Here is an 86,433-nt window from a genome sequence, read left to right as displayed (position 1 = left end):
GCAGCGACCTCATAGACGGCTGCCTCGCCGAGACCGGCCTGACCATCAGACCTGCCTGAGTAACCCAACGACACCACGAGTTCAACCTCAGTAACCATCGCCGCCGACCATTCGGCAGGGCTGGCCGCCGAATGCGCGATCAAGGCGATCCTCCTGGACTACCTGGGCTCCCGGCTCAACGACAAGCAGCGGCCCTACAACGGCGATCTGGAGCTGAGCTCGCAGCCGAACCCGCCCGGCGGGAAGTGGCGCAAACAGGACCGCAAGGAGTATCTGCACGAGCATCTCCCCGACCTGTGGGGACAGTTGACCACGATTCTCGACCGTCGGCGGGCACGCGAGACAGGGGTCCTGTTTCTGCGGCTGATCGGGCACAACCCGTTCCACGACTGGGACGTGTCCGGAAGGTACTGCGACGGTACGGCGATCAGCGACGCGGACCTCGACCGGCACCTGCGGGCGGCGTACGACCTCCTCGCCGCTCACGAACAGGCACGCGTCCTGGGAACCGGGGCCCTCGCATGACGGCACCCAGCGCAGGCTTCGACCGTTCGTGGCTGGCCGCACAGCAGGTGGCCGAGGACGCCGCGGCGCTCGGCCGTGACGTCGTACTCGCCCGCGATCTGCTCGGCCGGGCCTCGCTCCTCATCGACGACATGAGCGAGCGGCTCGCACCGGACTCCCCCGAACTCGGCTCCCTGCGTGAGCGGTTCACCGAGGTGACCCGGCCGTTCACCGGACTGGAACCGGTACAGACCGCGCGCTCCATGTTCGCGCCGGAACTGTTCTTCACCGCGCCGGAACTCACCGAGGTGAGCCCGCGCGCCGACGGTGTCGGCAGGATCTGCACACTGGAACGCACGGTCGTCGGAACCGACTGGCTCCAACGCGACGACGACAGCGCCTCCGGCACACCGGTCTCCCGCCGGGACCGGCGCGTGGCCCTGTACGGGTTCAAGGGCGGGGTCGGCCGCTCGACCGCGACCGCCGTCCTCGCCCGCCACCTCGCCGACCTGGGCCGGTGTGTGCTCGTCGTCGACCTCGATCTGGAGTCGCCCGGCGTGTCCAACCTGCTCTCGGACGAGGCGGGCAGACCGCGGCACGGCATCGTGGACCACCTCGTGGAGGCCGCGGTCGGCAACGCGGACGACCTGGAACTCGTCGGACGTGCCTCGCTGCTGAACTACCACGGCAACGGAGAGGTGTTCCTCGCCCCGGCCTGCGGACTGCCGTTGGAGGGACAGCCGTACAACTACCTGTCGAAGCTGAACCGCATCTACACCGACCTCCCGGCCACCGGCGACGGCGCGCCGCCCCGTCCGTTCGCCGTCCGGCTGGAACAGGCCATCGCCGCGTGCGAGGACCAGGTCGAGCGGCTCGCCCGGCGCCCCGACCACATCCTGCTCGACAGCCGCGCCGGCATACACGACATCGCCGCCGTCACGCTCACCCGGCTCAGCGGACTCGCCCTGCTGTTCGCCGTGGACAACCCCTCGACCTGGGAGGGCTACCGGATGCTGCTCTCCGAGTGGCAGCGCCGGCCGGACCGCGCGCGCGAACTCCGGGAGAGGGTCAGGATCGTGGGCGCGATGTTCCACTCGGCGGGCGACACCGAACGGCTCGGTGTGCTCCGCAAGAACGCCTACGACCTGTTCGTGGACACGCTGTACAACCTGCCCGACGAGGACGAGCCCGAGCCGTTCTACACGCCCGCCGGCCAGGTGGACGACGCCCCCTACGCGGCGATCCCCATCCTGTTCGGCAACGACCTGGTCGGGCTCGACCCGCTGCGCAGCCGCCGCTGGCCCGAGCTGCCCTTCGTGGAGGCGGCGTACAGCAAGTTCACGACTACGGTGGAACGCCTGCTGCCCGAACCGCACGAGGACGCGTGATGAGCGAACCGACGCCCGCCGACTACCGCAAGCTGCTCATCGAAGCGCTCGGCTCGGCTCCCGACGCGAACACCACCGGCCCCGGTCTGCGGACCCTGTTCACTCCGTCCTCGCACCGGCTGGCCCTGGATCCGGACGTCACCGTGGTGCGCGGAGCACGCGGCACGGGCAAGACGTTCTGGGCCAAGGCACTGGTCGACGGACAACTCAGGGAGATCGCCGCCGCCTCGTACATGATGCCCCGGCTCCGCCGCACCAGGGTGACCACGGCGTTCGGGCTGGAGAGCGAGGATGCGGGCGAGCCGCCCTTCCCGTACAAGCGGACACGGGAGAAACTCGTCGCGGACGGGGCGACCCCGGACGAGCTGTGGGCGGCGATCGTCCTGATGGCCCTGAACGTTCCGGAGATCCGCCGCATCGAGGGCTGGACCGACCGTGTCCGCTGGACGCGGGACAACCCGGAGGCCTACGACGCAGCGATCGCCGCGGCCGACCGGGAAAGCCGCGAGCGCGGTGAGACCCGCGTGCTGCTCTTCGACGCCCTCGAGCACCTGCACAGTGTGCGCGGACAGACGGACCGGCTGCTGTCCGGGCTGTTCCGGCTGGCGCTGGAACTGCGCCTGACCACCGGCACCCTGCGGGCGAAGATCTTCGTACGGCCGGACATGTACGAGAACGCACCGAAGATGTTCCCCGACGCGTCCAAGCTCGGTGCGAACGCCACGGACCTGGAATGGAGCCGGGAGAACCTCTACGGGCTGCTCTTCCACCAGCTGGGCAACCACACCACTCCCGAGGCCGGGAAGTTCCGCACGGCGACCGGCACCTGGCGGCAGGAGGACGGCCGCCACGTCGCACCCGTCGACGTCATCGCCGACCGGAAACGCCAGGAGGAGGTCTTCATCACCCTCGCCGGGCCGTTCATGGGAACGGACCGGCGTAAGGGACACACGTACACCTGGGTACCGAACCACCTGCAGGACGGCAAGGGCCGGGTCAGTCCACGGACATGGCTGAAGGCTCTGTGCAAGGCCGCCGTACTGACCGGCGAACGGCACGCGGGACACCCGGTGCCCCTCCACTACGACGCCATCCGCGAGAGTCTCAGCTCCGCCGCCGACAGCAGGGTCGCCGAACTGCAGGACGACATCGGCTGGGCGGCCCTCGCGGTCGAACAGCTGGAGAACACCCAGGTACCGCTCCAGGCCTCGGCCGTCCACTACGCGTGGCACCAGGGCTCGTTGGTCAGCAAGGTACGGGAACAGCTCAAGGACGAACGCTCCGGCAGCGGTCCGCGGGAACTGGAGAACCCCGTGGCACTGCTGGAGGAACTCATCGAGCTGGGTGTGATGACCAGGCGCAGCGGAGAGGCGATCGACCTGCCGGACATCTACCGGCTGGCGTTCGACATCAGCCGCAAGGGCGGTGTGCCCCGCATGCCCGTCAACTGACATTCGGACGGCACCCGCCCGGCGGGGCCCGTACCCCCGCCGGGCGGGTGACTGCCCGGCGAAAGTACGGGCGGGGCCGCCCCCTCTTCTCGCCCTTTACACAGGCTGTTTGAGAAACCCCCCGGCCAGGTAGGCCACCTCCCCGTCGTTGCGCAGTGCCTCGACCGGCTGCCCGTCCAGGTGCGGGTCCTGGACGCTGGATTCCATCGGGCACAGGAGCCACAGACCGTGCGGACCCTGTGACGGACGGCGGGCGGCCCCCTGGAGGGTGACCAGGAACGTGCGTCCGCCCTCGTCCCAGTACCGGGCGATCAGACCCGCGTCGTGGAGGAAGAGCACCGTGCGCGGCTCGGCGGAGCGGGCGGCGAGGTCGTCGGCGACCCGCTGCCACACGACGCGGACGAACGTGGCGAGGCCCGGCTTCACCCGGCCCGGCGCGGAGGCCGCGTCGGCGCGCAGGACCGTCCGCCAGTCCTGGCCCTTCTCCTCGACGAGTTGCCTGAACTCCCGCAGGAACAGGGCCCCGAGGTCGACGGGCACCACCGGGAAGCGGGCGGCGATCGTCTCGGCCGTGCCCTGCAGACGGGCGGCCTTGACCGTCAGGGCGAGGAAGCCGCCGCGGCGGACGCTCTCGGTGAGCTGTTCGCGCAGCTCGCCGTGCGGGTCCTCGGACTCGCGGCGCGCCACGGACCGGACCGGGGGAAGCATGCTGGTGACCGAGCCCGTGGAGGACCAGGGGCCGGTCGACCTCGGCAGCGGAGGGAGGAAGCGGCCGGCCTCCTCGTCGTGCCGCAGATCGAAGCGAGCGGCCTGGAGCGCGTCCTCCAGCACCACGGGAGTCGGCTCACGGCCGTCCGTCAGGACGTCCAGGTCGGGGAACCGGGCACGCACCCGGGCGACGAGTTCGGTCGCCGTGATCCCCCGGTCCGCCCGCACCCCGGCTCCGGCCTGCGAGATGCGCAGCGCGCGTTCCAGGCTCAGGTCGCGCCGGTACAGTTCGAGGCGAGGGGTGTGACGCACCACGGACGACGCCACGGCGGTGGCCAGCTGCACCAGACGGGTGTCGGCGAGCGGCGCGAAACTCTCCGGGACGGGCACCGCGCGCAGTTCGCGCACCACCTCGGCACGCCCCGGGAGAGGTTCCCGGCCGGCGAGTTTCTCCGCACTCACGCCCAACTCGGCAGCGTAATAGGCAAGTTCGTGAGGGTTCGGGTCGTCGGTGCCGGGCAGCGACTCGGACGCCAGCAACACCGTGTCGCCGCGCCGGTGCACGGCGAGACGCGGTTCGTGCCCCTCCTCCTCGCGGGTCTCCGCCTCGACGGCGGCCCGGACGACCGCCAGTGCCCGGGCCAGCACACGCTCAGGCGTGTCGTCCTGCGCGCCGTGCAGGGCCCGCAGTTCCTGTGCGGCCTGCGAGGCGGTCATCACGCGGCCGAAGTTGGCCACGATCTCGACCAGTTCGGTGCACACCGCCCTCAGCCACTCGGCCTCGGCCCACCGCTTGATCTCGGCCCGGTGGTGGCGGGAGACCGGCGGCTGCTTGATGCCCAGCTGATCGGCTATCCGCGCCTGCACGGGCCAGGCGCCGAGCGGGGACAGGCCACCGTCCTCGGGCGGCAGACCGAGAGTGAGGCGTACCACGTCGGCGCGGTGCGAGCCCTTGCGGCCGGGCGGCGGGGTCAGCAGGTCGACCATGTCGTCGACCGACAGGATGCCGGTGACTCCAGCCTGCGCTTCGGCGTCCTTGGCCGGAGAGGCGGCCTTGCGCGCGGCCGGTACGGCGGCCTTGCCCCGCAGGGCGGCCACCCACTGGTTGCGGCGGCGGTTCAGCTCCTTGCGCACCAGCGGGCCGGCACCACGGGCCTTGGAGATCACGGACGGCTGGACATCCAGCAGTTGGCCCACCGTAGTGGCGCCGAGGCCGGCGGCGACCGTGACCGCACGCGGCGACAGACCGGCCAGCTCCAGTTCCGTGCCGGCGTCGGCGGCCAGCGCCGCCCGGTCCCGTGCCTGCTCCGTGTCCTCCGCCTCGGTGCCCACCGTGGAGGGGGTGGTCGGCGGCCGGTCCGTGTCGGCATCCCGGAACACCTTCTGCCAGGCGTCCCTCATCTGCCGCAGCGTGTCGAAGCGGTGCTCGATATCACGGTGCAGAGCACGCCGGAAGAAGGCGGTCAGGCCTGACTGCAACGGGCGGTAGAAGACTTCACTGGCGATGTGCAGCTCGGCGGACTCGTTGGTGAGCGGGTCTATGCGGCCGTCGCCCCACAACGGCCGTTCGCCGCTCGCCATCTCGTGCAGGGTGACGGCCGCGGCGTAACGCTCGGCATGGTCGTCGAAGTGCGGGCGGCGCACCGAACCGAGGAACGGATCGAGATAGCCGCGGGTACCGGCCTTCACGTCCCGGTCGGAGGCATCCGTCAGGGAGAAGTCGAACAGTTTCAGCTGCCAGGTGAAGTCCTTGCGGCGCTGGATGCCGAGGTTGTCCGGCTTGATGTCACGGTGGCGGACGCCGTGGGCGGCGAGCTGGTCGAGCGCCAGGAACAGGTCCTCGCCGAAATTCTCCAGGTCGTCATAGGTGAGCTGTCCCGTGCCGCGCAGCCGGGCGCCGAGGGACTGCTCACCGGCGTACTCCAGCTGCAGAACCGTGCGCGAGCCGATCTCGCGCAGTCCGTCGCCGCGCAACTGGACCACGGCGCCGCCGCCGACCAGCTTCAGGGCGCGCTCCTCCGCACGCAGGCGGTCGGCCTTCTGCTCGTCGAGGGCCACCTTGAAGACGCGTTCCTCGACGCGGATCGTGCCGTCGTCGTCCTCCACGGCACGCTCCACGAGCAGGGCGCGGGCCGTGGCCCCCGTGCCGAGGACCCGTCGTACCGACCACTCCTCGTCCAGGGCCTGGCCGGGCAGCGCCTCCAGTGGGTCGACGGCCGGCGTCGCCACGGAGTCGGGGACGGTACCGGCCCGTTCCGCCTCGTCGAGGAGGTCCAGGAACTCCTCCGCGGAACTGAGGCGGTCGTTGACGTCGGCGCGGGTGGCTTTGAAGACCAGTGCGTCGAGAGCGTCGGAGACTCCGTCGACGACCGCGAACAGGTGCAGCCCCGACTCGGTGCGCAGCCGCTCCTTGAGGACGCTGCGCTGCGGGGCCGGCGGCTTGCCGGTCAGGATCAGATAGGAGACGGCGCCCAGCCCGAAGATGTCCAGATCCCCGGGCTCCGGGGAGGGCAGGTCCGTCTCGGGCGCGAGGTAGACGTGGGCGGCGTCCTCGATCAGCGCCGCGTCCAGCGCGGAGCCGCCGATGGACCGGAAGAAGGTGGCGTTGCTGTCGAAGTCGCGGGCCGCGGTCTGCCAGTCGGTGATGCGCAGCTCGGGGTGCGCACCCTCGCCCCGGAAGGACACGTAGACGGAGCGGGCCGCCAGCGCGCGGTGGTACAGCGAGCGGCTGTGGGCGTACCGGACGGCCTCGGCGAGCTGGCGTACGAGGTCCAGTCGGATCTCGGGGGTGAGCTTGTCGCCGTAGGTGTCCAGGTACTGGTCCAGGCGCAGGTCGGTGTGACGGTGGCGGAAGAGGATCGCCGGCCCGCCCTCGTGGTCGCGCAGCTCCATGGCGTCGGCGATGCCGCGGTGCGTGACGCCCTGGAGTACCTGGTACTCGCGGCGGGCCGCGCGCTCCGTCTTCTTGCGGTCCGTTTCCGTCGCGCCCTGGCTGACCAGGTAGATGCGCACCCGGCCCTCTCCCTGGGCGAGACCGTCGTCCCGCTTGGCGAGGCGGTCCTCCCACGACGCGCCCGCGTCGAGGGGGTGCGGCTCCATCTTCCAGGCGTCACCGAAACGCAGGTGGCCGGTCGACTGCCGGATGCCGATGGCCTTGAGCAGCTGCGGCAGCCGGTGCCGGGAGAACTCCTCCGTGACACGCCGCTCGGGACGCTCGGGTGGCAGGCCGAGGAAGTCCTGCCAGATGCGGTTCAGGCCGCTCGCGCCGTCGTCACGCCCGTACACGCGGATGCGCTGCACCTCGTCGAGGTGGCTGACGAGGTCGGGGGCCGACAGGAAGACGGCCGGTTCGATGCGCGGGACCATCCGGTCGCTGCGGTAGAGCTTGCGGGCGGCCCACTGGAGCTGGCTGCGCAGTTCCTTGGACTTGAGGTCGTTGAAGTGCAGCGGGTTGTTGAGGGTGCGGGTGCGCTCCTTGCCACGGAAGTTCCAGGTCGAACCGGTGTTGCGGAGCTCACCGGGGTGACTTTTGATCTCGACGAGGAAGAGGCCGGCGGGAACGGCGATCAGCAGATCGCACTCGTTGACCCGGCCGGACTGGGCGGTGAAGGAGAAGGTCGCCCAGGCGCGGTACGGCTCGGCCGCGGGCATGAGACGCCTGACGTGGTCCAGCGCGTCCTGCTCCCAGGAGTAGGGAGAGGGACGCTCCTGGGACCACTGCTGGGCGGGCTTGACCGGCCCCGGCTTGGGCACGGCCGGACCGGGTGTCCGCCGCGGGTCCCCTCCCGTTGCTGCCACTGCGTCGGCCTCCTCACCGCTCCGTCCCTCGGGATCCGAGAAATCCCTGGTGGAGCCTACCGCCATGGACTGACTGCGCGGTTTCTCATGAGGCCGGCCACGCAAGGGTGACGTCACACCCGGGACCGTTCACACGCGGGGTCTGCTTCCGCCCGCCGCACAGCAGGTGTTGGCAGGCCCCCTGGGGATCTCATCGAGAAGTGTCCAAGGGGCTTTCCCCACCTGGTGCACAGGACTGCTCATCACCATCACGGCTTGAGGCCTTTCCATCAGTGCGATTCGGAGGGCCGCTCCTTCCCCAGTGGCGAACACTGATAGCGCACCCCCCGGCTCACCATCCTGAAGCGGTCACGCCCCTGGGCCGAGAACGGGTTCGGCAGGTCGAACACGCGGCGTTCCTCCGGGACGAGGGCCGAGGTGATCAGCAGGACGCGGTAGCGGTTGCTGCGGGCGTGGCGGCGGGCCGCGTCCACCTCGGACGGTCCGAGTTCGAACTCCACCCGCTCGGCAGCCCGGTCGCTCAGCGCCTTCACCTCGTACAGCCGGGTGGTGTCACGCCATTTGACCTCGAAGTCGTACCCCAGGGAGTCGGACGCTTCGTCGTCGCCGTTGACGACGGCCGCGTAACCCGAGACCCATCGCACGTCGGGGTAGTGGCGCTGGAGCCAGGCACGCGCGGCCACCTCCCCGACGAGGCCGATGGCGGACCGCTGGTCCTCGGTGGTCCGCTTCGTCTTCGCGACGACGATGTGCGGCTTGGTGGGGGAACCGCCTCCGCTCCGTGGTCGGGGTACGCCGGCCACGGTGTCCAAGCGCACCCTGCCCGACTGGGCGAGGAACGTCTCGTCGATGGTCTTCGAGGCGATGTCCGCGATGGTGGAGAGCTGGTCGCTTCCGACCCTGATCTCGGTGGCTCCGATGGTGATCGTGCGCGGGGCGACGGTGGTGGAGCTGCCGGAGCCCTGGGTTCGTGGTGCCGTCCGCGCGAAGTCCTTGTCGGTGAGGCCCAGTGCCGCGGGGTCCGTGGCGTGCGGCATTCCGTCGGGCCACCCCACGGCGCGTTCCACCGCGTCGAGCAGCTGTTCCTCGTTCAGCGGCAGCAGGTCGCCCAGCCCGGTCGCGTCGATGTGGCTCCTGCATTCCATCAGCACCGCTCCGTGCCATCCCGCGGGCACCTGGACGCCGTGACGGCGGCACCAGGCGGTCACCAGGGGGGTCAGTACCGGGACGAGGGCGTCGAGCGCGGCCGTGTTGCGTGCGCGGAGCCGGTCGACGGGTTCGAGTGCGGTGGGCTGCTCGAGGTCGTCCTCGGCCCCGTGTGCTCGGAGCCATTCCCGCACCCTGTCGCGCATCGCTTCCTCGGGAGGGGCGATGAAACGGGGAAGCCAGTCCGGGTCGGGCTGGAGGTCGTGGAGACCACGGGCCGCGGCGTAGCCGGAGATGTCCTCGCCCTGCTGCGCGGCGGTGGCATACCGCTCGCGGAGCCGGTCGAGGAGGACTCCGGAGCGGGCGCGCACGAAGTCGCCGAAGACCTGTTCGTGGCGGTCGGGGTAGTGGTCCGGGGAGTACCCGAGGGCAACCAATGCGGTGTTGAACTGCTGGAAGTCGAGTCCCAGTTCGTCCCTGAGCTCCGCCGGTTTCGTGCAGGAGCGGGCCAGGGCCACCAACTCCGCTGACGACGGCGTCAGGCCGGGGGCGAGCCGGTCGATGATCCCGGCGAGTTCGCGTTCGCCGGCCGCACGGCCGAGGAGGTGGGCGGCCTCCTCGTTCCAGGCGTCGGCGGCCAGGCACGCCAGCACCGGGCGGAGCAGTCTCACCGTGTCCTGCACGTCACCGGTGAGGTTGCGCCGGATCTCGGCGACCTTGGCCTCGGTCGTGTCCAGTGCCGCGGCGAGGACTCCGTCGTCGACGAGCGTCGGGCTGCTGCCGCCGAAGCTCCGCTCGAGTTTGACCAGGACCAGTTCGAGCGCGTCCTGCAGCCACGGCCTGCCCAGCAGTTGTGCGACGGCGGGCGTGGCCGCCTGCAGTTCGTCCCAGCCCTCGTCGCTCCTCCAGACGACCACCGTGGGGTGCTCGTCGTCCGGCAGCGGCAGGGCGCGTGTCGACGGCGGCGGCTCGGCAGGCGTCCCGGAGACGGTGATCTCCACGTCGTCGGCGTGCACGACGCGGAGGGCGCGGAGCCGTTCGAGTGCGGCCCGGAGACCGCGCTCGCTGCGGCGGACGAATGCCCCGGATTTGAGCTCCATGGCGAGCGCGACCACGGTGACCAGCCACTCCCGCCCTTTGGTGAATACCGCTGCCTGCCCCGACGGCGTGATGGGGGCGCCGTCGCGATGGCGTACCTGCACGTGGGTGGCCGAGGTGCGCTGCGCCCTCAGTCCGTTCGCCCCGGCCAGGTGGACGACGGCGTCCCCGGACTCCGCCGGGGCGACGAGGACGGGGTGCCCCGCCGGCTCGATGAGTGCTTCCTTCAGGGGGTCCGTCTCGTCGCAGACGATGACCGGTGCTTCGTCGGACGACGGGCTGAAGGTGCCGAGCGTGTGAGCACGGCTGACCACGAGACGGACCTCCTCATCCGGCGTCCAGGGCCACCGGCCCGTCCGTGCGATGTTCGACCATGCCCGCTCGCAGTGCCGTTTGAAGGAGACGCTGAGGTACTCGGGCACCTCGCCCTTGTCGAGCACGTCGGCGAGTTGCTTCACCGCCGCCCCTGCGTGCTGCGGATCGTCCCACCTGCGGAGGCCGAGCCGGAGCATCCGCTCGACGACGCCCCTGTCGCTGAGCAGGCGTCGCGTCGACAAGGGCAAGGCCGGTACGAAGGCCGGGAGCTCCCCGTCGGTGCTGAACCAGGCCCGGCGGGGAGTGACGAAGGACGGACCGTCCGGCTCCTCCACGGGCAGCCAGGCCATGCCCCGGAGGTAGGAGGCGAGAGGAGTGGGCCAGGGGTGCGCGTCCTTGAAGGAGTAGGTGGGCCTGTGCACGGTGACGGTGAAGACCTCCTCGCCCCAGGTGCGCAACCCGTGCATCAGCAGCTCGGCGAACTCACGCCGGGCGGCGTGGCCGAGCCCGGCGACCTCGGTCGCTCCTGCCAGGTGGGCGGGGGCGTGCGTGAACTCGTACAGCGTGTAAGGGTGCTGGAACCTGGTCCATCCGCTTCTGACATCGGCGCTCCAGGTATCGGCGAGCGCGCTCCCCAACCCGAAGTCCGCGGCGAGCCCCGCGAGTCGCAACTCATGGCCCTGACGAGCCCCCAGGCGTTCCCCGACGGCTCCCGGCCTCAAACCGTCGCACACGCCGAGGGCTTCCAGGAACTCGACGTAGGCCGCCCGGTCCCGGATCGGCGCGGGCCAGTCGTCGGGGCCGCTGATCCAGTGGTCCCGCTGTGCGGCCAGGACGGGGATCCGGGATCCCCCCTCGGCGAGGAACCGCTCCAGCCGCCGCGCCCCCTCGGTGCCCCAGGCGGGCGAGAAGGAGCAGCGTGCGGCCCTGTCCCACCGGCCGGGGCCGGCCAGCGGCAGCCGGAAGGGGATACGGGCCAGCCGCCCGCGCTGGGCCTGGGTGAGCAGGGGGTACTGACGGAAGGCGAAGGTGAGGGCGTCGCGGCTGAGCGCCTCCGAGGAATGGTCGGAGAGCAGGTCGTCCAGCGCGTCGAAGACGCGGTCCAGTTGGTAGGGGCGCACGAGTTCGTTGCGCTCGAGGAATCCGCGTCCGGCAGTGTCCCAGGTGATCGCCGGGTGGGTGAAGGAGATACGGCGCCGGAGTGCCTTGAGGTCGCCCGGGACCCGGGTGACGGCGTCACCGTCCGCGGTGTCGTCGGGCTCGGGGTGGAAGAAGACGGTCGCGTCCTGCCCACCGGACCCGGCCCGGCTGCCGAGGGCGCTTCTCAGCCGCATGTCCTGGGTGAGGATGATGCGCCGGCCCCGCAGCACGCCCTGGTCCCGGGCGAACGCATGGGACAGGTCGCTGTAGAAGTCCGCCCATACCTGTCCCGCCGATTCCGTACCACCGAGCAGTGACCGGGCCACGGTTTCGGTCCACTCGGCGGCCAGGAGCGCCGGCGGACGGAAGGGCCGGGAGAGGACGGCTTTGCACAGCTTGTCCAGACGTGTGTGGCGGGCAGGACCGACGGACGGGGTCAGCAGGTCGGCTCCGGCCTTCGTGAGTGCCTCGGTGGTGAGGGCGCGCCAGGAGCGCTTGCCGTCGGGCCATCCGTAGGAGTCCTGCAGCGAGCCCCACGCCTCCCGGCCGTGCAGAGGCACGATCGGTTCGGCGGCGAGCCTCCCGTCCAGGGCGGCGTCCAGGCGGTCCGGCACGTCCCAGCACATGAGGTCGAGCACGAGGTCCGCGGCGAGGAGGTGCGGGGTCTGCGAACGGATGCGCCTGCCCAGTTCCACCGTCAGTACGGCGAGCTGGTCGAGGAGGAAGGCGTTCAGGGCCACCGTCTCGCTGATGTCGAGACGGGCCAGCTTGGTGAAGAACGGAGCGTGGGCATGGCCGGGGAACGGGGCGTGGACGCCTTCGGCCATCGGCAGGAAGGTGTACATGCGGCCGTGGGTGAGCGGCTCGTCGAGTCGCAGCGCGACCGCCACCCATGCCTCGGCGTCCCAGTTCTCCCAGGCGGCGTCGATCTCGCGCGCCTGAACGCTGCGGCTGACCGCTTCGCTCAGGGCCTCCGCATCAAGTGTGCGACGCGCCAGCAGGTAGCGGCCTGCCCCGGCGAGATCGACCTCCCGTACCCAGTCGTTCTCGCATGCGGCGATCAGGTCCGATGCACGCTCGGCACGCGAGAGGACGTTCCGGAAGCCGGTGTCGGAGCCGTCGCGCACCTCGACGAGGAGTTCGGCCACCCGGTCGAGGAAGAGCAGGAGCGGCGCCTCGCCGTTCACCATGTCCTGCGCCTGCGCCACGGCGAGTCCCCAGGCATGCCGGTCACGCAGCGGCAGCCGGACGACCGTGGAGTATCCGTCCTCGGCGAGTTCCTTGAGTACGGGATCGGTGACGTCGGCCGGTACCGGCAGTGCCAGCGGGGAGATGTCCTCGATCACCCGGGCCGCGAGTTCCGGGTCGTCCACCAGGGTGTGCACATCCTCGGGCCTGGCGAAGCGGAAGCAGTAGCCGTCGAAGTCCGAGGATGCGGGTGAGGACTTCGAGTAGATCTCCGGCCAGTCCGTCAGTTGCAGCACGCTGCGGAAACCGAGGCCCTTGTTGCCGATCCCCTCACCCGCCGCCTTGCTCGACAGGGCCAGCTCGGTGATGGCGCGGAAGTTCTCCTCGGCGAACACCGCTCCCTCGTTGGCGACGTAAAGGACGCCGCCGCTCTCCCGGGGGACCGCCAGGACGGCGATCCTTCCCGGGTCGGCGTCGCCGAGTGCGTCGTGGCCGTTCTGGACGAGTTCGAGAATCGTGCGGCCCTCGTACTCCTGGGCGGTGTCCTCGCTGACGGACTTCAGGCTCTCGGCGAACCGCCACGTCTCGCCAGCGTCCCTGTAGATCTCGATGCGCCGCCGGGTCCGGGCGATCACGGCCACCCGGAATCCGTCGTCCTCTGCGGCGTCCCACGTCGATGTGATGGCTGTCCCCCTCGTTCGTCACGCCCATGCGCACCGGTCAGAAGCCGTGACCGGCCATGCCATCCAACCGCTCAGGAGGCACGTTTTCCGGTGAATCCCGTCATCAGGCGTCACACGGACATACATGACCATCCCCCGGCTCCGATCCGGCAGCATCCACGGGCGATTCCGGGAATGCCCGAGCACACCCGGTCCGGTCCATCCGAAGGCGAGCAGGAGCAGGCAGCCTCTCCTCTGCGCCGAGCTCGGCTGCACGGCTCCGCACCGGTCGCTTTCCCAGTCTTCCCGGCAGGACTGACACAGCTGCCCTCCAGATCACTCGGAGTGAAACCAGGGAGGGGAACCGCGCCCCTCACACAGATGATTCGAGCCAAAATCACACACACGTCCGATGTGCCTCACGCACACCTCTTCCCGCCCCAAACCCCGCAAGATCCAATGCACTTGCTCTGCGTCCCTGCGCAGTCGTTCGGCTCACCCATACGCATCCGCTGGCCATATCGGACTCATGGGACCGTAACGTCCTTGAGCTCCTGATCTTGGGAGGCCAGAGTGACGGCCGGGAGCGCCGCCGACCTGAAAAACGGCGCTCACCTCCAGCGTGCTTTCGACAACAAGGGGGACCCATGACCGTGCGTCCGATGCTGCGCGTCATCACATCCATATCCGCCCTCACTCTCGCCGGGACCGCCTTCACCTTCGGCGGTGCGGCCGTTGCGGCCGACCAGCTCCCGGCGGACGCCGAGGGGACGGACACGACGGAGGTCATCGAGATCACCGAGCCGGACCAGCAGCTTCCCACGGGGGACGCGGTGCTCGGTGAGGAGGAGCTGAGCGCGGACGATGCCACGACCGTGGCCGGCGCCGTCGGCGTCCAGGCCGCAGCCAAGCGCCTGCCGTACCTCTGCAAGGCCACGGTGGACTACCCGCACAACTCGCATACCACCAAGGGCACGATCAACGTGCACTTCGACACCAAGTGCAGCCAGGTGGCCCCGAATCTCAACACCGAGGGAACGCTGTCCCGCTCCCGCTGGTACGGCTGGGAGCATCTGAGCACCGGCAAGGGCGGCAAGAAGAACACCAAGAGCCTGCGTGTGGTGGCTCCCAAGGGCTGCAAGAAGGACACCTGGTACCGCTACAAGGGCCAGGCCCGCTTCTACGTGTCCGGTCCGCAGGGCAAGGGCTCGGCCCACGTCTACAACCAGAACGACAAAGAGATCAAGTGCACCGGCTGACACACCGAGCGGTGAGAGGGGCGGCGGCCTGCAGTGCCGCCGCCGTGCTCGTCTCCTGTACGGGCTCGTCGACCGGGCAGCACGAGGTACGGCAGCCGGAGCGGGCGACCGCGTCACCCTCTCCTTTCTCCTCACCCGACCCGGCGCCTCCTACCGCTCGGGAGAACGGCGGCCCCGCCCTGCCGCTGGTGGCGGGTCAGTGGGGCAACGGCCGGCACAAGGAACCACCACAGCACCTCGAATGGGGACGCCCCACCGAGAAGAACCGGGAGGCCGACGCCGGAAAGTCCGTCAGGATCACGGTCGAGGCCGCCTCCACCCCCTCGTACGCCTCCTTCATGCTGCACAGCACGATCGACGGATCCGGCATCCCGGACGAGGACACACGGCGGCAGAAGGTCCTGGCCTGCGGGGACGGAATCGACGCCCCGGGCTGCCGCATTACGGACAACAAGGACGGCTCGTACACGATCGAGAGCGTGGGTGCGCCGCCGCCGGACCATCCGTACCGCGTCCTGTACGTACAGTGGGCACCGAACCGTCCTGGCAATGAGGAGACCTGGGGTTCATGGCAGCTACCCACTGGCTAGGCGGTCCGCCCGCGGACCGTGAGCGGCTCGCCTCCTGGGCACTGGCCCGGATCGCGTCGACGGCCGCCGAGGACGCGCGCGTGGACGCGACGGTCGACATCGAGTACGCGGCACGTGACGTCGAGGCGGACCTCGGCGGCCGTTTCGGCGCCGACACGGTGGGCGAACCGGCGAACCGGCGGCGGGAAGAAAGGCGGAGCTTCCGCCTTGCCGGAATCTCCCCTCTCCGTCTCCGGGAGGAGGACAGCGACGAGCCGTGGGCCGTGCTGTTCGACCCGGCGCGTCTGATCCGAGGCATCGGGGCGGTGACGGAGGCGAGCCGAAGCGGAGAGTGGGTCGAACTCGCCCTCGTTCCCGATGCGTTGTTCGCCGCCCCCACCGATCCCTGGCTGCCGCCGGGCGCTCACGGTCTGACCCTCCGGCTCGACCCGGTCTCGGGTTTCCTCCGGTCCGCCACGCTCCACGACGAACAGGGCCCTTTGGCGACGGCCCGGGTCACCGACCTGGACGTCCTCGATACGCGCTCCTCGGCCGAGGCGGGCACGCCCCTGGCCCGCATGGCCGAGACCCTGCTGGAACCCGCCCGTCTCGCAGCGAAAGTCCGCATCGAGGCCGACCCCCATGACGACCTCTCCTTCACCGCCGTGCCCTCGGCCCGCTCCTGGACGATCTCGTCCGGCGCGGAGACTCTGACCATGACCGGCGAATACGAACCGGACCGGACCAGCCCGGCGGCCGCACGCCTGGCGGAAATGCTCGCCCCGGCCCGTATCGTCTCCCACCTCGCATACGTCGAGGCCACTTCACCGACCTCCGTCCGGGCCACCGTCCGCCCCCTGCGCACCTTCCCGTTCAGTGCCTGGGCCCCGGACGAAACCCTGACGTGCCACTTCACCGTGGATCCGGCCACAGGTGTTCTCGTACGAGCCGAGGCGACAGCGGGACACCGCACGGTCTTCCGCCACATCATCACCGCACTGGGCCCCCAGGGGCACGCCCGGCCCGTGGCCCACGGCTCCGCCGGCCCTTGACCCCGGAGGGTGCGGGCTGCGCGACGTCCGCCCCGGCCGGCCAGTCGCAGACTCTCGCCGCGGGCCCTGTCGACGAGCGTCGTGATCGACCGCGCGTCGGTCGCCCTTCAGCAGGGCCCGAGTGAGTCGCGCCGACTCGGACTCAGCGTCGGCCTCGGCCGTCCGGCATCTCCTCGATCGGCAGATCCGCCGTCGACGCGGCGCCTTCCCGCCCGAGGGTGCGGAGCGCCTCGCGCAGAGCGGGGCTCGGGGCGAGACCGTGGGCGGCCCGGACGGCGCCCGCCAGCATGGTGATCCAGGCCTCGGCCAGCGCGTCGGCCCCCACGGGACGGCCGTCCCGCAGCCACAGGAGGGACATCTCGTCGCAGGCGGCGCCGAACCCCCGCATGGCCAGGAGGAGTGCGGGATCGTCGGCGTCGAGGCCGAGCAGCGCGCAGATGGCCCGGACTCCTTCCTCCCGTGTCGCCTCGAAGGCTTCCGACGCCAGGTCGGCGGCCTGCGCACGGCGCAGGACGAGGTTCAGTGCGATGTCCTCGTGTGCGGCCAGGAAGCGGAGATGCGCGGTGAAATGCCTCCGCAGCCGGTCGACGACCGGGCCTTCGGAGGCGAGTTCCGTGGCGGCCCGCAACTGCCGGTCGACCTCGCGCACGACCTCGGCGTAGAGGCTCTCCTTGCCCTTGAAGTGGTGTGACAGCAGTCCGTGCGCGACCCCCGCCGTCCGGGCGATGTCCCCCACGGTGACTTCGCCGTACGGACGCCGGGAGAAGTTCTCCAGCGCCGCGTGCAGCAGCTTCCGGCGTGTCTCCTGGGCGGCCGCTTGCCTCCGGGTCTGCGGCTTGGCTGCTTCGGGCGGGGCCACGTCGGTTCCTTCCCGGCGATGACGAGCTGTCGTCCCGCAGCGTATGCGAGGCCCGGGCGGTCGCCCGCCCCGGGACCATTGATTGATTGACGTTCAATGACTTACATTCAACGTAAGCTGCGGCATGCCGTTCGGGCGACGCCGCGAGAAGGGACCGCGACATGGCTCTCCACTTACCGCTCCCCGACAAGAACGACCCGGTCTGGACGTCCGCCAACGGCTTCGTCGTCCGCAAGGACGAAGGCGTTGTCCGGCTCACAGGGCACGAGACGTTCTCGGTCAAGGTCACGGGAGAAGAGACGGACGGCGCCCTCGCGTTCATGGACGGAGTCGTCGAACCCGGCCACGGCAACGTCCCGCACATCCACTCGAAGGAGGACGAGGCCTTCTACGTACTCTCCGGCGAGTTCGAGTTCATCAACGGAGCCGAGAGGTTCACCGCCGGTCCCGAGGACTTCGTCTACATCCCCAAGGGCACACGTCACGGCTTCAGGAACGTGGGACAGGAACCGGCCCGGCTCCTGGTCTTCTACACGCCCGCCGGACCCGAGTCGTTCTTCCTGGCCCACGGAGAGACGGACCGCGCCCCGGAACCCTGGCCCGACGAGAAGTTCAACGAACTCGTGGACATCCTCGGCGCGCACAACGTGGTGCTCCTGCCCGGGGACGACGACTGGCACTGAGCGCCCGCCCTGAGGAACCGGCCTGTCGCCGGCCGGGGGGAGTGTCCGGTCCGGCCGTCGACAAGCCGACGAGCCCCGGGTCGGGCACTCTTCCCAGCAGGCTCCGCAGTCGCTGCGCACCCCGCGTGAGGCGCCATCGGAAACACGTCGACAGAAGGTGAGAGTCGGCGCAACCGCAGGTCAGCGCATGCTTCCGACTGCCCCGAGCAGTTCGGCGGGCGCGGTTGGCAGCGGGCACGATCCGGGACGGCGGGCGCTGTCCGTATCCGGTGGGAGGTCAGGGCGTCCGGCAGGAGGTCAGGGCCGCCCCGCCGGCTCTTCCTCGGCCAGGTCGATCAGGCACTGGCGGAACCAGCGGTGTCCGGGGTCGCGGTCGGTCCGCTTGGTCCAGGCCATGATCTCGGTGATGGGCTGGAGTTGGGGGATCGGCGGCTCCAGCAGGCGGATCCCCGCGGCCTCTCCGACCTTGTGCGCGAGCCGTTCGTGGACCAGCGTGATCAGCCGCGTACCGCTCAGCAGGAAGGGCGCCATGCCGAATCCGGCGGTGATCTCGACGTTGCGCGGCACGCCCAGGAAGTCGAGCTGCATCTCCGACAGCCCTCTCAGGTGCCCCGAGGACGCGGCCAGGTACGGAAGGGTCGTGAACTGCTCCAGGGTGATCTCGTCGCCCACCTCGGGATGGTCCTTGTCGACGGCGACCAGATAGCGGTCCTGGAACAGCACCCGGTGCGGGAACTGCTCGTGCTCCTCGAAGGCTTCCCGCGGCATCACCAGCAAGTCGGCCCGGTGCCCGCGCAGTTGGTCGGCAAAGTCGTCGCCGGTCGGGAAGATGTTCAGCCGGATACCGGGCGCCTCGACGGACAGCCGGGCGATGAGCGGCTGAAGGAACGTCATCGTCAGGTAGTCGTTGGCTATCACCGAGAAGGTCCGCCGGGCCGTGGCCGGGTCGAACGCCTCGCGCTGGGCGAGCACGATCTCGATGCCGGTGAGCAGCTCGCGGACCGGCCCGGCGAGTGACTCGGCCAGCGGCGTGGCGACGAGACCGCGCCCTTCCCTGGTCAGGAGCGGGTCGTTGAAGAGTTTCCGCAGGCGGGACAGGGTCGAGGACATCGCCGACTGTCCGATCGAGAGCCGTTGTGCCGCGCGGGTCACGCTCCGCTCAATCATGAGCATGTCGAAAGCCACGAGCAGGTTGAGGTCGACGCGTCGAAGGTCCACGGCCCCACATTAATCGATTTCATCAATGCCGAGCATTGCCAGGAATTGTTTGTGAACGGTGATCGGCGTCACTACCTTCACCTGAACAGCGCGTGAACGCGCACCTCGTCACCGCTGTCGTCGCCGCTCAACGAGGAGAAAACGTGACGAAGCCACTGATCACCCATCTGCGCCACGTGGCGATCGCGGCCCCGGACCTCGACCGCCAGCTGGCGTTCTACCGGGACCTGTGGGGACTGACCCCCGTCGAGTCCGACACCGGCGTGCACTTCCTGGCCGCGGAGGGCTCCCCCGAGCAGTACATCGTGCGTCTGCGCAAGGACGACCAGAAGCGGCTCGACCTGGTCTCTTTCGGAGCCGGCTCGGCGCAGGACGTCGACGCCCTCGCCGCGCGGCTGGCCCAGCAGGGCGTTCAGATCGTGCACGAGCCGCGGAAGCTCGACACCCCCGGCGGCGGCTACGGCTTCCGGTTCTTCGACGGCGACGGACGTGTGGTCGAGGTCTCCGCCGACGTGACCTCCCGGGAGTTCCGGACGATCGAGGCCCGTGAGTCGATCCCCGTCCGGCTCTCGCACTTCGTGGTCAACTCCGACCACCCCGAGGCGACCGTCGACTGGTACGTCAAGCACCTCGGCTTCAAGCTCTCCGACACCCTGTGCCTGGGCGCCCGCGGCGACTTCATGTGGTTCCTGCGCTGCAACGACTGGCACCACTCCTTCGCCGTCGCCCGGGGACCGCACGTCGCGATCCACCACCTCTCCTTCGAACTGCGCGGGGTCGACGAGTTCATGCGCGGCACCGGCCGCATGCTGCGCGAGGGCGTCCAGCAGATCTGGGGCCCCGGCCGCCACAAGGCCGGCGACAACACCTACTCCTACTTCCTGGACCGGGTCGGGAACTGCGTCGAGTACACCACCGAGCTCGAGACCGTCGACTGGGACCGGCACCACCCGTCCGTCTACGACGTGACCAAGCCCGAGTTCATCGACCAGTGGGGCACCGCGAACCAGATGAACGAGTTCGTGGCCAAGCAGCAGTTCAACGACCCCGACCGCGGCGTGTTCGTCGCGCCCCCGCTCTGACCCTCCCGCTGACCCCTCCGTGAACAGGAAGTCAACGATGACTCTCACCAACGAACCCCGGTCGTCGGCGCCGTTCTCGACCCCGCTGAACGTGCTGCTCGACCGGGTCGAGAAGGACATGCAGGAGGATCTCGTCCCCGCCGAGATCTTCAACAACGACGAGGTCTTCCGGGCCGAGATGGAACGGATCTTCACCAGCACCTGGGTCTTCGTCGCCCACGAGAGCGAGATACCCGAGGCCGGCGACTTCGTCCAGCGCAGGATCGGGCTCGACCCGGTCATCGTGACCCGCGACGGCAAGGGCGGCGTCAACGTCCTCTCCAACTACTGTCGGCACCGCGGCACCCAGGTCTGCCAGACCGACGCGGGCAACTCCCGCTTCTTCACCTGCCCCTACCACGGCTGGACCTACGCCAACGACGGACGGCTGGTCGGTACGCCGCTGATGCACCGCGCGTACGGCGAGCCGCTCGACCCGGACCTGTGGAGCCTCAAGCGCGCCCCCCGCGTCGAGAACCGCAAGGGCTTCATCTTCGCCTCGCTGTCCGAGGACGTGCCCGAGCTGGAGGAGTGGCTCGGCGGAGGCGCCTGGATGCTCGACCTGATCACCCAGCTCCACCCCGACGGCATGCGCGTGGCCGGCCCGCCCGAGCGGTACACGGTCAACGGCGACTGGAAGACGGCCGGTGAGAACTTCGCCGGCGACGTCTACCACCTGCCGACCCTGCACGCCAGCGTGCAGGAGGTGGACATGCTCCAGGGTGTCCAGGGCACCTGCGAGATCGGCCGGACCTACGAGTTCGAGAACGGGCACACCTTCATCGGCCACGCCTGGACGCAGGCGATCCACCCCGGCTTCACGCTGTGGGGCTACCCGGACGAGTACAAGGAGAAGTTCGACCTCAGCGGCCTGGACGAGACCCAGCGCTTCGTGGTCGACCACGAGCCTCCCACCGTGGGGACCATCTTCCCCAACCTCAGCTTCATCCGGATCTTCTCCCCGCTCCCGGACGGCCCGCCGGCCGTCATGACCAGCTTCCGGCAGTGGCAGCCCGTCGCCCCGGGCAAGCTCGAGCTGTGGAACTGGCAGTTCGTGTGGAACTTCCAGGACGAGCAGTCCGCCCAGCGCGACTACGTCGGCGGCCAGTACTGCTTCGGTTCGGCCGGGCTCTACGAGCAGGACGACACCGTCGCCTGGGAGGGCGTGGCGCGTGCCGCCGCCAGCCCGTGGATGCGCAAGGAAGAGCTGAAGTTCAACTACCAGCAGGGGCACAACTCGCCCGTGGACGACGCTCCGGACCCCAACTGGAGGGGGCCCGGCGTCCACCGCAACACCGGCTACGGCGAGCACGTGCAGTTCAACTTCCTCCGCCAGTGGCTGCGCCAGATGAAGGGCACCGCCACCGACGACCAGGCCACCGAAGGGACGCAGTCATGACCGCCGCCGCCGAAGCCCCGGACACCCTCGCGGTGGACCCCACGACGTACGCCCTGGTCGCGCAGTTCCTCGCGCACGAGGCGCGCCTGCTGGACGAGGCACGCGAGGAGGAGTGGTTCGCGCTCCTCGACGACGACCTGCTCTACACCGTGCCGTCACGCCAGTCGACCGAACCGCGTGACATCGAGGTCAACCGCGCCGCATGGCGCATCCGGGACACCAAGGCGCACATACGGACCCGGATCGACCGGCAGAACACCGGTCACGCCTACTCCGAGGTGCCCCCGTCGCGCACCATGCGGCTCGTCGGCAGCATCGAGGTACGGACCACGTCCGGGCCCGACGTCGTCGAGGCCCACAGCTCGCTGCTGCTCTACCGGCAGCGCGGGATCGACGTCCACTTCGACCTGATCCCCTGCCGCCGCAACGACCGGATCCGGCTCACGGACGCCGGCCCGCGGCTCCTCACCCGCGAAGTGATCCTGACCGAGACCAGCCTCAAGACCGCCAACCTGGGGGTTTTCCTGTGACCAGCGTGACCCGTGTGACCGTCGACCCCGGGCGTTGCACCGCCTACGGAATCTGTGTCGGTATCCATCCCGAGGTCTTCGCCGTTCCGGCCGGCAGCCCGTTCGCGGTCGTCACCCGCGACGTGCTGTCCGAGGACGACCTGGAGGACGTCCAGGAGGCCGTACGGTCCTGTCCCGCTCAGGCCCTGCGGCTGGTCGAGGGCTGACCGGTGACTCGTGTCAGCGACGGCGTCGTGATCGTCGGCGCGTCGGCGGCAGGGCTCTCCGCCGCCGACGGCCTGCGCGAGGGCGGCTACACCGGCCCCCTCACCGTGCTCGACGAGGAGTTCGAGCCGGGGTACGACCGGCCGATGCTCTCCAAGAGCCTGCTGGCCGCCGAGGAGCACGCCGTGCCGGCTCCGCTGCGGAGCGAGGAGCAGCTGGCCGCCAGGAACATCGATCTCCTCGCCGGCCACGGAGCCATGGGCCTGGACATCGACCGCCGCCTGGTGGTGACCAACTGGGGTGAGGCGATCAGGTGGCGGCACGTCGTCGTCGCGACCGGTGTCACGGCCCGCCCGGTCGTGACGGCGCAGGGCACCGCCCTGCCGACCCTGCGCACCCGCGCCGATCTGGCCACCGCCCGGCAGCTCGCCACGAGCGGGCGTCCGGTGACGCTGATCGGCGGAGGGTTCATCGGTCTGGAGGCGGCCGCCGCCCTCCGCTCGCGCGGTGTCGAGGTGACCCTGCTGTGCGCGACCGAGCTGCCCCTGGCCGTGGTCCTCGGGGACGGGATCTCCCGGTGGCTGCACGGACTGCACCTCGCGAACGGGGTCTCCTTCGACCTCGGCAGCGCCGTCACCACCGTCGAGGAGACGTCGCACGGCTACGACGTCCATCTCGCCGACGGGCGAACACGGCAGGCCACGAGCGTCCTCGCGGGAGTCGGTACGGAGCCGGCCACCGACTGGCTGATCGGTTCCGGCGTCGAACTCGACCACGGCGTCGTCACCGACGCGGCCGGGCGGACGAACGTCGAGAGGGTGTGGGCAGCCGGGGACATCGCCGCCCGCCGGGACCCGCTCCCCGGCCGCCCCCGGCGCTTCGAGCACTGGACGCACGCCATCGAGCAGGGCCGGCAGGTCGGTCTCAACATCGCACGCGGCGAAGCCACGCCCCACGACGCCGTGCCGTACATCTGGACCGAACAGTACGGCCGGACCCTCCACATGCTCGGAGAACGCCGGCCCGGCGACACCGACATCGTCGTCGAAGGCTCCCTCGGCACCGGCGAGTTCGTCGTCCTGCACGGCACCGGCGACGCACTGCACGGCGCCACCGTCTGCGGCCGCGTCCGCGCCCTGCGGACGTACCGGAAGCTGCTCCGTTCCCGCGCCTCCCTGAACGACGCCCTGGCCGCGGCGTCCGCCTGATCCTCTCGTCGACTCCCCCCTCAGCAAGGACCCACCATGCAGATGCTCGACCACCATGTCGTCCTCATCACCGGCGGCGGCTCCGGCCTCGGCCTCGGGATCGCCCGCCACTTCCTCGGTGAGGGCGCCCAGGTCGCCGTCATGGAGATCTCCGCGGACAAACTGGCCGACCTCAAGGCCGAGTTCGGCGACGACGTGCTGCTCGTCCAGGGTGACGTCACCAGCACCGAGGACCTCCTCGCCTGTCGGCAGGCGGTCCTGGACCGCTTCGGCCGCCTCGACTCCCTCATCGGCGCCCAGGGCATCTTCGACGGCAACATCCCGCTGCGCGACGTGCCCCTCGACCGGGTCGGGTCGCTGTTCGACGAGGTGTTCCACGTCGACGTGCTCGGCTACATCCTGGCCGCCAAGGTCTTCCTCGACGATCTGGAGAAGTCCGGCGGCTCCATCGTGCTGACCTCCTCCACCGCGGCCTACGCCGCCGACGGCGGCGGCCTCTTCTACACCGCCGCCAAGGGCGCGGTGCGCAGCGTCGTCAACCAGCTCGCGTTCGAGTTCGCCCCCAAGGTGCGGGTCAACGGCGTCGCCCCGTCGGGCATCGCCAACAGCCAGCTGCGCGGGCCCCGCGCGCTCGGCCTGGAGAACAACAAGCAGTCCGACATCCCCAAGGAGGACTTCGAGTCGCAGTTCCTCACCCTCGCCCTCCTGCCCACCCTGCCGACCCCGGAGGAGTACGCGCCGCTGTACGCGTACCTCGCCTCCCGGCACAACACCACCATGACCGGCCAGACGATCATCGCCGACCAGGGCGTGTTCAACCGCGCCGTGATCAGCAACGGTGCCGCCGACCGCGTGGGGAAGTGACCATGTTCCGCTACTTCCCGACCAACTACGTCTGGAGCCTGTCGGTCAGCATCGCCATGAACTGCGGTGGCCAGATCGGCGAGATCGAGCAGATCTGTGCCCCGCTCGTCGACGCGGCGGGGGACGGTGACGACGCCGGCACCGAGAAGTTCTTCCAGTCGTGGTGCGAATTCGCCGACGGGCTCGTCCGGCAGGCCGAGCGGGATCTCGCCGAGGGGCATCCGCTGTCGGCCGGTGCGCGCTACGCCCGCGCCTCGGTCTACTACCTGGTCGCCGAGCGCATGCAGAGCCGTCACTACGCGCCCCGTGAGGCCGCCTACTGCAAGTCCGTGGAGGCGTGCCGGCTCGCCATCGAACACGGCGGGGAACGCGCCGAGTTCGTCGAGGTCCCCTACGAGGGCACCTCGTACCCGGCGCTGTTCGTCCCCGCCGACGGCGAACCCCCGGTGAGCGGCTACCCGGTGATGGTGTTCTGCAACGGCCTGGACTCGATGAAGGAGATGCTGTTCCGACTGGGCCTGCCGAGGGAGTTGGCGCGGCGCGGCATCGCGACGCTCTGCGTCGACCAGCCGGGTACCGGCGCCTCGCTCCGCGAGCGCGGACTGCCCGCGGTCCACGACAGCGAGCGCTGGGCGAGCGCCGCGGTCGACTACCTGGAGACGCGGCCGGACGTCGACGGCACCCGCATCGGGATGAGCGGGGTCTCGCTCGGCGGCTACTACGCCCCGCGCGCGGCCGCGTTCGAGAAGCGGTTCAAGCTCTGTGCGGTCTGGGGGGCCAACTACAACTGGGGCGAGCTGCAGAAGCGCCGCCTCCGGCGCGAGGGCGAGAACCCCGTGCCGCACTACTGGGACCACGTCCAGTGGGTGTTCGGCAAGGACAGCCTCGAGGACTTCATGGCCTTCGCCCCGAGCATGTCGCTGGAGGGGGTGGTCGAGCGGATCGCCGTCCCCTTCCTCGTCACCCACGGCGAGGACGACCGGCAGATCCCGATGGAGTTCGCCGTGCCCCAGTACGAGAACGCCGTGGGCAGTCCCGACCGCCACTTCAAGGTGTTCAGCCGCGCCGAGGGCGGATCGTCGCACGCCGGCGCCGACAACGAGGCCGTTCCCGCGCACTACATCGCCGACTGGGTCGCCGACCGACTCTGAAAGGGAGCCATGAACTCTCCATCCCCCGCCTCCGGTTGGGCGATCGGCACCGACGTCGGTGGCACGTTCACCGATCTGTGGCTGCGGTCCCCGGACGGCGAGTCCTGGGTGTGCAAGTCCCCGACCACGCCCGACGTGGTGACGGGTGTGATCAACGCCGTGCACCTGGCCGCCGGGACCGTCGGCCTGGACACCGGCGAACTGTGCTCCCGGGTCACCCGGTTCGGGCACGGCACCACCGTCGGCCTGAACGCGCTGCTGACCGGACGCTCGGCGAGGACCGGGCTCATCACGACCGCCGGCTTCGGCGACGTCCTGGAGATCGGCAGGCTGCGCCGCGGCACGGCCGGTCTGCAGGGCCTGGACCTGGGTGACTACCATCTGCGCGGCCAGGTACCGCCGTTGGTGCCCCGCACCCAGGTCGTCGAGATCGCGGAGCGGATCGACTCGGACGGCATCGTCCGCACACCCCTGGACGAGAGCAGCGTGCTCGACGCGATCGGCCGGCTGCGGGACCTCGGGGTGGAGGCCGTCGCCGTCTGCCTCCTGTGGGCGACCGAGAACCCCGCCCACGAACTCGCCGTCGCCCGGCTGGTCGAGCGGGAGCTGCCCGACGTCTTCGTCTCCCTCTCCCACGAGATCGCGCCCTCGGTGGGTGAGTACGCCCGTGCCTCGACCACGGTGGCGAACGCGGCACTCGGGCCGGTCCAGGGGCACTACCTCACCCTTCTCGAGGAGCGGTTGGCCGCCCTCGGCATGACTGCCCCCATCATGATGACGACGAGCGCCGGTGGCGTGGTCCCGGCGCGGACGGTCACCGAGCGGCCCGTGTCGAACCTCCTCTCCGGTCCGGCGTCCTGCGTCGTGGCGGGCCAGAAGCTCGGGGCCGAACTCGGCACCTCGCACGTCCTGACCATGGACGTCGGCGGCACCAGCTTCGACGTCGGCGTCATCGCGGGCGGCGTCGCGCTGATGAGCGACGAGGTCACCTTCGGCGGCGCCGACATGCGCGTGCCGAGCATCGACATCGCCTCGATCGGCGCAGGCGGCGGTTCGATCGCCGCGGTCGAGGGCGGCGTGCTCAGCGTCGGGCCGCGCAGCGCCGGTGCCGAGCCCGGCCCGGTCTGCTACGGCAAGGGCGGCACCGAGCCGACGACCACCGACGCCGATCTCGTCCTCGGGGTGCTCGACCCGGAGCAGTTCGGCAGCGGGGGCATCGTCCTGGACCGCGAGGCCGCGAAGCGGGCCATCGCGGACAAGGTCGGGACGCCCCTCGGGCTGAACGCCGTCGAGGCGGCCCGGGCGATCCGGGTCGTCTTCGACAACGCGATGGCCGACCTGCTGCGCGCCGTCACCGTCGAACGCGGCCACGACCCGAGGGAGTTCACCCTGGTCGCCGGTGGTGGATCGGGTCCGGCGCACGCCTGGGCCCTGTGCCGTGAGGCGGGCCTGGCCGGTTTCATCGTGCCGCCGACCGCGACCGCGCAGTCGGCCTTCGGCGCCGGCACCTCCGACCTCAGGACCACGGCCTCCCGCACCTGTTACCGGCGCGTGCTCGCCGAGGTCGGCCCGAGCGCCGAGGACGCGCGGGTCATCGCCGAGGCACTCGCCGACACCCGTGCGCGCGCTCTCGCGACCCTCCCCGACCCGGACCGCGAGGGCGTCCCGGACCGCGACGCCGCCCTGGACCGCGAAGCCGCCCCGGACCGCGACCCCGGCCGCGATGGCGCCACGGTCACCCACACGGCGTCCATCCGCTACTTCGGCCAGGCCCACCACGTCGACGTCACCGTGGCCGCCCGCCCCGACCGGGACGCCGTCGCGGATCTCCTCCTCACCTTCGAGAAGGAGTACGAGCAGCTGTGGGGCAAGGGATCCGGCTTCCGGGAGGCGGGGTTCGAGATCCTCTCGGTCCGCTCGGTGGCGGCACTGCCCGAGGCCGGGGTCATCGGCCCCGGTACGGGCGAGCCCTTCACCCGGCTCGGCACGCGTCCGGTCGTGTTCGACGACGCCGACCGGCCCGACGAGACCACCGTGTACGAGGTCCGTCGGCCGGCCGCCGGCCAGGAGATCGCCGGTCCCGCGCTCGTCCAGCTCCCCGGCTGCGTCGTGGTGGTCCCCCCGGGCGGGGTCGCCACCACCGACGCACTCGGCCTCATCCACGTGAAGGTGAACTGACATGACCGCCGCAATCGACCTCGCCCCCGTCTCGTTGGACGGCGCCGCCACGGACCCGGTGATCCGCCAGGTCGTGCGCAGCCGCCTCGTCGCCATCACCGACCAGATGCGGCTCGCGTTGCAGTCCGTCAGCGGCAGCCCGACGGTGACCGAGGCGAGCGACTTCTTCACCGGCATCTACCTTCCGGACGGCTCGTTCGTCACGATGGGGCACCAGGTGACCTTCGAGGCGCCCCCCGTGGGATCACTGATCCGGCACCTGCTGGGCAACGGCACCAAGCTCAAGGACGGCGACCGCATCATCGGCAACGACCCGTTCATCGGCGCACTGCACCAGAACGACGTACAGATGTGCGCACCGCTGATCGTGGACGGCGAACTGCTCGGGTGGGCCGGTGTGATGGCGCACGAGACCGACATCGGCGGCATGGACTTCGCCTCGTGGTCTCCCAAGGCCACCGAGGTGTGGCAGGAAGGGCTGCGCATCCCGGCCGTCAAGCTGGTCGACGGCGGTGAACTGCGCGAGGACGTCCTGGAGATGATCCTCACCGCCTCGCGCCTTCCGGCCGAAGTGGGCCTCGACATCCGGGCCTTCATCGCCACCCTGAACGTCGCGGCCGAGCGCCTCACCGAACTCTCCCACCGGTACGGCAAGTCGACCGTGCTGTCGGTGATGCACACCATGGTCGACGACGCCGAGGCCCTGGTGCGCGCACGCCTGCGCGAACTGCCCGACGGAGTCGTCCACACCCGTGACTTCCTCGAGCACGACGGCAAGCAGAACCTCCTCTTCGTCATCGACTGCGTGCTGACGAAGCGCGGTGACAGCCTGCACTTCGACTTCTCGGGTTCCTCACCTCAGGCCAACGGCTTCGTGAACTCCTCCCGCGCCGGCCTCGTCGGCGGTGTGGCGGGCGCGGTGATCCCCACCCTGGGCTTCGGCATCCCGTGGAACGAGGGCCTGCTGCGCCCGGTGGAGATCTCGGCGCCGGACGGACTGGTCTGCACCGCCGTACCACCGGCGCCGGTGGGGTCGGCCACCGTCGAGGCCGTCTGGACGGTCAGCAACGTCGTCTCCGCGGCGCTGAACCGGCTGCTGCTCGCCTCGCCGAAGTACGCGCACCGTGCCCAGGCCGTCAGCAGCGGCACGATGGCGACCTTCAACCTCTCCGGCCGCGACCGGCACGGCAAGGTGTTCGGCCTGCACCTGATGGACCCGCTCGCCGGGGGCTTCGGCGCCTTCGCCGACCACGACGGGCAGAACGCCGCCGGACCGATCAACGCCCCGTGCCCGTCGATCGCCGACGTGGAGGTCAACGAGCAGAAGACCCCGCTCTTCTACCACTACCGGCGTCTCGCCCCCGGCACCGGTGGCGCCGGTCGCCGCCGCGGCGGTCTCGCGGCCGAGGTCGGCATCACCGTCTCCGTGCCTCAGGCCGAGGCGCTCGTGATGACGCACGGCGCCGAGGTGCCCAACTCCGTCGGGCTCGGCGGCGGCCTGCCCGGCGCCATGGTCAGCCAGCGCTTCCGGGCCGGCGGGGAACAGCCCCGGGACCTCGGGCCCAAGCCGGGCTCCTTCCCGATCACTCCGGAGGACCTGTTCGAGGTGACCTGGCAGGGCGGCGGCGGCATCGGCGACCCGCTCGACCGCGACCCCGCCGACGTCCTGGACGACATCCACTACGGCCTGGTCACACCGGAGGAGGCACGGGAGACCTACGGCGTGGTCCTCTCCGGGGGCGGCGGGACCGGCGGGAACGGCACGTCGGTCGACGCGGCCGCCACCACTGCCGCTCGCAGGGAGCGGCGCGCCGCCCGGCTGGGTGTCGAACCGGCCGCCGTCACGGACCCGTCGGCGGTCACCGAGGCGGTTCCCGACGACGCGGTACGGCTGGGCGACCGGCTCCTCCTCGTCCGGGACACGGACACCGCACAGTTCCAGGTGCGCACCCCCGAGGGGGTCGTGCTCTCCTCCGGCTCCACCAGATGGCGCGAGGGAGCCCACCGGTTCGCCCTGTCCCTGCCGCCGTCCGTCGGCGCGACCCTCCACGCCGATCTGGCGGTCACCGGCTGGGCCTGCCCGCGGACCGGGGCCCTGCTCGCGGTCGACGTGCACCTGAGCGACCAGGAGCCCTTCCACGACCTCGACCTCGACCTCGCCGCACTTGGCCTCGCCTCACTCGCACACACCGGCACGACCGCTGGAGACCCCCGATGAGCCGCAAGATCATCCTGACCATCGCCCCGACCGGTGGCATGGCCACCAAGAAGCAGAGTCCGCACCTGCCCGTCACCCCGCAGGAGATCGCCGACGACGTGGCCCGCTGCTGGGAGGTCGGCGCCAGCGTGGTGGCCGTCCACGCCCGCCGCGCGGACGGCCTGGCCACCTGCGACCCCGAGGTCTACTCCGAGATCAACTCCCTGATCCGGGCCCGGACCGACATCGTCATCAACAACTCCACCGGCGGCGGCATCCACGGCGACATGCCGGTGCGGCTGAGCGACGAGCTCTGGGAACTCGACTGGAGCGAACGGATCAAGGGCATCGAGGGCGTGGGCTGCGAGATGGCCACCCTCGACTCGCACACCATCACGGCCGGCACCGCCGAACGCGAGTACCTCGTCACCACGACGCCGAAGCGCTCCCGCTGGCTGCTGGAGGAGATGACCAGGCGCGGCATCAAACCGGAGTGGGAGGTCTTCAACCTCGGGCACATCCTGTCCGACTTCACCACCCTGACCGCCGAGGGCCTGGACTCCCGGCCGTACTACTGCAACATCGTGCTCGGCGGCCAGCGCGGCTTCCAGGGCGCCCTGCCGTACACCCCCAAGATCCTCCAGATGCTCGTGGAACACCTTCCCGAAGGCACGGTGTGGGGGGTCTCGGGCATCGGGCCGACCCAGCTGCCGGCGACCACCCACGGCCTGCTGCTCGGCGGCCACATGCGGGTCGGCCTCGAGGACAACCTCTACTACTCGCGCGGCCGGCTCGCGACCAACCTGGAGCTGGCCGAGCGCGCCGTGCGGATCATCCGCGAACTCGGCCACGAGATCGCCACCCCGAGCGAGGCGCGCGAGATGCTGGGGCTCAAGCAGCTCGACGAGGTGCCGGCATGAGCGTCCACAGCACGTCCGGCGTCGTCGCCTTCTCCGACACCGACGCCTCCGGCCGGTTCCACCACACCGCCGCGTACCGGTGGGCGGAGAACACCGAGCACGCGTTCTACCGTTCGGTGCTCCCGGACGTCGACATCGGCCGGTTCCCCCGCCGCTCCACGTCGGCCACGTACGAGCGACCGCTCACGGCCGGTGACGCGTACACGGTCAACCTCGAACTCGACCGCATCGGGAACAGCTCGATCACCTACACCTGGACGGTCACCGGCCCGGCCGGTGTCTGCGTACGCGGCGCACACGCCGTCGTGCACGTGGATGCCACCGGCCGCCCGGCACCGGTCCCCGGGGCGCTGCGCGACCATCTCGCTCCGGCCGCAGGGGTGGTGGCGTGATGGACAAGGTCGTGGCCTCGGCCGCCGAGGCGGTCGCCGACATCCCCTCGGGCAGCACCCTCGCGGTGGGCGGCTTCGGACTGTGCGGCATCCCGGCCGTGCTGATCCAGGCATTGCTGGAGACCGGCACCGACCGGCTCGAGACGGTGTCAAACAACGCCGGCGTCGACGACTGGGGACTGGGCATCCTGCTCGGCGCGGGCCGTCTGCGCCGGGTGGTGGCGTCGTACGTCGGGGAGAACAAGGAGTTCGCCCGGCAGTACCTCGCCGGGGAACTGGAGGTCGAGCTGACTCCGCAGGGCACGCTCGCGGAGCGGATGCGGGCCGGCGGCTCCGGCATCGCGGCGTTCTACACCCGTACCGGCGTGGGCACCCAGGTCGCCGAGGGCGGTATGCCCTGGAAGTACGCGGCCGACGGCAGCGTCGAACTCACCTCCCCGGCCAAGCCGGTGGCGACCTTCGACGGCCTCGACCACGTGCTCGAGCGCGCGATCGTGGCCGACTTCGGACTGGTGCGGGCCTGGAAGGGCGACCGGCACGGCAACCTCGTCTTCAAGGACGCGGCCCGCAACTTCAACCCGCTCGCGGCGATGTGCGGCCGGACCACCGTCGCCGAGGTCGAGCACCTGGTCGAACCCGGCGACATCGACCCCGACGAGGTCCACGTCCCCGGCGTCTACGTCCACCGGGTCGTCGCCCTCACCCCGGAGCAGGCCGCCGAGAAGCGCATCGAGAAGAGGACGGTACGGGCATGAGTGAGGAAGGGGCACGCGCATGAGCTGGACGCGTGAGCAGATGGCCGCACGCGCGGCCCGGGAGCTCGAGGACGGCGACTACGTCAACCTCGGCATCGGCCTCCCGACCCTCATCCCGAACCATGTGCCGGACGACGTGGAGTTGGTGCTGCAGTCGGAGAACGGCATCCTCGGCACGGGCCCCTACCCGACCGAGGGCGAGGTCGACCCCGACCTCGTCAACGCCGGCAAGGAGACCGTGACCGTGCGCCGCGGCGCGAGCTTCTTCGACTCCGCCCTGTCCTTCGGGATGATCCGCGGCGGCAAGATCGACGCGGCCGTCCTCGGCGCGATGCAGGTCTCCGCCACCGGCGACATCGCCAACTGGATGATCCCCGGCAAGATGGTCAAGGGCATGGGCGGGGCCATGGACCTGGTGCACGGCGCCAAGAAGGTCGTGGTCCTCATGGAACACGTGGCCCGGGACGGCAGCTTCAAGATCGTCGAGGAGTGCTCCCTGCCCTACACCGGCAAGGGAGTCGTCCAGCGGATCATCACCGACCTGTGCGTCCTGGACGTCACCCCCGGCGGCCTGCGCCTGGTCGAACTGGCCCCGGACGTCACCGTCGAGGAGGTCAGGGCCAAGACAGAACCTCCGGTACTCGTGCTCGACCCGGCGGTATCCGGCTGAGCCGTCCACAGGTCGGCTTCCGGCTCTCGGGCCCGGGGGCCCTTCGGCGGACGCGAGGGCGTCAGGCGTCACCACCACGGCGCCTGACGCCCCGTCAGAGCCGTTCGTCTGCGGACCGGTTCACCCGGCCGTGACGGTCTCGGTGCCGGCCTCCTCCTCGGCCGCGACTGCTGTGTCGCCACGGGCATCGATATCGGCATCGGTACCATCGGCGGGGGCCGTGCTCTTCGGGCCGGGGGCGAGAAGGAGGAAGAACATGACGCCCATGACGGCGGCGCCCACCCACATGGCCTGCTGCCAGCCGTCCACGAAGGACTGCTGGGCGGCGTGCACGAGCGCCTCCTCCTTCGTGCCCGCGCCGCCCGCGGCCTCGACGGCGTTGGCGATGCCCTCGCGGGCGGTGTCCGCGGTGTCCTGGGGGATGCCGGACAGTCGGTCGTCGATCGAGTTCCGGTAACCGGCCGACAGCAGCGCGCCGAGCACGGCGACACCGAGCGCGGTGCCGAACTCACGGGTGACGTCGTTGAGCGCGGAGGCCACGCCCTGCTTCCGCCGCGGCAGGGAGTCGGTGATGGCCTCGGTGGAAGGCGTCATCGCCAGCCCCGTGCCGAGGCCCATGGCGGCCATGCCCGGAAGGATGGACAGGTAGCCGCCGTCGACGGACACGAACCCGGCCATGAGGGCGAGCCCGGCACCGCCCAGGGCGACACCCGTGGCCACGGTCGGGCGGGCTCCGATGCGCGCGGCCAGGTGGGGAGCCAGGCCGGAGGTCGCCATCATCAGCACGGCCATGGGCATCAGCGCGAGCGTGGACAGCAACCCGGACCAGCCCAGTACGGCCTGCAGGAACGGGAAGAGGACCACGGCGATACCCGCCTGGACACCGAAGACCACCAGCAGCGTGAGGGAACCGCTCGCCAGTCGGCGTTCCCGGAACAACCGCACGTCCAGCAGGGAGGCATCACGACGGCGCAGCTCCCAGGCCACGAAGACGACGCCGGCGAGGACGCCGACGGCCAGGGCGATCAGGGTGGCCGGGGCGGTCCAGCCGCGCTCGGGGCCCTCCTGGAGCGTGAAGACGAGGCCGACCACGGCGACGACGGAGGTCAGCGCGCCGACGGTGTCGAAGGGGTGTCCGGCATGCTCACGGGAGTCGGGGACCGAACGCAGCGTCATGGCGAGTGCCACGAGGATGAGCGCGACGGGCAGCACGAACAGCCAGCGCCAGCTGGCGACGTCCACGAGCAGGGCGGAGAGGAACATGCCCAGGATGCCGCCGCCGCCCGCGACGCCGGTCCAGACTCCGATCGCCTTGCCGCGTTCCTCTTCGGGGAAGGTGGAGGTGATCACGGCGAGGGTGATGGGCATGATCATCGCCGCGCCGACGCCGCTCAGGACGCGGGCGGCGAGCATGATCCCGGCCGAGGGGGCCAGGCCCGCGAGGACGCTCGCGGCGAGAAACACGATGAGGCCGGTGACCAGCATCGGTTTGCGGCCCAGCCGGTCGCCGAGCGCGCCGAGCGGGAGCAGCAGGGCGGCCAGGGTCAGGGTGTAGATGTTGATGATCCACACGATCGTGCCCTGGGAGGCGCCGAACTCGACGGCCAGGTCGGTCTGGGCCACGTTCAGGCCGGACACCGAGGCGATGACGGCCATCAGCGCCACCGAGACGGCGACCAGGATCGTGCGCAGTCGGCGCGGGTCCGGTGCGCCTCCGCCCGGTGCTTGGGCGACTGTCCCCTGGAGGGGCCGGTTCGTACTCATGGGTTCCTCTCGGAAGAAGGCGTACGGGCAGGGCTCGGCGCCGGAGCGGATCCGGTGGCTGAGCGGAAGAGGGACGTGCGAGGGCGGGCCCCGGACGGTGCGGGGCCCGTGCTCATGACGCTAGGCCCACTTTGCACTAGAGGCATATAATCTTGCCCATGGAGCAAGACAATGACGAGCTGGACAGCCTCGTACGCAAACGCATCCGCGCCCTGCGGGTCGCCCAGGGCTGGTCCCTGGAGGAACTGGCCACCCGGGCGAACCTGAGTCAGTCCTCGCTGAGCCGCATCGAGAACGGCCGACGCCGCCTGGCCCTGGACCAGCTCGCCACGCTGGCCCGTGCTCTGGACACCACCCTGGACCAGCTCGTGGAGACCGCCTCGGACGACGTGATCATCAGCCCGATGATCGACAACGCGCACAGCCTGATGCGCTGGCCGGTGAAGGGCGACCCGGGCATCACCGTGGTGCGGCAGCGGATGACCGAGCCGCCGCCGGACAACCCCGCCCGCATGCGCGCCCATCCCGGCCGGGAATGGCTGGTCGTCCTGTCCGGCACCGCGGTCCTGATGCTGGGCCACCGCCGCTTCCGCGTCGAGACGAACCAGGCCGCCGAGTTCCCCACCATGCTGCCGCACGCCATCGGCGCCGAGGGCGGGCCCTGCGAGATCCTGGGCATCTTCGACCGCGACGCCCGCCGCGGCCACCAGCCTGACGCCCGCCGCGCCGACGGCGACCGCGCCACGGACGGCACCCGCACGTGACCGCGCCCCCGCGGGAGACTCTTGCTCCCGGCATCCGTGGCAGCCGCCTTCTCGCCGAGTGCCCGGACCTGATCACCACCCCGGTGATCGACGACCTGACGGACGGCGAACCAGCCGCCCTTGCCCGGCTCCGCACAGCAGGCGGACGACGGCCGCGAGGTCGAGGCGCTCGTCGCGCCGCTCCAGGGTGAACGTGCTCCCGGCGGCGACGATTTCGGGACCGGCGGCGGCCGGCACGACCTGTTCGGCCGGGTCGGGCTCCTCCTCCGCGGCGATCACCAGCAGCGCCCGCAGCTGCGTGACGATGTCGTGCAGCGCGACCGCCCGGAGCTCCCCTCGCCGCCCCAGCACCTCGTCGTACGTCCCCAGCGCCGCCTCGGCCGCCTCACCGGGCGCGGGTGAGCCGGCAGACGAACCGCCGACGTCAGAAGTCCTCCGCCGCCGTCACCCGCGCGTGATCCGGGTCGGCCCGCAGGTTCCCCCACTCCACGAGCTTGTCCGGCGCCTGCGTCACCGCCTCGACGCCGGCAGGGGTCATCTCGGCGGATTCCTCCACCCCGTTCCCGAGCTCACGCGGGAGTCCTGAACACACGTCAGGAAGCGACTCGGCCCGCCGTACCAGGTGAGGGCGAGTGCGTCACGGGCAGCGGGCCGCCGCGACGAAGAGCAGCGATCGCGCCCGGTGCAGTTCTCGCCGGCGGCTGCTCGGCGGGCTAGCGCGAGCCGCTCCACGGGGCGGGGACGAACGTCCAGAGCACCTCGGCGACCGAGTCGCCGCTGTTGCGCCAGTTGTGGGGTTCGCGGCCGGAGAAGGTGAGGGTGTCACCGGCCGTCAGAGTCTCGGTGCGGCCCGTGAAGAGCACGGTGACCTCTCCCGCGATGACGTGTATGACCTCCACGTCGCAGTTGATCGTGTAGAGGTCGTCTCCGCCGTTCGCGCCGGCGTCGAGGTGCGAGCGCAGCACCTGGACCTTCGACTGGCCGCGCGGGGTGACCATGCGGTCGAGGACCCCGCGGCCACCCATGTTGATCTGGGGTGCGTCACCCAGGCGTATCACCTCGGTGTCGGCGTCCTCGAAGAGCGACCCCACCGGCAGCGACAGGACCTGACAGAGCGTGACCAGGGTGGCGACGCTCGGTGAGGTCTCGTCCCGCTCGACGCGGCTGATGAATCCCCTGGTCAGGCTGGTGGCCGCCGCGACCTGCTCGATGGTGAGGCCCTGCGCCTGGCGGCAGGCCCGCAGGCGCGCGCCGACGCGGACCGGGAGCGCGGACGGCTTCGGATGCAGCGCCTTCATGGAGTCCTCGCAGTGAACGATCGACCTGTCGGCGAACCTTGACAGTGGGGTGGGCGCAGGTCACACTACCGGGACTTACGGGTTGCCTAATATGCATCATCTGTTTCGTATAGGTGACTTTCCTGAGCGGAGCACCAGAGGGTTCCGATGAACCCCGTCGAAGCCCCCTGGGCCCTCCCGAGGCCGGCATCGGCCCCGCAGCCCGCTTGCCCTGAGAGGACCGCCATGTCTTCACCCGAAACCGCGCCCCGTCGCGAAGGTGTGATCGAGCAGCACTCGATCGACTACGTCCCCGCATCCGAGCGCCACGGCAAGGTGTGGCATCAGGGGCCGTTCTGGTTCACCGGCAACTTCGTGCTGCCGACCATGGTCGCCGGCTTCGTCGGACCCGCCATGGGGCTGAGTCTCGGATTCAGCGTGCTCGCCGTGGTGCTCGGCGTCGGTTTCGGCACCTTCTTCATGGCGTTCCACGCCAACCAGGGGCCCCGGATGGGCCTGCCGCAGATGATCCAGTCGCGTGCGCAGTTCGGCAGCCGCGGTGCCGTCGTGCCGTTCGCGGCGACCGTCTTCGTCTACGTCGGCTTCCTCGTCTTCGACACGATCCTGGCGGCGCAGGGCATCGGACTCGTCCTGCCCGACGCCAAGCTGTTCTGGTACCCCGTGCTCATCGCCGCGTCGATCGTCATCGCGGTGGTCGGGCACGATCTGCTGCACTTCGTGCAGCGGTGGCTGACGTATCTGCTCATCGTCGTGTTCGCGATCATCACGGTCGTGGCCATCGTGCACTTCTCCTCGACGCCGCCCGCGGTGGACGCACCGGCGGCCACGGCGGGCTGGGACACCACGGCCTTCCTGGTGCAGATCTCGCTCGCCGCCGGGTACAACATCAGCTACTCGGTGTACGTCTCCGACTACACCCGCTACCTTCCGGCGAACGCGCCCGCGAAGAAGCTGATCGGCTCGGTCTACGCCGGCGCCACGTGCTCCGCCGTATGGCTGATGTCGCTCGGCGCGATCCTGGCCAGCTACCTGCCGGACCCCGACCCGATCCTGGCGGTGCGGCAGGTCGGTGACCTGGTCTTCCCCGGATTCGGCACCATAGCCGTGATCGTTTCGGTGCTCGCGCTGATCTCCATCATGGGTGTCAACGCCTACGGAGCCATGCTGACCGGAACCAGTGCCGTCGACGGCTTCAAGAAGGTCAGCCCGACGGTCCGGCTGCGCGTCGTCGGACTCACCGCGGTCGGCCTCGGCTCGCTCCTCGTCGCACTGCTGATCCCCGACAACTACATCGGCAGCTTCAACACCTTCGTGCTGCTGATGCTCTACTTCCTGGTGCCGTGGACCTCGGTCAACCTCGTCGACTTCTACTTCGTGCGCCGCGGCCGGTACGCGATCGGGGAAATCCTGAAGCCGAACGGCATCTACGGGCGCTGGGCGTGGCAGGGTGTGCTCGCGTACCTCCTCGGGTTCCTCTCGATGATCCCGTTCTTCTCGACCAGCTTCTACGTGGGACCGGTCGCGGAACTGCTCGGCGGGGCCGACTTCTCGTTCGTCGTCGGGCTCTTCGTCTCCGGCATCCTCTACCTGGTCTTCTCGCGCCACCTCGACCACGGTGCCGACGCCCGCATGGAGGGCGAAGTCGAACTGGGCGAAGCCGAACTGGGCGAAGCCGAACTGGAAGGATCGAACCGATGACCCCGGCCCCGTCGCAGCCGTCACCGGCCATGACCGAGGCGTCTGCCGTCACGGTCGCCTGCTGCCAGCTCGCGCCGCAGGTCGGCCGCGTACCGGAGAACCGGGAGCGGATCCGCGAGGCGGTCCTGTCCGCGGCGGACCGGGGCGCGAACGTCGTGGTCCTGCCGGAGCTGGCCAACTCTGGGTACGTCTTCGACGACCTCGAGGAACTGCGCTCGACAGCCGAGCCGCTCGACGGCGAGACGATCAGGGAGTGGGAGGCCCTGGCGTCCCGGCTGCGGCTGGTGATCGTGAGCGGCTTCGCGGAACTCGGCACCGACGGCCAGGTGCACAACGCGAGTGTCCTGATCGACGAGACCGGGCTCCGTGCCGTGTACCGCAAGGCGCATCTGTGGAACGCCGAGAAGACCCGGGGCTTCACGCCGGGTGCGGCGCCGCCGCCGGTGGTCGACACCCCGTACGGCCGTATCGGGATGATGGTCTGCTACGACCTCGAATTCCCCGAGTGGGTGCGCAGGGCGGCGCTCGAGGGAGCCGAACTGCTGTGCGGACCGGTGAACTGGCCGCTGTACCCGCGACCGGAGGGCGAGCGCCCCGGCGAGATCGTCCGGGTGCAGGCGGACGCCTCGGTCAACCGCATGTTCGTCGCGGTCGCCGACCGCACCGGTGTCGAACGAGGACAGGAGTGGCTCGGCGGCAGCGTGATCGTCGACGCCGACGGCTACCCGGTGACGGCGCTGCGCCTGGGCGAGGCGACGATCGTCACCGCGACGCTCGACCTCGCCGAAGCGCGCGACAAGTCCATCAGCGAACTCAACGACGTGCACGCGGACCGGCGTCCCGGACTGTACGCGGGTGTCGGACCGGAGCAGCCGTGACCCAGCCGCCGGTGGCCATCGTCCAGCAGCCGCCCGCGCCGGCTCGCAGCGCGGGCAGGCGGCGGTGTGGCACGAGGGTGAGGACGCCGGAGACGAGCCGGACCACCGCGCGATCGCTCCAGATGCCGGCCCGGCGCTGGAAGTCCGGCGCGAGGTCGCCCCTGTCCTCCCGCGGCCGAGACAGCAGCCGGTCCAGGGTGTGGTCTCCGTGTAGATCTTGATGCTGTCGGGCCGGAACGGGGCGGAGATGCCGTCGGCATCGCTGCGGCCCCTCTGTCCCTCTCCTCGGCGGGCAACTCCAGCTCCAGACCGGCCGGCCCCAGACCTACCGGCCTTCGAACCCGACCTCGTCGGCAGGCCCCGGCGGTACGTCACCGCCTGGAAACGTCCCGCGCTGCCGGACTGAGCCCCCGGACTGAGCCCCGGGCTGAGCCCTCCGCGCCTCGCCGTTCCCCGCCCGGGTCAGCACCGTGGCCACGCCGTGGGAGCGCGAGCCGTCACAGCCGGGATCCGCCCGAGGCGTCGATGCACTGGCCGGTGATCCACCGCGACGACTCGGACGCCAGGAAGGCGACGATGTCGGCCACGTCGGACGGCTGCCCCAGCCGTCCGAAGACGGACAAGGACGCCAGTTCCGCCGCCGCTTCCTTCGTACGTCGCTTTTCCGCGTTCATGTCCGTCTCGACGAATCCGGGCCGGACACAGTTCACCGTGATGGCGCGCCCCCCGACTTCCTTGGCCAGCGCCAGGGTGAAGGTGTCGACCGCCCCCTTGCTCATGGAGTAGACGAGGGACTCCGGATAGGCGACACGGGTCACCGCCGACGAGATGTTGACGACGCGGCCCCCGTCCGGCATGCGTTTCAGGGCCTGCTGCGTCGTGAACACCAGGGACTTGGTGTTCACCGCGAAGATCCGGTCGAAGAGTTCGGGCGTCACCTCGCCGATGCGGGCGGACCCGCTGACGCCGGCGTTGTTGACGAGTACGTCCAGGCCCGGGCCCGTGCCGTACCGCGTCGCTCCGGCGTCGAAGCGGTCGTACAGACCCTCCACTCCCCCCGGTGCGCCGAGGTCCGCCTGCACCGCGAAAGCGCGTCCGCCGCTGTCCCGGATCGCCTCGAGGGTTTCCTCGGCCGCGCTCTCGTTCTCGCGGAAGTGCACCGCCACCAGGGCGCCGTCCTGCGCCAGCCGCCGCGCGATGCCCCGCCCCATCCCCCTGCTCGCACCCGTCACCAGTGCCGTCTTGCCTGCCAACACGCCTACGTGCCTTCCCCTTTGAAACTGCTCGGATCGCAGCCGGGGCACGTAGGAGCACACGCCCGTGACCTGAGGCGTACCCCGGAGCAACGAGGGTGATTCGCCGAGAGCCGTCACCGAAAAGGGGGAAGCGATGGTCGCGAGAAAGCGGTCGCCGTCTCCGGTCCCACGGCTGCACACCGTGGAGACGGGGTACCGCAGCGCCTCGGCCGTACGCCTTCAGGAATCCTCTTCTCCTCGCTCTTCGGGGGACCGCTCGTCGAGAACCGTGACGAAGGCCGAGGCGACGAGGGCGACGGCGGGATCGTCGTCTCGGGCCAGTTGACGCAGGACCTCCCGCACGCCGGCCCCCGGCAGCTCGACCAGTGCCTGGGCCAGACGTATCCGCGTCGCGGAGTCCGCGGTGGGCGCGGCGAGTTCGTCGGCCAGTGCGGTCATGATCCGGTGCGCGCACCCGGGGTCCCGGGACAGCGTTGCCAGAACCTCCGCCGCGTCGACGTCGTGGGACCCCTCGACCACCATGCCGACGAGTGTCGGCACGGTCGCGGTCACCCCCCGCCTGCCCAGGGCCAGAGCGGCGTGCCTGCGCACCGTCGTGTCCGGGTCCCCGAGTGCGTCCGCGAGCACCGCGGCCGCACCCGGGGCCTCGGCCATCTCGGCGATCGCCAGCACCGCGCGCCGCCGGACGTCCGCGTCCTGCGAGTACACGCCGTCGGCCAGTGCCGCCACGCCGTCGCCACCCGACCGGGCGAGCGCCCAGCGCAGGGCGCCGGCGACATGGGGGTCGGCTTCGGCCAGGACCGCCCCGGCCAGCAGCTCGGCGGGAACCGGCGCGCTCCCCGGCCGGGCCAGCACGGCCTGCTGCCTGCGCGCGGCGCTGGTCGAGTCGAGCCCCTGCATGAGTTCGACGATGCGCAGGACGTCCTGCCAGCCGGTGGGCGCCGACGCGTCGACGGCGCGGAGCCGCTCCAGCAGCTCCTGCTCCCGCTCCAGGCGGTCCTCCGTCCACCGGATGAGGTCGCTGACCAGGTCGGACGGCGTGAAGGCGGGGTCCTCCAGCGCGCGCCCGATCTGCTTGAGCGAGAGCCCGAGGGACCGCAGGCTCTCCACGTGGAAGATCCTGCGGACGTCCTCGGCGGAGTACTCACGGTAGCCGCCGACGGTACGACCGGTCGGCCGCACCAGCCCGAGGGCGTCGTAGTGCCGGAGCATCCGGGTACTCACCCCCGAGCGGCGGGCCACCTCACCGATCAGCATTCAGCGGCCTCCGCGGCAACCTTCGCGGCCTCAGCACCCTCCATCAGCCCGGTCGTCTCCCCAGGCTCGGCGGTCTCCACGGTCCCCGCGACTCCCGGCGCAGCCGCAGCCGCGGCGGCAGCGGCTCGTTCCGGGCCGAGTGCGACAACCCGCTTCGCCTCCTCGACGGCCGCGTCGAAACCGGTCTCCGGGTTCTGCCGGAGCAGCTCGGTGGCACGGGCGTGCGTGGCCACCGCCGGGTCGGGGCTCGCCGCGGCCTTCTGCAGGGCGGGCTCGGTCACCTCGCCGAGCTCGACGAGGGCCCGGCTCAGGCTCAGCCGCACCTCTCGGTCACCGCGGCCGAGCTGCCCGGCCAGTTCGTCGACCAGGTCACCCTTCTGGTCCTCGGGCACGAGGACGACCGCGACCCGCCACGCGGTCCGCGCGACCTCGTCGTCGGCGTCGCGCAGCAGGTCGCGCGTGATCCAGACCCACGCGCTCCTCTCGCCGATCTTGGAGAGCGTGTGCAGCGCCTGGCTGCGGGCCTGAGCCCGCTCGGAGGCGAGTTCCCGGCGGATCCGGGACAGGGTGATCTCCGGCGGGAGACGGGTCAGCGCCCAGGAGAGCATGTCCCGCACGAAGAAGTCCGGCTCGACCGCGCACCGCTCGACGAGCGCCTCCAGGAAGACGGCGTCGGGGGTCGAGCCGGCCGCCAGGGCCGCCTGCAGCCGGATCGACGCGTCCCCGGCGCTCAGGGCGCCGATCACACGGGCGTTTCGCGGGGTTCCGTTACTCGGGTTGATCGAAACCACCTCCTGCACCCAGGGGACACCTTGCCACCATGTCAAGGTCAAGCCCGTAGCCGGCGGACCAGAAGAACCCGCAGGCCAGGCGCCCTTGGCGGGCGGTTCCAGAATCGCCACGCACTCCACGTGGTACGTCATCGAAAAAGTGTCAGCCTGAGCGGATCCCGGAAGAGACCAACCGAAAGCGCATGGTGCGTCAACGGACCCGGGACTGAAGTCCCGGGTTTGCAGAACGGGCGCCACTGGCGGTGGTGCTGCGTTTGCGTCCTGTCCCACGTCCCGGTCCGGTCGGTGGGTCTGGGGCGGTTGACTGCGCCCCGCGTCGCCACGACGCCCACGCTCTCGCGCGGATGTTGCGGGAGCCGTTCCGGTCCGCGTGATCAACGAATCCGCAGGCCCGGCAGGCGAACCGGGCCTGGGAGACCCGGTTCGCCCGGTCGAGGTGCCCGCACTCGGCGCAGGTGCGGGAGGTGTACGCCGGATCGACGTGCACCACCGGTACCCCCGCCCGGCGGGCCTTGTACGCGATGAACGCCCCCAGCTGGGCGAAGGCCCAGGAGTGCAGGGTGGCCCGTTGGGGCCTGCGAAGCCGTACCCGTCCGCGGATGCCCGTCAAATTCTCCAGGGCGATTCCGCGGCCGGTGCGTTCTGCCTCGGCCACCACATGTTTCGCGATCTTGTGATTGATGTCCCGGGCCCGCCGGGCCTCCTTGCCCCGGCGCTTCTTCAGCCGCCGCCTCGCGGACGGGGTGTTCTTCTGCTGCAGCTTGGCGCGCAGGCCGCGCTCGCGGGCCCGGATCCGGTTGAGTCCCCGGCCGGCCATGATCTCGCCGTCCGAGGTGGTGGCGATGTTCACGATGCCCAGGTCGATGCCGAGGAAATCCACCGGCTCCGTGTTCAGCGGCGCCTCGGGCACCTCGCAGGTGGCGTTCAAAAACCACCTGCCGTCCCGGTGGACGAGATCGGACTCGCCCCTGCGGTAGAGGGCCAGGGTCGCCAGCTGCTCCGGGGAGGCAGTGAACGCCACGTCCTTTACCCGCCCGGAAGTCGTCCAGATCGAGACCCGACGCCGGTCGGTCTGCCAGGACAGCATCCGGTCGTCGTAGGGCTGCGCGCCCTGCGGCCGGAAGACGACCGGCTTCTCCACCGCCCCGCGGTAGCGTTTCGAGCCCGGCCGGCCCAGATTCCCGGCCCTCGCGTTGGCCTGCAGCGTGGCGTAGGCGTCGCATACCTTCTTGATGACGTGCTGGGCGGCCTGCGCACCCAGGTTCCACCGGGCCTTGATCTCGGTGTAGGTGTGCTCACGCAGCGCGAAGTTCCGCTTCACGCCCTTCTCGAAGGCGACCTCACTCGCCCAGGTCGCCGCTTCGTTGCAGGCCCGCAGGGTCACCTCCAGCGCCGCCGCCTGCACCGGCGTCGGCACCAATCTGACCTGCACCACCAGCTTCACGATCACCGAACCTACACACCCGTACGGCCGGCCACCGCACGTTCACCTGGCATCACCCGGCCGAGTGAACCCACACCGGCACAGCAGCACGGCCCCACCGGACACACCACCCGCCCGCTCCGCGGCCGGGCCCGCACGAGCGATACCGCGGCGCTCCGCGCCGCGACCACGAAGATGCGATTCCTCCCAGGGCTGAAGCCCTGGGGTTCCTCGCAAGAATCTGCTGAAGCCACTGGCCGCTTCCGACGTGCCGGCTCAAAGCTCCTGCACCTCGTCGGCCACGGCACACCAAGCACTGTCCAGCAGATCATGCGGCTATCGCATCGAAGCTTCGGGTCAACCGATCCCGTAGAGAGTCGCCAGGTCGACCAGGAGCAGATCGTCACGGCCGGCCGCGGCCTCGACCAGGTCCGGGTAGAAGCCGTGCAGGGAGAACAGGGCCAGCATCGTGCCTGCGGTGTCGTGGCCCTGATCGGTGAGCAGGGTGCGGATGTGCTCCAGGCGCTGCAGGTCGCCGGTGCCGCGGCGGGCGGCGGTGGCCTTGGCCTCGCCGAGGAGGGCGATCCGGGCGCAGGGGGCCTGCGGGCGCTCGCCCAGGGCCAGGGCGATGACGTCGACCTCGTGTCTGGTGCGGGCCGCCGGGTCGGCCACCTCGGTGGTGCCGACCGGGCCCGGCAGACCGCCGGGGAGCAGGGTGTGGGCGTAGCGGCGGGTGAAGGCGCGGGCGAGGTCCTCGAAGTGCGGGCCGAGGATCTTGGAGTTGAAGGTCGGCGCGGCGGCCTGCCACGCCTCTTCGGCGAAGCCCTGCTCGACGGTGGCCGCCTGCGGCAGGGTGATCAGCTGGTTGAAGCGGATGACGGGGTCGGTCAGCGTGATGACGGGGTGGCGGGGGCGCAGAATGTCCTGCTCGCGCTGGATGTAGCCGGTGGACTCCAGGACGTCGAGCGGGTGGGTGACGGCGTTGCGCTGCCGTTCCAGGGCCGCACCGATCTTGGTGGGGGTGGTGGCGCCCCGGGCGATCGCGGTGAGGATGTCGTAGTAGAGGGTGTGCTGGGTGATCCGCGGGTCCTCGCGCAGCAGGTACTCCGTCTCGGTGCGCGAGTACACCGCCCGGCCCGGGTCCAGGAGCGTCCGCGTCAGCCAGGCGGCGAAGCCGTCGCTCGGGTGCGGGCGGGCCGCCACCGGCCGGTAACCGGGAGCGCCGCCGAGGACGGCGTGCACCCGCAGGGCGGTCAGCGGGTCGTCGATCTGCCAGAACTCGCGTGCCGCCCGGTAGTCGAAGGCCCCCAGCCGCAGATCGATCACCGCACCGCCGCGCAACGGCTTGGTTCCCGACAGCAGTTCGTGCATGACGCTCATCGCGGACCCGCACAGGACCAGCCGGGCCCCGGGCCCACCCGAACCGGTGCCGCGCTGGCGCTCGTCGTAGAGCTGCTGGAGCAGACCCGGGATCTCGGGCGAATGCTGCAGGAGACACGGCAACTCGTCGATCACCAGCAGCGGAGTCCGGGAACGCGCGGTGACGTCGAGGGCGTTGGACAGGACCTCACGCCAGTCGGCCAATCGCAGTGTGCCGGGCTGCAGGCCGGCGTGGGCCGCGATGGCGTCACTGAACCGCCGGAGCGCCGGAAGCCGCCCCTCCTCCCGCACCGCGGTGACGTACAGACCCCCGACCCGTTCGGAGAGCGCCTGCAGCAGATACGACTTCCCGTGCCGCCTGCGCCCCGACACGATCCCCAGACCCATCGCCGGATCGGGGTCCGTGACGAACTCGGTGAGCAGACCCCACTCACGATCACGATCGACCACGTCCCGGGGCTTGGCCAGCATGCCCTCGTCCACCGGAACTCCCCATCAGCCTGGATCGACCAACGACCTGTCTAAGTGCACTCAGACGGAATCCGTCCAGCCCGACTTTCCTGACGCCGGGCAGCAGACGTCGCTGACAGTGATCGTCGCAGACCCGTGTCAGCTGCTCCCGACAAGGCCGTCATGGGGCCGCGGCACCTGGCTCCGGCCGGTCGCGCCAACGGAAGTCGAGCGTCACGTCTCATGGCAATGCATGCGGGGCTGCGCGGGACAAAGACGCGGCGAGCAGAGTCCGCACAGACAGCAGGATCCACATGTGGCACTCGTCACCGTCGGCCAGGGGTGACCCCCAGCATCCACCGGTCAGGTCCTGGCAGGCCGGCACGGCCCGGCCGGTGAGGGGGGGCGACCGGTACGCAGATCTCGGCCGGGTCTTCGCCGAGGAGTGCTTCTCCTCACCGTCCGGTACGGGGAGCCGGGCCAGGTAGGAATCGTGGGCGAGCGCGAGGTCGGCGCCCCCGGAGACGAGGTCCGTACACCACTCGCCCGTGGCGCACCGCATACAGCAGGCGGCCCCTCCTCCGGACAGGAAGGGCCACCTGGTCATGGCTGTTTCCGCATACGCCGACGGCTACGCGGGGTCCAGCACGGGCCGCTCGGGGAGCCCACCGTTCTTCTCGCAGCGCAGCTCCTTGGCCATGGCCAACGAGACGGAGTGGGCCACGGTCGCATAGGCGTCCTTCAACGCCTCGACGTCACCCTCGGGCTCCCTCCACACATCCCAATGCTCCACGCCGATGACGATGTGGGCCAATCCCAACGAGTCGGGCAACCGCGTGCCCCGGCACGCGAAAAAGACGTACGCCTTGTCCGCCGCCGCCACGGCCAGCTCCCCCATCTTCAACTCGGTGAACTCCGGGGCCGAGGGGCCCGTCGGGGCGCTGTACCTCAGATCCCAGGTGATTCTGAGGTCGAAATCCGGCATGCCGATGGGCGTATAGACACGGCAGACGTCCTCTCTACCGACGGTGGTGTCCGGGTACGCCTCGACAATGTCCGCCGCGGCCTGCGCGATGGTGTACTCCTCCCCCGACGCCTCGAACCGCGACATCCCCGTGATCACCTTCAGCGCCCGGGACGCCTCGGCGGACACCACCCTGCCACCGCACAGTTGTGTCCCCGCAACGATCTTGTAGTCCTTCGGAGTCTTCGGAGTTCCATCCACCTCTCCGCCCCCTCCACACCCCGTGGCCCCGAAAAACAACGAGCCAGCCACGGCCGCGGCGAGGAATCCCCCACGCACCGACCTACGACTGATCACTGTCCGCATCCTCACGTGTCCTCGGCCGCCCACCGGCCTCAACCGGTCTCCGGACCGTTGCCCTGCTGCCTCTGCCGGTCGTTGCCGACCCCGTAACCGAGCAGCATCGACTCGCAGCCCCGGCATCCGGACCGCCCCCGCCCCGCGCGTACTGCGGCCCCCTAGATCCTGCTCGGACTCGGTTTTCGAGGAGGGCTTCTCCACTTTGTCCGGTACGGGGAGCCAGGCCGGGTCGGGATCGCAGGCAAGTGCAAGGGAGGCGGCCCCTCCTCCGGACAGGCAGGGCCGCCTGCTCGTGGTCGTTCCCGCGTATATCGACGGTCACGCGGGATCCAGCACGGGCCGGGCGGGAAGTCCGCCGTCCTTCTCGCAACGCAGCTCCCTTGCCATCGCCAGTGAGACGGAGTGCGCCACGGTCGCGTAGGCATCCTTCAACACCTCGACGTCGCCCTCGGGCTCCGTCCACACATCCCAATGCTCCACGCCGATGACGATGTGCCCCACTCTCGACGACTTGAGCAACCTCTCGCTCCGGCAGGCGAACTGGACGTACGCCTTATCCACCGCCGTCACGGTGTCCTCTCCCATCTTCAGCTCGGTGAAGTCCAGGGCCGGGGGGTCCGTCGGGGCGCCGTCGACCAGGTTCCAGGTGATTCTGATGTCGAAATCCGGCGTCCCGATAGGCGTGTAGACACGGCAGACGTCCTTGGTCACGGTGGTGACCGGGAACGCCTCAACCACAGCATCCGCAGCCTGCGTAATAGTGTCCTCTTCCCCCGACGCCTCGAACCGCGACGTCCCCGTAATCACCTTCAACGCTTTGGAAGCCTCGGCGGACATCGCCTTGCCACCGCACAGTTCCGTCCCCGCGACAACTTTGTAGTCCTTCGGAGTTTTCGGAGTCCCCTCCACCTCTCCATCCCCCCCGCAACCAGTAGCTCCGAGGAACAACGAGCCGGCCACGGCTGCGGCAAAGAGCCCACGTACCGACCTACGACTGTTCACTGTCCGCATCCTCACGTGTCCTCGGCTGCCCACCGGCCTCAGCCGGTCTCCGGGGCATTACCTTGCTGCTTCGCCCGGTCATTACCGACTCCGTAACCGAGCAGCATCGATTCGTGCAGGTCCTCCCTGAACGCACTGCGCTTGTCCACACCGTTGCTATGCAGGAACTCCTCCTTCGGAGCCTCGGCCAGACGCTCACCAGCGAAGTAGATCTTCTCCTTCTCCTTGTCCGAGAGCTCCTCCACCTTCTCCTTGTGCTCATCCACCGAGTTGTCGGAGATATCACCGATCACCTGGCCGATGACCTGTTCGGCAGCGCCGCTGGCGGTGTCGGTTGCCAGTGGGACGAGTACCGCGGCCGCGCCCACGGCCGCGGTGGCGGGTAGGAAGGCGACGCCCGCCGCGATGCCCGCCGTGGCCCCGAACTCGATCCAGCCCGCCCTCTTGGCGACCGCCTTCTCGTAGTCCTCGTGGAGCTTGAGGTTCGTCGCCTCCACCTGGTCGGCCCGAGCCTGGTCGAGCATGCCCTGCACCTCGGCGCCCACGCGCACGGCCGCCCTGGCGGGGCCCTCCTTAATCGTTCCGTCCGGGCCCACCGCCTTCTCCTCCAGGACACTGCGGGTGTAGACCTGCTCCGCGGTCGAGAGCGTCGCGTAGGCGTCCGGGTGCTGGCCCAGGGTGCTGAGGAAGCCCCGGACGACGCTCCGCCCGTCCCCGTCCGCGGTGTCCGCGAAGTCGATGCGCCCCTCCGGGTTCCTGCCCGGCGCGAACACGCTGCCCTGTTCGTTCTTGGCCAGCGCCCAGTTGATGTCGTCGATGTAGCCGGCGCCCATGACGCCCAGGCTGTCGGCCATCACCTCGTGTTTCTTGAGCAGTCCCGGCTCGTCGCCGTACTTCTCCATGACCTTCTGCATGACCGCGGCGTTGTCCGCGTCCCGCACCACGCCGGGGTCCGGCTGTCCGGCCGGGTAGCCGAGGGTCGCCGCCTCCAGGGCGTGCCCGAGGGCGTCGGGCATGTGACCGACCGACGCCTCGACACCCTCCAGGTCGTTCAACTCGGCGTCACAGAACGGTTCCCACTTCTCGTTGCCGAAGAAGTCGAGGTAGTTGTCGATCGCCTCGCCGTTCTCGTCCTTCCCCAGGCCGGCCGTGGCACCACGGTTGACCGTGCCGTCCTCGTTGTACGCGGTCGGGGGGTCGGCGAAGAACCTCTTCGCCGCTTCCGGACTGTTGCCGAGCGCCTCCAGCATGGCGGTGACCGGGTCGTAGCCGGCGCCGTTCACGCCGGAGGGGTTGAACGGGTTCCTGGCCGTACTCCCCATCCCTCTGTTGGTGGTGAACAGGTCCGGGTCCTTCTGGTGCAGCTGCGCCACGTGTTCGGCGATCGGGTTGAGGAACCTCGCGTCGTAGTCCCCGTGCCGCATGATCCCGCCGAGCAACTGGTACCCGAACGGCCCGCTGTGGTCGTACCTGCTCAGCGGGATCTGCTCCGTACCCAGCTTGCGGAGCTCCGGGCCCCACTTGTCGGTGAACGCCTTGTCGTGGGAAGCGGTGGCCAGGTTGAGGCCCAGGTTCCTCTGGAGCTCCTGGACGTCCTTGAGCCGCTCCGGGTCGACCTTGCCGAGCTCGTGCGTGTCGGTGGAGAGCTGACCGAAGAACGCGAGTGCCTTCTCCGGGCCGAGCTTCTCGTAGAAGCCCTTGGCGAACCCCAGCGACGAACTGTTGTCCTTCAGAAGCTCGTTGAGCTGCTGAAGTTCGGCGTGCGTGATGTCCCGGCCCTTGGCAGCCAGGGTGGCGGCACGGGCGGCCTCCTCCTGGTCCAGCTTCGTGTATGTCGGAGCGCTGAAGTCCTTGCGGTCGGTGACGTTGGCCTCGAGGGTGTTCTTGAGGGCGAGGTCGGTGTCGTTGCAGTTGTCGACGATGAGGTCGATCTTCTTCTGCCACGCCGCGGCGTTCCGCTTCTCCTCCCGCAGGAGCTCGCTGTAGTCGGGATCGCGCCGCGCCAACTCGTTCTCGGACAACGGGTGCTTCACAGTGACCTTGCCGTTGCCGTCCACGCGGATGCCGGCCGCGGGCCCCTCGTTGTCCCGGATGTCGACCAGGTCGTCCCTGGCTTTCTTGATGGCCGCGTAGCCCTCTTCCAGGATCCGCTTCACGCCCCTGGCCTCGGCCGCGGCGTCCGTGAACTCCTTGGCCGTCTTACCGATGAACGCCTTGGTGACCCCGGCGTTGACGCCCTCCCAGGCCGCCCTGTCCGCCTTCGTCTTCATCCCGTCGGCGGCGGCGGTGGCGAGCTTGTCCAGCTTCCCCGCCATCTCCGACCAGTCGTCGACGGCGGCCTTCAGCTTCGCCACCGGGGCGTCGACGATGTCCTCGTACTTCAGCATGCTGAGCGCTCCCCCGAGCCCTAGTTCATGTATTCCGTGAGCACGGAGATCCGCGTCAGCTCTCCCTCGATCTTCGCCTCGTCCTTGGCGTGCTGGGCCTTGCTGTAATCGAGGTGATTCGAGATCCGCGCGCAGGCGTCCAGCAGCGTCTTCAGGTGGGTCTGCCATAAGTCATGCACCTTCAGCACGGCCGAACCACTCACGAAGTTCCCGTTGGTCAGCGCCGTCGCCGCCTCGAACGTGGAGGCACGGGCGATGTCGCCCTCCTTCGCCAGCCGACCCAGCAGGTCGTACGCGTCATTGCCGATGGCGCCGAGGTCGTCCCGATTGACCACCAGGTCGGCCCCACCACCACCGCCTCGGCCGCCGTTTACTGGAATGCTGTTGGTCTGCATGGCAGTCCGCTTGGCCGCCGCCGCATACAGTTCGGCCCATTCCTGCTCGAACGTCATGCATTTCCTCCAAGTCCATCCGGGCAGGCCACTCTCCCGTACTCGCACGGCCACCGACCTGATCACCTGTCACTTGCATCATCGCCCGTCCACGGGGCGGCCGGCAGTTGATTCCCCCGAAACCCGGCCGACAACGATCAAATCCCGCCAGGGTCATGCCCCGTGGAACCGTCCCCTTCCCGCCTACCCGAAGAGGGCAGATGCGGCTCCAGATGGTGTCCCGCCGGATGGTGCAGGGGGATCTGCCCGGTGCCGACTCTGCAGGGCCGGGGACGGGGACGGATGCGGTGCGGAAAAGCGTGAGCAGTCGGCGGGCAAGTGTCATCAGAGCGCTCACATGAGCCCCATCAGGACAGTGGCGGCCAAAGTGCTCACGCTTTCGGGACGGTGTGTCACGCCCCGGGCCCGGGTGCCTGTCCGGCATCGCATACGTACGAGGTCGCGACAGCCCCGGGCAGTCGCGGAAAGCGTCCGCCCGATCAGTAGGCCGACACGCCGCCACTTGTCACGCACCCGGAAGGCCCTGACGTCGACGGGAACCCGCGGATTCCCGCCTTGTGCCCCTGCACCACTCGGCGGGGCGCCATACCGATCACTGTGTGGAAGTGCTGGTTGTCGAAGCGCTCGGCCCTCCCCGGCCTTCGGCCGAGGACGCCCCCACCGCGGTGGCGAGTTCGCCACGGCTGCGGGACCCGCCACGAGGACGGAGCCCGCAGCCGGTTGTTCGCCGGACAGAGGTCAGCCGCTGACCGTGATGTTCGAGCTTCCGCTGCTCTGGTAACCCTCGGTGGCCATGATCATGTAGTACCTGAACTGGCCCATGTTCATGCCCGCGCGCGCCCAGGCGTCGAAGTGGTTGCCGGTGGTGATGGTGCCGGAGCCGCTGGTCACCTTCGACTGCCGGACGCTCCAGTACTGGTCGAAGGTACGGGTGCCCTCGACGGAGGGGGCGTTGTACCGCGTCGTCTTGTAGATGTCGTACGTGCCGCCGTCGCTGTGGACGGTGCCCCTGTACTCACCGGTGGGCCGGTAGCTGCCCCAGTTGTCGACGATGTAGTACTCCACCAGTGGGTTCGACGTCCAGCCGTAGAGGCAGCCGTAGCCGTTGCCCGACGGGTTGAAGTAGCCGGTGTAGCGGACCGTCCTGCGTCCGCCGGTGTTCCAGCCCTTGCCGGCGACGAAGTTGCCGCAGTTGGTCCACCGGGTGCTGTAACTGCCGCCGCCGTTGAGCGTCATGGAGACGGAGCCGCCGCCGTCGGTCCAGAACGAGTAGTACATGCCGTCGTAGCCGGTCTGGTTGGTGGTGATGGTGGTGGCGGCGTGGGCGGTGCCGGGCAGCAGCAGTCCGGACGCGGTGGCGAGCGCGACGGTGCCGGCGCCGCCGAGGAAGCCTCGTCGGCTCAAGCTGCTGAAGGGAGCGGGGTTCTGCTGGATCTGGTCCTGCTGAGTGCCGTCCTGCTGCATGCGTCCTCCCGATGAAGGCTGGTGGGGGGCGGGCGGCTTCTGCTGCCCGCGGCCTTGCGTGGAACACGGCTGGGTCGCCCGTCGTCGTGCCGCAACGACCGACCGCCACCCTCGGTCACATGTCGCGAGGGGAACGGGGGTCTCCTGCCGTTCGGTGGCCACAGTTTTCGTAGAGCACCATGACCCTGTCAACGCTTTCGACATTCTTTCGGAAATACTTCTTCAACCAGAAGAGATCCAGGTGAGCGCGTTTCCGCTGTTCAAGCCACCTTTTATGCGAACCTCTGCGAGGGGAGGAACGAGACAAGGAAGTGACGTAGCGCAATCATGTTCCCGATGTTCGAAACTTTCGAACCGGCGTGGACGCGACTGCGGCGGCCTCCACCGGGAACAACTGCACGCGAACGGCCTGGCCCGGGTCACCGCGTACGACGCGGCGAAATGCGCGTCACTTCCCGACCCGGACCGGGCCCTGATGCGGCACGTGGAGGAGGTCGCCCGCCTCGTCGCGGACCGTCGCGAGCAGTCCGGTCCCGGCGACGGCGCGGACGCGGCCCTGGAACACGCGCGGATCCTCGTCCGCGCCGCCGACCTGGTGACGCGCCCCTTCGACCCCTCGGCCGGTGAGGAGAGAGTGTTCGCCGCGCGTGACCGCTACATGGCCGAGGCCGTCACCCGGCTCGTGGACGACGCCCCGAAGGCGCGCGTCATGGTCTGGGCGCACAACGGCCACATCGCGAAAGGCACATACGGGGAGCAGGTCCCCGCCCTCGGCAGCAGGCTCCGCGAACGGTACGGCGACGCCTACTACGCCCTGGCCCTCTTCTTCGGCAAGGGGTCCTTTCTCGCCCGGCGCGGCGACGACCTCCAGGGCCCGCCGATACCGCACCGCATCGGCACCGGCATCCGTTCCCCTGGAGGCGCGGCTCGCGGACGCCGTACGCGGCGACTACTACGTAGCGGTAGCGCCACCGGGTCAGGAGTCGTATAGCAGCCTATTTCCGGGTCATAGTGGCGAAACAGGTTGCAGTGCAGGCCGGTTTCGGGGTCGCAGGCACAGGTGTCCGCTAGGTCTGGTTCATTATGTTTTCACGGGTCAGTGAACGGAGGTCGAAGGCCCGCCGAAGCGGTCGATGCCGCCCCGCCAGGGCAGCATCTCCTCGAAGTCGCAGGCGGCTACAGCGGGAACGCCGGATTCCCACAGCGTTGTGAGAATTCCGCTGACCAGTGCCACTACGGAATCGCCTGGGGTATCCGGTTCCGTTTCGACCTCGATCACCGTGGGCCATCCGATGAAGTCGGCGGCAGCGCCCGCATCGGGGTTCCGGCGGACTTCGACCTCCGCATGGGAGATTCGCCAGAGATGTTCGCGGGTTTCTTCACCGAGAAGGGAGGAAATTTTTTCCCCGGCTTCTGACGGATCTACCCCCTGAAGGAACACCTTGCAGTATGTGTCGATGTCGTCGGACATGTTCATGGAACCTCGATGAAGGGTGGATTGTCGAAGGGGCCCCCGTGTCTGATGATCGACACGTCGACCTCCATTCCGAGGGACGCTTCGAGTTGCTTACGTACGCCACGCAAGCCAGCTTCACCTGCCTGGATCTTACCGGTTTCGATGGCCCATTGCATGGTTCGTTCTTTGGCGCTGTCCGGGTTCGGTGTGCCGAACCGCTCTCGGATCAGCTCGTCGAAACGCTCGGGAGTGACCCGGATCGCGAGATCGATGTCGGAATCCGGTCGGGCGGTGCCAGCCGCGCGACTGCCTTGGACTGCGATGTCGTCGCCGAGGTGGCCGGCGCCTTCTCGCACGATCCGCCCGAGCTCTTCGAATTGTTCGAGAGTCAGACCCTGAGGTACTTCGCGGGGCTTGTAGGGTGACAACCCGAGCGGGTCGGATGTTTTGTGCGGATTGCGCACGTAGGTTGCCGGATTGGGTGCGGGGGCGAGGCCAAGCGGATCCGGGGTGACGTAGCGGGCAGTGGCCGGGTCGTAGTGCCGGAAGAGGTTGTAGTGGAGTCCCGTTTCGGGGTCGTAGTACTGACCCGGGAAGCGGAGCGGCGTGTAGGCGGTTCCGGAGCGCGTCCAAGCTGTGGCTCCCCAAAGAGTGCTTCGGGTGCGCCAGGCAATGTCGCCGGACTCGTCGACGAGTTCGGTGGGGGCGCCGATCAGGTCCGTCACGATCGCGAAGAACCGCCGGTCCACCTCGGCCTGACGTGTGTCCGGTGTGAGGATGCGTTCTGTCTGGGCGAGAGGAGCCAGGCCACGGTGGTCCCAGGTGAGAGCCACAGGATTCGGCAGGTCATCTGCGGTCGTCGTCTGTTCACATAGCGTCATTCCGTCCCAGGTGAAACGGATCTCCTCGACCACCGTCTCGCCGTCCTCCGCGAGACGGTGTTTGGCTGTACGCCGGCCCAGTGGGTCGTAGGTATAGCGCCACCGGGTGCCGTCCGGAGTGATCACCGCGGTCAGGCGGTCCTCGGCGTCCCACTCGTAGTGCCAGGTGTCGGGCTTGCGGGACAGGCGTGTCTTCTGCCGCATCACGATGCGGCCGAGAGCGTCGTGCTCGAAGCGGATGTTTCCGGCCCGGATGATGGTGGTCCCGGCGTAGGCGCGGGCCCCCGTGGCCTCATGGCCGGGGTGGGAGGCCGGCCATGACGCCTCGGTCTGGTTGCCGACGGCGTCGTAGGCGTAATGCTCGGTCCAGCCCTGGGCGTGCACCGCGGTGACTCGGCCGACCGGGTCGAGGTCGAAGGTGCGGGGCCCCGACAGTTGGTCGGAGACCGCACTGAGGTGCCCGTCGGCACGGTAGGCGTAGGTGCGGCGGTTGAGAGTGCGGCGGCCGACCGCGAGGTGCTGGGAGAAAAGACGTCCGGCCTCGTCCCAGGCGGAAGTGAACGTCAGGGTGCCGCCGAAGACGCGCTGGAGCTCCCGGCCCGCCTCGTCGTGGGTGAAGGCGATCTCATGCCCGCCGGAGATCACTCGGGTGGGGCGTCCCGCCGCGTCGTAGGCGTAGGTGGTGACCACCCCCGTGGGGGTGGTGCGCCGGGCCCGGCGGCCCGCCGCGTCGTAGGCGAAGTCGAGTGCTCGGCCGTCGACCAGCTCGGTTTTGAGCAGACCTCGCCGGTCGTAGCGTCGGACGAGCTCGCCGTCCGGCCCGGACGCCTGTACCAGCCGTCCGGCCGGATCGTGGACGTAGGTCGTGACGCGCCCGGCCGCGTCCTTGCGTGTCATCCGGCCGAGCTCGTCGTAGGTGTATCGGATGGTTCCGCCAAGGCGGTCGGTCCGGGTGACGAGCTGCCCAGCGGCGTCCAGCTGATAGGTGACGGTGCGATCGTCGAAGTCGGCTTCGGAGACCAGGCGTCCGGCCGCGTCGTACTCGTAGGTCCAGGCGAGCCCCTGCGGTGCGGTTACACGGGTGAGCCGGAGATCGGCGTCGTGCCGGAACTCGTAGCGCGCGCCGTCCGGACCGGTGCGTGCGGCGAGGAGGTCGAAGTGGGTGTACTCGAAGCGGGTGACTCCGCCGGCCACATCGGTGTGGGTCAGGCAGTTGCCCTCGCCGTCGTATGTCCAGGAGTCGGTCGAACCGTCGGGACGCGTCTTGACGGCGAGTTCGCCGTCGGCGGTCCAGGAGTACCCGGTGACGGCGCCCACGGGATCGGTGACGCGGATCTCTCGGCCGAGAGCGTCACGCTCGATGCGGGTGATGCCGCCGGCCGGGTCGATGATTTCGACCGGCAGCCCCGCCGTGTCGGAACGCATCCTGGTGACGGCACCCAAAGGGTCGGTGACGGCGACGAGACGGCCGTGGTCATCGTATGCGAGGCGAGTGGTGTGGCCGGAGGGATCGGTGATCGTCGTTCGGTTGCCACGTTCGTCGAACTCCTGGCGCCACCGTGCCCCGTCCGGGCCGACGAGCTCGGTCGGCAGGCCGAACGGGCCGCGTGTGATGCGCAGTTCGCTTCCGTCGGGCCGGATCACGCCGGTCAGTCGGCCGTCGTGGTCGTACGTGTGGGCGGTGGTGGCGCCCAGCGGGTCGGTGCGGGTGAGCAGGTTGCCGTGGGTGTCGTAGGTGAAGCGGGTGGTGTGGCCCAGGGGATCGGTGGTGGCGGTCACCCGGCAGTGCGCGTCGATCAGGTGGCGGGTGGTGCGGCCGGCGGCGGTGGTGAGGGTGGTGGTGCGGTGGCCGGTGTCCGGGTCGGGTTCGGTGTAGGTGAGGGTGATCTGAACGTGGCCGGCTTCGCCGCCTTCGGCGATGACGCGGTTGCGGTCGTCGTAGGCGTAGTCGTAGCGGCTGTTGTTGGAGTCGATCCAGGCGGTGACGCGGCGGTGGTCGTCGTAGGCGAAGGTGGTGGTGGCGCCGGAGGGTTTGGTGACGGTGGTGAGGTTGCCGTCCTGGTCGTAGCCGTAGGACATCAGCGGCAGGTCGGCGCCGTTCTCGCCCGCGCCGGCCAGGACGAGTGCGGTGATCCGGCCGTCGGCGGTGGTCAGCTTCATTCGGGAGCCGGCCGAGTGGACCAGGGCCGTCGGCAGCCCGTCCTCGGTGCGGTCGACGGTGATCGTGTGGCCGTTGCGTTCGGCGACGGACATCAGCCAGGCGTCGCCGTCGCCACCGGGTTCGCTGCCGGCCGGGGCGGTGAAGCGGCGGACCAGACCGGTGTCGGGGTCGGTGAGCGTGTAGTCGCCGTCCGCGTCACGGGCCAGCAGGGTGCGGGCGGGGCCGGACTCGGGACGGGTGGGGGCGCCGGGGACGGGATGCGGATAGGTGATCAGCAGCCCGTCGGGGGTGACGTGGAGGACGCCGACCGGGTCGATCTCCAGGCGTTCGTCGACGGTGGAGGTCCAGGACGGCCCCAGGAAACGGCCGGCCGTGCAGCCCGACTCGGTGCGGCGGGTGAAGACCAGCGGCAGGATGCCGGGGATGTCCACGTCCGTCTGGGGCAGGAACATGCGGCCGGAGGCCAGGTCGACGGGGTCGGTGCCGTCGGTGGTGCGGCTGCTGTCGGGGCGGTTGTGGGTGCCGTCGGGCGCGTCGTCGACCAGCCGGCGCACCCGCGCGGCGTCGGCCGCGTCCGCGGCGATGCGCACGCCCTTGACGGCGGCGCCGCCCCCGCCGGTGGCCACGGTCAGCGCGACGTCCGGCAGCAGACGGCCGAAGCCCTCGTAGGGGTCCTTCATGAAGTCGCTGACCATCTGCTTGCCGGTGCCGACCGGGTCGTTGGCGGCCAGCACCAGGCCGGAGGCCAGGCTGTTGAGACTGGTGGCGTACTCGGCCGGGTGGGTGAGGTTGTACGGGTCCAGCGGGTTGATGCCCCGCACGAAGGTGAGCAGCCCGGCGGTGCCCTTGATGATGCCGCCGCCGACGTGGTCGCCCATGATCTGCAAGTCCTGCAGACCATCGCCGAGCTGCTGCGTGTACGACGGCTTCTCCGGAGCCGTGTCCCGGGCCGCGCGCACCGCGCTGCGGGCCGTCTCCGCCGCGGTGTTGCGCTGCTTGCGGGCCTCGGCCAGGATCTCCTGCGCCTCGCTCATCAGCTTCTTGCCCGGGTCGTCGAACGTCGGCGCCGGGCAGGGCGGGAGCGTGGACGGATCGCGCTTGTCGGCGGGCAGGGCGTTGTAGCGGTCGACGGCCTTGTTGTACGTGTCGACCTTCGTGCGGTGGGCGTCGGCGGCGTCCTCGGACGCCTTGACGCCGTCCTTCCATTTGTCGATCGCCGTCTGCGCCTGTCCCTGCGCCCAGGTCACGGTGGAGGCGAACGACTCCAGGGCGCCGGCCGCCTTCTCGCAGGCGTCGGCACCGGTGAACCACTTCGGCGGCTGGGTGCTCACCGCCTTGCGCAGCGCCTCGGCCGTCTCGCCCTTGAGCTGTGAGGAGTCCAGGCCCTTCAGCCCCTCACCGGCGTCGTCGAACGCCTTGTGGAAGGCGCGGAGTTTCTCAGCGGTGGAACGGATCTTCTCCGGACTGCCGTAGACCAGTTTGGTCTTGTCCTCGGTGTCCCCGAGGTCCATCTCGTCGACCTCGGCGCCCATCCGGTTCGCGACCGAACGCGACTGCTCGCGCACCCAGTCCGCACCCGACTCCCAGCCGGCCTCGTCCAGTCGGTCCGCGGTCCAGTTGCCCGCGCCCTCGACCCGGTCGCCGAGCCACTCGACACCGTCCTCGACCGCCTCCTCCACCGAGTCCGGCGTGATGTCCTTGATGAAGTCGCCGATGCCCACGCTCAGTTACCCCCGTCGCCGCCCTGACCGCCCTGTTGCTGCGCCTGTTGAGCACGTTCCTCGGGCGACGGGCCGAACGTGTCGTCCAGCGCCCGGTTCCACTCGCCCTCGTCGATGCCCAGCGCCTCGTTGAGCATCTGTGACTGCTGTCCGCCCCTCCCCTCCGTGAGCAGCGAACGGCCGGTGTCCTTCCAGGTCTGCTCGATCTCCTCACCGGCCCGCTCGAACGACTCGCGGCTCCAGTCCGGGTCCAGGTAGTCCGGCGTGAACACCTCGCCCCAGCCCTGCTGGGTGATCTCCTCCTCGGAGGCATGCGGGTTGCCGCCCATCAGGGCGTTGACCCCCACCTTCAGCGATCCCGCGACGTACTGGTCGTGCTCCCACAGGGTGCCCGCCGCCAGCCCCAGGCGGTTCGCGATCTGGCCGGCGTCGTTCACCAGGGCGCGCACGCCCCACTCCCAGCGCTCGCAGAAGTCCTCGAAGTCCACCGACAGGCCGTGGTGCCCGGCCTCCATCCCGGTCATCGACAGCCCGGAGAAGCCCTTGCCCATGATCGAGCCGGTGGCGCCGCCCAGGTCGCCCAGCCCGTCGATGGTGGCGCCCACCCCCTTGGTGAACCTCGCCACCGACGCCGCATCGAGATTCAGGTCCACGTCCTCAGCGGCCACGCCCGTCCCCCTCCCCGTCCGAGCCGACGTCGACGGCGTCGACGGCAGCTTCGTCGGGCACGATCCCGGTGACCGGCGGGAAGAACATCGACCCGTCCTCGTCGGCGATGTCCACCGCCAGACCGACCGGCTCCCCCAGCCCCGGCACGATCTCGTCCACGATCCGGGCCCCCAGCAACGCCGCGTACTCCAACGGCCGTTCCGTCATCCCGCGTTGCTCCGCGAAATGGGCCAGCGCCGTCTCGTCCGTGAAGGCACACACCCACCGCACCCCACCCGAATGCGCGCTCCACAGGCGGCCGTCGACGGACGGAACCAGAAGCACCGACCGCCGCATCTCACCCACCAGCGCCCGAGGATCGCCAAGCCCCGCCCGCTGCTCGGCTATTCGCTCGGCCAACGCCGTCCTGGGCTGCTCCACGACCCCTCCCTCGTCACGATGCCAAAGGTGACTGACGGCACCGTAGAACAGACGCGCGTGAAGGGGGCGGTGGTTCTCGTGAAACTCGACCGGGCCCCGCCAGGCTCCGTTGATCTGGGCACCGAGGTTCACGGGATCTGAACCGCACCGACGGCGACGCGCCCCTGCGAACGGAGGCCGGTGCGCCGGACGCAGGGGGATCACTCCGGTGTGTCCCACACGGCACGCCGGACGAACGGCGAGGCCCGCGCCGCCACGTGGGTCGAGCGCGAGCCGCGTGCCGGTTCCCGGAGCGGGTCCTCGGAGCTCAACCGTTGGACACCTTCTCCTCCTCGGCCTCGTCGGCCGCTCAGCACCTTCGAGGGCCTCCGCTTCCGACGGCCACCACCTCCGACGCGACCCGCCCGGTAAGCGACCTCGACATCCTGGAACCGCTCGCTCGGGCGGACTGAGGGCCCACAACACGCTCCTGAAGCCGCATCAGGAACGGCGTCGATCGAGCGTCAGGTTCCCGCGGCCGGCCCCGTCGGTATCGCCTCCCCCAGATCCCCAGAGACGCATCGGACTTCCGACACATACGGAACCGCAGGTCATCGGCCCCTTCGGAAGAACGGCGGGGCGCTTCCGGGTCCCACGTGATGATCCGCAAACACGTCGAAGTGGATCACCACACGACGAAACTGCGGGACGCGGGGCACCGTGATCAAGATCTGACGGGAGCCGCCCAGCTTCCCGCCAAGGGCCAGGAGTCCGGTCTCACCAAGCCGCTCAGGCAGACGACGACCACCGGCAGGACGGTAGCTTTCTCACTCCTGGGTCTTCCAGATCTTCGTCGTCGTTGGCCGCATCGGTCCGGGCGTCAGCCGAGCAGGATGCGCCGACGGGGTAGCGCGTGGCCGGAAAGCGTCCGCGGGCGCCCCGCTTGCCGCCCGGCGTGAAGTGCTACTGCCGCAGTCACCGCATCCGCGCATGGTCAGCCTTCTCCATGCCGAGCGGGCCTCCGAAGCGCGCCGGCCGAACCGGCTGCACAGCGGTACCCCACTGGGTCGCTTCCCGCGTCGTGGTGCGGGGGATCCAGCGTCACGCGTTCCGGCACACGGCCCCAGACCGATCTCCGTAGAGGCGGCAGTCCACGAGACGCCCCGCCGAGGCGAGTTGAACCCTCGGGATGGCGGATACGCCATCCCCGACCTGCGGATTCCGACGTGCGACAGAAGGTCGAACACTTCCTCGCTCCCTCGTCGACGTCGACACATGGGCGGCACGTGAAACCCGCGTCATCCGTCCGCCGCCGGCATCGACAAGGACGGGCCGGTTACCGACCTGACCAGCCCGGCGTTCAGCGTCGGCTCCCGGTTGCCGCCGGAGTCCAGATCTGGGACCGGCCAGTGTGCCGGTGGAAGAACTTGCTGAAGTGGGTGGGGCTGGGGAAGTCGAGCCGGTCGGCGATACGGACGACGAGTTCGGCCGCAGCGTCTCGGCCACCCGCTTCACCGCCCGCCCCGTCCCTGACAGCCGCCCGTGTCTGCGCACCACCCCACCTGAAAGCCCGTCAGGACGAGCGTCATTCCAGCGTCAGGACTTCCAGGACGCCCCGTCCGCAGACCAGGCAGCAATCAGCCACCGCACCGGAAAAGCCCAGGCCGGAGTCCATGGGGCCAAGCCGTCACGCCTCGAACTGTTTCCACCGGGGAAAGACGTCGAATTCATCCCCCGCTTCCACAAAACCGCAGGTCAGCGCCCCTTTCCCGCAGGCTCAAGGATCGCCACGCACTCCACGTGGTGCGTCATCGGGAACAGGTCGAACACGCGCAGCATCCGTACCCGGTACCCGCCGTCCCGGAAGTACGCCAGGTCGCGGGCGAGGGCGGCCGGGTCGCAGGCGACGTAGGCGATGCGGCGGGCGCCCAGGGAGGTCAGGTGGGCCACGGTCTTGCGGCCGGCGCCCGCGCGGGGCGGGTCGAGGACGACGAGGTCGACCTCGGTGATGCCGGTGCGGGGCAGGACGGAGTCGACCTTGCCCTGTTCGATGCGGACGCGGGGGAAGTCGGCGAGGTTGTGCCGGGCGTCCTCGACCGCGCGCTTGCCGGACTCGATGCCGAGGACCGCGCCCTGCTCGCCGACCCGGTCGGCCAGCGCGCCCGCGAACAGGCCGGCGCCGCAGTACAGGTCGAGTGCCGTGTCGCCCTTGCGGGGCAGCAGGCCCTGCATGACCGCGGTGACCAGGGTGTCCGCCGACTTCGGGTGGACCTGCCAGAAGCCGCCGTTCGCGACCCGGTGGGTACGGCCGTCGGCGCGTTCGCGGACGAAGGGGCGGCCGTGGACGCGGTGCACCTGGCCGTTGCGTTCGTCGATGCGCAGGACGGAGACGGGACGGTCCAGTTCGACCAGGGGCAGGCGGGCGCCGGGTTTCGGGGTCAGGACGACCTGGCGGTCCTGCGAACCCGTCGCGGCGATCGCCTCGACGGAGTCCATGCCCGTCCAGTCCCGCTTCTCGATGCCCAGCTCGCTGACGCCCTCCGCGGCGATCATGCAGTGGTCGATGGGCTCGACCTCGTGCGAGCGGTGCCGGCGCAGTCCCGCGCGGCCGTCGGCGGTCACCGCGTACTGCACGCGCGTGCGCCATGCCGGGACCTGGCCGGCGGGGAGTTTGTCGCCCTCGGCGGGGACCACCGTGCCGTCCCAGCCGACCTCCTCGGGCGTGAGCCCGGCGAGCCGCCGCAGCTGCTCGGCGACGACCTCGCCCTTCAGCCGCCGCTGCGCTCCCGGCTTGACGTGCTGCCAGTCGCAGCCGCCGCAGCGGCCGGGCCCGGCGTACGGGCAGGGGGCGTCGATCCGGTCCTTGGAGGCGTCGAGCACCGTCACCGCGTCCGCGCGCAGGAAGCGGGCCCCTTCCTCGCCCTCGGTCACCCGCGCGACGACCCGCTCGCCGGGCAGCGCGTGCCGGACGAACAGCACCTGTCCCTCGGACGTACGGGCGATGCAGTGACCGCCGTGGGCGACGGGGCCGACCTCGACCTCGTACTCCTCCCCCACCAGCGATTTCCTCGGTTCTGCCTGCATGGCGGGGTGACTCCACAACATCGGGGGCGAAAGTGCGGGCGGCGGCCCGCGACAACAGCCGTCCAGTCTACGTGTGCGGGAAGGAGTCCTTCGACCGCTCCGCCGGACCGCGCCGCACCGCGCCCGGCGCCGACCAGTTCGCCCGCTTGCGGGCGCGCCGCCTGGCCGCCTCGGAGGACTGCAGCTGGTACGGCACCGAGGTCACCATCACGCCCGGGGTGAACAGCAGCCGGCCCTTGAGCCGCAGCGCGCTCTGGTTGTGCAGCAGCTGCTCGTACCAGTGGCCGACCACGTACTCGGGGATGATCACGGACACCACGTCCCGCGGCGATTCCCTGCGCAGGTTCTTGACGTACTCGATGACCGGCCGGGTGACCTCGCGGTACGGGGAGTCCAGCACCTTCAGGGGCACATCGATGCCGCGCCGTTCCCACTCCTCGTGCAGCGCCCGGGTCTCCGCCGCGTCGACGTTGACGCTGAGCGCCTCGAGGCTGTCGGAGCGCATCAGCTTGGCGTAGGCGAGGGCGCGCAGGGTGGGGCGGTGGATCCTGGAGACCAGGACGACCATGTGGACCCGGGACGGGCGCACCATGTCGTCGCTCGGCTCCTCCGGTGCGGCGACCTCATCGGCGACGCGGTCGTAGTGCCGGCGGATCATCGTCATCGTCACGTAGAAGACGCACATGCCGAGCAGCGCGACCCAGGCGCCGTGGGTGAACTTGGAGACGAGCACGACGACCAGGACCAGGCCGGTGAAGAAGGCGCCGAAGGCGTTGATGGCCCGGGAGCGGATCATGTGGCGGCGTTCGGCCTGCTCCTTCTCGGTGGCCAGCAGGCGGTTCCAGTGCCGGACCATGCCGATCTGGCTGAGGGTGAAGGACACGAACACGCCGACGATGTAGAGCTGGATCAGGCGCGTCGTGCTGGCGCCGTACACCCACACCAGCACGCTTGCGGCGGCGGCCAGCAGCACGATGCCGTTGGAGAAGGCGAGCCGGTCGCCGCGGGTGTGCAGCTGACGCGGGAGGTAGCGGTCCTGGGCGAGGATCGAACCGAGCAGCGGGAAGCCGTTGTAGGCGGTGTTCGCGGCGAGGAACAGCACCAGCGCGGTGGCGCCGGCCAGGAGGAGGAAGAGCAGGCTGCCCTGGCCGAACACGGCTGCGGCCACCTGCGAGATCACCGGATGCTGTACGTAGCCCGGGCCCAGCGGTACGCCGTCGTGGAAGAGGTCCGTGGCCGGGTTCTCGGCCAGGCGCACCCGGGTCGTGCCGGCCAGGACGATGATGCCGCAGAACATGGTGACGGCGAGCAGTCCCATCATCGCGAGCGTGGTCGCCGCGTTCTTGGACTTGGGCCTGCGGAAGGCCGGGACGCCGTTGGAGATCGCCTCGACGCCGGTGAGCGCGGCGCAGCCGGAGGAGAAGGCGCGCAGCAGCAGGAAGAACAGGGCGAAGCCCGCCAGGCCGGGGTGTTCGGGCTTGATCTCGAAGTCCGCCGTCGGCGCCCGCATCTCGTCGCCGAGCACCACGCCGCGGAACGCGCCCCACGCGATCATGATGAAGACACTCGTCACGAAGACGTACGTCGGGATGGCGAAGAGCGTGCCCGACTCCCGGACGCCGCGCAGGTTCATCAGCGTCAGCAGTACGATCACGGCAATGGCGCAGGCCACCTTGTGCTCGACCATGAACGGGATCGCCGAGCCAAGGTTCTCGACGCCGGCGGAGATCGACACGGCGACGGTGAGGACGTAGTCGACCAGCAGGGCGCTCGCGACGGTCCGGCCGGCCCTGGAACCGAGGTTGGTGGTCACCACCTCGTAGGCACCGCCCCCGCTGGGGTAGGCGTGCACGTTCTGCCGGTAGGAGGCGACCACGGTGACCATCAGGGCGATGATCGCGAGCGCGATCCAGGGACTGAAGTGGTACGCCGACAGACCGGCGACGGAGAGGACGAGCAGGACCTCACCGGGTGCGTACGCCACGGACGACAGCGGGTCGGAGGCGAAGACGGGGAGTGCGACGCGCTTGGGCAGAAGCGTTTCGCCCAAGCGGTCGCTGCGCAACGCGCGCCCGATGAGAATGCGTTTGGGCACGTCGGTCAGTTTGGACACAACTGAGGATCGTATGCCTTCGAACACGGGGACTCCCGTCCGCCGCTCACATCCATACGGGTTCCGAACGGGTTCCAAACGAGTTCCGAACGGGGCTCGCGCCGCGGGGGCGGGCGCCTCTGCTCTCCGGGTGAAAACACGGGGTGGTGGCGCTGCGGGTTCCGCGGGAGACGCCGGTTCCATGCCTATATGACTGGGCGATGACCGGGCCCCGTCCGCTGCCCTCCGTGGAGGTTCCATGCACGCGTCCGCCGAACTGATCGGTGCCGTGACCGCGCTTCTCTGTCTCGGGATCCTGGCCCTGGCGAGCGTGCGCAGCATCACCCGCCGCTGATCGCCCCGCCATGCCGATACGTTGGACCCGGACGCCCGGACGCGGCCCCCCGCACGCTGCGACCGGAACCCCCGGAACCCGGAGCACCGGAGCCCCGGAGGACGTCGGAAGCGCTCCGCCCCGGCATGATGTTGCCCGGCGGTCGGCACTCAGGCCGCCACGGGTTGCCCGGCGAGCCGAAAGAGGGACATGAGCACGATGGTCATGAAGATCGACGGGCCTGCAGGAAGCGCGGTGTAAGGCGATGCATATTGTCATCATGGGTTGCGGAAGGGTGGGTTCCGCCCTGGCCCAGACCCTGGAGGGGCAGGGGCACACGATCGCCGTGATCGACCAGGACCCGACCGCCTTCCGCCGTCTGGGCTCCGCCTTCAACGGCCGCCGGGTCACCGGGGTCGGCTTCGACCAGGACACCCTGCGCGAGGCGGGCATCGAGGAGGCCGGCGCCTTCGCCGCCGTCTCCAGCGGGGACAACTCCAACATCATCGCCGCGCGGGTGGCCCGTGAGATGTTCGGCGTCGAGAACGTCGCCGCCCGCATCTACGACCCCCGGCGCGCGGAGGTCTACCAACGCCTGGGCATCCCCACGGTCGCGACGGTCCGCTGGACCGCCGACCAGATGCTGCGCCGGCTGCTCCCCTCGGGCGCGGAGCCGTTGTGGCGCGACCCCACCGGCGGGGTCCAGCTCGCCGAGGTGCACACCTCCCCGGCCTGGGTGGGACACAAGATCAGCAAACTGCAGGACCGGACCGGCGTCCGCGTGGCCTTCCTCACCCGGCTCGGTGAGGCGATCCTGCCCAGCTCCCAGACGGTGTTGCAGGAGGGGGACCTGGTGCACGTGATGATGCGCACCGACGAGATCGACCGGGTCGAGGCGGCGTTCGCCAAGGGTCCCGAAGAGGAGGGCGGTCACTGATGAGGGTCGCCATCGCCGGAGCCGGCGCCGTCGGCCGCTCGATCGCGGGCGAGCTGCTGGAGAACGGCCACGAGGTCCTGCTCATCGACAAGGCGCCGACCGCCATCTCGGTCGAGCGCGTTCCGCAGGCCGAGTGGCTGCTCGCCGACGCCTGCGAGATCACGTCCCTGGACGAGGCCGCGATCCAGCGCTGCAACGTCGTCATCGCCGCGACCGGAGACGACAAGGTCAACCTGGTCGTCTCCCTGCTGGCGAAGACGGAGTACGGCGTCCCGCGCGTCGTCTCCCGGGTGAACAACCCCAAGAACGAGTGGCTGTTCAACGAGTCCTGGGGCGTGGACGTCGCCGTCTCCACCCCGCGCCTGATGTCGGCCCTGGTGGAGGAGGCGGTCAGCGTCGGCGACCTGGTCCGGCTGCTGCGCTTCAGCCACGGTGACGCCAACCTGGTCGAGCTGACCCTGCCCGAGGAGTCGGCGCTGGCGGGCACCCGGGTCGGCGACGTCCAGTGGCCCCAGGACACCTCACTGGTCACGATCATCCGTGGGACGCGCGTTCTCACGCCGACCCGGGAGGACTCCCTGGAGGCGGGCGACGAGCTGCTCTTCGTGGCCGCCCAGTCCCGCGAGGAGCAACTGGAGGACCTGCTGTCGGTACGCCGGAACGACGCGGCACGCTAGGGCCCGCCCTCCGGCGGCTGTACGTGCGTGGGGGCGCCCGGTGTTCTCCGGGCGCCCCCACGCACGCACGCGGCTGCGGAACTCGGACTCAGGGGCGGCGGTGCCGGCCGGTCGTCGACCCGCCGTTCCCCGCCGGCCCGGCCGTCTCCGCCTCGCGGGCGGCCCTGCGCTCCTCCTCGGCCCGCTCCTCCGCCTCCATCTCCGCGAACACGTCGATCGGCGGCGGTGCCTTCGCCAGGAACACCCACGTCAGGTACACGGCGAGCAGGAACGGCGGGATCTTCAGGGCGACCAGCACCCAGCCCAGCTGCGTCGTGTCCGCCCACCAGTACAGCGGGAACAGGATCGCGCTCTTGCCGAGCAGGATCAGTCCCCAGGCCCAACTGGCCTTGGTGTACGCCTTCTTGCGGCCCGGGTTGCGGGTGCGCCAGGAGAGGTTCTCCCGGAAGACGGGGCCCAGCATCAGTCCGATCAGCGGGACACCGGCCATCGCGGTGATGATGTAGGCCAGGGCCAGGCCCAGGGTGTAGAGCATGCCCGGCAGGTAGAAGTCCTTGGCGTTGCCGGTCATCATCGCGAAGACCACACCGAAGCCGACGCCGAAGACACCGCTGAAGGCGTGCTTGACGGTGTCCTTCATCACCAGCCGGACCACGACCATCACCAGCGACACGGCGAGCGCCGCGATCGCCGACATGTGCAGGTCCTTGTTGATCGTGTAGATGCTGACGAAGAGGAGTCCGGGCAGCACCGTCTCGACCATGCCCCGCACTCCGCCGAACGCCTCGAACAGGGCGGCCTCGGTCACCGCCTTGGCGTCGTCGGCAGATGTGTCTTCGGTCGTCGGCTTGTCGAGTGACGTCACCGGCTACTCCCGTCCGAGGGGTCTCAGTTCGTATTTCGGATTGAACAGCACCCGGCGACCCCTGCTCATGGCGATGCGGCCCGATGCGATCAGCTTGCGCCCCGGTTCGATCCCGAGGATGGAGCGCCGGCCGAGCCACACCACGTCCAGTGCGGCGGAGCCGTCGAACAGTTCGGCCTCCAGTGCCGGGACTCCCGCGCGCGGCCGCAGCGTGACCGTGCGCAAGGTACCAGTAACCGTGACGATCTGCCGGTCCTGGCAGTCGTCTATCCGCGTGCAGCCCGCGGTCTCCGTGTCCTCGCGCAGCTCCTCGGACTCCAGGTCCTCCTGTGACGAGGAGAGCCGATCGAGCATACGCCGGAACCGGCCCGCCGGTTTGCCCGAGCGAGGAACAGCACTCATGCCTGAAAGCGTACCGGGGTGCTCCGACGGTTACGTACCCCCTGGTGACCGGGCTCGAACCGCCGGGCGCGCGTTCACCGGGGCGTGCGCTCACCGCTCGAAGCGGTAGCCCATGCCCGGCTCGGTGATGAAGTGCTTCGGGTGGGACGGGTCGGCCTCCAGCTTGCGGCGCAGCTGCGCCATGTACACGCGCAGGTAGTTGGTCTCCGTTCCGTACGAGGGCCCCCAGACCTCCTTCAGCAGCTGCTTCTGCGCGACCAGGCGGCCGCCGTTGCGCACCAGCACCTCCAGCAGGTGCCATTCGGTGGGGGTCAGCCGTACGTCCTTGCCGTCCCGGTGCACCTTCTTCGCGGCCAGGTCGACGGTGAACCCGTCGGTCTCCACCCTCAGGTCGTCCTCGCCGGAGGGCTCGGCCCGGCGCACCGCGGCGCGGAGCCTGGCCAGCAGCTCGTCCATGCCGAAGGGCTTGGTGACGTAGTCGTCGGCTCCCGCGTCGAGCGCCTGCACCTTCTCGTCGGAGGCCTGCCGGGCGGAGAGCACCAGGATCGGCACCCGGGTCCAGCCGCGCAGGCCCCTGATCACCTCGACGCCGTCCATGTCGGGCAGGCCCAGGTCGAGGACGACCACGTCGGGGTGGCGGGCGGCGGCCAGGCGGAGGGCCTCGGCACCGTCCTGGGCGGCGTCGACCTCGTACGAGCGGGCCTTGAGGTTGATCACGAGGGCGCGCACGATCGCCGGCTCGTCGTCGACCACCAGCACACGGGTCATGAGGACTGCCTTTCAGGTCTTTCAGGTCGTTCAGGTCGTTCAGGTTCTGCGGGACGGGCCGGCTCCGGCGAGGTGCCCGCCGCGCGGAGGGTCAGCGTCATGGTGAGGCCGCCCCCGGGGGTGTCGTCCGCGTTCAGGGAGCCGCCCATGGCCTCCACGAAGCCGCGTGCCACCGCCAGGCCGAGGCCGACACCGGCACCGCGCGGGGCGTCACCATAACGCTGGAAGGGCTCGAAGATGCGGTCCTTCGCGTCGTCGGGGACGCCGGGGCCGCGGTCGACCACCCGCACCTCGACCCGGTCGGCGAGCGCGCTCGCGGCGACCAGGACGGTGGTGCCGGGCGGAGCGTACTTGACGGCGTTCTCGACCAGGTTGGCCACCGCCCGCTCCAGCAGTCCGGGGTCGACGGCGACCATGGGCAGCGTCTCCGGGATGTCCAGGGCGACGCTGCCCTCGGGGACCCCGCCGAGGGCCATGGGCACCACCTCGTCGAGGTCGAGTTCGCGGATCAGCGGGGTGACCGTGCCGGTGTTCAGCCGGGACATGTCGAGCAGGTTCCCCACCAGGTGGTCCAGCCGGTCGGCGCCGCCCTCGATGCCCTCCAGCAGCTCGGCCCGGTCCTCGGGCGACCAGTCGACGTCCTCGGAGCGCAGCGAGGAGACCGCCGCCTTGATCCCGGCGAGCGGGGTGCGCAGGTCGTGGCTGACGGCGGCCAGCAGGGCGGTGCGGATGCGGTTGCCCTCGGCGAGGGTGCGCGCCCGGTCGGCCTCGGCGCGCAGCCGCCGGCGGTCCAGGGCGGCGGCGGCCTGGGCCGCGAAGGCGCCCAGCACCCTGCGGTCCTCGGCGGGCAGGACCCGGCCGGTCAGTACGAGTGCCATGTGGTCCCCGACCGGAACGTCCACGTCCGCGTCGTCGGGCCGTTCGAGGACCGGTCCCGTGCCGGCCTGCCCGGCGCAGGTCCAGGGCTCGACGTCGCCGGCGCGTTCCAGCAGCGCCGCCGACTCCATGCCGAAGGTCTCGCGGACCCGTTCCAGCAGCGCCTCGAGACCGGTCTCGCCGCGCAGCACGTTGCCGGCCAGGAAGGAGAGGATCTCCGACTCGGCGCGCAGCCGGGCCGCCTGATGGGTGCGGCGGGCGGCGAGGTCGACCACGGACGCCACCGCCGCACCGACGGCGACGAAGATCACGATGGCGACGATGTTCTTCGGGTCGGAGATCGTCCAGCGGTGCAGGGGCGGGGTGTAGAAGTAGTTCAGCAGCAGCGAGCCGAAGGCCGCCGAGGCCAGGGCCGGCCGCAGGCCGCCGAGCAGGGCCGCCGCCACCGTCAGCGCCAGGAACAGCAGCATGTCGTTGGCCAGGCCCGGGTCGAAGGCGTTGAGCAGCACGGCCAGCGCCGCGGGGCCCGCCACCCCGACCGCCCAGCCCCACGCCACCCGGGACCGTCCGAGCCGGGCGCCCCGGGCCACCGGCAGTCCGCGTCCCTTGGCTATCGCCTCGTGGGTGACGATGTGCACGTCCAGGTCGGGACCGGAGTCGCGCGCGACGGTCGCGCCGACGCCGGGGCCGAAGACGTACTGCCACGCCTTGCGGCGCGAGGAGCCCAGCACGATCTGGGTGGCGTTCGCCGCGCGCGCGAAGGCGAGCAGGGCGGCCGGGATGTCGTCCCCGACGACGTGGTGGAAGGTGCCGCCCAAATTCTCCACCAGGGTCCGCTGTTCGGCCAGCTCCCCCGGCGAGGCGGCGGTGAGCCCGTCGCCGCGGGCGATGTAGACCGCGAGCACCTCTCCCCCGGCGCCCTTCTCCGCGAGCCGCGCGGCACGGCGGATCAGGGTGCGGCCCTCGGGCCCGCCGGTCAGGCCGACCATGATCCGCTCACGTGAGCCCCAGATGGCCGAGACGTCGTGCTCGCTGCGGTACCGCTGCAGGTACTCGTCGACCCGGTCGGCCACCCACAGCAGCGCGAGCTCCCGCAGCGCGGTGAGGTTGCCGGGGCGGAAGTAGTTCGACAGGGCCGCGTCGACCTTGTCCGGCTGGTAGACGTTGCCGTGCGCCATCCGGCGGCGCAGTGCCTCGGGCGTCATGTCGACCAGCTCTATCTGTTCGGCCCGCCGCACCACCTCGTCCGGCACGGTCTCCGACTGCCGTACGCCGGTGATCGACTCCACGACGTCGCCGAGGGACTCCAGGTGCTGGATGTTGAGGGTCGACAGCACGTCGATCCCGGCGGCCAGCAGCTCCTCCACGTCCTGCCATCGCTTGGCGTTGCGCACCCCGGGCACGTTGGTGTGCGCGAGCTCGTCGACGAGGACCACCTGGGGGCGGCGGGCGAGGACGGCGTCGAGGTCCATCTCGGGGAGGACGGCGCCGCGGTGCTCCAGCTCCTTGCGCGGTACCTGTTCGAGGCCGTCCAGCAGCGCCTTGGTGCGCGGCCGGTCGTAGTGCTCGACGAACCCCACCACGCAGTCGGTGCCCCGCTCGACACGGCGCTGCGCCTCGGAGAGCATCGCGTACGTCTTGCCGACGCCCGGTGCCGCGCCGAGGTGGATCCGAAGTCTGCCGCGTCCCATCGGACCTCTTTCGAGGGAACCACCGGCTTCAGCCGGTGGGGGAATCGAATCCCTGATGTACGTCTCTGGTGTCCCGCAAGGGATCGGTTCGGGCTGGACCGCAACCCTCGGGTGGGAAGCACCCTTCCTCCGGAAGGGGAGCGGAGTCACGTCCTCATTGTCTTCCGGTCCGAGGGCAGCGCTGTCCGGGTGGCCCCCGCTGCCCATGCAGAGTCGACCCTACGGTCGTCCGGCGCGGCGAAAGGTGCTGGTCGGGGTGGGGAGCGCGTCCTTGACGGAACCCTGACGGGAGCCGAGGGACTCGGCTGAACGCCGCCGGTCGGCTGTCAGGGACCGTCAGGGTTCGACGATCTCGCCGTCGCCGAGTTCCAGGACGCGGTCGGCGAGGTCGAGCAGGGTCGCGTCGTGCGTGGCGACGACCGCGGTGACCTGTTCGCTGCGCACCACCGCGCGCAGCAGTTCCATCACGGAGTGCCCGGTCTCCGCGTCGAGCTGACCGGTCGGCTCGTCGGCGATGAGCAGGGCCGGGTCGTTGGCGAGGGCGCGGGCGATGGCGACCCGCTGCTGCTGGCCGCCGGACAGCTCGCCCGGCCGCTGTGCCGCGTGGTCGGCGAGGCCCACCAGGGACAGCAGCAGGTCCACGCGTTCCTCGCGTTCGCGCGGGTCGGCGCGGCGCAGCCGGAGCGGGACCCCCACGTTCTCGGCCGCGGTGAGGATGGGGATGAGCCCGAAGGACTGGAAGACGAAACCGATCCGGTCCCGGCGCAGCGCGAGCAGCCCGTTCTCGTCCAGGCCGGCGAGGTCGAGCCCGTCGACGGTGACCCGCCCCTCGTCCGGGGTGTCGAGGCCGCCGACGATGTTGAGCAGGGTGGTCTTGCCGGATCCCGAGCGCCCCTTGAGGGCGACCAGCTCACCGCGCGGCACGTCGAAGGAGACACCGCGCAGGGCGTGGACCGCGGCGGCTCCGGTGCCGTAGGACTTGTGCACGTTCTCGACGCGCACCATGGTCTCGGTGGCCACCTGGCCGACCGCCTGGCTCATTCGCCCGCCCTTCCCCGGGTACCGGTCGCGCGCGTCGCCGCCGGACCGGGTCGCCAGTATCGCTGCCGGGGGCCCTGCCGATCAACGGGTCGGAGCGGACGGGACGGGCAGGGGCCGCACCCGGTCGGGTGCGGCCCCTGCTCCGCTCTGCTGAACTCGACGGGCTCAGCGGACCTCGGTGATCTCCGGGCCGCGCGCCAGCTGCCCCATGCCGCCCGCGAAGCGGGAGCCCTCGGGGCTCTCGTCCTGCTGCACGCCCTCGGGGACCATCTGGGCGTCGTCGGGCAGCTTCAGGACGATCGGGTCGCGCGGCGCCATCGGGCCGTCCCCGCGCACCACGACCGTGTCCCGGAAGATCTGCTCCAGCAGTCCGGCGGCCTGCGGCTGCACCGCGCCCTGACCCGAGATCACCCCGCGCAGGAACCAGCGCGGGCCGTCCACGCCGACGAACCGCACGACCTGGAAACCGCCCGTGCCGTTCGGCAGTTGCACCGGCACCTGGGCGCGCAGCTCCCAGCCCAGCGGACCCTCGACCTCGTCGATGATGCCGCCCTGCTGGGTGATGCCGGAGGCGATCTCCTCGCGGACCTCGCCCCAGATGCCCTCGCGCTTGGGGGCGGCGAAGCCCTGCAGCTGGATGGCGCTGTCGTGCAGCACGACGGTGGCCGCGACGATCGCGTCGCCCGCGACCTCGACCCGCAGCTCCATGCCGTCCACGCCGGGCACGAACAGGCCGCCCAGGTCGACCCGGCCCTCGCCGGGCGCGTGCACCTCGGACCTGTCCCAGGGCCCGTCGGGCCGCGGTGCGGGCTCGAGCCTCAGTCGCTCGCGCTCGCCTCCGGCCTCCGTGTCGACACCGTCGACGACCTGCTCGGCCTCGCCGGCCGCGTCCTCGGCGGCATCCCTCTTCTTGCGACGTCCGAACACGTCACTGTCCTTCCCGGTCGGATACGACCGAAGCGTATCGATTCCCACCCGCTGTGCCGCCTTCGGCGGCCTGAACGCTTGTGCCGTTCTTACCTTCCACCGCGGCATGACCGCCGGTGGACCCGAAGCCCCCCTCGGCCCGTACCGAGCGGGGCAGTTCCGCGACCGGCACGAAACGGACCCGCTCGACCTGTTGGACGACCAGTTGGGCAATCCGGTCGAAGCGCTCGAACCGCACGGTCTCGCGCGGGTCGAGATTCACCACGATCACCTTGATCTCCCCACGGTACCCGGCATCAACCGTCCCCGGGGCATTCACCAGGGCGACGCCGCAGCGCGCGGCCAGACCGGATCGCGGGTGCACGAAGGCCGCGTACCCCTCCGGCAGGGCCACAGACACCCCGGTGGGCAGAACGGCCCGCTCGCCGGGCGCCAGTGCGCACGCCTCGGTGGTGCGCAGATCGGCGCCCGCGTCACCGGGGTGCTCGTACGCCGGAAGCGGTACGTCCGGGTCGACGCGCCGGAGCAGTACCCGGAGTTCGCCGCGGCGGGGCTCACTCACGGGTTCACCTCGAAGGCGCGGGCGCGGCGGACCTGGTCGGGGTCGCTCATCGCGGCCCGGATCTCCTCGGGGCGGCCGTGGTCGATGAAGTGGTCGACCTTGACCTCGATGAAGAGCGCGTCGGCGCGGACGGCGACCGGGCCCTCGGGGCCGCCGATGCGTCCGGTGGCGGTGGAGTAGATCTTCCGGCCCGCCACCGCGGTCACCTCCGCCTCCAGGTGGAGCGTGGTGTCGACCGGCACGGGCTGGACGAAGTCGGTCTCGAGCCTGCCGGTCACGGCGATCGTCCGCAGCAGCCAGTTCAGCGAGCCGAGCGTCTCGTCCAGGGCGCTGGCGAGCACCCCGCCGTGCGCCAGTCCGGGGGCTCCCTGGTGGGCGGGCCGCACGGTGAACGCGGCGGTGACCGAGACCCCTTCGCCGGCCCGCGCCTCGAGGTGCAGCCCGTGGGGCTGTTCGCCGCCGCAGCCGAAACACTGTCCGTAGTGCGAGCCCAGGAGCTCACCGGGTGCGGGCGCGTCCGGGTGGCGCACCGGTTTCACGGCATCGGCGGGAGGCTGGAGAACTGAGGAAGTACCACTCACAGGCGCAGACCTTACCCGCGCGTGGGCCGTCTCCCGACACCTGCCAAGCTGGATCCATGCAGCTCTCCGCCGCCCCGTACGAAGAACGCCTGACCGCGCCCCGCTCCTGGTGGCTGATCTCCCTGCTCGCGGGTGTCTCGCTGGCCCTGATCGTGTTGCCGCTCGGCACCCTGCCGATGCTCGGCGGCCTGGCCGTCGGCAGTGCCGCGGCGGCGGTCGTGGTCAGCTCGTACGGCTCGGCGCGCATCCGGGTCGTGGGCGGTCTGCTGATCGCCGGCGAGGCGAGGATCCCGGTGACGGCACTGGGCGAGGTGGAGGTCCTGGACGCCGAGGAGGCCCGTGCCTGGCGCACCCACCGGGCGGACCCGCGCTGCTTCATGCTGCTGCGGGCCTACGTCCCGGGGGCGGTGCGGGTGGAGATCACCGACCCGGAGGACCCGACGCCCTACGCCTTCCTGTCGACGCGCGAGCCGCAGCGGCTGGCGGAGGCGCTGCGGGCGGCGCAGGCCGCCGCCTAGCCGCCGCCCGGCAGGGGCCGGGCGGACAGCGCGGGGCCGGGCGGGCTCAGGGGGCTCCGTGCCCGTCCTCCCCGCCGTTGAACGTGGGCAGGTGCAGGGCCTCGGCCGGGGTCTCGAGGGCCGGGAGTGCGGGCAGGGCGTCCCAGGGCACCTGGGTCGTGCGCAGGTCGGCCTGGATGCGGGCGGCGAGCTTTCTGGTGTCCCTGCGGTTCATGACCGCGCCGACGGCGGCTCCCACCAGGAACGGCATGAGGTTCGGCAGGTTGCGCACGGTGCGCTTCATGATCCGCTGGCGCAGTTCGCGCTTCATGCGGCTGTTCATCGCCGCGTTCACGGTGGAGGGCCTGGCCGCCTCGATCCCGCGCTCCTGCGACCAGGCGTTCAGGTACGCGGTGCTGCGCTGCGCGAGGCTGCCCGCGGGCCGTACGCCGTAGACCTCGTGGAGTTCGGCGATCAGTTTCAGTTCGATCGCGGCGACGCCGGTGACCTCGGCGGCCAGCTCCGTGGGCATCGCGGGCGGCACGGGCATCATCGCCGCCGCGCCGACTCCGGCCCCGACCGTCGCCGTGGCTCTCGCCGCGCCCGCCACGAGCTTGTCCGCGAGCTCCTCCGGACCAAGCCCGGGGAACTGCCTCCGCAGCGTCTGCAGGTCCCTCACGGGCACCCGCGGGGCCATCTCGATGATCCGGTCCGTGAGGTACGCCAGGCCCGCACGCGCGCGGTCACCGCCCTTGCGGGCGCCTTCCCTGGCCTTGTCCCGGAACGCCGCGGCCCGCAGACGGGCCGCCGGTGCAGTGGGGGTGACCTCCTCGGACACCGGGAGGTCACCCCGGTCGACTGCGAGTTCGAGCGAGGCCGCCCCGGTGTCGGTTGAGCCTCGCTCGTGGTCACGCGTGTCGCGCTGAGGGCCGTGCTGCGGCCCCGAGTCCGCTTCCTTCGAGAAGAAGCGGCGCTTCCGAGGAGGGGTCGAGCCAGTCACGGCCGACCCGCCCTCAGTCGCAGTCGCGGCAGATCGGCTGACCGTTCTTCTCCCGGGCCAGCTGGCTGCGGTGGTGCACGAGGAAGCAGCTCATGCACGTGAACTCGTCCTGCTGCTTGGGCAGGACCCGGACGGCCAGCTCCTCGTTCGAGAGGTCCGCTCCGGGCAGCTCGAGGCCTTCGGCCGCCTCGAACTCGTCGACGTCCACGGCCGAGGCCGACTTGTCGTTACGCCGGGCCTTCAGCTCTTCAAGACTGTCCGAGTCGACGTCGTCGTCGGTCTTGCGTGGAGTGTCGTAATCGGTTGCCATTGTCGCTCTCCCCCTCTGGGTGTATGCGGTGTCTCCAGCGCACTAACGCGTGAGAGGCCGGACTTGTGCCCGACCTGAGGCGGAGATTTTGCCTCACATCAAGGTCTGTTACTCAATCGACACCCAACCGAACCCCTCACGAGTGACCGGCTGGGATGCGATGGGGACCGTACACGGTCCGAACGCGGCACTCCAAAGCCGCCCCACCGTGTACTTCCCGTGATCGGGGCTCCCGAAAACCGGGGCTTTCCCGGCCTTTCGGCAGGTTCACGATCACGGAGGGTGGATGAACCGGGAAACACTCCTGTGAGCGATCCCACACGGGGGCGACGGAGGCACCCTTCGAGGATTCCGCCTGAAGCGAACGCCCCGCGTGTCGGCGACATGATGTCAGATCGGCAGGGTGACCCGCATCACGAGCCCACCCCCCTCACGCGGCTGGGCGTAGATGTGCCCGCCGTGCGCCCGGGCCACCGACCGGACGATGGAGAGCCCCAGCCCGACCCCCTTGTCGCTGCCCGTCCGCTCGGTGCGCAACCGCCGGAAAGGCTCGAACAGATTGTCGATCTCGTATGCCGGGACCACCGGCCCGGTGTTGGCCACCACCAGGACCGCCTGCCCGTGCTCGACCCGGGTGGTGACCTCCACCCATCCCCGCTCGGCCACGTTGTAGCGCACGGCGTTCTGCACCAGGTTCAGCGCGATCCGCTCCAGCAGCACGCCGTTGCCCTGGACGACCGCGGGCTTGTGGTCGCTGCGGATCTCCACGCCCTTGGCCTGCGCCTCGGCGCGCACCTGGTCGATGGCCTGGGAGGCCACCTCGGCGAGATCCACCGGCTTGCGCTCGACGATCTGGTTGTCGCTGCGGGCGAGCAGCAGCAGGCCCTCGACGAGCTGTTCGCTGCGCTCGTTGGTGGCCAGCAGCGTCTTGCCGAGCTGCTGGAGCTCCACCGGCGCGTCCGGGTCGGAGAGGTGCACCTCGAGGAGCGTGCGGTTGATCGCCAGCGGGGTGCGCAGTTCGTGCGAGGCGTTGCCGACGAAGCGCTGCTGGGCGGTGAAGGCCCGCTGCAGCCGCTCCAGCATGTCGTCGAAGGTGTCGGCCAGCTCCTTGAGCTCGTCGTCCGGGCCGTCCAGCTCGATCCGGCGGGACAGGTCGGAGCCCGCCACCGCGCGTGCGGTACGGGTGATCCGGCCCAGCGGCGACAGCACGCGGCCGGCCATCGCGTACCCGAAGGCGAAGGCGATGATCGCGAGGCCGAGCAGGGCGAGGAGGGAGCGGCTGAGCAGGTTGTCCAGGGCGTGCTGGCGCTGCTCGTTGACGCACTCGTTCAGCGCTCTGTTCAGCTCGTTCGCGGGCAGCTCCGGGCTGCGCAGATGGCAGATGTCGCTGCGCACCTGTCCGGAGAGGATCTCGAAGGGCAGGTCACTGCCCACCTTGAGCGCGTTCGCGGCGAACAGGTAGATGATCGACAGCAGCAGGATGCCCGCGATCAGGAACATGCCGCCGTAGAGCAGGGTGAGCCGTATCCGGATGGTGGGGCGCAGCCAGGGAAAAGGCTGTACCGGCCTGCGGGGGTCCCAGGTGGGCTTCGGAGGGGCCTGCGGGGACCCCGGCGCGGGTGTGGGGGCGGCGGCCACGGGATCAGATCCGGTAGCCCGAGCCGGGCACGGTCACGATGACCGGTGGCTCGCCCAGCTTGCGGCGCAGGGTCATGACGGTCACCCGCACCACGTTGGTGAACGGGTCGGTGTTCTCGTCCCAGGCCTTCTCCAGCAGTTGCTCCGCGGAGACGACGGCGCCCTCACTGCGCATGAGCACCTCGAGGACGGCGAACTCCTTGGGCGCGAGCTGGACCTCCTGGCCCTCGCGGAACACCTCGCGGCGGTTGGGGTCGAGCTTGATCCCGGCACGCTCCAGGACCGGCGGGAGCGGCACGCTGGTACGCCGCCCCAGGGCGCGCACGCGCGCGATGAGCTCGCTGAACGCGAAGGGCTTGGGCAGATAGTCGTCGGCGCCGATCTCCAGGCCCTCGACCCGGTCGCTGACGTCTCCGGAGGCCGTGAGCATCAGCACCCGCGTGGGCATGCCGAGCTCGACGATCCTGCGGCACACGTCGTCGCCGTGCACCAGGGGGAGGTCGCGGTCGAGGACGACCACGTCGTAGTCGTTGACGCCGATGCGCTCCAGGGCGGCCGCACCGTCGTACACGACGTCGACGGCCATGGCCTCCCGGCGCAGCCCGGTGGCCACCGCATCAGCGAGCAGTTGCTCGTCCTCGACGACGAGTACGCGCACGTCGCTTGTCCTTCCTCAAGTCCCGCCGGGCGGCGCTCCGAAGCGCACGCGGGCAGGGGGCCGGTGGGTGTGTTGCCTCCATCCTGCCTTTTTCGTCCATAAGTCGGCTGTAAGGCGGGGGCCGCGACCGGGGACGGCCCGCGGGGCGGGGCCGCGACCGGAAACGGACGGTGGCGCGGGGACACATGACGGGGGAAAGTCCGGACGAACGGCACGGGAATACAAGATTTTCTCGTGCGGTGAGGTTTCCCCTGAAGGGAGCCTGGGGAGGACGGGTTTACATCCCGCGATCACGCTCTGCTTGCAGCGTGCCACACCGTGGTACGCCTCAGTCCGTTTCCCGCAGAGCGGACCGGGTGTCCGACGCCGCAGCCCCGAACCGAGCGGCGCCGGTCATCCACCGCAGACGTGATCGTCCCTTTCGAACGGCACGCCGCCGTGCCGTCGACCCACGACCCAGGACGAGGGGGCGCAGCATGGACGCTTTCACCGCAGGACTTCTGCAGCGCATAAGGACGACCGAGTCCGATCTGTCCCGGGCCCGCGACGAGGGTGACGACTTCCTCGTCGAGGTGGAGCAGGGCGAACTCGACGACCTGCGCCGGCTCGCCGCCGAGCACGGTGTGGAGGTCGGCGCGTCCTGCGTCTGATCGCCTCGACCGTGCCGGTACCGGCGGGGTCGGTGCCGTGCGTGAGCGTGTCCGGAGCGGGCCCCGGCGAATCCAGCGCCGGGGCCCGCTCCGTCGTCCTCGGCGGGTCTTCCCCGGCCGTCGGTCGTACCGTTTGTCGAGGTCCGTCAGTCGTGCCAGGCCCCGAAGTCCTCCAGCAGCCGCTGGAGGGGCTCGAAGACGCCCGGGGTGGCCGCGACCGCGAGATCCCATGAGGGACGCTCACCGGGCCGTCCACCGGTCAGCGCGCCCGCCTCCCGGGCGATCAGGTCGCCCGCCGCCAGGTCCCAGGGGTGCAGTCCGCGCTCGTAGTAGCCGTCGAGGCGGCCGCAGGCGAGGTCGCAGAGGTCGACCGCGGCCGAGCCGCCCCGCCGGATGTCGCGCAGGAGCGGGATCAGCCGCTGCGCGACACCGGCCTGGTGGGCGCGGACCTCGGTGACGTAGTTGAATCCGGTCGAGACCAGGGCCTGGTCGAGGGGCGGCGCGGGACGGCAGGTCAGCGTGCGCTCGCCCTCCCAGGCACCGGTGGCACGGGCGCCCCCGCCGCGGACGGCGTGGTACGTCTCCCCGCGCATCGGGGCCGCGACCACCCCGACCACGGTCTCGCCGCCTTGCTCGGCGGCGATGGAGACGGCCCAGGTGGGGAGCCCGTAGAGGTAGTTGACCGTGCCGTCGAGCGGGTCGATCACCCAGCGAATCCCACTGGTGCCCTCGGTCGTGCCGCCCTCCTCGCCGAGGACGCCGTCGTCCGGCCGGTGCTCGGCGATCAGACCGGTGATCAGCTTCTCGGCCGCGATGTCCATCTCGGTGACGACGTCGATCGGGCTGGACTTGGTCGCGGCGACCTCCAGGTCGGCCGGCCGGCCGTCCCGCAGCAGCTCGCCCGCGCGCCGCGCCGCCTCGCGGGCCAGCTCCAGCAGTTCCACGTGCAGGGGGTCGGTCACGGCTCTCCTCACGCGTAGGGGCTGTCCGCGCCCGCGGCGGCGGGCCGCGCGGTGCGGGCCGGGCAGCAGCCCACCGGGCAGAGGTTGTGGCTCGGGCCCAGGGCGCCCAGGGCGCAGGGGGCGACGTCGTCCTGGCCGCGCTCGGTGGCCGCGCGCTCCACGATCAGGTCGCGGATCGCGGCGGCGAACCGCGGGTCGGCGCCCACGGTCGCCGAGCGGCGCACCGGCAGCCCCAACTCCTCCGCCTTGGCCGCGGCCTCGGTGTCGAGGTCGTAGATGACCTCCATGTGGTCGGAGACGAAGCCGATGGGGGCCATCACCACGGCCGGGACCCCGGCCGCGTGCCGCTCCTCGAGGTGGTCGCAGATGTCGGGCTCCAGCCAGGGGATGTGCGGGGCGCCGGAGCGGGACTGGTAGACGAGCTGCCAGGGGTGGTCCACTCCGGTGCGCTCCCGCACGGCGTCGGCGATCAGCCGGGCCACGTCCAGGTGCTGCCGTACGTACGCGCCCCCGTCGCCGTGCTCCTCGACGGGGCCGGAGGTGTCGGCGGAGTCGGTGGGGATCGAGTGGGTGCAGAAGGCGATGTGCGCGCCGTCACGCGCCTCCTCGGGCAGCTCGGCGAGCGAGCGGACGACCCCGTCGACCATGGGGTCCAGGAAGCCGGGGTGGTTGAAGTAGTGCCGCAGCTTGTCGACCCGGGGCAGCTCCAGGCCCTCGGCCGCCAGCGTCTCCAGGGCCTCGGCGAGGTTCTCGCGGTACTGGCGGCAGCCGGAGTACGAGGCGTAGGCGCTGGTCGCCAGGACGACGATGCGGCGGCGGCCGTCGCGGATCATCTCGCGCAGGGTGTCGGTGAGGTAGGGCGCCCAGTTGCGGTTGCCCCAGTAGACCGGCAGGTTCAGCCCGTGGTCGGCGAAGTCCTTGCGCAGCGCGCCCAGCAGGTCGCGGTTCTGTTCGTTGATGGGGCTGACCCCGCCGAACAGGAAGTAGTGCTCCCCGACTTCCTTCAGGCGTTCCTTGGGGATGCCGCGCCCGCGCGTCACGTTCTCCAGGAACGGGACCACGTCGTCCGGGCCTTCGGGGCCTCCGAAGGAGAGCAGCAGCAGGGCGTCGTAGGGGGTGGCATCGAGCTCGTCAGGCATGCCTCGATCCTGCCATCAGGCACCGACAGCCGGGTAACGGCGGGGGCCGACCGGACCACCGGCGGCACGCGGGATACATTAGGGTTACCTAACCAGTAAGCTGTATCGACTGCGGTCGCACCTTACTGGGAGTTCGGTCACCGGGTGTCCGGTCTCGCGCGGTTCCCTCGCGGTCGTCCCTTGCTGAGATTTTCGGAGACCCCGTGCCCCGTCCCTACATCGCCCTGTTCGCCGCCCCCGGCAGCAAGAGCTTCTCGGCCGCCGGGTTCCTCGGCCGGATGCCGCTGTCCATGATGGGCATCGGCGTGGTCACGATGATCTCCCAGCTGACCGGACGGTACGGCCTGGCCGGGGCCCTGGCGGCCACCATCGCCATGGCCGCCGCGGTGGCCGGCCCCCAGGTCTCCCGCCTGGTGGACCAGTACGGGCAGCGGCGGATCCTGCGCCCGGCGACGCTGGTCTCCCTCGCCGCGGCGGCGCTGCTGCTGTTCGCCGCGCACTACGGCTGGCCGGACTGGGTGCTCTTCGTCGCCTGCGTCGGCATCGGCTGCGTGCCGAGCCTCGGTGCGATGGTGCGGGCCCGCTGGGCCGAGCTGTACCGGGGCACCCCGCAGCTGCACACCGCGTACTCCTTCGAGTCCGTGGTGGACGAACTCTGCTTCGTCTTCGGGCCGATCGTCTCCATCGGGCTCTCCACCGCCTGGTTCCCGGAGGCCGGTCCGCTGCTCGCGGCCTGCTTCCTGGCGGTCGGCGTCTTCTGGCTGACGGCACAGCGGGCCACCGAACCCGCTCCGCACCCGCGCGAACGCAAGGGCGGGGGCCGCGGGTCGGCCTCCGGCGGCACGGCGCTGCGCTCCGCGGGGCTGCGGGTCCTGGTGGCCACGTTCGCGGCGACCGGGGCGATCTTCGGTGGCGTGGACGTGGTCACCGTGGCCTTCGCGGAGGAGCGCGGGCACAAGGCTGCCGCCAGTGTGGTGCTCGCCGTGTACGCGCTGGGCTCCTGCACGGCGGGGATCGTGTTCGGGCTGATGCGCTTCGCCGGAGCGCCCGAGCGCCGCTGGCTGCTGGGCGTGTGCGCCATGGCCGTGAGTATGATCCCCCTCCTACTGGTCGGGAACCTGCCGTTTCTGACCGTGGCGCTGTTCTTTGCGGGTCTGTCCATCGCTCCCACGATGATCACGACGATGTCCCTCATCGAAGAGCACGTACCACGCGCGCAGCTCACCGAGGGCATGACCTGGGTGAGCACCGGGCTCGCGGTCGGGGTCGCTCTCGGCTCCGCCGCGTCCGGCTGGGTGATCGACGCGGCCGGGGCGCGTGCCGGGTACGGGGTTCCGGCGGTGGCCGGAGCCGTCGCGGTCGTGGTCGGTTTCCTCGGGTACCGCCGGCTCGAGCGGCCGGCTCCGGGTCGGGGAGGCTCCGTTGGGCAGCACGACGAGCACGAGGAACGGAACATGGCGTAACTGGGGAGGCACCGTCCTCTCCCGTCCCGCGCGGGAGGTCGCGCCGGCCTCCGTCGAGGAGCTGGCGTCGGCCGTGCGCCGTGCCGCCGAGGACGGTCTCCCGGTGAAGGCGGTCGGCACCGGGCACTCCTTCACCTCCATAGCCGCGACCGACGGCGTGCAGATCCGCCCTCATCTGCTGACCGGGATAAGGGACATCGACCGGGCGGCGGGCACCGTCACGGTGGAGGCCGGCACCCCGCTCAAGCGGCTCAACACCGCTCTCGCGCGCGAGGGGCTCTCGCTCACCAACATGGGCGACATCATGGAGCAGACCGTCGCCGGGGCCACCAGTACCGGAACCCACGGCACCGGCCGCGACTCGGCCTCCGTCGCCGCGCAGATCCGGGGCCTGGAACTGGTCACCGCCGACGGCTCGGTGCTGACCTGCTCCGAGAAGGAGAACCCCGACGTCTTCGCGGCCGCCCGGATCGGCCTCGGCGCCCTCGGCATCGTCTCCGCGATCACCTTCGCCGTCGAGCCGGTCTTCCTGCTGACGGCCCGCGAGGAACCGATGCCCCTCGACCGCGTCCTCGCCGAGTTCGACGAACTGCACGCCGAGAACGAGCACTTCGAGTTCTACTGGTTCCCCCACACCGGCAACACCAACACCAAGCGGAACAACCGCAGCGCGGGCCCGGAACGGCCGGTGCACCCCGTCAGGGGCTGGTTCGAGGACGAGTTCCTCTCCAACGGCGTCTTCCAGGCGGCCAACTGGGTCGGCCGCGCGGTGCCCGCGACCGTCCCCGCCCTCGCGCGGGTCTCCAGCAGGGCCCTGTCCGCGCGGACCTACACCGACATCCCGTACAAGGTGTTCACCTCGCCGCGCCGGGTGCGCTTCGTGGAGATGGAGTACGCGGTGCCGCGCGAGGCCCTGGTGGACACGGTGCGCGAGCTGAAGGCCATGGTCGACCGTTCACCCCTGCGGGTCAGTTTCCCCGTCGAGGTGCGGACGGCCCCGGCCGACGACATCACCCTGTCCACGGCCTCCGGCCGCGACACCGCGTACATCGCGGTCCACATGTTCCGGGGCACCCCCTATCGGGGGTACTTCACGGCGGCGGAACGCATCTTCACCGCCCACGGGGGACGGCCCCACTGGGGGAAGATCAACACGCGGGACGCCGATTACCTCTCCCGGGTGTATCCGCGTTTCGCCGAGTTCACGGCGTTGCGGGACCGCCTCGATCCTGAACGCCGCTTCCGGAACGACTATCTGCGGAGGGTCCTGGGCTCGTAGCGGACACGTCCGGTTCCGGGCTCACGGGGGCGCCGGTGTCCTCGCCCCCGGTGCCGTCCGGAGTGCCCGCCGAGGCGTCGTCGCCGTCCGGCGTACCGCCGCCGGAGCCGGTGGCGGCGCCTCCGTCCCGGGGCGTCACGGAGGGCGCGGGCGTCGGCCCGTCCTCGCCGGAGTCCTCGGAACCGCCCGAGGTACCGGGGTCGTTCGACGTCCCGGAGTCGTCGGGGTCACCGGAGTACTGGTCGTCCGAACCGCCGGGATCCCCGGAACCCCCGGAATCCCCGGAGCCGGCCGCGTGCTGACCGGTGACGGCGTTGCCGATGGTGGTGCTGGGCGTGCCGCTGAGGCTCTGGCCCGCGAGGAGTTCGTAGGTGGTGATTCCGGCCATCGTGATCCCGAACACCAGCGCGGTCGCGGCCAGCATCCGCTTCCCGTTCCACCGCACTCCCCTGGCCCGGCCCCGGTACACCGTGCCCTCGGTGAACTCGCCGGGAGCGGGCACGGTCCGCCGTCCGGCCGCTGCGGCGGCCGGACGGCCGGGCCCCACGGCGGCTCCGCGGAACTGCTCGCCGGTGCGCTTGAAGAAGTACTGGAAGAGCGTTCCGCCGCAGGTGGCGACGATGCTCATGACTCCGGCGCCGATGATCGTCCCGTAGACGCCGAAGGAGGAGGCGAGCTGGGCGCCCAGCACCGCGGCCACCGCGCTGCCCGCGACCTGCGGCACGCTCAGGTCGACCCGGGAGCTCTTCGCCTCCCCCTCGGCGCCCGCCTCCCCGGTGACACCCGGCTCACCCGCGACCTCCGGCCTTTCACGCATCCTCGGACCTTGCCCGCCTTCCCGCACGTTCCCTCACATCAGCGATCAACTGCACGACAATGCACACCAAGTCGACGCCCGAACGGAACCATTAGTTCCGTTTCTTGCGGTTCCGTGAAGTACGCCACGCCGGGACCGGGGAAGCCCGGCGGCCGTGGCGCGATGACGGCCGAGCGGCACCTCTTGCCGGAAGTCGGGCGGCGCGCCGATCCACGCACTTGGCCCGAATGGAGTACTGTTGCGAACCCTGGGTCCGGACGCCCTTCAGGGTGCTCCGGCACTTGAGGACCGCCGGGAGGGGGCTAGTTGCACAGGGTGACGCGATTGGTCACTCAGCGTTGCGAATAGGTAACCGTGCCATAACGGCGGTCCAGGGCCCGCGCCCGACACGCCGGGCAACTCGGCAAGGTTGTGGCAGGCTGCACCCGGGCAGGCCACACTCGACTAGCGGAAGCAGCGACGCACGTGACGTCGGCAGGCACCACCCGGGAGGTCCCCATGCCCGAACTGCGTGTCGTGGCCGTCTCGAATGACGGCACACGGCTGGTGCTGAAGGCTGCGGACAGCACGGAGTACACGCTTCCGATCGACGAACGACTCCGCGCCGCCGTACGGGGCGACCGCCCGCGCCTCGGCCAGATCGAGATCGAGGTGGAGAGCCATCTCCGCCCCCGCGACATCCAGGCGCGTATACGCGCCGGCGCGACCGCGGAAGAGGTCGCGCAGATGGCCGGCATTCCCGTGGACCGCGTCCGGCGCTTCGAGGGCCCCGTGCTCGCCGAGCGCGCCTTCATGGCGGAGCGCGCCCGCAAGACCCCCGTCCGCCGGCCCGGCGAGAACTCCGGCCCGCCGCTGGGCGAGGCCGTGCAGGAGCGGCTGCTGCTGCGCGGCGCCGAGAAGGACACCGTGCAGTGGGACTCCTGGCGCCGCGACGACGGCACCTGGGAGGTGCTGCTGGTCTACCGGGTCGCGGGCGAACCGCACTCGGCGAGTTGGACGTACGACCCGCCCCGGCGGCTCGTCCAGGCCGTCGACGACGAGGCGCGTTCACTGATCGGCGAGTCCGACGACCTGGCCGCGGCTCCCGAGCCGAGCTTCCCGTTCGTGCCGCGCATCGCCCGGCTGCCGCGCGAGCGGCAGGGCCTGCCGCCCGGTCACGGGCCCGAGCCCGACGAGGAGCCGGCGGTCGCGGCGGGCGGTGAACGGGACTCGCTCACCAGTCTGCTGGAGGCGGTGCCGAGCTTCCGGGGCGATCTGGTGGTGCCCGAGCGGGCCCCCGAGCCCGAACCCGAGGAGCCCGACTCCGAACCCGAGGCGGAGGAGCCCCCGGCCCCGGCGGCCTCGGCCGGTTCCGCCTACGCGGACGTCCTGATGCCCCGTGCCGTCAGCAGTCACCGGGACCGTCTCGTCGGCTCCACCGACCGTCAGGCGGAGGCGGACGGCGTTCGTCCGGGCCGCCGCGCCGCGGTGCCGAGTTGGGACGAGATCGTGTTCGGGACGCGGCGCAAGAAGCAGGACTGACCGGGATCCGGCACTGAGGTGATCCGGTGCCGGTCGGTTGCCGGTCGGTGCGGAAGGGGGGTGCTTCTCGGGCGCGAGCGAGGCGTTCAACCGTACGTCCGGGGAGGTGTTGATGACACCGAACGCGTTCGGCCCGATGATCCGCATGCCGTACGTACGC

Annotated in this window: 68 protein-coding genes and 1 pseudogene; 31 read left to right on the top strand and 38 right to left on the bottom strand. The window is 70.5% G+C overall.

Translation table 11 applies throughout. The features are described 5' to 3' along the window. Positions 1–306: 306 nt before the first annotated feature. From ACWEQO_RS26090 to ACWEQO_RS26080, 3 genes are read left to right on the top strand one after another with little or no spacing between them, the layout of a single operon-like run. On the top strand, positions 307–525 hold the full coding sequence (locus ACWEQO_RS26090) for a hypothetical protein (protein WP_452985438.1): 219 nt from the start codon (positions 307–309) through the stop codon (positions 523–525). Beyond that, the gene (locus ACWEQO_RS26085; protein ID WP_452985437.1) at positions 522–1,892 is read left to right on the top strand and encodes a KGGVGR-motif variant AAA ATPase; all 1,371 of its coding nucleotides are present in this window, start codon (positions 522–524) and stop codon (positions 1,890–1,892) included. Before ACWEQO_RS26090 ends, ACWEQO_RS26085 begins: the two co-directional genes overlap by 4 nt. Next, positions 1,892–3,343, top strand: coding sequence for a hypothetical protein (locus tag ACWEQO_RS26080; protein ID WP_452985436.1), 1,452 nt, complete (start codon positions 1,892–1,894; stop codon positions 3,341–3,343). Before ACWEQO_RS26085 ends, ACWEQO_RS26080 begins: the two co-directional genes overlap by 1 nt. Before the next feature lie 96 nt (positions 3,344–3,439). Here the strand turns inward: ACWEQO_RS26080 and pglW are convergent, their stop codons facing one another. Both pglW and ACWEQO_RS26070 read right to left on the bottom strand, forming a co-directional pair. Continuing rightward, a complete protein-coding gene (gene pglW / locus ACWEQO_RS26075; RefSeq protein WP_452985435.1) occupies positions 3,440–7,849 on the bottom strand; it encodes a BREX system serine/threonine kinase PglW in 4,410 nt (1,469 codons plus the stop codon). Between the two features lie 269 nt (positions 7,850–8,118). Next, on the bottom strand, positions 8,119–13,377 hold the full coding sequence (locus ACWEQO_RS26070; RefSeq protein WP_452985434.1) for a sacsin N-terminal ATP-binding-like domain-containing protein: 5,259 nt from the start codon (positions 13,375–13,377) through the stop codon (positions 8,119–8,121). A 668-nt stretch (positions 13,378–14,045) separates the two neighbouring features. On the opposite strand from ACWEQO_RS26070, the gene ACWEQO_RS26065 reads away from it, so the two are divergent. From ACWEQO_RS26065 to ACWEQO_RS26055, 3 genes are read left to right on the top strand one after another with little or no spacing between them, the layout of a single operon-like run. Continuing rightward, positions 14,046–14,657 carry a hypothetical protein gene (locus ACWEQO_RS26065; protein ID WP_361455331.1) on the top strand — a complete coding sequence of 204 codons (612 nt, stop codon included), beginning with the start codon at positions 14,046–14,048 and terminating at the stop codon, positions 14,655–14,657. An 11-nt stretch (positions 14,658–14,668) separates the two neighbouring features. Further along, positions 14,669–15,247 carry a hypothetical protein gene (locus ACWEQO_RS26060; RefSeq protein ID WP_452985433.1) on the top strand — a complete coding sequence of 193 codons (579 nt, stop codon included), beginning with the start codon at positions 14,669–14,671 and terminating at the stop codon, positions 15,245–15,247. Then, a complete protein-coding gene (locus tag ACWEQO_RS26055) occupies positions 15,226–16,278 on the top strand; it encodes a hypothetical protein (protein WP_452985432.1) in 1,053 nt (350 codons plus the stop codon). Before ACWEQO_RS26060 ends, ACWEQO_RS26055 begins: the two co-directional genes overlap by 22 nt. Positions 16,279–16,420: 142 nt before the next feature. Here the strand turns inward: ACWEQO_RS26055 and ACWEQO_RS26050 are convergent, their stop codons facing one another. Further along, positions 16,421–17,137: a TetR/AcrR family transcriptional regulator gene (locus ACWEQO_RS26050; RefSeq protein ID WP_452985431.1), complete on the bottom strand. Its 717-nt coding sequence runs from the start codon at positions 17,135–17,137 to the stop codon at positions 16,421–16,423. Between the two features lie 161 nt (positions 17,138–17,298). Between ACWEQO_RS26050 and ACWEQO_RS26045 the strand changes: the two genes are divergently transcribed. Further along, on the top strand, positions 17,299–17,820 hold the full coding sequence (locus ACWEQO_RS26045) for a cupin domain-containing protein (protein ID WP_361455343.1): 522 nt from the start codon (positions 17,299–17,301) through the stop codon (positions 17,818–17,820). 297 nt (positions 17,821–18,117) lie between these two features. Here ACWEQO_RS26045 and ACWEQO_RS26040 read toward each other — a convergent pair whose 3' ends face one another. After that, positions 18,118–19,038: a LysR substrate-binding domain-containing protein gene (locus tag ACWEQO_RS26040; protein ID WP_452985430.1), complete on the bottom strand. Its 921-nt coding sequence runs from the start codon at positions 19,036–19,038 to the stop codon at positions 18,118–18,120. 143 nt (positions 19,039–19,181) lie between these two features. On the opposite strand from ACWEQO_RS26040, the gene ACWEQO_RS26035 reads away from it, so the two are divergent. The 13 genes from ACWEQO_RS26035 to ACWEQO_RS25975 are packed head-to-tail and all read left to right on the top strand — an operon-like array spanning position 19,182 to position 32,627. Further along, the gene (locus ACWEQO_RS26035; protein WP_452985429.1) at positions 19,182–20,120 is read left to right on the top strand and encodes a VOC family protein; all 939 of its coding nucleotides are present in this window, start codon (positions 19,182–19,184) and stop codon (positions 20,118–20,120) included. A gap of 37 nt (positions 20,121–20,157) precedes the next feature. Next, positions 20,158–21,558, top strand: a complete 1,401-nt coding sequence (locus ACWEQO_RS26030; protein ID WP_361455352.1) for an aromatic ring-hydroxylating oxygenase subunit alpha — start codon at positions 20,158–20,160, stop codon at positions 21,556–21,558. Then, positions 21,555–22,088 (top strand): aromatic-ring-hydroxylating dioxygenase subunit beta, encoded by a 534-nt coding sequence (locus ACWEQO_RS26025; RefSeq protein ID WP_452985428.1) that lies wholly within the window; start codon positions 21,555–21,557, stop codon positions 22,086–22,088. The genes ACWEQO_RS26030 and ACWEQO_RS26025 overlap by 4 nt, the downstream gene beginning before the upstream one ends. A gap of 5 nt (positions 22,089–22,093) precedes the next feature. After that, on the top strand, positions 22,094–22,294 hold the full coding sequence (locus ACWEQO_RS26020; protein ID WP_361455358.1) for a ferredoxin: 201 nt from the start codon (positions 22,094–22,096) through the stop codon (positions 22,292–22,294). A gap of 3 nt (positions 22,295–22,297) precedes the next feature. Continuing rightward, on the top strand, positions 22,298–23,500 hold the full coding sequence (locus tag ACWEQO_RS26015) for an NAD(P)/FAD-dependent oxidoreductase (RefSeq protein WP_452985427.1): 1,203 nt from the start codon (positions 22,298–22,300) through the stop codon (positions 23,498–23,500). A gap of 36 nt (positions 23,501–23,536) precedes the next feature. Then, a complete protein-coding gene (locus ACWEQO_RS26010; RefSeq protein WP_452985426.1) occupies positions 23,537–24,364 on the top strand; it encodes an SDR family oxidoreductase in 828 nt (275 codons plus the stop codon). 2 nt (positions 24,365–24,366) lie between these two features. Then, positions 24,367–25,515 (top strand): alpha/beta hydrolase family protein, encoded by a 1,149-nt coding sequence (locus ACWEQO_RS26005; protein ID WP_452985425.1) that lies wholly within the window; start codon positions 24,367–24,369, stop codon positions 25,513–25,515. Between the two features lie 9 nt (positions 25,516–25,524). Then, positions 25,525–27,693, top strand: coding sequence for a hydantoinase/oxoprolinase family protein (locus tag ACWEQO_RS26000; protein WP_452985424.1), 2,169 nt, complete (start codon positions 25,525–25,527; stop codon positions 27,691–27,693). A 1-nt stretch (position 27,694) separates the two neighbouring features. Beyond that, positions 27,695–29,911 (top strand): hydantoinase B/oxoprolinase family protein, encoded by a 2,217-nt coding sequence (locus tag ACWEQO_RS25995; RefSeq protein ID WP_452985423.1) that lies wholly within the window; start codon positions 27,695–27,697, stop codon positions 29,909–29,911. Continuing rightward, positions 29,908–30,810 (top strand): 3-keto-5-aminohexanoate cleavage protein, encoded by a 903-nt coding sequence (locus tag ACWEQO_RS25990; protein WP_452985422.1) that lies wholly within the window; start codon positions 29,908–29,910, stop codon positions 30,808–30,810. Before ACWEQO_RS25995 ends, ACWEQO_RS25990 begins: the two co-directional genes overlap by 4 nt. Then, a complete protein-coding gene (locus ACWEQO_RS25985) occupies positions 30,807–31,202 on the top strand; it encodes an acyl-CoA thioesterase (protein ID WP_361455377.1) in 396 nt (131 codons plus the stop codon). The genes ACWEQO_RS25990 and ACWEQO_RS25985 overlap by 4 nt, the downstream gene beginning before the upstream one ends. Next, entirely contained in the window at positions 31,202–31,957 is a 756-nt protein-coding gene (locus ACWEQO_RS25980) for a CoA transferase subunit A (protein ID WP_361455380.1), read from the top strand. The genes ACWEQO_RS25985 and ACWEQO_RS25980 overlap by 1 nt, the downstream gene beginning before the upstream one ends. A gap of 19 nt (positions 31,958–31,976) precedes the next feature. Continuing rightward, positions 31,977–32,627: a CoA transferase subunit B gene (locus tag ACWEQO_RS25975; RefSeq protein ID WP_452985421.1), complete on the top strand. Its 651-nt coding sequence runs from the start codon at positions 31,977–31,979 to the stop codon at positions 32,625–32,627. A gap of 120 nt (positions 32,628–32,747) precedes the next feature. Here ACWEQO_RS25975 and ACWEQO_RS25970 read toward each other — a convergent pair whose 3' ends face one another. Next, a complete protein-coding gene (locus ACWEQO_RS25970; protein ID WP_452985420.1) occupies positions 32,748–34,391 on the bottom strand; it encodes an MFS transporter in 1,644 nt (547 codons plus the stop codon). A gap of 158 nt (positions 34,392–34,549) precedes the next feature. Between ACWEQO_RS25970 and ACWEQO_RS25965 the strand changes: the two genes are divergently transcribed. Next, positions 34,550–35,155, top strand: a complete 606-nt coding sequence (locus ACWEQO_RS25965) for a helix-turn-helix domain-containing protein (protein WP_452985419.1) — start codon at positions 34,550–34,552, stop codon at positions 35,153–35,155. Between the two features lie 243 nt (positions 35,156–35,398). On the opposite strand, the pseudogene ACWEQO_RS25960 reads toward ACWEQO_RS25965, so the two are convergent. Together ACWEQO_RS25960 and ACWEQO_RS25955 are read right to left on the bottom strand one after the other, a co-directional pair. Continuing rightward, positions 35,399–35,687, bottom strand: a pseudogene (locus ACWEQO_RS25960) (DUF2397 family protein); the annotation flags it as partial. Positions 35,688–35,868: 181 nt separating this feature from the next. After that, a complete protein-coding gene (locus ACWEQO_RS25955) occupies positions 35,869–36,453 on the bottom strand; it encodes a helix-turn-helix domain-containing protein (protein ID WP_452985418.1) in 585 nt (194 codons plus the stop codon). Positions 36,454–36,678: 225 nt separating this feature from the next. On the opposite strand from ACWEQO_RS25955, the gene ACWEQO_RS25950 reads away from it, so the two are divergent. Both ACWEQO_RS25950 and ACWEQO_RS25945 read left to right on the top strand, forming a co-directional pair. Beyond that, positions 36,679–38,151, top strand: a complete 1,473-nt coding sequence (locus ACWEQO_RS25950; RefSeq protein ID WP_452985417.1) for a purine-cytosine permease family protein — start codon at positions 36,679–36,681, stop codon at positions 38,149–38,151. Further along, positions 38,148–39,029, top strand: a complete 882-nt coding sequence (locus ACWEQO_RS25945; RefSeq protein ID WP_452985416.1) for a nitrilase-related carbon-nitrogen hydrolase — start codon at positions 38,148–38,150, stop codon at positions 39,027–39,029. Before ACWEQO_RS25950 ends, ACWEQO_RS25945 begins: the two co-directional genes overlap by 4 nt. A gap of 497 nt (positions 39,030–39,526) precedes the next feature. Here ACWEQO_RS25945 and ACWEQO_RS25940 read toward each other — a convergent pair whose 3' ends face one another. The 10 genes from ACWEQO_RS25940 to ACWEQO_RS25895 all read right to left on the bottom strand — a co-directional run bounded on the left by ACWEQO_RS25940 (position 39,527) and on the right by ACWEQO_RS25895 (position 52,215). Beyond that, positions 39,527–40,282, bottom strand: a complete 756-nt coding sequence (locus ACWEQO_RS25940) for an SDR family oxidoreductase (protein ID WP_452985440.1) — start codon at positions 40,280–40,282, stop codon at positions 39,527–39,529. A gap of 222 nt (positions 40,283–40,504) precedes the next feature. After that, a complete protein-coding gene (locus ACWEQO_RS25935) occupies positions 40,505–41,542 on the bottom strand; it encodes a MerR family transcriptional regulator (RefSeq protein ID WP_452985415.1) in 1,038 nt (345 codons plus the stop codon). Next, a complete protein-coding gene (locus ACWEQO_RS25930; RefSeq protein ID WP_452985414.1) occupies positions 41,536–42,342 on the bottom strand; it encodes a HEAT repeat domain-containing protein in 807 nt (268 codons plus the stop codon). Before ACWEQO_RS25930 ends, ACWEQO_RS25935 begins: the two co-directional genes overlap by 7 nt. 181 nt (positions 42,343–42,523) lie before the next feature. Continuing rightward, complete coding sequence (locus tag ACWEQO_RS25925; RefSeq protein ID WP_452985413.1) at positions 42,524–43,777, bottom strand: RNA-guided endonuclease InsQ/TnpB family protein; 1,254 nt, start codon at positions 43,775–43,777, stop codon at positions 42,524–42,526. A gap of 336 nt (positions 43,778–44,113) precedes the next feature. Further along, positions 44,114–45,607, bottom strand: a complete 1,494-nt coding sequence (locus ACWEQO_RS25920; RefSeq protein WP_452985439.1) for an AAA family ATPase — start codon at positions 45,605–45,607, stop codon at positions 44,114–44,116. Positions 45,608–46,217: 610 nt separating this feature from the next. Next, the gene (locus tag ACWEQO_RS25915; RefSeq protein ID WP_452985412.1) at positions 46,218–46,916 is read right to left on the bottom strand and encodes a hypothetical protein; all 699 of its coding nucleotides are present in this window, start codon (positions 46,914–46,916) and stop codon (positions 46,218–46,220) included. Positions 46,917–47,228: 312 nt separating this feature from the next. Then, positions 47,229–47,819: a hypothetical protein gene (locus ACWEQO_RS25910; RefSeq protein ID WP_452985411.1), complete on the bottom strand. Its 591-nt coding sequence runs from the start codon at positions 47,817–47,819 to the stop codon at positions 47,229–47,231. A 131-nt stretch (positions 47,820–47,950) separates the two neighbouring features. Then, a complete protein-coding gene (locus ACWEQO_RS25905) occupies positions 47,951–50,299 on the bottom strand; it encodes a hypothetical protein (RefSeq protein ID WP_452985410.1) in 2,349 nt (782 codons plus the stop codon). 20 nt (positions 50,300–50,319) lie between these two features. Then, the gene (locus ACWEQO_RS25900; RefSeq protein ID WP_452985409.1) at positions 50,320–50,751 is read right to left on the bottom strand and encodes a hypothetical protein; all 432 of its coding nucleotides are present in this window, start codon (positions 50,749–50,751) and stop codon (positions 50,320–50,322) included. 738 nt (positions 50,752–51,489) lie between these two features. Continuing rightward, on the bottom strand, positions 51,490–52,215 hold the full coding sequence (locus tag ACWEQO_RS25895; RefSeq protein WP_361455417.1) for a glycoside hydrolase family 11 protein: 726 nt from the start codon (positions 52,213–52,215) through the stop codon (positions 51,490–51,492). Between the two features lie 475 nt (positions 52,216–52,690). Between ACWEQO_RS25895 and ACWEQO_RS25890 the strand changes: the two genes are divergently transcribed. After that, positions 52,691–53,206: an erythromycin esterase family protein gene (locus ACWEQO_RS25890; protein ID WP_452985408.1), complete on the top strand. Its 516-nt coding sequence runs from the start codon at positions 52,691–52,693 to the stop codon at positions 53,204–53,206. A gap of 105 nt (positions 53,207–53,311) precedes the next feature. Here ACWEQO_RS25890 and ACWEQO_RS25885 read toward each other — a convergent pair whose 3' ends face one another. From ACWEQO_RS25885 to ACWEQO_RS25860, 6 genes are all read right to left on the bottom strand, one after another. Next, positions 53,312–53,686 carry a hypothetical protein gene (locus tag ACWEQO_RS25885; protein ID WP_361455420.1) on the bottom strand — a complete coding sequence of 125 codons (375 nt, stop codon included), beginning with the start codon at positions 53,684–53,686 and terminating at the stop codon, positions 53,312–53,314. A 2-nt stretch (positions 53,687–53,688) separates the two neighbouring features. Then, complete coding sequence (locus ACWEQO_RS25880) at positions 53,689–58,434, bottom strand: putative T7SS-secreted protein (protein WP_452985407.1); 4,746 nt, start codon at positions 58,432–58,434, stop codon at positions 53,689–53,691. 2 nt (positions 58,435–58,436) lie between these two features. Beyond that, positions 58,437–59,102, bottom strand: a complete 666-nt coding sequence (locus ACWEQO_RS25875) for a hypothetical protein (RefSeq protein ID WP_452985406.1) — start codon at positions 59,100–59,102, stop codon at positions 58,437–58,439. After that, positions 59,092–59,523, bottom strand: coding sequence for a hypothetical protein (locus tag ACWEQO_RS25870; protein WP_452985405.1), 432 nt, complete (start codon positions 59,521–59,523; stop codon positions 59,092–59,094). Before ACWEQO_RS25870 ends, ACWEQO_RS25875 begins: the two co-directional genes overlap by 11 nt. A gap of 1,734 nt (positions 59,524–61,257) precedes the next feature. Then, positions 61,258–62,586 (bottom strand): class I SAM-dependent RNA methyltransferase, encoded by a 1,329-nt coding sequence (locus ACWEQO_RS25865; RefSeq protein WP_452985404.1) that lies wholly within the window; start codon positions 62,584–62,586, stop codon positions 61,258–61,260. A 67-nt stretch (positions 62,587–62,653) separates the two neighbouring features. Continuing rightward, positions 62,654–64,699, bottom strand: coding sequence for an APC family permease (locus ACWEQO_RS25860; protein WP_361455459.1), 2,046 nt, complete (start codon positions 64,697–64,699; stop codon positions 62,654–62,656). A 578-nt stretch (positions 64,700–65,277) separates the two neighbouring features. On the opposite strand from ACWEQO_RS25860, the gene ACWEQO_RS25855 reads away from it, so the two are divergent. Both ACWEQO_RS25855 and ACWEQO_RS25850 read left to right on the top strand, forming a co-directional pair. Further along, on the top strand, positions 65,278–65,949 hold the full coding sequence (locus tag ACWEQO_RS25855; RefSeq protein ID WP_361455462.1) for a potassium channel family protein: 672 nt from the start codon (positions 65,278–65,280) through the stop codon (positions 65,947–65,949). Then, positions 65,949–66,626, top strand: coding sequence for a potassium channel family protein (locus tag ACWEQO_RS25850; protein WP_361455465.1), 678 nt, complete (start codon positions 65,949–65,951; stop codon positions 66,624–66,626). Before ACWEQO_RS25855 ends, ACWEQO_RS25850 begins: the two co-directional genes overlap by 1 nt. 88 nt (positions 66,627–66,714) lie before the next feature. On the opposite strand, the gene ACWEQO_RS25845 is transcribed toward ACWEQO_RS25850, so the two are convergent. The 8 genes from ACWEQO_RS25845 to ACWEQO_RS25810 form a co-directional block, all read right to left on the bottom strand. Beyond that, positions 66,715–67,491 (bottom strand): DUF3159 domain-containing protein, encoded by a 777-nt coding sequence (locus ACWEQO_RS25845; RefSeq protein ID WP_361455468.1) that lies wholly within the window; start codon positions 67,489–67,491, stop codon positions 66,715–66,717. A gap of 3 nt (positions 67,492–67,494) precedes the next feature. After that, positions 67,495–67,893: an OB-fold nucleic acid binding domain-containing protein gene (locus ACWEQO_RS25840; protein ID WP_361455471.1), complete on the bottom strand. Its 399-nt coding sequence runs from the start codon at positions 67,891–67,893 to the stop codon at positions 67,495–67,497. A 90-nt stretch (positions 67,894–67,983) separates the two neighbouring features. Beyond that, positions 67,984–68,661, bottom strand: a complete 678-nt coding sequence (locus ACWEQO_RS25835) for a response regulator (protein WP_109380174.1) — start codon at positions 68,659–68,661, stop codon at positions 67,984–67,986. After that, positions 68,658–71,228, bottom strand: a complete 2,571-nt coding sequence (locus tag ACWEQO_RS25830) for an ATP-binding protein (protein WP_452985403.1) — start codon at positions 71,226–71,228, stop codon at positions 68,658–68,660. The genes ACWEQO_RS25835 and ACWEQO_RS25830 overlap by 4 nt, the downstream gene beginning before the upstream one ends. 336 nt (positions 71,229–71,564) lie before the next feature. Further along, positions 71,565–72,269 carry an ABC transporter ATP-binding protein gene (locus ACWEQO_RS25825; RefSeq protein WP_361455477.1) on the bottom strand — a complete coding sequence of 235 codons (705 nt, stop codon included), beginning with the start codon at positions 72,267–72,269 and terminating at the stop codon, positions 71,565–71,567. Positions 72,270–72,434: 165 nt separating this feature from the next. Then, positions 72,435–73,196 (bottom strand): DUF3710 domain-containing protein, encoded by a 762-nt coding sequence (locus ACWEQO_RS25820; RefSeq protein ID WP_361455480.1) that lies wholly within the window; start codon positions 73,194–73,196, stop codon positions 72,435–72,437. Position 73,197: 1 nt separating this feature from the next. Beyond that, complete coding sequence (gene dut / locus ACWEQO_RS25815; RefSeq protein WP_452985402.1) at positions 73,198–73,758, bottom strand: dUTP diphosphatase; 561 nt, start codon at positions 73,756–73,758, stop codon at positions 73,198–73,200. Continuing rightward, positions 73,755–74,339, bottom strand: a complete 585-nt coding sequence (locus tag ACWEQO_RS25810) for a PaaI family thioesterase (protein WP_452985401.1) — start codon at positions 74,337–74,339, stop codon at positions 73,755–73,757. Before ACWEQO_RS25810 ends, dut begins: the two co-directional genes overlap by 4 nt. A 56-nt stretch (positions 74,340–74,395) precedes the next feature. On the opposite strand from ACWEQO_RS25810, the gene ACWEQO_RS25805 reads away from it, so the two are divergent. Continuing rightward, entirely contained in the window at positions 74,396–74,857 is a 462-nt protein-coding gene (locus tag ACWEQO_RS25805; RefSeq protein ID WP_452985400.1) for a DUF3093 domain-containing protein, read from the top strand. 46 nt (positions 74,858–74,903) lie between these two features. Here ACWEQO_RS25805 and ACWEQO_RS25800 read toward each other — a convergent pair whose 3' ends face one another. From ACWEQO_RS25800 to ACWEQO_RS25785, 4 genes are all read right to left on the bottom strand, one after another. Next, entirely contained in the window at positions 74,904–75,836 is a 933-nt protein-coding gene (locus tag ACWEQO_RS25800; RefSeq protein WP_452985399.1) for a hypothetical protein, read from the bottom strand. Between the two features lie 13 nt (positions 75,837–75,849). Next, on the bottom strand, positions 75,850–76,146 hold the full coding sequence (locus ACWEQO_RS25795; RefSeq protein ID WP_003993510.1) for a DUF4193 domain-containing protein: 297 nt from the start codon (positions 76,144–76,146) through the stop codon (positions 75,850–75,852). A 390-nt stretch (positions 76,147–76,536) separates the two neighbouring features. Next, positions 76,537–77,784, bottom strand: a complete 1,248-nt coding sequence (locus ACWEQO_RS25790; protein WP_361455495.1) for a sensor histidine kinase — start codon at positions 77,782–77,784, stop codon at positions 76,537–76,539. Between the two features lie 4 nt (positions 77,785–77,788). Beyond that, positions 77,789–78,442 carry a response regulator transcription factor gene (locus tag ACWEQO_RS25785; RefSeq protein WP_109380166.1) on the bottom strand — a complete coding sequence of 218 codons (654 nt, stop codon included), beginning with the start codon at positions 78,440–78,442 and terminating at the stop codon, positions 77,789–77,791. Between the two features lie 476 nt (positions 78,443–78,918). Between ACWEQO_RS25785 and ACWEQO_RS25780 the strand changes: the two genes are divergently transcribed. Continuing rightward, positions 78,919–79,092 (top strand): hypothetical protein, encoded by a 174-nt coding sequence (locus tag ACWEQO_RS25780; protein WP_361455498.1) that lies wholly within the window; start codon positions 78,919–78,921, stop codon positions 79,090–79,092. Between the two features lie 146 nt (positions 79,093–79,238). On the opposite strand, the gene ACWEQO_RS25775 is transcribed toward ACWEQO_RS25780, so the two are convergent. Both ACWEQO_RS25775 and ACWEQO_RS25770 read right to left on the bottom strand, forming a co-directional pair. Continuing rightward, positions 79,239–80,054 (bottom strand): inositol monophosphatase family protein, encoded by an 816-nt coding sequence (locus ACWEQO_RS25775; RefSeq protein ID WP_452985398.1) that lies wholly within the window; start codon positions 80,052–80,054, stop codon positions 79,239–79,241. Positions 80,055–80,062: 8 nt separating this feature from the next. Further along, positions 80,063–81,193 carry a ferrochelatase gene (locus ACWEQO_RS25770; RefSeq protein ID WP_452985397.1) on the bottom strand — a complete coding sequence of 377 codons (1,131 nt, stop codon included), beginning with the start codon at positions 81,191–81,193 and terminating at the stop codon, positions 80,063–80,065. 203 nt (positions 81,194–81,396) lie between these two features. On the opposite strand from ACWEQO_RS25770, the gene ACWEQO_RS25765 reads away from it, so the two are divergent. Then, the gene (locus ACWEQO_RS25765) at positions 81,397–82,656 is read left to right on the top strand and encodes an MFS transporter (protein ID WP_452985396.1); all 1,260 of its coding nucleotides are present in this window, start codon (positions 81,397–81,399) and stop codon (positions 82,654–82,656) included. Beyond that, positions 82,616–83,935, top strand: a complete 1,320-nt coding sequence (locus tag ACWEQO_RS25760; protein WP_452985395.1) for a D-arabinono-1,4-lactone oxidase — start codon at positions 82,616–82,618, stop codon at positions 83,933–83,935. Before ACWEQO_RS25765 ends, ACWEQO_RS25760 begins: the two co-directional genes overlap by 41 nt. Here ACWEQO_RS25760 and ACWEQO_RS25755 read toward each other — a convergent pair. Continuing rightward, on the bottom strand, positions 83,859–84,752 hold the full coding sequence (locus tag ACWEQO_RS25755) for a hypothetical protein (protein ID WP_452985394.1): 894 nt from the start codon (positions 84,750–84,752) through the stop codon (positions 83,859–83,861). The genes ACWEQO_RS25760 and ACWEQO_RS25755 overlap by 77 nt on opposite strands. Positions 84,753–85,250: 498 nt before the next feature. Between ACWEQO_RS25755 and sepH the strand changes: the two genes are divergently transcribed. Next, the gene (gene sepH / locus ACWEQO_RS25750) at positions 85,251–86,273 is read left to right on the top strand and encodes a septation protein SepH (protein ID WP_452985393.1); all 1,023 of its coding nucleotides are present in this window, start codon (positions 85,251–85,253) and stop codon (positions 86,271–86,273) included. Positions 86,274–86,433: the final 160 nt, after the last annotated feature.

It is taken from the genome of Streptomyces sp. NPDC004051, from assembly GCF_053604275.1.
Note: the sequence above shows the minus strand (reverse complement) of the source record. Positions and strands in the feature narration are given on the sequence as shown.

Bases quoted from the DNA above. Each gene is read 5' to 3' on its own strand.
- ACWEQO_RS25915 (WP_452985412.1), bottom strand. From the start codon at position 46,916: ATGCGGACAGTGATCAGTCGTAGGTCGGTGCGTGGGGGATTCCTCGCC.
- ACWEQO_RS25955 (WP_452985418.1), bottom strand. From the start codon at position 36,453: ATGAAGGCGCTGCATCCGAAGCCGTCCGCGCTCCCGGTCCGCGTCGGC.
- ACWEQO_RS25920 (WP_452985439.1), bottom strand. From the start codon at position 45,607: ATGCTGGCCAAGCCCCGGGACGTGGTCGATCGTGATCGTGAGTGGGGT.
- ACWEQO_RS25965 (WP_452985419.1), top strand. From the start codon at position 34,550: ATGGAGCAAGACAATGACGAGCTGGACAGCCTCGTACGCAAACGCATC.
- ACWEQO_RS25840 (WP_361455471.1), bottom strand. From the start codon at position 67,893: ATGAGTGCTGTTCCTCGCTCGGGCAAACCGGCGGGCCGGTTCCGGCGT.
- ACWEQO_RS25985 (WP_361455377.1), top strand. From the start codon at position 30,807: ATGAGCGTCCACAGCACGTCCGGCGTCGTCGCCTTCTCCGACACCGAC.
- ACWEQO_RS25825 (WP_361455477.1), bottom strand. From the start codon at position 72,269: ATGAGCCAGGCGGTCGGCCAGGTGGCCACCGAGACCATGGTGCGCGTC.
- ACWEQO_RS25895 (WP_361455417.1), bottom strand. From the start codon at position 52,215: ATGCAGCAGGACGGCACTCAGCAGGACCAGATCCAGCAGAACCCCGCT.
- ACWEQO_RS25890 (WP_452985408.1), top strand. From the start codon at position 52,691: ATGCGGCACGTGGAGGAGGTCGCCCGCCTCGTCGCGGACCGTCGCGAG.
- ACWEQO_RS25950 (WP_452985417.1), top strand. From the start codon at position 36,679: ATGTCTTCACCCGAAACCGCGCCCCGTCGCGAAGGTGTGATCGAGCAG.
- ACWEQO_RS25865 (WP_452985404.1), bottom strand. From the start codon at position 62,586: ATGCAGGCAGAACCGAGGAAATCGCTGGTGGGGGAGGAGTACGAGGTC.
- ACWEQO_RS25970 (WP_452985420.1), bottom strand. From the start codon at position 34,391: ATGAGTACGAACCGGCCCCTCCAGGGGACAGTCGCCCAAGCACCGGGC.
- ACWEQO_RS25900 (WP_452985409.1), bottom strand. From the start codon at position 50,751: ATGACGTTCGAGCAGGAATGGGCCGAACTGTATGCGGCGGCGGCCAAG.
- ACWEQO_RS25770 (WP_452985397.1), bottom strand. From the start codon at position 81,193: ATGCCTGACGAGCTCGATGCCACCCCCTACGACGCCCTGCTGCTGCTC.
- ACWEQO_RS26055 (WP_452985432.1), top strand. From the start codon at position 15,226: ATGGCAGCTACCCACTGGCTAGGCGGTCCGCCCGCGGACCGTGAGCGG.
- ACWEQO_RS25975 (WP_452985421.1), top strand. From the start codon at position 31,977: ATGAGCTGGACGCGTGAGCAGATGGCCGCACGCGCGGCCCGGGAGCTC.
- ACWEQO_RS25795 (WP_003993510.1), bottom strand. From the start codon at position 76,146: ATGGCAACCGATTACGACACTCCACGCAAGACCGACGACGACGTCGAC.
- ACWEQO_RS26085 (WP_452985437.1), top strand. From the start codon at position 522: ATGACGGCACCCAGCGCAGGCTTCGACCGTTCGTGGCTGGCCGCACAG.
- ACWEQO_RS25995 (WP_452985423.1), top strand. From the start codon at position 27,695: ATGACCGCCGCAATCGACCTCGCCCCCGTCTCGTTGGACGGCGCCGCC.
- ACWEQO_RS26005 (WP_452985425.1), top strand. From the start codon at position 24,367: ATGTTCCGCTACTTCCCGACCAACTACGTCTGGAGCCTGTCGGTCAGC.
- ACWEQO_RS25855 (WP_361455462.1), top strand. From the start codon at position 65,278: ATGCATATTGTCATCATGGGTTGCGGAAGGGTGGGTTCCGCCCTGGCC.
- ACWEQO_RS25755 (WP_452985394.1), bottom strand. From the start codon at position 84,752: ATGCGTGAAAGGCCGGAGGTCGCGGGTGAGCCGGGTGTCACCGGGGAG.
- ACWEQO_RS26025 (WP_452985428.1), top strand. From the start codon at position 21,555: ATGACCGCCGCCGCCGAAGCCCCGGACACCCTCGCGGTGGACCCCACG.
- ACWEQO_RS25980 (WP_361455380.1), top strand. From the start codon at position 31,202: ATGGACAAGGTCGTGGCCTCGGCCGCCGAGGCGGTCGCCGACATCCCC.
- ACWEQO_RS26045 (WP_361455343.1), top strand. From the start codon at position 17,299: ATGGCTCTCCACTTACCGCTCCCCGACAAGAACGACCCGGTCTGGACG.
- ACWEQO_RS26065 (WP_361455331.1), top strand. From the start codon at position 14,046: ATGACCGTGCGTCCGATGCTGCGCGTCATCACATCCATATCCGCCCTC.
- ACWEQO_RS26000 (WP_452985424.1), top strand. From the start codon at position 25,525: ATGAACTCTCCATCCCCCGCCTCCGGTTGGGCGATCGGCACCGACGTC.
- ACWEQO_RS26030 (WP_361455352.1), top strand. From the start codon at position 20,158: ATGACTCTCACCAACGAACCCCGGTCGTCGGCGCCGTTCTCGACCCCG.
- ACWEQO_RS25935 (WP_452985415.1), bottom strand. From the start codon at position 41,542: ATGCTGATCGGTGAGGTGGCCCGCCGCTCGGGGGTGAGTACCCGGATG.
- ACWEQO_RS25835 (WP_109380174.1), bottom strand. From the start codon at position 68,661: ATGACCCGTGTGCTGGTGGTCGACGACGAGCCGGCGATCGTGCGCGCC.
- ACWEQO_RS25945 (WP_452985416.1), top strand. From the start codon at position 38,148: ATGACCCCGGCCCCGTCGCAGCCGTCACCGGCCATGACCGAGGCGTCT.
- ACWEQO_RS26080 (WP_452985436.1), top strand. From the start codon at position 1,892: ATGAGCGAACCGACGCCCGCCGACTACCGCAAGCTGCTCATCGAAGCG.
- ACWEQO_RS26010 (WP_452985426.1), top strand. From the start codon at position 23,537: ATGCAGATGCTCGACCACCATGTCGTCCTCATCACCGGCGGCGGCTCC.
- sepH (WP_452985393.1), top strand. From the start codon at position 85,251: ATGCCCGAACTGCGTGTCGTGGCCGTCTCGAATGACGGCACACGGCTG.
- ACWEQO_RS25830 (WP_452985403.1), bottom strand. From the start codon at position 71,228: ATGGGACGCGGCAGACTTCGGATCCACCTCGGCGCGGCACCGGGCGTC.
- ACWEQO_RS25780 (WP_361455498.1), top strand. From the start codon at position 78,919: ATGGACGCTTTCACCGCAGGACTTCTGCAGCGCATAAGGACGACCGAG.
- ACWEQO_RS25990 (WP_452985422.1), top strand. From the start codon at position 29,908: ATGAGCCGCAAGATCATCCTGACCATCGCCCCGACCGGTGGCATGGCC.
- ACWEQO_RS25905 (WP_452985410.1), bottom strand. From the start codon at position 50,299: ATGCTGAAGTACGAGGACATCGTCGACGCCCCGGTGGCGAAGCTGAAG.
- ACWEQO_RS25885 (WP_361455420.1), bottom strand. From the start codon at position 53,686: ATGTCCGACGACATCGACACATACTGCAAGGTGTTCCTTCAGGGGGTA.
- ACWEQO_RS25850 (WP_361455465.1), top strand. From the start codon at position 65,949: ATGAGGGTCGCCATCGCCGGAGCCGGCGCCGTCGGCCGCTCGATCGCG.
- ACWEQO_RS25805 (WP_452985400.1), top strand. From the start codon at position 74,396: ATGCAGCTCTCCGCCGCCCCGTACGAAGAACGCCTGACCGCGCCCCGC.